At 71.6% G+C, this 115343-nt stretch carries 98 protein-coding genes, 7 tRNA genes and 1 riboswitch (1 of these 106 running past the window's edge); of the genes, 59 read left to right on the top strand and 46 right to left on the bottom strand.

Annotated elements, in window-relative coordinates; all coding sequences use genetic code 11:
- From ACNAVT_RS19380 to ACNAVT_RS19360, 5 genes are all read right to left on the bottom strand, one after another.
- On the bottom strand, window positions 1–882 hold the 5' portion of the coding sequence (locus ACNAVT_RS19380; RefSeq protein WP_416298155.1) for an XdhC family protein. Its footprint begins 273 nt before the window's first position; the window shows 882 of its 1155 coding nt (coding positions 1–882); it begins with the start codon at window positions 880–882; its stop codon lies off the left edge, out of view.
- Complete coding sequence (locus ACNAVT_RS19375; protein WP_416298153.1) at window positions 875–1444, bottom strand: nucleotidyltransferase family protein; 570 nt, start codon at window positions 1442–1444, stop codon at window positions 875–877. Before ACNAVT_RS19375 ends, ACNAVT_RS19380 begins: the two co-directional genes overlap by 8 nt.
- Window positions 1445–1546: 102 nt before the next feature.
- On the bottom strand, window positions 1547–2956 hold the full coding sequence (locus ACNAVT_RS19370) for a DUF1116 domain-containing protein (protein ID WP_416298151.1): 1410 nt from the start codon (window positions 2954–2956) through the stop codon (window positions 1547–1549).
- Window positions 2953–4437, bottom strand: a complete 1485-nt coding sequence (locus ACNAVT_RS19365) for a hypothetical protein (protein ID WP_416298149.1) — start codon at window positions 4435–4437, stop codon at window positions 2953–2955. The genes ACNAVT_RS19370 and ACNAVT_RS19365 overlap by 4 nt, the downstream gene beginning before the upstream one ends.
- Entirely contained in the window at window positions 4434–5183 is a 750-nt protein-coding gene (locus ACNAVT_RS19360; protein ID WP_416298147.1) for a DUF2877 domain-containing protein, read from the bottom strand. The genes ACNAVT_RS19365 and ACNAVT_RS19360 overlap by 4 nt, the downstream gene beginning before the upstream one ends.
- Before the next feature lie 181 nt (window positions 5184–5364).
- Here ACNAVT_RS19360 and ACNAVT_RS19355 point away from each other — a divergent pair, with 181 nt between their 5' ends.
- From ACNAVT_RS19355 to ACNAVT_RS19295, 13 genes are all read left to right on the top strand, one after another.
- On the top strand, window positions 5365–6936 hold the full coding sequence (locus tag ACNAVT_RS19355) for a PucR family transcriptional regulator (RefSeq protein ID WP_416298145.1): 1572 nt from the start codon (window positions 5365–5367) through the stop codon (window positions 6934–6936).
- Between the two features lie 124 nt (window positions 6937–7060).
- On the top strand, window positions 7061–8512 hold the full coding sequence (locus ACNAVT_RS19350; RefSeq protein ID WP_416298143.1) for a uracil-xanthine permease family protein: 1452 nt from the start codon (window positions 7061–7063) through the stop codon (window positions 8510–8512).
- The gene (locus ACNAVT_RS19345; RefSeq protein WP_416298141.1) at window positions 8509–9387 is read left to right on the top strand and encodes an FAD binding domain-containing protein; all 879 of its coding nucleotides are present in this window, start codon (window positions 8509–8511) and stop codon (window positions 9385–9387) included. The genes ACNAVT_RS19350 and ACNAVT_RS19345 overlap by 4 nt, the downstream gene beginning before the upstream one ends.
- Complete coding sequence (locus ACNAVT_RS19340) at window positions 9374–9856, top strand: (2Fe-2S)-binding protein (protein WP_416298139.1); 483 nt, start codon at window positions 9374–9376, stop codon at window positions 9854–9856. The genes ACNAVT_RS19345 and ACNAVT_RS19340 overlap by 14 nt, the downstream gene beginning before the upstream one ends.
- Window positions 9853–12255: an aerobic carbon-monoxide dehydrogenase large subunit gene (gene cutA / locus ACNAVT_RS19335; RefSeq protein WP_416298137.1), complete on the top strand. Its 2403-nt coding sequence runs from the start codon at window positions 9853–9855 to the stop codon at window positions 12253–12255. Before ACNAVT_RS19340 ends, cutA begins: the two co-directional genes overlap by 4 nt.
- Window positions 12252–13010 carry an SRPBCC family protein gene (locus ACNAVT_RS19330; protein ID WP_416298133.1) on the top strand — a complete coding sequence of 253 codons (759 nt, stop codon included), beginning with the start codon at window positions 12252–12254 and terminating at the stop codon, window positions 13008–13010. Before cutA ends, ACNAVT_RS19330 begins: the two co-directional genes overlap by 4 nt.
- A gap of 15 nt (window positions 13011–13025) precedes the next feature.
- Window positions 13026–13916 carry a carbon-nitrogen hydrolase family protein gene (locus ACNAVT_RS19325; RefSeq protein ID WP_416298131.1) on the top strand — a complete coding sequence of 297 codons (891 nt, stop codon included), beginning with the start codon at window positions 13026–13028 and terminating at the stop codon, window positions 13914–13916.
- An 84-nt stretch (window positions 13917–14000) separates the two neighbouring features.
- Window positions 14001–16112, top strand: coding sequence for a hydantoinase/oxoprolinase family protein (locus ACNAVT_RS19320; protein WP_416298129.1), 2112 nt, complete (start codon window positions 14001–14003; stop codon window positions 16110–16112).
- Window positions 16109–17935, top strand: coding sequence for a hydantoinase B/oxoprolinase family protein (locus ACNAVT_RS19315; RefSeq protein ID WP_416298127.1), 1827 nt, complete (start codon window positions 16109–16111; stop codon window positions 17933–17935). Before ACNAVT_RS19320 ends, ACNAVT_RS19315 begins: the two co-directional genes overlap by 4 nt.
- On the top strand, window positions 17932–19398 hold the full coding sequence (locus ACNAVT_RS19310; RefSeq protein ID WP_416298125.1) for a carboxyl transferase domain-containing protein: 1467 nt from the start codon (window positions 17932–17934) through the stop codon (window positions 19396–19398). The genes ACNAVT_RS19315 and ACNAVT_RS19310 overlap by 4 nt, the downstream gene beginning before the upstream one ends.
- A gap of 97 nt (window positions 19399–19495) precedes the next feature.
- Window positions 19496–20425 carry a carbamate kinase gene (locus tag ACNAVT_RS19305; RefSeq protein ID WP_416298123.1) on the top strand — a complete coding sequence of 310 codons (930 nt, stop codon included), beginning with the start codon at window positions 19496–19498 and terminating at the stop codon, window positions 20423–20425.
- Window positions 20426–20430: 5 nt separating this feature from the next.
- A complete protein-coding gene (locus tag ACNAVT_RS19300; protein ID WP_416298121.1) occupies window positions 20431–21552 on the top strand; it encodes a ring-opening amidohydrolase in 1122 nt (373 codons plus the stop codon).
- Window positions 21549–23048, top strand: a complete 1500-nt coding sequence (locus ACNAVT_RS19295; RefSeq protein ID WP_416298120.1) for an acyl-CoA synthetase — start codon at window positions 21549–21551, stop codon at window positions 23046–23048. The genes ACNAVT_RS19300 and ACNAVT_RS19295 overlap by 4 nt, the downstream gene beginning before the upstream one ends.
- A 96-nt stretch (window positions 23049–23144) precedes the next feature.
- Here ACNAVT_RS19295 and ACNAVT_RS19290 read toward each other — a convergent pair whose 3' ends face one another.
- From ACNAVT_RS19290 to ACNAVT_RS19280, 3 genes are all read right to left on the bottom strand, one after another.
- Window positions 23145–24755: a flavin monoamine oxidase family protein gene (locus tag ACNAVT_RS19290; protein WP_416298119.1), complete on the bottom strand. Its 1611-nt coding sequence runs from the start codon at window positions 24753–24755 to the stop codon at window positions 23145–23147.
- Window positions 24756–24876: 121 nt separating this feature from the next.
- Entirely contained in the window at window positions 24877–25833 is a 957-nt protein-coding gene (locus ACNAVT_RS19285) for an SIS domain-containing protein (RefSeq protein ID WP_416298118.1), read from the bottom strand.
- 13 nt (window positions 25834–25846) lie between these two features.
- Window positions 25847–26944, bottom strand: a complete 1098-nt coding sequence (locus ACNAVT_RS19280) for a hypothetical protein (protein WP_416298116.1) — start codon at window positions 26942–26944, stop codon at window positions 25847–25849.
- 112 nt (window positions 26945–27056) lie between these two features.
- On the opposite strand from ACNAVT_RS19280, the gene ACNAVT_RS19275 reads away from it, so the two are divergent.
- From ACNAVT_RS19275 to ACNAVT_RS19260, 4 genes are read left to right on the top strand one after another with little or no spacing between them, the layout of a single operon-like run.
- Entirely contained in the window at window positions 27057–28169 is a 1113-nt protein-coding gene (locus ACNAVT_RS19275) for a spermidine/putrescine ABC transporter substrate-binding protein (RefSeq protein WP_416298114.1), read from the top strand.
- A complete protein-coding gene (locus ACNAVT_RS19270; RefSeq protein ID WP_416298112.1) occupies window positions 28170–29093 on the top strand; it encodes an ABC transporter permease in 924 nt (307 codons plus the stop codon).
- The gene (locus ACNAVT_RS19265; protein WP_416298110.1) at window positions 29086–29856 is read left to right on the top strand and encodes an ABC transporter permease; all 771 of its coding nucleotides are present in this window, start codon (window positions 29086–29088) and stop codon (window positions 29854–29856) included. Before ACNAVT_RS19270 ends, ACNAVT_RS19265 begins: the two co-directional genes overlap by 8 nt.
- The gene (locus ACNAVT_RS19260; RefSeq protein WP_416298108.1) at window positions 29853–30920 is read left to right on the top strand and encodes an ABC transporter ATP-binding protein; all 1068 of its coding nucleotides are present in this window, start codon (window positions 29853–29855) and stop codon (window positions 30918–30920) included. The genes ACNAVT_RS19265 and ACNAVT_RS19260 overlap by 4 nt, the downstream gene beginning before the upstream one ends.
- 44 nt (window positions 30921–30964) lie before the next feature.
- Here ACNAVT_RS19260 and ACNAVT_RS19255 read toward each other — a convergent pair whose 3' ends face one another.
- Window positions 30965–31615 (bottom strand): TetR/AcrR family transcriptional regulator, encoded by a 651-nt coding sequence (locus tag ACNAVT_RS19255; protein ID WP_416298106.1) that lies wholly within the window; start codon window positions 31613–31615, stop codon window positions 30965–30967.
- 121 nt (window positions 31616–31736) lie between these two features.
- Between ACNAVT_RS19255 and ACNAVT_RS19250 the strand changes: the two genes are divergently transcribed.
- Genes ACNAVT_RS19250 through ACNAVT_RS19240 form a run of 3 tightly spaced genes read left to right on the top strand, consistent with a single transcriptional unit; the run spans window position 31737 to window position 35896 of the window.
- Complete coding sequence (locus tag ACNAVT_RS19250) at window positions 31737–33035, top strand: glycosyltransferase (RefSeq protein WP_416298104.1); 1299 nt, start codon at window positions 31737–31739, stop codon at window positions 33033–33035.
- On the top strand, window positions 33032–34480 hold the full coding sequence (locus ACNAVT_RS19245; RefSeq protein ID WP_416298103.1) for an NAD(P)/FAD-dependent oxidoreductase: 1449 nt from the start codon (window positions 33032–33034) through the stop codon (window positions 34478–34480). The genes ACNAVT_RS19250 and ACNAVT_RS19245 overlap by 4 nt, the downstream gene beginning before the upstream one ends.
- 9 nt (window positions 34481–34489) lie before the next feature.
- Window positions 34490–35896 carry an aminobutyraldehyde dehydrogenase gene (locus tag ACNAVT_RS19240; protein WP_416298101.1) on the top strand — a complete coding sequence of 469 codons (1407 nt, stop codon included), beginning with the start codon at window positions 34490–34492 and terminating at the stop codon, window positions 35894–35896.
- 37 nt (window positions 35897–35933) lie between these two features.
- Here the strand turns inward: ACNAVT_RS19240 and ACNAVT_RS19235 are convergent, their stop codons facing one another.
- The 13 genes from ACNAVT_RS19235 to ACNAVT_RS19175 all read right to left on the bottom strand — a co-directional run bounded on the left by ACNAVT_RS19235 (window position 35934) and on the right by ACNAVT_RS19175 (window position 50857).
- Window positions 35934–36146 (bottom strand): hypothetical protein, encoded by a 213-nt coding sequence (locus tag ACNAVT_RS19235; protein WP_416298099.1) that lies wholly within the window; start codon window positions 36144–36146, stop codon window positions 35934–35936.
- Window positions 36143–36589, bottom strand: a complete 447-nt coding sequence (locus tag ACNAVT_RS19230) for a hypothetical protein (RefSeq protein ID WP_416298098.1) — start codon at window positions 36587–36589, stop codon at window positions 36143–36145. Before ACNAVT_RS19230 ends, ACNAVT_RS19235 begins: the two co-directional genes overlap by 4 nt.
- Window positions 36586–38427 (bottom strand): hypothetical protein, encoded by a 1842-nt coding sequence (locus ACNAVT_RS19225; RefSeq protein ID WP_416298096.1) that lies wholly within the window; start codon window positions 38425–38427, stop codon window positions 36586–36588. Before ACNAVT_RS19225 ends, ACNAVT_RS19230 begins: the two co-directional genes overlap by 4 nt.
- Window positions 38424–39767 (bottom strand): lipopolysaccharide biosynthesis protein, encoded by a 1344-nt coding sequence (locus ACNAVT_RS19220; protein WP_416298094.1) that lies wholly within the window; start codon window positions 39765–39767, stop codon window positions 38424–38426. Before ACNAVT_RS19220 ends, ACNAVT_RS19225 begins: the two co-directional genes overlap by 4 nt.
- Window positions 39768–39807: 40 nt before the next feature.
- A complete protein-coding gene (locus tag ACNAVT_RS19215; RefSeq protein WP_416298092.1) occupies window positions 39808–40623 on the bottom strand; it encodes a polysaccharide deacetylase family protein in 816 nt (271 codons plus the stop codon).
- The gene (locus ACNAVT_RS19210; RefSeq protein ID WP_416298090.1) at window positions 40620–42920 is read right to left on the bottom strand and encodes a glycosyltransferase; all 2301 of its coding nucleotides are present in this window, start codon (window positions 42918–42920) and stop codon (window positions 40620–40622) included. The genes ACNAVT_RS19215 and ACNAVT_RS19210 overlap by 4 nt, the downstream gene beginning before the upstream one ends.
- A 55-nt stretch (window positions 42921–42975) precedes the next feature.
- Window positions 42976–44019, bottom strand: a complete 1044-nt coding sequence (locus tag ACNAVT_RS19205; RefSeq protein WP_416298088.1) for a phosphotransferase family protein — start codon at window positions 44017–44019, stop codon at window positions 42976–42978.
- Complete coding sequence (locus ACNAVT_RS19200; RefSeq protein ID WP_416298086.1) at window positions 44016–45314, bottom strand: hypothetical protein; 1299 nt, start codon at window positions 45312–45314, stop codon at window positions 44016–44018. Before ACNAVT_RS19200 ends, ACNAVT_RS19205 begins: the two co-directional genes overlap by 4 nt.
- Window positions 45311–45508 (bottom strand): hypothetical protein, encoded by a 198-nt coding sequence (locus ACNAVT_RS19195; RefSeq protein ID WP_416298084.1) that lies wholly within the window; start codon window positions 45506–45508, stop codon window positions 45311–45313. The genes ACNAVT_RS19200 and ACNAVT_RS19195 overlap by 4 nt, the downstream gene beginning before the upstream one ends.
- 3 nt (window positions 45509–45511) lie before the next feature.
- Complete coding sequence (locus ACNAVT_RS19190) at window positions 45512–46555, bottom strand: lipid II:glycine glycyltransferase FemX (RefSeq protein WP_416298082.1); 1044 nt, start codon at window positions 46553–46555, stop codon at window positions 45512–45514.
- Window positions 46556–46617: 62 nt separating this feature from the next.
- Window positions 46618–48000 (bottom strand): hypothetical protein, encoded by a 1383-nt coding sequence (locus ACNAVT_RS19185; RefSeq protein WP_416298080.1) that lies wholly within the window; start codon window positions 47998–48000, stop codon window positions 46618–46620.
- Entirely contained in the window at window positions 47997–48926 is a 930-nt protein-coding gene (locus ACNAVT_RS19180; RefSeq protein WP_416298078.1) for a glycosyltransferase family 2 protein, read from the bottom strand. The genes ACNAVT_RS19185 and ACNAVT_RS19180 overlap by 4 nt, the downstream gene beginning before the upstream one ends.
- A gap of 476 nt (window positions 48927–49402) precedes the next feature.
- A complete protein-coding gene (locus tag ACNAVT_RS19175) occupies window positions 49403–50857 on the bottom strand; it encodes a metallophosphoesterase family protein (RefSeq protein ID WP_416298076.1) in 1455 nt (484 codons plus the stop codon).
- A 327-nt stretch (window positions 50858–51184) separates the two neighbouring features.
- On the opposite strand from ACNAVT_RS19175, the gene ACNAVT_RS19170 reads away from it, so the two are divergent.
- Window positions 51185–53191, top strand: coding sequence for a GTP-binding protein (locus ACNAVT_RS19170; RefSeq protein ID WP_416298074.1), 2007 nt, complete (start codon window positions 51185–51187; stop codon window positions 53189–53191).
- Here the strand turns inward: ACNAVT_RS19170 and ACNAVT_RS19165 are convergent.
- Window positions 53169–53780, bottom strand: a complete 612-nt coding sequence (locus tag ACNAVT_RS19165; protein WP_416298072.1) for a DUF6058 family natural product biosynthesis protein — start codon at window positions 53778–53780, stop codon at window positions 53169–53171. The genes ACNAVT_RS19170 and ACNAVT_RS19165 overlap by 23 nt on opposite strands.
- A gap of 155 nt (window positions 53781–53935) precedes the next feature.
- Here ACNAVT_RS19165 and ACNAVT_RS19160 point away from each other — a divergent pair, with 155 nt between their 5' ends.
- The 13 genes from ACNAVT_RS19160 to ACNAVT_RS19100 all read left to right on the top strand — a co-directional run bounded on the left by ACNAVT_RS19160 (window position 53936) and on the right by ACNAVT_RS19100 (window position 59792).
- Window positions 53936–54058 (top strand): hypothetical protein, encoded by a 123-nt coding sequence (locus ACNAVT_RS19160; RefSeq protein WP_416298070.1) that lies wholly within the window; start codon window positions 53936–53938, stop codon window positions 54056–54058.
- Window positions 54059–54131: 73 nt separating this feature from the next.
- Window positions 54132–54203 (top strand) — tRNA-Trp (locus tag ACNAVT_RS19155).
- Between the two features lie 205 nt (window positions 54204–54408).
- Window positions 54409–54481 (top strand) — tRNA-Glu (locus ACNAVT_RS19150).
- A gap of 27 nt (window positions 54482–54508) precedes the next feature.
- A tRNA-Gly gene (locus ACNAVT_RS19145) sits at window positions 54509–54582 on the top strand.
- Window positions 54583–54612: 30 nt separating this feature from the next.
- Window positions 54613–55812 carry an RtcB family protein gene (locus tag ACNAVT_RS19140; RefSeq protein ID WP_416298068.1) on the top strand — a complete coding sequence of 400 codons (1200 nt, stop codon included), beginning with the start codon at window positions 54613–54615 and terminating at the stop codon, window positions 55810–55812.
- A gap of 39 nt (window positions 55813–55851) precedes the next feature.
- A tRNA-Arg gene (locus ACNAVT_RS19135) sits at window positions 55852–55924 on the top strand.
- 24 nt (window positions 55925–55948) lie between these two features.
- Window positions 55949–56021 (top strand) — tRNA-Gln (locus ACNAVT_RS19130).
- A gap of 60 nt (window positions 56022–56081) precedes the next feature.
- Window positions 56082–56876, top strand: coding sequence for a group I intron-associated PD-(D/E)XK endonuclease (locus ACNAVT_RS19125; protein ID WP_416298066.1), 795 nt, complete (start codon window positions 56082–56084; stop codon window positions 56874–56876).
- Window positions 56877–56945: 69 nt separating this feature from the next.
- Window positions 56946–57018 (top strand) — tRNA-Arg (locus ACNAVT_RS19120).
- Between the two features lie 11 nt (window positions 57019–57029).
- Window positions 57030–57100: transfer RNA gene (locus ACNAVT_RS19115), tRNA-Cys, on the top strand.
- Between the two features lie 658 nt (window positions 57101–57758).
- The gene (locus tag ACNAVT_RS19110) at window positions 57759–57977 is read left to right on the top strand and encodes a hypothetical protein (protein ID WP_416298064.1); all 219 of its coding nucleotides are present in this window, start codon (window positions 57759–57761) and stop codon (window positions 57975–57977) included.
- Window positions 57978–58083: 106 nt separating this feature from the next.
- A complete protein-coding gene (locus ACNAVT_RS19105) occupies window positions 58084–58671 on the top strand; it encodes a TetR/AcrR family transcriptional regulator (protein WP_416298062.1) in 588 nt (195 codons plus the stop codon).
- Window positions 58671–59792: a glycosyltransferase gene (locus ACNAVT_RS19100; RefSeq protein ID WP_416298060.1), complete on the top strand. Its 1122-nt coding sequence runs from the start codon at window positions 58671–58673 to the stop codon at window positions 59790–59792. Before ACNAVT_RS19105 ends, ACNAVT_RS19100 begins: the two co-directional genes overlap by 1 nt.
- On the opposite strand, the gene ACNAVT_RS19095 is transcribed toward ACNAVT_RS19100, so the two are convergent.
- The 4 genes from ACNAVT_RS19095 to ACNAVT_RS19080 form a co-directional block, all read right to left on the bottom strand.
- The gene (locus tag ACNAVT_RS19095) at window positions 59773–60672 is read right to left on the bottom strand and encodes a Gmad2 immunoglobulin-like domain-containing protein (RefSeq protein ID WP_416298058.1); all 900 of its coding nucleotides are present in this window, start codon (window positions 60670–60672) and stop codon (window positions 59773–59775) included. The two genes, ACNAVT_RS19100 and ACNAVT_RS19095, sit on opposite strands and share 20 nt — an antisense overlap.
- Window positions 60660–62057, bottom strand: a complete 1398-nt coding sequence (locus ACNAVT_RS19090; RefSeq protein ID WP_416298056.1) for an ATP-binding protein — start codon at window positions 62055–62057, stop codon at window positions 60660–60662. Before ACNAVT_RS19090 ends, ACNAVT_RS19095 begins: the two co-directional genes overlap by 13 nt.
- Before the next feature lie 6 nt (window positions 62058–62063).
- Window positions 62064–62744, bottom strand: a complete 681-nt coding sequence (locus ACNAVT_RS19085; RefSeq protein ID WP_416298054.1) for a response regulator — start codon at window positions 62742–62744, stop codon at window positions 62064–62066.
- 92 nt (window positions 62745–62836) lie between these two features.
- Entirely contained in the window at window positions 62837–63391 is a 555-nt protein-coding gene (locus ACNAVT_RS19080; protein ID WP_416298052.1) for a hypothetical protein, read from the bottom strand.
- Between the two features lie 172 nt (window positions 63392–63563).
- On the opposite strand from ACNAVT_RS19080, the gene ACNAVT_RS19075 reads away from it, so the two are divergent.
- From ACNAVT_RS19075 to ACNAVT_RS19065, 3 genes are all read left to right on the top strand, one after another.
- Window positions 63564–64127: a 2'-5' RNA ligase family protein gene (locus tag ACNAVT_RS19075; protein ID WP_416298050.1), complete on the top strand. Its 564-nt coding sequence runs from the start codon at window positions 63564–63566 to the stop codon at window positions 64125–64127.
- Between the two features lie 124 nt (window positions 64128–64251).
- Window positions 64252–64671 carry an NUDIX domain-containing protein gene (locus ACNAVT_RS19070; RefSeq protein ID WP_416298048.1) on the top strand — a complete coding sequence of 140 codons (420 nt, stop codon included), beginning with the start codon at window positions 64252–64254 and terminating at the stop codon, window positions 64669–64671.
- Between the two features lie 22 nt (window positions 64672–64693).
- Complete coding sequence (locus tag ACNAVT_RS19065; RefSeq protein ID WP_416298046.1) at window positions 64694–65644, top strand: alpha/beta hydrolase; 951 nt, start codon at window positions 64694–64696, stop codon at window positions 65642–65644.
- A 38-nt stretch (window positions 65645–65682) separates the two neighbouring features.
- Here ACNAVT_RS19065 and ACNAVT_RS19060 read toward each other — a convergent pair whose 3' ends face one another.
- A complete protein-coding gene (locus ACNAVT_RS19060) occupies window positions 65683–66003 on the bottom strand; it encodes a TraR/DksA family transcriptional regulator (RefSeq protein WP_416298044.1) in 321 nt (106 codons plus the stop codon).
- 59 nt (window positions 66004–66062) lie between these two features.
- Window positions 66063–66887, bottom strand: a complete 825-nt coding sequence (locus ACNAVT_RS19055) for a rod shape-determining protein (RefSeq protein WP_416298042.1) — start codon at window positions 66885–66887, stop codon at window positions 66063–66065.
- A 488-nt stretch (window positions 66888–67375) separates the two neighbouring features.
- On the opposite strand from ACNAVT_RS19055, the gene ACNAVT_RS19050 reads away from it, so the two are divergent.
- Together ACNAVT_RS19050 and ACNAVT_RS19045 are read left to right on the top strand one after the other, a co-directional pair.
- On the top strand, window positions 67376–67579 hold the full coding sequence (locus tag ACNAVT_RS19050) for a hypothetical protein (protein ID WP_416298040.1): 204 nt from the start codon (window positions 67376–67378) through the stop codon (window positions 67577–67579).
- A gap of 110 nt (window positions 67580–67689) precedes the next feature.
- Window positions 67690–67923 carry a potassium transporter TrkA gene (locus tag ACNAVT_RS19045; RefSeq protein WP_416298038.1) on the top strand — a complete coding sequence of 78 codons (234 nt, stop codon included), beginning with the start codon at window positions 67690–67692 and terminating at the stop codon, window positions 67921–67923.
- Between the two features lie 16 nt (window positions 67924–67939).
- On the opposite strand, the gene ACNAVT_RS19040 is transcribed toward ACNAVT_RS19045, so the two are convergent.
- From ACNAVT_RS19040 to ACNAVT_RS19030, 3 genes are read right to left on the bottom strand one after another with little or no spacing between them, the layout of a single operon-like run.
- On the bottom strand, window positions 67940–69181 hold the full coding sequence (locus tag ACNAVT_RS19040) for a PucR family transcriptional regulator (RefSeq protein WP_416298036.1): 1242 nt from the start codon (window positions 69179–69181) through the stop codon (window positions 67940–67942).
- A gap of 51 nt (window positions 69182–69232) precedes the next feature.
- Entirely contained in the window at window positions 69233–69550 is a 318-nt protein-coding gene (locus tag ACNAVT_RS19035; protein ID WP_416298034.1) for a hypothetical protein, read from the bottom strand.
- Between the two features lie 45 nt (window positions 69551–69595).
- Window positions 69596–70357, bottom strand: coding sequence for a hypothetical protein (locus ACNAVT_RS19030; RefSeq protein WP_416298032.1), 762 nt, complete (start codon window positions 70355–70357; stop codon window positions 69596–69598).
- Window positions 70358–70708: 351 nt separating this feature from the next.
- Here ACNAVT_RS19030 and ACNAVT_RS19025 point away from each other — a divergent pair, with 351 nt between their 5' ends.
- Window positions 70709–71521 carry a polysaccharide deacetylase family protein gene (locus tag ACNAVT_RS19025; RefSeq protein ID WP_416298030.1) on the top strand — a complete coding sequence of 271 codons (813 nt, stop codon included), beginning with the start codon at window positions 70709–70711 and terminating at the stop codon, window positions 71519–71521.
- 27 nt (window positions 71522–71548) lie between these two features.
- On the opposite strand, the gene ACNAVT_RS19020 is transcribed toward ACNAVT_RS19025, so the two are convergent.
- Window positions 71549–72622: a LacI family DNA-binding transcriptional regulator gene (locus tag ACNAVT_RS19020; RefSeq protein ID WP_416298028.1), complete on the bottom strand. Its 1074-nt coding sequence runs from the start codon at window positions 72620–72622 to the stop codon at window positions 71549–71551.
- 277 nt (window positions 72623–72899) lie between these two features.
- On the opposite strand from ACNAVT_RS19020, the gene ACNAVT_RS19015 reads away from it, so the two are divergent.
- The 8 genes from ACNAVT_RS19015 to ACNAVT_RS18980 all read left to right on the top strand — a co-directional run bounded on the left by ACNAVT_RS19015 (window position 72900) and on the right by ACNAVT_RS18980 (window position 82311).
- Entirely contained in the window at window positions 72900–74225 is a 1326-nt protein-coding gene (locus ACNAVT_RS19015) for an ABC transporter substrate-binding protein (protein ID WP_416298026.1), read from the top strand.
- A 73-nt stretch (window positions 74226–74298) separates the two neighbouring features.
- Window positions 74299–75210, top strand: a complete 912-nt coding sequence (locus ACNAVT_RS19010; protein WP_416298024.1) for a carbohydrate ABC transporter permease — start codon at window positions 74299–74301, stop codon at window positions 75208–75210.
- Window positions 75207–76106: a carbohydrate ABC transporter permease gene (locus tag ACNAVT_RS19005; RefSeq protein WP_416298022.1), complete on the top strand. Its 900-nt coding sequence runs from the start codon at window positions 75207–75209 to the stop codon at window positions 76104–76106. The genes ACNAVT_RS19010 and ACNAVT_RS19005 overlap by 4 nt, the downstream gene beginning before the upstream one ends.
- Complete coding sequence (locus ACNAVT_RS19000; RefSeq protein WP_416298020.1) at window positions 76103–77575, top strand: FGGY-family carbohydrate kinase; 1473 nt, start codon at window positions 76103–76105, stop codon at window positions 77573–77575. The genes ACNAVT_RS19005 and ACNAVT_RS19000 overlap by 4 nt, the downstream gene beginning before the upstream one ends.
- Window positions 77572–78207, top strand: coding sequence for a class II aldolase/adducin family protein (locus tag ACNAVT_RS18995; RefSeq protein WP_416298019.1), 636 nt, complete (start codon window positions 77572–77574; stop codon window positions 78205–78207). The genes ACNAVT_RS19000 and ACNAVT_RS18995 overlap by 4 nt, the downstream gene beginning before the upstream one ends.
- 14 nt (window positions 78208–78221) lie before the next feature.
- On the top strand, window positions 78222–79232 hold the full coding sequence (locus ACNAVT_RS18990; protein ID WP_416298017.1) for a ketose-bisphosphate aldolase: 1011 nt from the start codon (window positions 78222–78224) through the stop codon (window positions 79230–79232).
- Window positions 79229–80848, top strand: coding sequence for a fucose isomerase (locus ACNAVT_RS18985; protein ID WP_416298015.1), 1620 nt, complete (start codon window positions 79229–79231; stop codon window positions 80846–80848). The genes ACNAVT_RS18990 and ACNAVT_RS18985 overlap by 4 nt, the downstream gene beginning before the upstream one ends.
- Complete coding sequence (locus ACNAVT_RS18980; protein ID WP_416298013.1) at window positions 80848–82311, top strand: FGGY-family carbohydrate kinase; 1464 nt, start codon at window positions 80848–80850, stop codon at window positions 82309–82311. Before ACNAVT_RS18985 ends, ACNAVT_RS18980 begins: the two co-directional genes overlap by 1 nt.
- A 15-nt stretch (window positions 82312–82326) precedes the next feature.
- Here the strand turns inward: ACNAVT_RS18980 and ACNAVT_RS18975 are convergent, their stop codons facing one another.
- Window positions 82327–83013, bottom strand: coding sequence for a methyltransferase (locus tag ACNAVT_RS18975; protein ID WP_416298011.1), 687 nt, complete (start codon window positions 83011–83013; stop codon window positions 82327–82329).
- Window positions 83014–83215: 202 nt separating this feature from the next.
- Between ACNAVT_RS18975 and ACNAVT_RS18970 the strand changes: the two genes are divergently transcribed.
- Window positions 83216–83362 (top strand): hypothetical protein, encoded by a 147-nt coding sequence (locus ACNAVT_RS18970; RefSeq protein ID WP_416298009.1) that lies wholly within the window; start codon window positions 83216–83218, stop codon window positions 83360–83362.
- 61 nt (window positions 83363–83423) lie between these two features.
- Here ACNAVT_RS18970 and ACNAVT_RS18965 read toward each other — a convergent pair whose 3' ends face one another.
- Window positions 83424–84026, bottom strand: a complete 603-nt coding sequence (locus ACNAVT_RS18965) for a helix-turn-helix domain-containing protein (protein ID WP_416298007.1) — start codon at window positions 84024–84026, stop codon at window positions 83424–83426.
- Between the two features lie 79 nt (window positions 84027–84105).
- Here ACNAVT_RS18965 and ACNAVT_RS18960 point away from each other — a divergent pair, with 79 nt between their 5' ends.
- Window positions 84106–85122 carry an NAD(P)/FAD-dependent oxidoreductase gene (locus tag ACNAVT_RS18960; RefSeq protein ID WP_416298005.1) on the top strand — a complete coding sequence of 339 codons (1017 nt, stop codon included), beginning with the start codon at window positions 84106–84108 and terminating at the stop codon, window positions 85120–85122.
- 60 nt (window positions 85123–85182) lie between these two features.
- Here the strand turns inward: ACNAVT_RS18960 and ACNAVT_RS18955 are convergent, their stop codons facing one another.
- Together ACNAVT_RS18955 and ACNAVT_RS18950 are read right to left on the bottom strand one after the other, a co-directional pair.
- Window positions 85183–86364, bottom strand: a complete 1182-nt coding sequence (locus tag ACNAVT_RS18955) for a M14 family zinc carboxypeptidase (RefSeq protein WP_416298003.1) — start codon at window positions 86362–86364, stop codon at window positions 85183–85185.
- A gap of 404 nt (window positions 86365–86768) precedes the next feature.
- Window positions 86769–88001: an SLC13 family permease gene (locus tag ACNAVT_RS18950; protein ID WP_416298001.1), complete on the bottom strand. Its 1233-nt coding sequence runs from the start codon at window positions 87999–88001 to the stop codon at window positions 86769–86771.
- A gap of 84 nt (window positions 88002–88085) precedes the next feature.
- Here ACNAVT_RS18950 and ACNAVT_RS18945 point away from each other — a divergent pair, with 84 nt between their 5' ends.
- On the top strand, window positions 88086–88475 hold the full coding sequence (locus ACNAVT_RS18945; RefSeq protein WP_416297999.1) for a toll/interleukin-1 receptor domain-containing protein: 390 nt from the start codon (window positions 88086–88088) through the stop codon (window positions 88473–88475).
- On the opposite strand, the gene ACNAVT_RS18940 is transcribed toward ACNAVT_RS18945, so the two are convergent.
- Entirely contained in the window at window positions 88402–89613 is a 1212-nt protein-coding gene (locus ACNAVT_RS18940) for a ricin-type beta-trefoil lectin domain protein (protein ID WP_416298181.1), read from the bottom strand. The two genes, ACNAVT_RS18945 and ACNAVT_RS18940, sit on opposite strands and share 74 nt — an antisense overlap.
- A 396-nt stretch (window positions 89614–90009) precedes the next feature.
- On the opposite strand from ACNAVT_RS18940, the gene ACNAVT_RS18935 reads away from it, so the two are divergent.
- Window positions 90010–99675 carry a calcium-binding protein gene (locus ACNAVT_RS18935; RefSeq protein WP_416297997.1) on the top strand — a complete coding sequence of 3222 codons (9666 nt, stop codon included), beginning with the start codon at window positions 90010–90012 and terminating at the stop codon, window positions 99673–99675.
- Between the two features lie 110 nt (window positions 99676–99785).
- Here the strand turns inward: ACNAVT_RS18935 and ACNAVT_RS18930 are convergent, their stop codons facing one another.
- Window positions 99786–100142 (bottom strand): hypothetical protein, encoded by a 357-nt coding sequence (locus ACNAVT_RS18930; protein ID WP_416297995.1) that lies wholly within the window; start codon window positions 100140–100142, stop codon window positions 99786–99788.
- Window positions 100143–100247: 105 nt separating this feature from the next.
- On the opposite strand from ACNAVT_RS18930, the gene ACNAVT_RS18925 reads away from it, so the two are divergent.
- Window positions 100248–100784, top strand: coding sequence for an isochorismatase family protein (locus ACNAVT_RS18925; RefSeq protein ID WP_416297993.1), 537 nt, complete (start codon window positions 100248–100250; stop codon window positions 100782–100784).
- A 37-nt stretch (window positions 100785–100821) separates the two neighbouring features.
- On the opposite strand, the gene smpB is transcribed toward ACNAVT_RS18925, so the two are convergent.
- Window positions 100822–101307 carry an SsrA-binding protein SmpB gene (gene smpB / locus ACNAVT_RS18920; RefSeq protein ID WP_416297991.1) on the bottom strand — a complete coding sequence of 162 codons (486 nt, stop codon included), beginning with the start codon at window positions 101305–101307 and terminating at the stop codon, window positions 100822–100824.
- A gap of 280 nt (window positions 101308–101587) precedes the next feature.
- Window positions 101588–102121 (bottom strand): hypothetical protein, encoded by a 534-nt coding sequence (locus tag ACNAVT_RS18915; RefSeq protein ID WP_416297989.1) that lies wholly within the window; start codon window positions 102119–102121, stop codon window positions 101588–101590.
- Between the two features lie 68 nt (window positions 102122–102189).
- On the opposite strand from ACNAVT_RS18915, the gene ACNAVT_RS18910 reads away from it, so the two are divergent.
- Both ACNAVT_RS18910 and ACNAVT_RS18905 read left to right on the top strand, forming a co-directional pair.
- Complete coding sequence (locus ACNAVT_RS18910) at window positions 102190–102843, top strand: TetR/AcrR family transcriptional regulator (protein WP_416297987.1); 654 nt, start codon at window positions 102190–102192, stop codon at window positions 102841–102843.
- A gap of 42 nt (window positions 102844–102885) precedes the next feature.
- Window positions 102886–103689 (top strand): DUF4253 domain-containing protein, encoded by an 804-nt coding sequence (locus tag ACNAVT_RS18905; RefSeq protein WP_416297985.1) that lies wholly within the window; start codon window positions 102886–102888, stop codon window positions 103687–103689.
- Between the two features lie 5 nt (window positions 103690–103694).
- On the opposite strand, the gene ACNAVT_RS18900 is transcribed toward ACNAVT_RS18905, so the two are convergent.
- The 3 genes from ACNAVT_RS18900 to ACNAVT_RS18890 are packed head-to-tail and all read right to left on the bottom strand — an operon-like array spanning window position 103695 to window position 105888.
- Entirely contained in the window at window positions 103695–104306 is a 612-nt protein-coding gene (locus tag ACNAVT_RS18900) for a lysoplasmalogenase family protein (protein ID WP_416297983.1), read from the bottom strand.
- Window positions 104307–104335: 29 nt separating this feature from the next.
- Window positions 104336–105163: a sterol desaturase family protein gene (locus ACNAVT_RS18895; RefSeq protein ID WP_416297981.1), complete on the bottom strand. Its 828-nt coding sequence runs from the start codon at window positions 105161–105163 to the stop codon at window positions 104336–104338.
- Complete coding sequence (locus ACNAVT_RS18890; RefSeq protein ID WP_416297979.1) at window positions 105160–105888, bottom strand: FadR/GntR family transcriptional regulator; 729 nt, start codon at window positions 105886–105888, stop codon at window positions 105160–105162. The genes ACNAVT_RS18895 and ACNAVT_RS18890 overlap by 4 nt, the downstream gene beginning before the upstream one ends.
- Before the next feature lie 133 nt (window positions 105889–106021).
- Here ACNAVT_RS18890 and htpG point away from each other — a divergent pair, with 133 nt between their 5' ends.
- A complete protein-coding gene (gene htpG / locus ACNAVT_RS18885; RefSeq protein WP_416297977.1) occupies window positions 106022–107914 on the top strand; it encodes a molecular chaperone HtpG in 1893 nt (630 codons plus the stop codon).
- A gap of 78 nt (window positions 107915–107992) precedes the next feature.
- On the opposite strand, the gene ACNAVT_RS18880 is transcribed toward htpG, so the two are convergent.
- Window positions 107993–109561 carry an LLM class flavin-dependent oxidoreductase gene (locus tag ACNAVT_RS18880; protein WP_416297975.1) on the bottom strand — a complete coding sequence of 523 codons (1569 nt, stop codon included), beginning with the start codon at window positions 109559–109561 and terminating at the stop codon, window positions 107993–107995.
- Between the two features lie 275 nt (window positions 109562–109836).
- Window positions 109837–110009, top strand: a riboswitch (cyclic di-AMP (ydaO/yuaA leader).
- Here ACNAVT_RS18880 and ACNAVT_RS18875 point away from each other — a divergent pair.
- Together ACNAVT_RS18875 and ACNAVT_RS18870 are read left to right on the top strand one after the other, a co-directional pair.
- Window positions 110009–110683: a transglycosylase family protein gene (locus ACNAVT_RS18875; protein WP_416297973.1), complete on the top strand. Its 675-nt coding sequence runs from the start codon at window positions 110009–110011 to the stop codon at window positions 110681–110683. Its footprint overlaps the riboswitch before it by 1 nt.
- Window positions 110684–110862: 179 nt before the next feature.
- The gene (locus ACNAVT_RS18870) at window positions 110863–111324 is read left to right on the top strand and encodes a YbaB/EbfC family nucleoid-associated protein (RefSeq protein WP_416297971.1); all 462 of its coding nucleotides are present in this window, start codon (window positions 110863–110865) and stop codon (window positions 111322–111324) included.
- A 135-nt stretch (window positions 111325–111459) separates the two neighbouring features.
- Here ACNAVT_RS18870 and ACNAVT_RS18865 read toward each other — a convergent pair whose 3' ends face one another.
- Window positions 111460–113496: a M4 family metallopeptidase gene (locus ACNAVT_RS18865; protein WP_416297969.1), complete on the bottom strand. Its 2037-nt coding sequence runs from the start codon at window positions 113494–113496 to the stop codon at window positions 111460–111462.
- Window positions 113497–114602: 1106 nt separating this feature from the next.
- Here ACNAVT_RS18865 and ACNAVT_RS18860 point away from each other — a divergent pair.
- A partial coding sequence (locus tag ACNAVT_RS18860; RefSeq protein WP_416297967.1) for an OmpL47-type beta-barrel domain-containing protein occupies window positions 114603–115343 on the top strand: 741 nt, incomplete at its 3' end.

The raw sequence follows: 115343 nt of genomic DNA, 5'->3' as shown, positions 1-115343 counted from the left end.
GTACGCCAACGGCAGGTCGAGCGCGACCCGCAACACGGGCACGTCGAACTTGGGATCGTGGGTGAGCACGCAGACGACGGTCCGCTCGTCGACGCGACCCGCCTCGGCCTCGGCGGCCAGGTAGCGGTGCGGCCAGTCGACGACCACTTCGTCGGCGTCGGGGAACCGTCGCCGGGTGGCGAATACCGGCCGGGCGTCGCAGACCGTGACCCGGTATTTGAGGAAGGCGCCGACGCGGGCCACGGCGGCGGCGAAGTCGATCGCCCCGAACACGATCATCCGGGGTCGTGGCGCGAACGCGCTGACCATGACCGTCAGACCGCTGCCGCGCCGCTGCCCGTCGACCCCGTAGTGCAGCAGCCCGGTGCTCCCGAGGGCCAGCATTCCGCGTACGTCGTCGGCGACGGCGTCGTCGGCCCGGGCCGAGCCGAGCGTGCCGTGGCGCGCGTCGGCAGTGACCACCAGGCGACGGCCGGGCCGCCCGGGCGGGCCCTCGATGCAGGTCGCCGTCGCCACGGGACGTTCAGCGGCGATCGCCGCGGCCACCTCCGGCAGTTCGGGGAAGTTGTCCGGGTCGACCCGCTCGACGAACAGGTCGATGATGCCGCCGCAGGTCAGGCCGACGGCGAACGCATCGTCGTCGCTGATGCCGTAGCGTGCCGTCCGGGGCTCGCCGGACACCCGCACCTGCTGGCACAGCTCATAGACGTCGGCCTCCACGCAGCCGCCGGAGACGCTGCCGACGGCGGTGCCGTCCGGGCCGACCAGCATTGTCGCGCCGGCCGGCCGCGGCGCGCTCCGCCAGGTGCTGGTCACGGTCGCCATGCCCACCGGTTGCCCGGCGCGCCACCAGCGCAGCAACTCGTCCAGAACCTCACGCATCGGGGGCCACGTCCAGGTCGTGGTCGTCGGCCACGTCGGCGCACGGCACCACCCGTACCGCTGCGCGGTTGGCCCGCAGGTACGCCCGCGCGCCCGCATCGCCCACCGCCTGCCGCGCCACGCCCGCCCAGTGGTCGCGGCCGAGCAGCACCGGATGGCCCGCGCGGTCGTTGTCGTACCCGGCCATGACCAGGTCCGCCGCGCCGGCGTCGGCGGCGACCCGACGCACCGCCGCGGCGGTCACGCCCGGCATGTCGACCAGCAGCACCACCGTCGCGGTGGCGTCGGTGTCGGCGAGCGCGGCCAGCCCGGCCCGAAGCGAGGACCCCATGCCGGTGTCCCAGAGCGGATTGTCCACGGCGGTGACGCCGTCGAGGTCGGCCGTGGCGCGGACCTCGGCGGCGGCCGCGCCGAGCACGACCACGACGGGCGAGCACCGCGCCTGGCGAAGCGCCGCGACGGACCGGTCGACCAGCAACTGCCCGGCATCGCGGACGAGCGCCTTCGGCATCCCGTAGCGTCGGCCGGCGCCCGCGGCGAGGACCAGTCCCGCCGTCGTCATCCTCGGGTCCGGATCCGCCGGGGGATGTCGGTGCTCATGCCTGCTGTCCTCCCCACCGCGCCGTGGCCGGTGCCCGCAGCCGGCCGGCCGCGATCGCCACCGTCACACCTCCCCAGCATGCATCGGCGGTGCCGCCGACGCCAGGGCGGACAGCGCGGCGGTGAAACATTCCACCGGTGGCTGGACGAGGCCGGCGCCGACCTGCCCGGTGCCGGGCACCCGGCCGGCGATGCCGGTGTTGATCTGGGGGCGCAGGCCGGTGCGGACCACGGAGACGACGTCGATGCCGGTCGGCGCGCCACGGAAATCGAGGATCGGCAACGCGTACGCGGGGTTCTCGGCGGCCGTGATCTCGTACATCTGCGCGGTCGTGCGCAGGGCGTCGGGCACGGTGCCGCCGACGAAGCGGACGATCGCCGGTGCGCCGGCCATGGCGAAGCCACCCAGCCCGGCCGTCTCGGTGATCGCCGAGTCGCCGATGTCCGGGTTGGCGTCGTCCGGGCCGTACGCACCGAGGAACAGTCCGGACGGCACCTCGGCCGGGCCGGTGAACCAGGCGTCGCCCGTCCCCGAGACCTGGATCCCGAAGTCGGTGCCGTTGCGGGCCATCGCGGTGACCACCGTGGCGCCGGGGATGCCTGCCGCCGCCGCGGTCTGCAGCTTCGCCGCCGGCATGACGAGGTTGAGGAAGAAGTGGTCGTTACCGCCGACGAACCGGGCGACCTCGGCGACGTCGGCGGACGGCAGCCCGGCGTCGACCAGGTGCGGAAGCAGGTCCCGCAGCAGCATGAGGGTGCCGGCGCGGTTGCGGTTGTGGCCCTCGTCGCCCATCTGCACCATCTGCCCGATGATCGCCTTGACGTCGATGGGTCCGCCGCGGCGCAGCGCGGCCCGCAGCGCGGGCCCCAGCACCGCGGACATCCAGCGGAGCCGGTCGATCACGTCGGGGGAGTAGGCGCCGTAGCGCAACACCTTGCCGAGGCCCTCGTTGAGGCTGCACCAGCTCGTCCGGTCGTGCGTCTCGTCCCGCAGCACGAACACCCACATCGAGGGCGAGACGACGCCGGCCATCGGCCCGACCCCGCCCCGGGCGTGGCAGGGTTCGAGCTGCACGCTCCCCGCGGCGAGCAACGCCGACGCCTCGTCCGGGGAATCGGCCAGGCCCTCGAAGAGCATCGCGCCGATCAGCGCACCCCGCATCGGCCCGGACGCGCGCTCCCAGGTGATCGGCGGCCCGGCGTGGCAGAACTGCCCGGGCCGCAGCCCGAGCACCTCGGCGGCCGGGCGGACGTCGACCAGCGTCGCGCCCGCCGCGAGCATCCGCCGGGTGGCCTCGGCGTTGGCGGCGGCGCGGCGCGGGTCCGCGAGAACCCGGGCGAGCGGCTCCTCGGTGCCCGCGAGCGGCGGCTGCCACTGCACGGGCAGGTGCGCGACGGCCTGTGCGGCCAGTGCCTCGTCGAACAGGCCGACGCCGGCGGTCACGATCCGGGGTTCGGTGGCGAGGTCGATCACTCAGGGGCCTCCGAAGGCACGAGCTGGACGGCGTGATTCACGAGCTGGACGGCGTGCCGGGCCGCCTCGGCGTTGGACGTGAAGACGGCGGCCCCGGCGTCGCACAGCGCCGACGCCTGCCGATGGAGGCCCTGGGGATCGCCGGCCGTGCCGATCAGCGCAACGACGACGGGGACCTGCGCGGCGGCGATCGCCGCCGCGAGCTCCGCGGCCGGGTCCGGGTGCGAGCCGTGCCCGAGCACGATGTCCAGCAGCACCACCCCGCACGCCGGGTCGGTGGAGTCGGCGAGGAGCCGTTCGACGCGCCGCCCGCAGTCGATCATCGGGTGTGGGCGGCCGCGGGTCAGCGCGTCGTCGCCGAAATCGATCATCGTGTGGCTGTCGGCGGTCAGGCTGGCCGGCAGGGCCCACTCCGGCCGCAGCGGAATGTTCGACCGCACCGGCCCCAGCGCGGCGCTCACGATGAGCATCGCCTCGTCGCACAGTGTCCCGCCGGAGAACAGCCCGCGGATCGTCCCCCCGGTGCCGGCCCGCGGCGTGGTCGGGAGCCAGGCCGGCCAGGGCGACGGGACCGGCGTGCCGAGCCGGCGTAGCACGTCGGCGGCGACCTCGGTCAGGTCGGGGCGGCCCTCGCCGAGCAACGCGAACACCACCGGAGTCGACAGGCGCGCGGCGTGCTCGCTCACCCGGGCGGCAACCTCTGGCGCCGGGGGTTTGGAGATCACCACGATGAGTTCGGTCGCGTCGTCGGCGTCGAGCGCGGCGAGCGCGGCGAGTGTGCTCCGGCCCGCCACGGCCGCCGACAGGTCGCGCCCGCCGACGCCGAGGGCGTGCGACACGCCGACCCCGGCCGTGTCGAGCAGGCTCATCATGTGTTGGGCGCCGGTGCCGGATGCGGCGACCAGTCCCACCGGTCCGGGGCGTACGACGTTGGCGAACCCGAGACCGACACCGCCGACGACCGCGGTGCCACAGTCGGGACCCATCGCGAGCAGCCCGCGCCGCGCGGCCGCGTCCTTGAGCCGGATCTCCTCGGCGATCGGGACGTTGTCGGAGAACACCATCACCGACGTGCCGGCCTCCAGGGCGTCCATCGCGTCGGCGAACGCGTACCGGCCGGGCGTGGAGACGAGCGTCAGGTTCGCCCCGAGCCGCCGTACGGCCGAACCGACCGTGCGCGGCGCGACCTCCGGCGTTCCCTCGGCCGGTGCGGCGGCGGCGTCCATCTCGGAGTCGAGCCGGGCGAGTGCCGCCCGCAACGCGTCGTCGTCGACGGCGGCGACAGCGACCAGCAGGTCGTTCGGGGTGGCATCCGCCGGCAGGGTGAATCCCAGGCCGGCGGCGAGGTCGAGGTTGAGCGGGGTCGCCATCGCGACGAGCCCGGCCGACACCCCGGGAGTGCCGTTGACCGCGCGGCTGACCTGCATCAGGCGTACCGAGTCGCGATAGCTGCCGCGGCGTAGTTCGACGTGGCTGGTCATGCGGTCACCTCGCGGGAAATTGTCGAAACGGCGCGTACGCCGTGCGCCAGGCCGGTGCCGGAGGTGTGGCCGACGCGCAGCAGCGAATCGGCCGCACCCGGCACGCCGGTGAGCAGGGCGGCCAGCTGTGGCACGCATTCGCCGCGCGCCGCGTGCCACAGCAGCACGGCGGAGACGAACACGGTGCGCCGGAACGCCGTCCGCATGACCTCCGCGGCCAGCGCGGGGCCCGCGGGCGAGCCGGTCGCGATGAGTGCGACGAGGGCCCCGGCGAGTACGTCGTCGCCGAGCGGAGTGAGTCCGGGTCCGCGCCCGAGGAGCGCGGCGACCGGCCCGGCCAGCGGCGCGCCGGCCGCGAGGGCCCCCGCGAGCCGGGTGACCGCGGCGGACGTACCGGGGTCGAGCGGTGGTGGGTGCGTGGCGGGAAGCCGACCGATGGCCCGCGGGCGCGCCGGGCGCCACCAGCGCGACGGCCGGTACGTGATCCCACCCAGCGTCAGCTCCCCGCCGCCGACCGAACCGGTGTCGCCGATGCGGACGCCGGACGGTGGCGCGCCGTGGCCGAGGACGAGCGCGCACGGCACCCGGACGGCGCTCGGGGTGGTGAGGCAGACCGCCGGACACGCGGGGTCGTCGGTCCGCAGATAGACCGCCTGGGCGGTGACGGCGGCGACGGTGGCCAGCCGCCGGGGACGCAGCAGCACCGGCGCGACCGATGCCGCGGCGGCGACCGGACGAGGCTGCACGCGAACACCTCCTCCTCGCCGACGATGTCCTGAGGGTAGGTGAGTGGTCTATCGTGCGTTGATGGTCGAAGGTGCCAACGGTGCGGCCGATTCTTCGGCTGAAGTTGCCCAGACGGAACGAGCCGCGCCCGCCGCGACAAAGCGGGCCACGCCCGGTGTGCCGGAGCAGGCTACGCCCGCTGTGGGCCTGCGGGTAGGAGAGATCCTCGGCGTCTCCTCGCTGGCCGGTGCCAGGGTGCTGGCCGGTGCGACGGGTCTCGACCGGATCGTGCGGTACCTGAACATCATGGAGGTGCCGGACATTCTGTCCTGGGTCAAGCCGCACGAGTTGCTGCTGACCACCGGCTATCCGCTTCGTGAGGATCCGCAGGCGCTGGTCAACCTGGTCGGCGAGCTGGACGATCGCGGTCTCGCTGCGCTGGCGATCAAGCTGCACCGGTACCTCGACGAGGTGCCCGCCGCGATGCTCGCCGAGGCCGACCGGCGGGGCTTTCCGATTCTCGAGGTCCCGGCCGGCGTCGGCTTCGCCGACGTGCTCAACGAGGTCCTCGCCGAACTGTTGAACCGGCAGGCGGCGGTGCTCGCCCGCAGCGAGGAGGTGCACCGCGCGCTGGTGTCGGTGGTGCTCGACGGCGGGGACCTGAGCGACCTGGCGGCCGAACTGACCCGGCTGCTGGGCGGGCCGGCGCTCATCACCACGCCCGACGGCCGGGTGCTCGCCAGGGCGGGCGACATCGCCGGCGGCTTCGACCAGTCGGGCCGGTTCCTGATCGAGTCCAAGGGTGCCCACATCGTCGTGCCCATCGTCGCGGGTCGGGTCGACCACGGCCGGATCGTCGCGTTCCCGGCCGACCCGCAGACACCGCTGACCGACGCCGACGTGCACCACCTCGAGCGCGCCGCGACCGTGGCGGCGCTGGCGATCACCAAGGAACTCGCGGTGGCGGCGGTGGAGAGCAAGTACCGTGCCGACTTCCTGCGCGACCTGCTGGCCGGCCGGGTCGAGGACCTGTCGGCCGCGGTCACGCACGCCCGCTCGTTCGGGTGGGAGATCGACCGTCCGTCGGTCGTCGTGGTCGCCGAGCTGGATTCCGAAGCGGTGCCGCCGGCCACCGCCGCGCCGCAGCTGCGGCCGGTCGAGGAGCGCTTCGCGGCAGCCTGGCAGTCAGTCGTGCGCTGGCGCGACCCGCGGGCGGCGGTCGTCAACTTCAACCGGGAGGTGGTGGTCCTGCTCGGCCTGCCGGCCGACGGTGACATCGACCGGCTGGTTGGCGAACTGGTCCGGCTCGTCAAGGGTGACGGCGGCGGCGGGCGGCGCTCCTTCTCACTCGGCGTCTCCCGCCCGGCCGAGGGAGCGCACCTCATGCAGGCCTACGAGCAGGCCCGGGCGGCGGTGCGGATCGGCCGGCGGTTGCACGGCGACGGGGCGCGGACCAGGTTCGACCGGCTGGGGGTGCACCGCCTGTTGTCGCTCATCACCGACCGGTCGGAGCTGCGCGGATTCCTCACCGACGCGCTCGGCGAACTGGCCGTCGACAACCCGGAGAACGCGGACCTGCGACAGACCCTCGCGGTGCTGCTCGAGACCAACTGCAACGTCGCCGAGACCGCGCGGCGGCTGCACTTCCACTACAACACGCTGCGGTATCGCATCGGCAAGCTTGAGCGCATGGTCGGCCCGTTCACCAACGATCCGATGCTCCGGCTCGACCTGATGCTGGCGCTGCGGGTGCTGGAAATCAGAGGGCTGTGATGATCCGCCAAGTCCGCCCCCCAATCTTGGCGAGATTTGCCCATGTGTCTTTGGTCACCGGCGACAGATCCTGATCGGCAATCCGGCGCTGCTGCGCCGTGAGCTGCCGACGAGAGGAGGGTTCATGGCCCTGCTGGGATGGCGAGTCGTGCACGGCGGAAAGACGCCACCGCCCGGTGAGGTGGTACGACCGGACGAGCGGCTCTCCTGGCCCCGGACGGTCGGGCTGGGCGCGCAGCACGTCGTGGCGATGTTCGGCGCCACATTTGTCTTTCCGATCATCATGGGGCTCAACCCCCAGCTAGCGATCATGATGAGCGGCATCGCGACGATCTGCTTCCTGCTGATCGTCAAGGGCGTCGTGCCCAGCTACCTCGGCACCTCGGCGTCATTCGTCGGCGGTGTGGTGGCGATCAGGGCGCAGGGCGGCAGTTCGGCCGAGGTGACCGGCGCCATCCTGGTGGCCGGCGTGATCCTCATGCTGTGCGGCGTCGCGATCCACCTGCTCGGCGCGCGGGTGCTGCACACCGTGCTGCCACCGGTGGTCACCGGCGCGGTCGTCATGCTGATCGGCTTCAACCTCGCCCCGGTCGTGGCCGGCGTCTACTGGCCGCAGGACCAGTGGGTGGCGCTGCTGACCATGCTCGCCGTGATGGCGATGGCGGTCGGCTTCCGGGGCTTCCTCGGCCGGATCGCGGTCTTCCTCGGTCTCGTCCTCGGGTACCTGCTGTCCTGGGTCTTCGACCTGGTCTTCGGCAAGATCAATTCCTTCGATCCCGGTGCCGGCAAGGCCACCGAGCACTTCCGGGTCAACTGGGGCGGCGTCCGCTCCGCCGACTGGTTCGGCTTCCCGCCGAGCACCACGACCGGTGCCGACGGCAAGGAGATCGCCGGCTGGCACCTGCCCGACTTCAAGTTCACGTTCATCCTCCTCGTCCTGCCCGCCGTCATCGCGCTCATCGCGGAGAACGCCGGACACGTCAAGGCCGTCGCCGAGATGACCGGCAACGACCTCGACCCGGTGATGGGCAAGGCGATCGCCGCCGACGGCTTCGGCACCGTGCTGGCCAGCTCGGTCGGTGGCTCGCCGACCACGACGTACGCGGAGAACATCGGCGTGATGGCCGCGACCCGCGTCTACTCCACGGCCGCGTACTACGTCGCGGCCCTCGTCGCGCTCCTGTTCGGCTTCTCGCCCAAGTTCGGGGCGCTGGTGTCGGCCACGCCGGGCGGCGTACTGGGCGGCATCACCGTCGTGCTCTACGGCATGATCGGCCTGCTCGGCGCGAAGATCTGGAAGGAGAACCGGGTCGACTTCGGCAACCCGATCAACCTGATCCCGGTGGCCGCCGGCATCATCATCGCCATCGGCAACACCACCCTGGTGTTCAGCTCGGAGTTCGAGCTCGCCGGGATCGCGCTGGGCACCATCGTCACCGTGGTGACCTACCACCTGGTCCGGGCCATCGCCCCGCGCCACCTGCGCGACCAGCAGCTCGACGAGTCGGCGGGGCCCGCCCCGGTCGCCCCGGCCCAGCGATCCGGCGACGAGGTCGACGCGCCGAAGGTCTCATGAAGCCGGCGTCGTTCGAGTACCACCGGCCGACCGGCCTCGGCGAGGTCCTCACCCTTCTCGCCGAGGCCGGTCAGCACGGCAAGGTGCTCGCCGGCGGCCAGAGCCTGGTACCGGTGCTCAACATGCGGTTGGCCGCGCCCCGGCAGCTGATCGACATCAACGCCGTGCGGGAGCTGGCCTACGTACGGGTGGTCGACGGCGACGTCGAGGTCGGGGCGCTCGCGCGGCACGCCGACCTGGAGCGCGACGCGGCAGCGTACGCCGCGATCCCGCTGCTGCGGCGCGCCACCGCGCACGTCGCGCACGCGACGATCCGCAACCGGGGTACGACCGTCGGCAGCCTCGTGCACGCCGACCCGGCGGCGGAGATGCCCGCGGTGCTCACCCTGCTGAACGGCCACGTCACGCTGGCGTCGACCGGAGGCCGCCGTACGGTCGCCGCGGCGGACTTCTTCGTCGGGCCGCTGGAGTCCTGCATACGGCCGGGTGAGCTGGCCGTGTCGGCGACGTTCCCGGCACCGCCGCCCGGCACCGGCAGCGCCTGGCTCGAGCTGTCCCGCCGCCACGGCGACTACGCGCTCTGCGGCGTGGGCGTGCTGGTGACGCTCGACCCCGACCTGCGGGTCGTCGCCGCCCGGGCCGCCCTCATCTCGGTCGGCCCGGTGCCGGTGCTCGTCGACCTTGCCGACGCGGTGGCCGGCCGGCACGTCGACGCGGCCGACTGGAGTGCCGCCGCGGCCCTGGCCGCCGCGGCGGCCGAGCCGGAGGACGACATCCATGCCACCGCCGCCTACCGCGGGCACCTGGCCGAGGTCCTGACGGCCCGGGCGTTGCGGGCCGCGGCGCAGGAAGCGAGCGCACATGTCCGAACATGACATCCGGTTGTCCGTCAACGGAATCGAGCGGTCGGCGCGGGTGCCGGCACGGCGACTGCTCTCCGACTGCCTGCGTCACGACCTGGGGCTCACCGGCACCCACGTGGGATGCGAGCACGGCGTCTGCGGGGCGTGCACGGTGCTGGTCGACGGCGCCCCGATGCGCTCCTGCCTGCTGTTCGCGGTGAGCGTCGACGGTGCCGAGATCACCACGGTCGAGGGCTGCCGGGCGCCGGACGGCGGGCTCGGCCCGGTGCAGCAGGCGTTCCAGGACTGCCACGGCCTGCAATGCGGCTTCTGCACGCCCGGCTTCATCACCACCATCACGGCCTACCTGCGGGACAACCCGAACCCCACCGAGGCGCAGGCGCGCGAGGCGATCGGCGGAAACCTGTGCCGATGCACCGGCTACCAGAACATCGTGGCGTCGGTCCTGCAGGCCGCGGACATCCTCCGGAGCGAATCGTGAAGGTCTTCGGCGAGCCGATCGCGCGCCTGGAGGATCCCCGGCTGGTCTCCGGTCAGGGGCGCTACCTCGACGACCTCGGAAACCCGGCGACGCTCGCGGCCGCGTTCGTGCGCAGCCCGCACGCCCACGCGCGGATCGTCGACATCGACGTCACCGACGCGCTCGACGTCGCCGGGCTGGTGGCGATCTACACCTACGACGACCTCGAGGGGCGGGTGGCCGAGCCACTGCCGATCCTGATCCCGCACCCGGCGCTGCGGGCACCGCGCACCCCCTGTCCGCTCGCCAACGGCGTGGTGAAACACGTGGGCGAGCCGGTCGTGATGGTGGTGGCCAGGGATCGCTACGTCGCCGAGGACGCGTGCGAGCGGATCCGGGTGGAGTACCAGGCGCTGCCCCCCGTGGTCGGTATCGACACCGCGTTCCGCGCCGAGCACACCGTGCACGACGACGTGCCCGACAACGTCGCCGCGCACCTCGTCCAGGAGGTGGGCGACGCCCGGGCGGCCATCGACGCGGCGCCGCACCAGCTCGAACTCCGCCTCGACATCGAACGCTCCGCGTCGATGCCCATGGAGGGCAAGGGCGTGTACGCCCGCTGGGACGCGCACGACCGGTCGCTGCGTGTCTACTCCTCGACCCAGACGTCGACCTCGCTGCGGTTCGCGCTCGCGCACAAGCTGAGCGTGCCCGTGGACCGGGTCGAGGTGGTCACGCCCGACGTGGGCGGCGGCTTCGGCGTGAAGATCATGCATCCGTGGCCCGAGGAGATCCTCGTTCCGTGGGCCGCGATCCGGCTCGGCCGAGAGGTCAAGTGGGCCGAGGACCGCCGGGAACACTTCATCTCCTCGGCGCACGAGCGGGGCCAGCAGCACACCGTACGGGTCGGGTTCGACGACAGCGGCCGCCTGCTCGGGCTCGACGTCGAGTTCCTGCACGACAACGGCGCCTACACGCCGTACGGCATCGTCGTGCCGGTCATCACCGCCACCCAGCTGCTCGGGCCATACAAGCCGGGCGCCTACCGGGTCGAGTTCCACTCGCTGTACACCAACACCGTCATCGTCACGCCGTACCGGGGCGCGGGCCGGCCGCAGGGTGTGTTCGCGATGGAGCGCACGATGGACGCCATCGCCGATCACCTGGGGCTGGACCGGGCGGTGGTGCGCGAACGCAACCTCATCGTGCCCGACGAGATGCCGTTCGATCAGGGCCTGATGTTCCAGGACGGACGCGGACTGGTCTACGACTCCGGCGACTTCCCGGCCACCCTCGACAAGATCCGCAAGCTGGTCGGCTGGGACGACTTCGAGTCGTACCGGGAGCGGGCCCGTGCCGAGGGCCGACGGGTCGGCATCGGGCTGGCCTGTTACGTGGAGGGCACCGGCGTCGGGCCGTACGAGGGCGCGCACGTGCGGGTCGAGACGAACGGCCAGGTGCACGTGGCGACCGGCCTGACCACCCAGGGCCAGGGCCACGAGACCGTGTTCGCGCAGGTCGCGGCCGAGGAACTGGGGGTGCCGGTCGAGCACGTCACCGTCGTCACCGGCGACACCCGGCGGTTCAAGTACGCGGTCGGCACGTTCGCCTCCCGGGCGGCGGTGATGAGCGGCAACGCCGTCGCGCTGGCCGCCCGCAAGGTACGCGCCAAGGCGCTGCGGATCGCTGCCGAGGCCCTGTCCTGCGCCCCCGGCGACCTCGACATCGTCGACGGCGTCGTACGGTCGCCGGACGGCGCGGAGATCCCCTTGACGACCGTCGCCGTGCTCGCCAACCCGCTGCGGTACGCGTTCGACGGCGAGACCGCCCGCGCCACGCAGTTCGCGGTCGGCGGGCGCACCGACCGGCCGCCCGTCGAGCCGGGTGAGGAACCGGGGCTGGAGGCCACCGACTACTACTCGCCGCTGCGCTCCACGTTCGCCAACGGCGCCCACGCCGCGGTCGTGGAGATCGACCCGGAGACGGCCGACATCAAGATCCTGCGGTACTGCGTGGTGCACGACTGCGGGACGCTGATCAACCCGCGGATCGTGGCCGGCCAGGTCCACGGCGGCGTCGCGCAGGGCGTCGGCGGGGCGCTGTACGAGCGCATCGTCTACGACGAGCACGGGCAGCTGCTGAACGCGTCCTACATGGATTTCCTGATCCCGTACGCCTCCGAGGTGCCGACGGTGGAGATCGACCATCTGGAGACGCCGTCGCCGCTCAACCCCCTCGGGGTGAAGGGCGCGGGTGAGGCCGGCGTCATCCCCGGCGCGGCGGTGCTGGCGGCCGCGATCGAGGACGCCGAGGGGTTCCGCATCGACCGGATGCCGATCTCGCCGGCCGAGTTGTGGGAGCTGCGCAGGCGGCACGAGGCCGGCGAGGTGCCGGGCCTGATGAAGGGAGTTCGCACGTGAAGGTATCCGGCACAGCTGTCCTCCGCGGCCCGGCCGAGACGGTGTACGCCGTGCTCAACGACCCCGCCGTGCTCGTGCGGACCATCCCCGGATGCGAGCGGCTCGAACAGGTGGCTTCCGATTCCTACAAGGCGACGGTCACCGCCGGCGTGGCGTCGATCAAGGGCTCGTTCTCCGGCGCGGTTCACCTGAGCGAGCAGCGACCGCCGCACTCGCTGGTGCTGCGGGCGTCCGGGGCGGGGGCGCCCGGCACCGTCTCGGCCGACGTCAAGGTCACCCTCGCGGACAACGGCGACGGCACGACGCTGCTGTCGTACGACGCGGACGCGGTGGTGGGCGGGATGATCGGCGGGGTCGGTCAGCGCGTCCTCACCAGCGTGGCGAAGAAGACGGCCGGTGAGTTCTTCTCGGCGGTGGACGCGGTGCTCGCCGGGGGGCCGGTCACGGAGCCGGCGCCGCCGGTGCGCGTGCCGGCACAGGTGAGTCCGGAGCCGACGGCGGGTGGGGTGGCGGTGGCCGAACAGACGTCGGTCGCGGCCGCGGTCTACACCCGACCGGTGTCCGCGCCGGCCGCGGGCCAGCGGTCCGCTCGGGACCTCGTCCTCGGACTGGTCGGCGGCGCCGGCATCACGTTGCTCGGGGCGCTGGTCGGTGGCCTGCGGCCCGACGGCGACTTCGCGCTGGGCGTGGCGGCGGGTGCCGGTGTCGCGTTGCTCGGCGCGGTGGTCGGTGGTCTGGTCGCCGGCCGTCGGTGACGGGGGAGGACGTTCATGCGTGCATTCACTGCGGCCGCCGTTCAGATCGCACCGTTGCCCGGCCGGCTGACCGCCGAGTCGGTCCAGGCGAATCTGGCCAGGTGCGTCGAATATCTGCACCGCTGTGTCGACGCCACCGGCGCGGAGCTGGTGGTGCTGCCGGAAACGGCCACCACCGGGTTCACCCCGGGCATGCCCGCGGAAGAGCTGTGGGATCTGCTCGGCCCGCTCACCGAGCCGATCCAGCAGGCCGCGTCGCGGTTGTCGGTGCACGTGGTGTTCGGCAGCTACGCGCGCGGCGAGTCGCGCGGCGAGGTGTACAACGAGGCGTATCTGATCGGGCCGTCCGGCGACGTGCTGGGCACCTACCGCAAGACCCACCTCTTCTCGGGCGAGGACCGGTCCTGCGGCGGCTGGGTGACGCCGGGTGACGAGGCCGTGGTGGTCGACACCGACCTGGGCAGGATCGGCATGATCATCTGCTTCGACGGCGACTATCCCGAGCTGGCTCGCGTACAGGCCGTGATGGGCGCCGAGGTGATCTGCCGGCCCTCGGCCCTGCTGCGCTCGGCCGACATCTGGGAGCTGACCAACCGGGCCCGCGCCTACGACAACCACGTGTACGTGATCGGCGCCAACGCCACCGGCGTCGACCCGGCCGGCGTGCTCTACTTCGGCAATTCGATGATCGTCACGCCGATCGCCGAGGTGGTCGCCCGCGCCGCGTCCCACGAGGGCTGGGTCAGCGCGCGCCTCGACCCGCAGACGGCGTTGGCGTCACTGACGCCCGGCTCGAACGTGCCGCAGCGCTTCGACCACCTCGCCGACCGCAATCTGGCCTTCATCGAGCGGCACCTCGACGTGCTGCGCCGCCCGGCGAGCACCTCGTTTCCGCATGCCCGCTGACGAGGTGTTGGCAACTGTTGACGACGAGCCGGCGCGCCGGTGTCGGTTGAATGCTCGCCAACGGCGTCAGAAAGGACGGCACCCATGGCGCAGCGACGTCGTCGCGTCCGGATCGGCATCGACACCGGGGGAACCTTCACCGACGTGGTCGCCTTCGACGAGGACACCGGCGAGGTGTTCACCACGAAGGCGCCGTCGACGCCGGCCGACCCGGCCGAGGGCTTCATGGCCGGCCTGCGCAAGGTGCTCGCCGGCGAGGATGTCGAGATCGCGGCGGTCTGCCACGGCACGACGGTGGCCACCAACCAGCTGCTCGAGGGCAAGGTCGACCGGATCGGTTTCATCACCACCGAGGGATACGAGTTCCTTCTGGAGATCGCCCGGCAGAGCGTGCCGGACGGCTACGGCAACAGCTACTTCTGGGTCAAGCCGCCCCGGATCGTGCCGGCCGAGCTGGTGAAGACCGTCGGCGGCCGGCTGGACCACACCGGCGCGCAGCTGCGGCCGTTCGACGAGGACCGGGCGCGCGTGGTGGCCCGGTGGTTCGCGGACACCGGCGTCACCACGATCGGTGTCTGCTTCCTGCACGCCTACGCGAACCCCGCGCACGAGCTGCGGATGCGCGAGATCCTGGCGGAGGAACATCCGGATGCGGTGGTCTCGCTCTCCTGCGAGGTGCTGCGCGAGTACCGGGAGTACGAGCGGGCGATGACCACCCTGATCGACGCGGCAGTCAAGCCCCGGGTCGCCCGGTACGTCTCGAGCATCAAGCAGCGGTTGGGCGGGACGCCGTTCTACATCATGAAGTCCAACGGCGGGGTGCTCTCCGCCGACGAGGTGACCAAGCAGCCGATCACCACCGTGCTGTCCGGCCCCGCCGCCGGCGCGCTCGGCGCGGCGCTGGTGGCCCGCACGGCCGGATTCGACCGGGTGGTGACCCTCGACGGTGGCGGCACGTCGACCGACGTGTCCGTGGTGCAGGACGGCGAGCCGACGCTGACCACCGAGGGCAGCGTGGGCGCGTACCCCTCGAAGATCCCGATGATCGACGTGGTGACGGTCGGCGCCGGCGGCGGTTCGGTGGCCTGGCTGTCGCGCGAGGGCACCCTGAAGGTCGGCCCCCGCTCGGCCGGGGCCGACCCGGGTCCGCTCTGCTACCGCCGGGGCGGGTCCGAGCCGACGGTGACCGACGCGCACGTGGTGCTCGGCCGGATCCCGCCGCACCTGCTCGGCGGCGAGGTGCCGCTCGACGTCGACGCGGCGCGCGACGGGCTCGCGGCCCTCGGCGCGAAGCTGGGCCTGAGCGTGGCGGCGACGGCGAACGGCATCCTGGAGATCTCCGCCTGGAACCAGGCGAACGCGTTGCGGCAGATCACGGTCAAGCGCGGGCTGGACGTGCGCGACTTCGCCCTGGTGACGTTCGGCGGGTCGGGGTCGCTGCTGCTCTGCCGGCTCGTCGACATCCTCGGGCTGCGCGCTGTCGTGGTGCCACGCAATCCGGGCAACCTGTCCGCGTTCGGCCTGCTGACCGTTGACGTCAAGAACGACTACGTGCAGACCTACGTGGTCCGTCACTCGGTGCTCGACGTCGGCGCCGTACGCGCGCAGTTCGACGCGCTGACCCGACGCGCGGCGGAGGCGCTCGACGCCGAGGGTTTCCCCCGCGACCAGCACGTCTACCTTCGCTCGGCGGATCTGCGCTACTACGGGCAGGCGTTCGAGGTCCGGGTCGCGGTCGGGGACCTCGACCCGGACGGCGTGGTCGCGGCGTTCCACGACGCCCACGAGCGGGTCTACGGATACTGCTTCCGCGACAAGCCGGAGCAGCAGGTCGAGTGGGTGAACCTGCGGGTGACCGGGGTCGGTCCGATCCGGCGCCCCCCGCTGCCCGTCCTCGACGACGTACCGGCCACGTCGGTCGCCGACGGACCGGCGGTCCCCGCTCCCGGCTACCGGTCCGTGTGCTTCGGCGACGAGTACGCGCGGACGCCCATCTACTGGCGCGACGACCTACGACCCGGGGCGACCGTGCACGGCCCGGCGGTGATCGAGGAGTACGGCTCGACCGTGCCCCTGCATCCCGGCTTCACCGCGACCGTCGACCGTTTCGGAAACCTGGTGGTGACACCGGCGAACGCGCGGACCGTGGTGCAGAGCACGGTGGAGCGCAGCCGCGAACGAGAGGTGACCGCATGAACGTGGATCCGATCGTGCTGGAGATCGTCGAGGGCACGCTGGCCTCGATCGAGCGGGAGGTGGAGTCCGCGATCGGCCGCACCGCGCGGTCGCCGATGATCCGCGACGCACACGACTTCCGCGCCGGCATCCACGACCGGAAGCTGCGCAAGCTGACCGGCCGCTCGTACTCGGCGCTGGTGCATCCGGTCGCCCGTGACTATCCACCGGAGACGATGCGCCCCGGAGACGTGTTCTTCCACAACGACGTCTACCTGTCCGAAGGCGGCATCGGGCATCTGCCCGACCTGTGCGTGACCGTGCCGGTGTTCCACGACGGCGTGGTCGTCGCGTTCGTGCAGGCGTTCGGCCACCACGACGACATCGGCGGCGCCTGCCCGGGCTCGATGCCGTCCGGCGCGACCAGCGTCTACGAAGAGGGGCTGATGGTGCCGCCGATCCGGCTGTGGGACGCCGGGGTGCCCAACGAGGCGGCACTGAAGATCATGACGCGGAACTCGCGTATGCCCGACTCGCTGGCCGCCGACCTCGACGCCGAGTGCGCGGCCTGCCTGATGGGCGCGCGGCGCCTTGCCGAGCTGTTCGAGCGGTACGGCCGGGCGACGGTCGAGGCGTGCTTCGACGCGATCGTCGACAAGACGACCGAGACGTACCGCCGCGAGATCCTGGCGAAGATCCCGGACGGCACGTACGTCTGGGAGGACTACGCCGAGCACGACGGCGTTGACGAGCCCCGGCTGCACACCCAGCGGATCACGCTCACCAAGGTCCCGGACCGGCTCATCATCGACTTCACCGGCACCTCGCCGCAGGCCAAGGGGCCGATCAACCACTGCGGCGACTACGCCGACGGCAACTTCCTCAAGAAGTGGCTCGCGCCGATCCTGCGCAACCTCGCCGACACCCCCGAGCGGATGGCCGAGCTGGACGTCAACGAGGGGGTGGTGCCGCTCATCGAGATGCGCTTCCCGCCGCCCGGGACGCTGCTCACGCCGATCTTCCCGGCCCCGACGAACGCGCGTACGTTCGTCATCCTGCGCCTGCTCGGGGTGCTCGCCGGCGTGCTGGCCAAGGCTGTCGACGGGCGGATGCCGGCCGACCAGGAGACGATCCGGTACACCGGGGTGTACGGCACGGACGCGGAGGGCGACCCCTACCTGATGCGCGAGGTGCTGGGCGGCGGCTCGGGCGGGCGGTACTACGCCGACGGTGAGGACACCATCCACGTCGTGCCCGACTCGCGCAACATCCCCGTCGAGTTCGCCGAGTCCCGCTGGCCGTTCATCGTGGAGCGGCTGGGCCTGGCCGTGGACTCCGGCGGCCCGGGCCGGTACCGGGGCGGTCTCGGCTACGACAAGCACATCCGGATGCTGCGGGACGCCAACTTCATGTCGATCGCCGACCGGGCGGTGCTGTCCTGCTGGGGCGTCAAGGGCGGGCGCGCCGGGCGCCCGTTCAGCGTGGTGGTGGATCCGGGCGGGCCGAACGAGCGGGAGATCGACGCGCTCGCCGACGCCGAGCCGGTACGGGCCGGCGAGGTGATCCGGATCCGCACCACGGGGGGCGGTGGCTGGGGTGACCCGCTGACGCGCCCGTACGAGGAGGTGGCCCAGGATGTGGCGTGGGGCAAGGTGAGCGTCACCGGCGCCCGCGAGGACTACGGGGTGATCATGGACGGTGAGCGCGTCGACCGCGCCGCTTCCGACACGCTGCGCGCCGTGCTCGCACGCCAGCGCACCGGCGACGAGCCGTTCTTCGACCGGGGCCCGGGGTATGCCCGGCTCTCGGGTGGGCGTCCGTACGCGGAGGTGGATCGGGTGTGACCTGGTCGGCGCGGGACCTGATCGACCTCACCATCGACCCCGGCACCTGGGTGTCGTGGGATGAACCGGTCGTCGACCCGGTGCCGATTCACCCGACCTACGCCGAAGCCCTGGCCACGGCGCGGCGAAGCACGGGTTTCGACGAGGCGGTGACCACCGGCGCCGGCCGGCTCGCCGGGCGGCCGGTCGCGGTCGTCGCCGGCGAGTTCGGCTTCCTCGGCGGCTCGATCGGCGTCGCCGCGGCCGAGCGGCTCACCCGAGCGATCGAACGGGCGACCGCGCAGCGGATCCCGCTGCTCGCCGCGCCGGCGAGCGGTGGTACCCGGATGCAGGAGGGCACGATCGCGTTCCTGCAGATGGCGAAGATCAGCCAGGCGATCACCGCGCACAAGGCCGCCGGGCTGCCCTACCTCGTGTATCTGCGGCATCCGACGACCGGGGGCGTGTTCGCCTCCTGGGGCTCGCTCGGGCACCTGACGGTCGCCGAGCCGGGCGCGCTGATCGGCTTCCTCGGCCCGAGGGTGCACGAGGCACTCACCGGCTCGCCGTTCCCCGAGGGCGTGCAGACCGCCGAGAACCTGCACAGGCACGGGCTGATCGACGCCGTTCTCGCCCCGGATCAGGTGGCGCCGGTGGCCGCGAGAGCGCTCGCCACCCTCTGCGCGCCGCGGCGCATCGCGCGTGGGCCGCAGCCGGCGGACGACGTACCGGAGGCGCTGCCGGCCTGGGAGGTCGTCCAGCGATCCCGGCGTACCGACCGACCGGGCACCCGAGCCCTGCTCAGGAACGCCGCCCGCGGGGTCGTACCGCTGCGCGGCACGCAGAGCGGCGAGACGGGCACGGGAGTGATCGTCGCGCTGGCTCGATTCGGGGAGGCGCCCGCCGTCGTCGTCGGTCACGACCGGCGGGACCGCCCGCTCGATCCCGCCGGTCTGCGGGCCGCCCGGCGGGGGCTGCGGCTCGCCACCGAACTGGGTCTGCCGGTGCTCACCGTCATCGACACCCCGGGCGCGGCGCTGTCGCCGGAGTCCGAGGAGGGCGGGCTCGCCGGCGAAATCGCGCGTTGCCTCGCCGATCTCGTGACACTGCCGGTACCGACGTTGTGTGTGCTGCTCGGCCAGGGCAGCGGCGGCGGCGCGCTTGCCCTGCTGCCGACCGACCGGGTCGTCGCCGCCGCCCACGGCTGGCTCTCGTCGCTGCCGCCCGAGGGCGCGTCGGCGATCCTGTACCGCACCACCGCGCGAGCGCCGGAGGTCGCCGAGGCGCAGGGCATCCGCGCCGTGGACCTCCAGGCACACGGTGTCGTGGACCGGATCGTCGTCGAGCGGGACGACGCCGCCGACGAGCCGCTGGCGTTCCTCGACCGGCTGGGGGCGGTGCTCGCCTACGAGCTGGCCACACTGCTCGACGCCGATCCGGCGGAGCGGCTCACGGCCCGCCGGGCCCGGTACCGCCGACTGTGAGGAACCTGGCGCAGCGCCAACCACTTGCCGAAGTTCGCCGTACCGTTCGGCGAATCTTGCCCATGCGACCCTCCCGGCAGATTCTTACAGTCCATCCATGCGGATACTCGTCGCCCTGGGCGGCAACGCGATGACCTCGCCGGACGGCCTGGCCCGTCCCGAGGACCAGATCGCGGCCGTGCAGCGCGCGGCGAGGCGGATCGCCGAGGTCGCGGCGGCCGGCGCCGAGGTGGTCGTCACGCACGGCAACGGGCCCCAGGTCGGCAACCTGCTGGTCAAGAACGAACTGGCCGCCACGGTGGTGCCGCCGGTGCCGCTGGACTGGTGTGGCGCGCAGACCCAGGGCACGATCGGCTTCATCCTGCTCAACGCGCTGGAACAGCAGCTGCGCAAGCCGGTGGCCGCGCTGGTGAGCCGTACCCGCGTCGATCCGGATGATCCGGGCTTCGCCCACCCGAGCAAGCCGGTCGGGCGCTACCTGCCCTGGGACGAGGCGCAGGTGATGATCGACCACGGCCAGGTGTGGCAGGACCGCGGCGACCGGGGCTGGCGGCGGGTGGTGGCCTCGCCCGAGCCGGTCGAGGTGCTGGACGCGCCCGCCGTGGCCGCGCTGCTGTCCGCCGGATTCGTGGTGGTCGCCAGTGGCGGCGGCGGTGTCCCGGTCGTGCGTGACCCCGACGGCACGCTACGTGGAGTCGAGGCAGTCATCGACAAAGATCTCAGCGCTGCCCTGCTCGGCCAGGCGATCCAGGCGAGCGTCCTGGCGATAGCCACCGATGTCGACGCCGTGACGGTCGACTGGGGCACCCCACGAGCCCGACCGCTGGGCGCGGTCGGCGTCGGGGAACTGCGCGGGTTGGCCGCCGAGGGGCACTTCGCCGACGGCTCGATGGGGCCGAAGGTCGAAGCGGCCTGCCGGTTCGTCGAGCGGGGCGGCGAGCGCGCGGTGATCTGCTCCCTGGACCGAATTGCCGAGGCGGTGGCCGGCCGGGCCGGCACCGTCGTGACCGCGAAAGACGAGAGGTGACCGCAGTGCCACAGCCCATTGAAGTCCGCAAGGTGCCGATCAAGCACGTCTCCGACGCTTCCGGGCTCACCGAGTTGATCGACGCCGGGGTGCTCGATGCCGACCAGGTGATCGCCGTCATCGGCAAGACCGAGGGCAACGGGGGCGTCAACGACTACACCCGGATCATCGCCGACCGGGCGTTCCGCGAGGTCCTGGTCGCGCGGGGCAGCCGATCGGCCGAGGAGGTGGCCGGCGTGCCCATCGTCTGGTCGGGCGGCACCGACGGCGTCATCTCGCCGCACGCCAGCATCTTCGCCACCGTACCCGCCGGGTCGATCGAGCCGACCGACGAGCCGCGGCTGACCGTGGGGTTCGCGATGAGCGAGCCGATCCTGCCCGAGGAGATCGGTCGCAGCGGCATGATCGAGAAGGTCGCGGCCGCCGTCACCGAGGCCATGGAGCGTGCCGGGATCACCGACCCCGCCGACGTGCACTACGTGCAGACGAAGACACCGCTGCTGACCATCCACACGATCCGCGACGCGAAGAGCCGTGGCAAGGAGGTCTGGACCGAGCACACCCACGAGTCGATGGACCTGTCCAACGGGACGACGGCGTTGGGCATCGCGGTCGCGCTCGGCGAGATCAAGATGCCGGACGACGAGGCGGTGATGCACGACCGTTCGCTCTACTCGTCGGTCGCGAGCTGCTCGTCCGGCGTGGAGCTGGATCAGGCGCAGGTCGTCGTGGTCGGCAACGCCCGGGGCATCGGCGGGCGGTACCGCATCGGCCACTCGGTGATGCGCGACGCGCTCGACGCCGACGGCATCTGGGCGGCGATCCGGGACGCGGGCCTGGACCTGCCGGACCGCCCGCACCACAGCGACCTCGGCGGGCGACTGGTCAACGTGTTCCTCAAGTGCGAGGTGTCCTCCGACGGCATGGTGCGCGGGCGACGAAACGCGATGCTCGACGACTCCGACGTGCACTGGCACCGGCAGATCAAGTCCTGCGTCGGTGGGGTGGCCGCCTCGGTGACCGGCGACCCGGCCGTGTTCGTGTCGGTGTCCGCCGCGCACCAGGGCCCGGACGGCGGCGGCCCGGTCGCCGCGATCGTCGACCTCGGTCCCGAGCCGACTAGATGACCGCCGCCGTCGCCCCGCACTGGTCGGCCCATCTCGCACCGGGCGTCGATGCGGACCTGAGCCTCGGCGCCACCCTGCCGGGAGCGTGGACCGCGCGCTGGGCCGCCGATCCGGGCGCCGAGGTCATCGCGACGCCGTCCGGGCGGAGCGTGACCGCCGCCGAGCTTGAACAGCTCACGGCGGCCGCCGCCGGTCGCTACGCGGCGGCGGGCCTCGCGCCCGGCGACCGGATCATGGTGTCCGCCGGTCCGAGCGTGGAGCTCGTCGTCGCCTACCTCGCCGCGCTGCGGTACGGGCTGACCGTCGTGCCGGTCAACACCGCGTACACCCCCGTCGAACTGGCGAACCTCGCCGCCGATTCGCACCCGGTGCTCGCCGTGCTCGACGACGTCGACCGCGCGCCCGGCATCCCGTCGACCACACCGGATCTCGCCGGGCTGCCGGCTCCGCAGGCGGCGCCGGTCGATCGCGTTCAGCCGGCGGACCCCGCGCTGATCGTCTACACGTCGGGCACCACCGGCAGGCCGAAGGGTGCCGTGCTGACCCACGCGAACCTGCTGGCCAGCGCGCACGCGGTCCGGCTGGCATGGCGCTGGACACCCGAGGACCGGTTGGCGCTGTCGCTGCCGCTGTTCCACATCCACGGGCTCGGCGTCGGGCTGCACGGCACGCTCGTCGCCGGTGGCTCGCTGCTGCTCCTGCCACGCTTCGAGCCGTCCGCCGTCGCCTCCGCGATCGAGGGTGGCTGCACCCTGTTCTTCGGCGTGCCGACCATGTACCACCGGCTCGCCGAGTCACCGCAGCTCACCGCGCTGCGCAGGCTGCGGCTGGCGGTCAGCGGATCGGCGCCGCTGCCGGCCGAACTGCACGACGCCGTGCGCGAGCGCACCGGCCAGCAGATCCTCGAGCGCTACGGCATGACCGAAACGATCATGTTGGTCTCGAATCCGTACGACGGCCCGCGCCGCCCGGGCACGGTCGGCCTGCCGCTGCCCGGGGTGTCGGTACGGCTGGCGCCCGGCGCGGGCGGCACCACCGAGATCGAGGTGGCCGGACCCAACGTCTTCGGCGGCTATCTCGACCGCCCGGAGGCGACCGCCGAGGCGTTCACCGCCGACGGCTGGTTCCGCACCGGCGACCTGGGCGTCCTCGACGACGACGGGTATCTGCGGATCAGCGGTCGGGCCAAGGAACTCATCATCACCGGCGGGTACAACGTCTACCCACGGGAGGTCGAAGAGACGCTTCGGGCCCACCCCGGGGTCGCCGACGCGGCGGTCGCCGGGGTGCCGTCGACGGAATGGGGAGAGACGGTCGTCGCCTATGTCGTGCCGGGCGACGTCGTCGACACCTCGCAGTTGGAACGCGAGCTGACCGAGTGGTGTGCGGCGCGGTTGGCGCCGTACAAGCGGCCCCGGGGCTGGCGCTGGATCGATGTCGTGCCGCGCAACGCGCTCGGCAAGGTCCTCCGCCACGAGCTGTCCCAGGGAGGCTGATCGCGCCTCGGTGTCGTCGGACCGCGGATGACGGTGCTGCCTCAGACGCCGGGACACGCCCGGGATGAGGCAGCACCGTCGCGGGTGTCCGGTCGGCTAAGGCCCGGCGACCTCCTTGGCGGCCCGCTCGCCGGACTCGACCGCCCCGTTCAGGTAACCGAAGTAGTCGATCGAGGTGTGCTCGCCGGCGAAGTGGACGTTGCCCTCGCGGGCGCTCTCGATGCCGAAGAAGCGGGTGTACTGGCCCGGCTTCGGGGCCGAGTAGGCGCCCTTCGACCAGGGGTTGAGCGGCCAGGCGTCCCGGTAGGCCTTGCCGTTGTAGGCGGCGGTGATGCCCGGGTAGATGGGTTCCAACTGATTCAGGAACGTCGTGACCTGGGCGGCAGGTGCCGCGGCGAACGGCGCGCCGGTCCACGCCGTGGTCTGACGGCCGCCAGGGAACTCGCAGAGCACGCCGGTGGTGGTCGGCTGGTTGACCGCGTCGTCCCAGGCGCACTGGAAGCCGGTGGCGTTGATGTAGGTGGAGCCGCCGTAGCCCTGGGCCACCCAGGGCCGGCTGGTGAACTGGACGTGGAGCTTCGCGTTGCTGCCCAGATCGAACTCGTTGATGGAGCGCGTCTTCACGGTCGAGAACCCGGCCTTGGACAGGTCGCACTGGCGCAGCATCGTGAAGGGCAGGGCGAGGATCACCTTGTCGGAGGTCACGTCGGTGAACTTGTTGCCGGCCTGGAACGTGCAGGTCACCGAGCCGTTGGCGTTCGCCTTGACCGCCACCAGCTTGCGGTCCAGCGTCACGGTGCCGGCCGGCAGCTGAGCCTCCATAGCGGTCACCAACTGGTCGTTGCCGCCGATGATCGTGTATTTCTCGTCGCCGCCGGTGAGCGGGGACAGCGAGTTCGGCCCGTTCCAGCCGAGCAGGTAGATGAGGTTGAGCGCGGACTGCTGGTCCGGATCGAGCCCGTACTCGGCGAGGACGTTGCTCTGCATCAGCTTGGCGAAGCGGCTGGAGAGGCCGCCCGGGATGTTCGCGTCCAGCCACTGGTTGACGGTCTGGTTGTCCAGCGCCAGCCCTGCCGCGGTGTAGCTGTCGTACCGCTGGGGGTACGGCGCCGCCATCTGAGCCGCCTTGAAGGCCTGGTAGACCTGGCCCCAGTCGGCGTTCGCCGCGCTGTAGGGGTAGTCCGTGCCGTCGATCCAGTACCTGTCCCCGCCCGGTGGCTGGTTGCCGCCGTTCACGAGGCGAAGACTGAGTCCGAGGCTGTTGGCGAGGTTGCGGATCGTGTTGTGCTCGGTGTTGATGAAGGCGCCGCCGTGTTCGACGACGACGCCGTCGTCGAAGAAGCCGCGCAGGGTGTAACAGCGGCCGCCGATCCGGGAGTTGCCCTCGTAGACCGAGGCTTTGATGCCCTTGACCTTGTAGAGCCAGTGGGCGGCGCGAATGCCGGCGAGCCCCGCTCCCACGATGGTCACCGACGGCGGCGCGGGGGGTGCGGCAGCGGCGGTGGCGGGACGGGGTAGGCCGGCCGCCGAGGCGACGGCCGCCGCGCCGACGACGGCGGCACCGCCGAGCAGCTTGCGGCGGGACAGCCCGGCGGCGTGCATCTCGATGACTTCGTCGACCGGGATTCCGGTCCGTTCGGATTCGGCGTGGGCGGCGAGCGTGGCACGCAGACGGCTGGTGAGTGGTGTTCGACCTCTGGATCTCATGACTGACCTCCGGTCGCGAACGCCTGAGCTGGCGTGCCCGCAATTTAAAGCCGGATTCAGTTATGCAGTCAAGAGCTTCACTGGCCAGTGAACAGGCGGCTCATCAGGGCTGTTCCTTGCTTCAGGAGTGGGCCCACCAGTGCCCGGCCACGAGTTCGGCGACCAGCGTCTCGGTGAGCAGCCGCACGCCGGGGTCGTCGTCGCCGGGGTAGCGGATCACCGCCGCGGCGCCGGTCACCTCGGCGCCGACGGCGAGCACCGTGGACTTTCGCTGCCGCAGCCAGTCCAGCGCCGGCGCGTCGTAGCGGGAGCCGGGAAAGAGCAGGGCGCGGTACTCGAGCGTCTTGGTGAGGTAGACGTCGACGTGCGACCAATCACCCGTCTCGCATCCGGTGGCAGGACGGCGGGGGCCCTCCCGGACCATCAACGCCGACTGCAACGCGGAGGAGAGCCGCTCAGCCGGCGCGAGGGTGTAGACGCCGTGCGCGCCGTCCAGGAGTTCGGCGGCCGTCGGCAGCCACTCGTCGCGGCGGGTGAGCAGGTCCTCGGTGGCGTCGGCGGCGCGCCGGGCGAGGCCGGCGATGTCTCGCCGGGTTTCGGTCAGCCGAGCAACCAGGTCCAGCAGCAGCACCAGGGTGTGCTGGAAGGTGCGGCACGCGACTCCGCCCGTCTCGGCTCCGGCCTGCATCGGAACGACGAGGTCAGCGACCTTCGCCAGCGGCGAGTCCGGCGCGTTCGTCAGGGCGACGAGTCGTCCCGATCCCTGGTAGCGGCTGGTGGCGTCGAGGGTCTCCTGGCTGCTCCCGGTCGCCGAGATGGCGACCACCAGGGTCCGCGGTCCCGGGGGACAGGTGGTGGCGGCCGAGGCGTACTCGGCGACCGCGTCGACGCCCGCGGCGCGCAGCCGCAGCGCGGCCATCTCGGCCGCGTAGCGCGAACTGCCCATACCGAGCAGCAGCACCCGCTCGACCGGGTCGGGCAGCCCGTGCCACGCGTCGCCACCGGTCATGGCCGTGGCCAGGCGGCGTAGCGACTCGGGTTTGGCTTCCAGGTCGGCCAGGAACAGGCGCGGGTCCACGAGACTCCTTGCTCTAGTCGTACCAACTGCGCAGTACGCCCATCGGGGCGTACCGCCAGCGGGGCAGGAAACGGGCGGCGTAGCACAGTTCGCGGCACTCCTGCTCGACCTCGAACGGCCGTAGCAGCCGCTCGTCGAGCAGGTGCGGCATGCCGCCCTCGTGCAGGGTGCGGCGGTAAGCCGTGAGTAGATCGTCCACGGCGCGCCGGCACCAGTCGGTCACGGCTGACCGGTGTCGGCCCTCGGTCCGCCGATCGGCGATCTGCCCGACGTGCAGCAGGCTGGTGCGCAGCTGCGCCACGTCCCGCGCGGCCGGCTCGGCGAGCGGGCCGCCGCCGGGCGCCGCGAGGGTCGGGTTCCCGTCGAAGTCCGTCACCGCGAGCCCGCCGCGCCACCGCAGGACCTGCCCCACGTGCAGGTCACCGTGTGGCGGGATGACGTACGCCTGGTCCACCTCGCGGGACCGCTCGATGTCGGCGGCGAGCCGGGACACCCGAGCGGTGAACCAGTGGGCCTCCTCGTCGTCGGCGGCGGAGACGAGTCGGCGTGCCTGGTCGAGGACCGCCAGGCCGTCGGCCGCCCAGTCCCGGTGGCCGACCACCACGGGCGCCGGGATGGTCTCGGACGGTGTGGCCAGGGCGCAGTGCAGCTCCGCGGCCAGCACCCCCAGCTCGCCGGCCAGGTCGGCCGGTGGTCCCCCGTCGAGCTGGTCGAGCAGGGCGTCGACGCACCAGTCCCACCCGTCGGCGGCGTCCGGCAGGAAGCCGGTCACGACCGCCGCCAGGCCGGTGTCCGGCCCGTCGTGGTAGACGGCCGCGTACGGCGTGGGCGTACGGGAGAAGCCGGCGGCGGCCAGGTGCGCCAGCAGGTCCGGAGCGCGGTCGGCCGATCCGCCGTCGGTCGCCGGTCGCATCCACTTCACCACCACGCGCTCGCCCACCACGACCGAGGTGTTCGTCTGGTCGACGGTGATCAGCCGTTCCGCGAGGGGGCCCCGGGCGAGCGGAACGAAGCGGCGCACGCGTAGGCCGGGTGTGGCGCCGCCGGTGGCAAGGGCCTCGACGAGCGCGGCGGAGGCACCGGGCGGCACCCTGACGTCTGTTGAATCCAAGTTCAGTTTCCGCCGTAAAAACTCAGCTACAAAAGGCGGCATGAGTCTTGCGCACGTTGACGCTCATTGCAACACTCCGGGTCACTGTCTCGACTTCCGACGGGAGTGCCGAGTGTTGCTGTTCAGAAGTGCCCGGCGTGTCGCCGTTTCGACGGCCCTCGCCGCGGGCCTCGTGCTCGCCGTGGCGGCGTGTGGCGGCGGTGCCGACAACGCCGGCACCGCCAGCGCGGACACCCTCGATCCGAACGCTGACCTGAGCAAGCAGAAGCTCACGGTCTCCAACTGGGACGGCTACATGCCGGAGGATCTCCCCGAGAAGTTCAAGGCGGCGAAGGGTCCAACGGTCACCGTCACCAAGCACGCCACCAACGAAGAGATCATGGCGAAGCTGACCGCGGGCGCGGACAGCGGCGTCGACGTCGCGTTCGTCTCCGGACAATTCGCCCAGGCGCTCGCCGAGCAGGGCCTGGTGGAGCCGATCCACGCCGATCTCGTGCCCAACCTCAAGAACCTCTACCCGGAAGCCGGGCAACTGGCCTACGACAAGGGCAACAAGTTCTCCGTGCCGTACACCTGGGGCACGACCGGCCTGTGCTACCGCACGGACCTGACCGGCTACACGCCCGACAGCTGGGAGGACCTGCTCTCGCCGAAGGCGCAGCTGGCCAAGAAGGTGACCATGATGGCCACCGAGCGGTGGCTCATGCTCCCGGCGCAGAAGTCGCTCAACTTCTCCGCGAACACCACCGACGCGGAACAGTTGGCGCAGGTGAAGCAGAAGTTGCTCGCGGCGAAGAAGACGCTGCTGGCCTACGACGACACCACCTTCGGCGACCGGCTCAAGTCCGGCGAGGCCGCCCTGGTCGAGGCGTGGGACGGTTGGTGCCCCACGGACGACCCGAAGATCAAGTTCGTGGTGCCCAAGGAGGGCAGCGACCTCTGGGTGGACACGATGGTCATCTTGAAGACGTCGAAGAACAAGGAGGCGGCACACGCCTTCATCAACTACATCCTCGACGCCGACAACCACTCCTGGGCGGCGGAGAACATCCTCTACAAGGTGCCGAACAGTGCCGCCATGGCCAAGGTCGACGCCAAGCTGCTGGAGACCCACCCGCAGCTGAAGATGGCCCCGGCCGACCTGCTGAAGCAGGAGGTGCCGGTTGACCTCGGCGACGCGGCACCGGCGTACACCCGGATCGCGACCGAGGTGTCGGCCGGTTAGATGAGCTCCACACTCGCCCCTCAACGCCCCGCCCGTGCGGACACCGGTCCGCGCGGGCGGCGCGCCGCCCGACGTGAGCGACTCGTCGGGCGGCTGGCCACCCTCGGGCCCGGGCTGGGCTACCTGGCCGTCTTCATGCTCGTGCCGCTGGCGCTCGTGCTCAGCTACACGCTGTTCCACCGGGGTCGCTTCGGCGGCATCGTCTACGAAGCCTCGGCGGACAACTTCACCCGGGTCGCCGACGGGCTGTACCTCGGCGTGATCTGGACCTCGGTGAAGCTGGCCGGGCTCACGACGCTGCTGGCGCTGCTGCTCGGCTACCCGACCGCGTACCTCATCGCCCGGCTTCCCCGCACCTGGCGCACGGTCGCGCTCGTCCTCGTGGTCCTGCCGTTCTGGACCAACTTCCTCATCCGTACCTATGCGTGGATCATCCTGCTCAACAGCGAGGGGGTGATCAACCGGGCGTTGACCGGTATCGGGATCGTCGACCGGCCGCTGGAACTGCTCTACACCCCCGGCGCCGTCGTCGGCGGCCTGCTCTACGCCTACCTTCCGCTGATGGTGCTGCCGCTGTACTCGGCGATCGAACGACTCGACCCCCAGCTCCGCGAGGCGTCGGCGAACCTGGGTGCCCGCCCGGTCCGAACCTTCTGGTCGGTGACCCTGCCACTCACCCTGCCCGGCGTGCTGACCGGCTGCGTCTTCGTGTTCGTGCCCAGCCTCGGCAACTTCGTCGTACCCGAACTGCTCGGTGGCGGCCGTACCGTGATGGTCGGCAACCTCATCCGCGACCAGTTCCTCAAGGCGCGGGACTGGCCGTTCGGCTCGACTCTCGCGCTCATCGTGATCGCCCTGCTCGTCCTGCTGCTCATGGTGCAGGCGTGGGCGGCCCGGCGACTGGCAGGTGGGGATCGTGCGTAGGTTCAGTTGGCTGTACCTTCCCGCGGGCCTGACGTACGCCTTCCTCTACCTGCCGATCGTGGTCCTCGTGATCATGTCCTTCAACGCCGCCGACACTCCGTACCGGTGGGACGGGTTCGACACCGCCTGGTACGGGCGCCTGTTCGCCGACCGGGCGGTGCGCGAAGGTCTGATCAACACGCTGCTCGTCGCGGCCGGCGCCACCGTGCTCTCCACGGTGCTCGGCACCCTGCTCGCCGTCGGCCTCGCCCGGCACACGAGGTCGAAACTGCTCGACGCGATCGCGGTCGCGCCCGCCGTGCTTCCCGACATCGTGCTCGCCATCGGCCTGCTCGCCTTCTACACCGCCGTGCAGTTCACGCTCGGCCTGCACTCGATCCTGCTGGCGCACACGGTGTTCGGCACGGCCTTCGTCGCGGCCGTGGTGCGCACCCGACTGGCCCACGTCGACGGGTCCCTGGAGGAAGCCTCCCGCGACCTGGGCGCCACCGGGCTGCAGACCTTCGTCCGCATCACGCTCCCGTCGCTCGCCCCGGGCATCATCGCCGGCGCGCTGCTGGCCTTCTCCCTGTCGATCGACGAGTTCGTCATCGCCTTCTTCACCGCCGGCCCGCAGGACCCGACGTTGCCCATCGTGATCTATTCGATGGTGCGTTTCGGCGTCACCCCCGAGATCAACGCCCTGGCGACGTTGCTGCTGGCGGTCAGCTTCACGTTCGTCATCGCGGCCCAGCGCCTGTCCCGCCTAACGGAGTCCCTGTGAACGAGCATCATGGCGAACGAGCCGGCGAACCCCTGGTCAGCATCCAGGCCGTCAGTCGGCGTTTCGGCGACATCCGCGCGCTGGAGCAGGTCAGTCTCGAGATCCGTCAGGGCGAGTTCTTCGCCCTGCTGGGCCCGAGCGGCTGCGGCAAGACGACCCTGCTGCGGATCCTCGCCGGGTTCGAGCAGCCGGACAGCGGGTCGGTGACCCTCGACGGCGCCGATCTGCTCGGGGTTTCCCCGCACCGGCGACCGGTCAACCTGATGTTCCAGTCCTACGCGCTGTTCCCGCACATGAGCGTCGCGAAGAACATCGCCTACGGGCTGGAACGCGAGCGGGTGCCGAAGGCGGAGATCCGCGAGCGCGTGGACGGGGTGCTCGACACCGTCGGTCTCAGCGGGCTGGCCCGCCGCCGGCCGCACCAGCTCTCCGGTGGGCAACGGCAGCGCGTCGCGCTGGCCAGGGCGATCGTGAAGCGGCCCCGGCTGCTGCTGCTCGACGAGCCCCTGTCCGCGTTGGACAAGAAGGTGCGCGCGGAGATGCAACTGGAGCTCAAACGGCTGCAGCACGAGGTGGGCATCACCTTCGTGGTCGTCACCCACGACCAGGAGGAGGCGATGTCGCTGGCCGACCGGATCGCCGTGATGAGCGAGGGCAGGGTGCGTCAGGTGGACGCGCCGGTTCCGCTGTACGAGCGGCCCGCCGACCTGTTCGTGGCGGACTTCATCGGGGCCAACAACCTGATCGACGGCGTGGTCACCGCGGAGGGTCTGCGAGTGCCCGACGTCGGCGTCCTGCCCTGCCCCCGGTCCGCGGACGGCGTCGGGGCCGCGGCGACCCTGGCGGTCCGTCCCGAGCGGGTCAGGCTGGGCGCCGACGGCGGGGTGGCCGGTGTCGTGCGTGACGTGACCTTCTTCGGCGGGACGACGCGGGTGGCGGTGGACGTCGTCGGGCTCGACCGGCCGCTGCTGGCCACGGTGGCCGGCGCGGCCGCCGTAGCGCTCGGCGACCGGACCAGGGTGGACTGGTCGGGCGCCGACGCCGTGCTGCTCGACCGGGCCTGACCGCCGGGCGCCGGGTCGTCCCGGCGTCCGGCCGGTGCGGGCCCCTAGGTTGTGGCCTTCCGGGCGCGCGGTGGCTTGGTCGGCTCCTCGGGCACGTCCAACGGGTTGCCGGTGACCAGCCGGGCGTACGACAGGATCAGCTCGACCGCCTCGGTGGCGTGCAGGGTGGGGTGCCGGGCCACGATCCGGTAGCCGTACGCGTCCTCGAGCGCCACCAGGTTACGGGCGATGGTCTGCGACTCCGCGGCGAGGGTGAACACGCCCTGGGCCGCGCCGAGTTCGAGGATCGTCTGGTACATGGACACCTGCCGGTCGTAGAGCGTGGTCAGCAGGGCGGCGTAGACCCGGTTGCGGCCGGCCGCCCCGCCGAGCTCGCAGAGCAGGCGTACGTCGGCGTCCTCGGCGTCGGTGGGCAGCCCGGAGCGGATGGTCACCACCAGTTTCCGCACCGGGTCGGAGATGCCGGCGATCTTCTTCACCCGCAGCTCGTAGAAGCGCTCCATGCCGGCGTGGTGCGCTTCCAGCAGCAGGTCCCGCAGGTCGGGGTAGTGGTAGAGGACCGCGCCGGAGGTGAGGCCGGCCTGTTCGGCCACCTGGTTGAGCAGCACCGTGTCGGTCCCGTGCTGGATCATCGCTCGGCGGGCGGCATCGATGAGGTCCTGGCGGCGCTGGGCGCGGGACTTGCGGGTGGTCATGCGGCACCGATCCGGGTCACGACGTCAACAATCTTCCCAACACCATAGTGCCTGCGTATTGACGGCCGAGCGAGGACCTTGTTGAATTTCGATTCAACAGTCACCCCCACCGGGAGATGCGATGTCTCAGCTGACGGTCCTGTTCATGCCCGAGAGCGCGTACGGCCCCACGAACAACTGCATCGGCATCGGCGACGTACTGCGCCGACGTGGACACCGGGTGGTGTTCGCGGCCGAGGCGTCGTGGCAGGGCAAGCTGACCGCGCTGGGCTTCGAGGAGGATCTCGTCGACCTCGCACCACCGGCGGAGAACGCCGACGACCAGGACGCCGGCCAGTTCTGGAAGGACTTCATCCGCGACACCGCGCCCGAGTTCCGCAAGCCGACGATCGAGCAGCTCGAGACCTGGGTCAAGCCGGTGTGGGTCGAGCTCATCAACGGCGCCAAGTACTGCCAGCCCAGGCTGCTGGAGATCATCGACCGAGTGCGGCCGGACATCATCGTCGAGGACAACGTGGTCGCCTTCCCGGCGCTCAACACCGCCGGCGTGCCGTTCGTGCGGATCGTTTCCTGCAACCCGCTGGAGATGAAGGGCCAGGACATCGCGCCGGTCTTCTCGGGCTACCCGGCCGCGGACCGGTCGGGGTGGGCGGCGTTCCAGGCCGAGTACGACCGCGTCCACCGTCCGGTATGGGAGGAGTTCGACTCGTGGGTGCGGGAGCAGGGCGCGCCGGGCCTGCCCGACCTCGAGTTCATCCACGAGGGCGACCTCAACCTCTACGTCTACCCCGGGATCGCCGACTACGCCGACGCCCGGCCACTCGGCCCGACCTGGCAACGACTCGAGTCGTCGGTACGCGAGACAGACGAGGAGTTCACCCTGCCGTCGGAGCTCGCCGACCGGGACGGGGCGCTGATCTACTTCAGCCTCGGCTCGCTCGGCTCCGCCGACGTCGAGCTGATGCGGCGGGTCATCGACGCACTCGCCAAGACGCCGCACCGCTACATCGTCTCCAAGGGCCCGCTGCACGCCGAGATCGACCTCGCGGACAACATGTGGGGCGCGGAGTTCCTGCCACAGACGAAGATCATCCCCCTGGCCGACCTGGTCATCACGCACGGCGGCAACAACACCACGACCGAAGCTCTCCACTTCGGAAAGCCGATGATCCTGCTGCCGCTGTTCTGGGACCAGTACGACAACGCGCAGCGGGTCGACGAGCTCGGCTTCGGGGTGCGGCTCGACCCGTACCGCTTCACCGACGAGCAGCTGCACGGGGCGATCGAGCGCCTGCTGGGTGACGAGGACCTGCGCAGCCGGCTCGCGGCGCACGGCTCGGAGATCCGGGCCACCGACGGCCTGCGGCAGGCCGCCGACGCGATCGAGCGGCTGGCCGGTACGGCCGAGGCCCGTCGTTGACCAACTGGTACGCACCATCGGCCCGGAACGGCTCGGCCACCGGGGCACAGGCGAGGGCGCAGCAGGCGATCGCCGACGCGGCACCGACGATCTTCTGGACCGACCGTCCGGACCGGCCGCAGCCACGGTCGCGGCTGACCGGGGCACGCAGCACCGACCTCGTGGTGATCGGCGGCGGGTTCACCGGCCTGTGGGCGGCCATTCTGGCCAAGCAGGACAATCCGGCCGCCGACGTGGTCGTGCTGGAGGCGGAGCGGATCGCCTTCGGCGCGTCCGGGCGCAACGGTGGCTTCGTGTCCGACTCACTCACCCACGGCCTGTCCCACGGCCTGTCGCGGTGGCCCGCCGAGATGGAGTCACTCGTCCGTCTCGGCCGGGAGAATCTCGCCGCGATCGCCGAGACCGTGCGGCGATCCGGCATCGACGCGGGCCTGCGGCTGTGCGGCAAGACGACCGTCGCGGTCGCCCCCCACCAGGTGGCCGAGCTCGCCGCCCTGGCCGAACTGCACCAGGCGCACGGCGACGACGCCACGCTGCTCGACGGCGACCAGGTGCGCGCGGACGTGGCGTCGCCGGGCTACCTCGGCGGCGTACGGCTGCGCGGCACCGGAGGGCTGGTCGACCCCGCCCGGCTGGCCTGGGGCCTGGCGAGCGTCGCCGAATCGCTCGGGGTGACGATCCACGAGGACACCAGGGTCACCGGTTTCGACCGGTCCCCCGGTGGGGTCGTGGTGCGTACCGCCGACGGCGGGATCACCTGCCACCGCGTCGTCATCGGGACCAACGCCTATCCGCCGCCACTGCGGCGGCTGCGGCACTGGATCCTGCCGGTCTACGACTATGTGCTTGTCACCGAACCGCTCAGCGAGGCGCAGCGGGCGGAGCTGCGGTGGCCGGAGGCGCAGGGCATCACCGACGCCGGAAACCAGTTCCACTACTACCGGCTCACGGACGACAACCGGATCCTGTTCGGTGGCTACGACGCCATCTACTGGTTCGGCAATCGGGTCGAGGCGGCTCTCGATCAGCGCGACGCCACCCACCTGCTGCTTGCCCGGCACTTCGCGGAGACCTTCCCCCAGCTCGACGGGGTCCGGTTCACCCACCGCTGGGGCGGGGTGATCGACTCCACCACCCGGTTCACCCCGATGTTCGGCACCACGCGTGACCGGCGGATCGCCTACGCCGTCGGCTACACCGGACTCGGCGTGGCCGCGTCCCGCTTCGGCGCGCAGGTGGCGCTGGACCTGCTGGCCGGACGGGAAACCGAGCGGACCCGGCTGCAGATGGTACGGCGGCGGCCGGTGCCGTTCCCGCCGGAGCCGCTGCGGTACCCGGTGGTGGAAATGACCCGTCGTGCGCTCGCCGCAGCGGACGCGCGCGACGGGCGCCGGGGGCCCTGGCTGCGGCTCCTGGACAGATTCGGTGTCGGTTTCAACAGCTGAGGAGCGACCATGGCCATCCTGACCAACCCCGCGACCGGCGCCGTCATCGCCGAGGTGGCGGATACGGACCCCGCAGAAGTCGCGAAGCGAGTGGCCCAGGCGCGCACCGCTTTCGAGCAGTGGCGGGAAGCCACCCCGGCGGAACGCTCGCGCGTCCTGCTGCGCCTGGCTGACCTCGTCGAACGTGACGCCGAGGAACTGACCCGCCTGGAGGTCGAGGAGACCGGGAAGCCGGTGTCGGTCATGCGCGACGGTGAGGTGCCGTTCGGCGTGGACAATCTGCGGTTCTTCGCCGGGGCGGCGCGCTCGCTGGACGGGACGGGCGCCGGCACGCTGTCCGCCGGCTACACGTCGCTGCTGGTGCGCCGGCCCGTTGGTGTGGTCGGTTCGATCGCGCCCTGGAACTTCCCGCTCATCATGGCCATCTGGAAGATCGGTCCGGCCGTGGCGGCCGGCAACGCGGTGGTCATCAAGCCCGCGCCGCAGACACCCCGTACCACCCTGGCGTTGGCGCGGCTCATGGAGGAGGCGGGCGCGCCGGTGGGCCTGGTCCAGGTCGTCACCGGTGGCGCCGACGTGGGGACGGCCCTGGTCGCGGATCCGGGCGTGGACATGGTCAGCGTCACCGGGTCGACCCGGACCGGGCGGGAGGTGATGCGCGGCGCGGTGCCCGGGCTCAAGCGGGTGCACCTCGAGCTCGGCGGGAAGGCGCCGGCGATCGTCTTCGACGACGCGGACCTGTCCGAGATGGCCTTCGGCGTGGCGATGGGCGCGACGTACAACACGGGCCAGGACTGCACCGCTGCCACCCGGGTCTACGTCCAGCGATCTGTCTACCAGGACGCGGTCGGTGCGCTCGAGGCCGCGCTGGCGAAGGTGCGTACCGGCGACCCGTGGTCGTCCGAGACCGACATCGGCCCCCTCATCTCGGCCGACCATCGCGGCCGGGTGGCGGGCTTCGTGTCCCGGGCGGCAGCCGACGGAGCCACCGTCGCGGTCGGCGGTTCGCCCGCGGACGGGCCGGGGTTCTTCTTTCCTCCCACGCTGGTCGTCGGCGCCGAGCAACGCAGCGAGATCGTGCAGGGCGAGGTGTTCGGGCCGGTGGTCGTGGTGCTCGCCTTCGACGACGAGGAAGAGGCGGTGCGGCTGGCCAACGACAGCCAGTACGGACTCGCCTCGTCGGTGTGGACCCGCGACGTCTCGCGGGCCCTGCGGGTCAGCCACCGGCTCGACGTCGGCGTCACCTGGATCAACGACCACCTGCCGATCGCATCCGAGGCACCGCACGGCGGCGTGAAGGGCTCCGGCTTCGGCAAGGACATGAGCCAGGAGGCGGTCGGGGAGTATTCCGTCACCCGCCACCTAATGATCAAGCACGCGGCACCCGCGGCACGCGACTCCTTCCGGCCGGCCTGAGCCGGCCGCCAGCCGCCGGCGGCCGAGCGGGCCACGGTCAGGTCAGTTGGGCGAAGCGCTGGACGACGATGACGACGAACGCGACGAGCAGCGGTGCGGCGACCATGTCGAGGATCCGGAGGGCCTGCGGCCGCGCCGGTCGCGCGGTGAGCTGCACCGTGATCCGAGCGATGAGCGCCACCATCAGCAGGGTGAGCACGGTCGCCTGGATCGCCCCGGAACGCGCCACGCTGAGAGCGATGTCAGTCATTCCACCTCCATCCGTCGCCTTCGGCGGTAATGCGGCACGTCTCGGGCCAGTTCGGCCAGGGCGGCCAGCGACGCGACCGCGGTGAGGGTGACGACCCCGAGCAGCGGTGACCACACGTGCAGATGGATCATCGCCTGCGCGATCAGGATGCCGAGGGCGAGGCTGAGCGCGACGCCGACGACCAGCCGGGTGAGGCCGTCCGGTATCCGGACGAGCCGCGCGCAGGCCAGCCCCGGCGCCACGGAGAGGTAGCCGAGGACGCCTATCGCCCGCAGGACGCCCGGCACGTCCCAGAGGACGAGGGCGAGAACGACGTCGCCGGCGACGAGCGTCACCAACGCCGGCCATGGCGTGAGCGCCGGGACGTCCGTCGGCGAGGAAGCGGCGCGCTGTCCGGCAGGACCTGGATTCGCATCGATCTCGGGCTCGGCGATCTGGGTCACCGGCCGCCCCTTTCGCTGCTGGTGAGGACGTAGACCCTCGCCTCGGGATTGGAGTAGACGAGCTTGAAGTCCCCGGAGTCGACGACCTCGCGTTCCACGGCCTCGCCCCAGCCCCGCGGCTTGCCCAGGAACGTCTCCGCGAAGACGAACTGTCCCTTTGTGATGATCAGGTATGCGCCCTTCGGGTTGCCCCGCATCTCCGCCTCGATCGCGATGGCCGTCGTCGGCCCGAGGTCCTGGCCGAGGGGCAGGTACTTGTACCGTTCGACGCCCTGGGCCCGCCAGGGGACGTTGGAGGTGACCGAGACCAACGAGACACCCGCCGGGGCGTGCGCGTAGAGCCAGTCCACGGCCTGGTGGTCGCCCGGGCGAACCTGCTCGAAGGCATCGTTGCCGTACCGGGCGACGAAGAACGCGCCGATGAGGACGGTGCTCAGCGCGCCGGCCATGAGGGCCGCGGGGACGCGACGCCGGGCCGGCCACGCCGGGACCAGCAGTGCGGCCAGGAGGATCGCCATGAACGGCAGGGCGAAGGCGTAGACCCGGAGGAAGATCTCGCCGCCGTAGCTCTGCATCGCCAGCAGGACGAACGGCGCCCCGGCGAGCATCAGGAGCGCCAGGCCACCCTGTCCGCTGCGTACTCGTCGCCACGCGCCGACCGCCGCGAGTCCCCAGACCGCCAGCGCGAGGACGACCCGCAGCAGCACCACGATCTGGTGCCCCGTGTCGCCTCGTACCCGTTGGACCGCCCCGTCGTTGATGGTGCTGCCCACATTCCCGAAGGAGCCGAACATGTCGTGCAGGTGCCCCTGCCAGTACGCGACGGCGCCGTAGCTGATGTAGGCCATCAGCACGACGCCGAGCAGGACCGGCAGCGTACGCAGCGTGCAGCGGCGGACCAGCACCAGCGCGGCGATGCTGACCACGATCGCGATCGGAGTGAGCTGGTGGCTCACGGTGGCGGCCGCGAAGACGGTGAGGATCACCGCCACCAGACCGACCAGCGACGCCGGGCTGGCCTGATCGGTCACCCGCTCGAGCAGCAGCGGCCTCGGCGGGACCCGGAGCAGGCGCAGCAGCAGAGCGACCGGGCTATCCGGGGACCGCTGGCGGTACAGGCCGCTGGACCCGACCGGGTGGAACCAACGGACCAGCACCATCAGTAGGACCAGGTAGAAGAGGTAGTTCATCGCCTGGGGGCCGAAGTAGTCCTGCCCCACCCAGTTGGCCGGGAAGAACAGCCAGAGGGCGAGCCATGCCGCCCGCGCGTCAGCCGACCACAGCCGGGCCAGCCGGAACACCACGGCGCCGTAGAGCAGGTTGAACACCACGGGCGCCCAGGCGAGCAGCGGCAGGGCGTGCGGCATCCCGGCCGCCCGCGTCGCCATGGCCGTCAGCGCGAAGAAGCCGGGCCAGCTGAAGCGGGCGTCCAACTCCGGCAACGTCTCCCCGGTACGGGCGATGTAGTCGGCGAAGCCGACGTGCAGCCAGCCCGAGATCACGCGCGGCAGCGGCTCGATGATCGGCGCCGCGCCGAAGAGCAGGACGACGAGCACCACCACGTGGGCGGCGAGCAGGCGGTCGGTAGCCGGGCGGGCGCGGAAGACGCCCCGGAGGAAGCTCGCGGTCAGCAGGGCCAGCGCGACGTACAGCTCGGGGCGGAGCGCGGTGACCAGGCCGAGCGACCCGATGTCGGCGGCGTCCCCCCGCTGCAGGGCCCAGACGCCGAGCGCCAGCGCCGCCGCGGGCGCAGCCCACTCGGCGCCGGCGAGCAGACCGGTTCGTATCCGCTGACCGGCTTCGGCCGGGGCGGCCAGCAGGGCCGTGTTGCCGCTCATGACGCACTCCTCAGCAGCCGCAGCATCGACGGCAGGACGGCACCCATCACCACGACCTGCCCGGTGAGGTACGCGACGCCGACCCCGACGACCCCGATCTCGGCCATCGCGACCAGCGCCAGTGACACGACCAGGGCGCTCGTGAACGCCTGCACGGCGATGATGCGCCCGACCCGGCGTTGCACCCGGGACGCCGCGACGAAGACGGTCAGCACCAGCTTGGGCAGCACCGCGACGGCGAAGAGCCGCAGCGTGTCCGAGCCGGTCGAGGCGTAGTCGCTGCCGAATAGGGCGAGCAGCAGCGGCGCCGACACGCAGAGCAGGACCACCGCCGGTATGAAGAGGAGCAGGCCCCGTCGCAGCACCTGCCGCGCGTACGCCGCGAGCCGCGACTCGTCGGCGGCGGCCTCCACGGTCAGCGAGGTGCCGAAGTGGTACGCCACCAGCTCCAGCGAGCCGCCGAGCAGCCAGGCCACGTAGAAGATGCCGTTGGCCTCCGCGCCCAGCCGGGCGGTCACGATCAACGGCAGGGCGTTCGTGCCGGCCTGCATGAACAGGTATCCGACGTAGTCCAGCGCCACGAACCGGGCGAGCACCCGACGGTCCGGCAGCGCCGCTTCGGTGCGGCGCTCCCGCTGCCGGGGCAGCAGCCGGCGGAACACCAGCACGTTGACGGGGATGAGTGCCGCGACGACCGCCAGGTTCCACGAGACGAAGATGCCCAGGCTCGGCAGGGCGCCGGCGCACAGCACCAGCAACGCGATCTTGGCAAGCCCGAAGGCGGTGTTCTCGACCGGGACCCAGACGACGCCGCGCAGGGCGGTCAGCACACTGTCCTGCAGGGTGAAGACGCACCAGCCGGCGACGGAGAGGACGAACGCCACGGCGAGCAGGGGAGTGCGGTGCAGGAAGTCGAGCCGGTCGGTGACCAGGGGCGCGAGCAGCAGGAAACCGCTGCCCAGGACGAGTGCCGCCAGGCAGGTGACCCCGTAGGCGTACCCGACCAGCCGGGTGCCCTGCTCCGCCGCGGCGGGCAGGAAGCGGGCGAGGGCGCCGTTGAGATTGAGTTGGGAGAGGTTGCTCAGGAAGGTCATCGTGGACACGGTCGCCGCCCCGACGCCGAGCTCGGCCGGCGAATAGAGGCGAGCGGCGAGAGCCCAGTACGCGATGCCGAGCACCGAGCTCAGGGCCGTGTTGAGCATCAGCGCGTAGACGTTGCCGTTCAGCGGGTCGCGCAGGTGCTGGCGCAGCCGTACGCCGATCGGCTCGGCGACCGTCCCGACGCCGGGGGTCGCGCGGCCGACCGACGGGTCCGCGGTACCGGTAGGTTGGGCGCTCACGAGGTCCTCCCTCCTCCCGTGCCTGGTGCTCTCCCTGACGTCACGAGGTCGGCTGGCTCAGCCGCGGACGCGCGTTGTGCACCAGGTGGCGGGCCCGCCGGTACGCGCGCCAACCCCGGGTGCGAAGCCGCTCGCCGCGCCAGGCCAGCGGCCAGCCGGTGCCGTCGAGCAGGGCCTCGATCCCGGCGACGCCGGTGTCCCGCTCGATCAGCACCCGGGCGACGGCGTAGACGTCGTCGCCCGGGTGGCTCAACGCGTTCTTGACTCCGCAGGCGGAGGTGTAGCCGGCGGCGCGTACCGCGGTCCGCACCGTGGTGCTGTGGTAGCCGTATGGATAGGCGAACGAGCGGACCGCCGTACCCGTCACGTCCTCCAGCATCTGACGGCTCCCCGCGACCTCCTGGTGCAGCTCGGTCGGGCGTAGACAGTCGAGCGCGCGGTGGCTCCGGCTGTGCGACCCGATCTCCACCCCGTGCGCCCGCAAGTCACGGAGCTGGTCCCGGTCGAGCGACGGATCCCCGTCCGGCGGCGGCGCCACGCCCACCCGCGCGGCGATGACGTACGCCGTCGCCGTGAGCCCGTGCCGGCGCAGCACCGGCAGTGCGGTTTCGGCGAGGTCGGGGAAGCCGTCGTCAAAGGTGATCAACACCGGTCGGGGCGGCAGCGGGGCCAGCCCGCGCAGCACGGCCGCGTAGCCGCTCACCGTCATCGGCGTACGCCCGCGCTCCCGGATCAGCGCCATCTGCTCGTCGAAGTCGCCCGGCGACACCGACCAGCGCAGGGTGTTGTCCCGGCGTTCGTCGCCGACGCTGTGGTAGCAGAGGACGGGGACGACGGTCTTCGGTGGACGGCTCACGTGCGGCTCCTTCCGGATCGGGCCGCGGCGGCGGCGGCGTAGTAGGCCGGCCCGAGCGCCAGCCCGCAGAGTTCGAGGGCGGTCAGCGAGGCGGGATAGTCCCGCTGCTTCCGGTCGTTCTTCGCCGACCCGGGCCGCAGGGCGTAGGCGACGCCGCGGGGCAGCCGCCTCAGCAGGTCCCGCCGGGTGGTGGGGTCGCTCGTCAGGCATTTCGTCAGCACGGCGCCGAGTCCGACGCCGTAGAGGTACATGGTCCGTCGCAGCGCGCGCAGCTCACGTCGGTGCGTGTGCCAGACGATGGCCCCCGGCTCGTAGGCCAGCGCGTGTCCGGCGAGCACCGTACGCAGCAGCACGTCGATGTCCTCCCCGCTGCGCAGCCGCGGATCGAAGCCGCCCAGCCGGCGCAGCGCGTCGGTGCGGAACGCCATGTTGGCGCCGGAGCCGTACGACCCGGGCAGGTACGGGTGGAGCGACGACGGTGGCAGGTCGACCCGATGCGTGCCCCCCGCTTCGAGCGTGGCGGACCCGGCCCGGTCGAACCGCCGTCGCTGGCAGCCCTTGCCGTAACCGCCGTACTGCTCCAGCCAGATCTGCGACGGCGTGTCGAGTTCCCGGGCGAGGACCTGGCCGGTCACCCCGGCCACCTCGTCGTCGGTGAAGCCGTCGACGAGGTGGCGCAGCCACGCCCGGTCGAGGATGACGTCGTCGTCGGCGAAGGCCACGATCCCGCCCCGCGCCTCGGCCAGCCCCCGGTTTCGGGCGTGTGCGACGCCGGGTCGCGGTTCGCTGGTGTAGCGGAACCGCGGATCGTCGGCGGCGCGACCGGCGACGATCCGCGCCGTGCCGGTGACCTGTGGCGCGTTGTCCACGACGACGATCTCGTAGTGGGGGTAGTCGAGGGCGGCGAGGGAGTCGAGGGCGGATTCGAAGAGCGGCGTGCGTCCACACGTGGGTACGACCACGCTGACGAACGGGCTGCCCTCCGTCGCCGGCCGGCGGGAAAAACACGCCCGGGCGCCGGCGGGTGCGGCCGCTTCGGTGACGAGTGCCTCGCCGCTGCCGCCGCCCTCCCCGAACGGGCCGGGATCGAGCCGGTCGAGCGGGGGCAGGCCGTCGTGTCGCAGGTGTGCGTCGATCGCCGCGGCGAACCGGGCCCGGATCGCGGCGGTGAGTGCCGGCGCGGCCAGCCCGCCGGCCGGCAGCGCGACGTCGACCAGCCCGAGCGGCTGCCCGTGCAGCCGGACCAGGACCTGCGCCGCGCCGTACCGGGTGCCGTCCGGCCCGCCCGTGTCGGGCACGTCGGGCACCCCCTCGGTGAGCTCCACGGCGAGTACCCGGATCGGCGCCGGACCGGTCGGGCGCCGGGGGCCCGGCTCGCTGACCGCCTGAGAGGCGCGCAGGGCCTGGGCCGAGACGTAGCCGGCGGCGGTCACGAGCAGCCCGGCGACGATCGCGCCGGAGCGCAGCAGTCCGGCGCGGTCGCCGGCACGGACCTGGCGCAGGCCGCGGCGCACCCCGGCGGGGAGGGTGCGGCGGGTGTACGTGCGCTCCGTGGCGAGGCCGGCGTCGCTACCGACCAGCCGGGCGACGACCGCCTTGGACCGTCCCTCCGAGAAGCAGCGCTGCCGGAAGTAGCGCCAGGTCGTCCGGTCCACGGTCACCCGGTGCCGGACCCGGGCCGCGGGCTCGTAGAGCACCATGCCGTCCGGTTCGAGCTGCTGGACTCGGATGCAGAGCTCCGTCTCCTCGCAGCCGACCGGCGTCCGCCCGACGCGCCCGAGCGCCGGGTCGAAACCGGCGGTGCGCTCCAGGACCGACCGGCGGAAGGACATGTTGCAGCCGATGACGTTCCGCACGGCGGCGACCTCCGTGGGCTGGCCGGTGAAGCTGCACCCGACCACCCAGTCGAACTCCGGGGGCAGCCAGCGCGGCCGGTCCTCCTCCCAGGCCGGTACGGCGTGGCCGCCGACCGCGAGCACCCGCTCGTCCTGGTAGTGCGGCAGCAGCCGGGCCAGCCAGTCGGGCTCCGCCTCGGCGTCGTCGTCGAGGAAGGCGACGATCTCGCCGGTCGCACGGGCCAGCCCGGTGTTGCGGGCCGCCGAGAGGCCGCGCGGGCCGGCGCTCGGGGTGACGGTCAGCGCGGGGAAGGCGGCGCGCACCCGCTCCAGCAGCGCCGGGTTGTGGTCGACGACCACGACGACCTGGGCCGCCGGCACGTCCTGCGCCAGCACGGAGTCGACCGCCCGGACGATCTGCGGCCACCGCCGCTCGGTGTAGACGCACACGACCACGGTCACCGTCGGGGCCGAGCCGGGCCCAGCCGGCACCTGCGGATCGAGGACGGTGACCGGCTCAGACGTTGACGAGGACGCGTTCGACGTTGCTGCGGATCCAGCGTGGATCGTCATGGTCACCTTCCGAGTCGATGAACAGCAGGATGTGGCGCAACCAGTAGAGGAGCAGGGCCGGTCGGGGCGGGATGCCGTCCAGCCAGTCGGCCGCCTCGTCGGCGGGGACGTCGAGCGTCCGGTCGATGCCGTGCCGCAGCGCCTGGACGACGATCTCGCCGAGTTCGTCGCCGCGGGCCAGCCGACGGGCGAGGACGTGCAGGTGCAGCAGGTCGTGCAGGGGGAGTTGGCGGGCCGAGGCCCGATCCCAGTCGACGATCCCGGTCACTCGGCCGTCCGGTGAGGTGGCCAGCAGGTTGCCGGGCCAGAAGTCGCCGTGGATCCAGGCGGCGTGCACGGTGCGGCCGACGAGGGCGACGGCGAGCTCCTCCCGCAGTCGCCACACCGTGTCGAGGAGCCGGCCGCGTCGCGGGTGGGTGGCGACGAACTCCTCCAGCCGCCGGAGTGGGCGGTCCACCCACTCCGCCACGGCGGCCCGGTCGAGCACGGTCCGTTCCCGGGTGCGCTGGTGCAGGTCGCGGATGATCCGGCCGGCGGAGGCGAGCAGCGCGGCCCGCTGGGTACGCCGCAGCATCATCCGGTTCGCCGGCGCTCCCCGCAGCGCCCCCTCCACGCAGTAGTAGCGACCCTCGACCTCTCCCTGTGCCACGCAGTACGGCAGAAGCGAGCGCAGGCCGGGCAGGCGCGGGTTCGTCCACAGCAGGTCGAGCACCTCGGCCTGGCGTCGCAGCCCCTCGACAGCCTGCTCCGTCCAGGGCACCTTGACCATGTAGCGTCCGCCGGCCGCGCGGCCCCGTACGGTGGCCACGGCGACCGACGTGCTGGTGAAGGCGACGGTCTCGGTCCGCCACCGCGTGTCGTCGGTGGCGGTTGCCTGGGCGACGAGGCGGGGGGCGACGGCGGCGGTCCAGCTCCGTTCGGGCCGGTGCAACCAACTGGCGAGCCGGTCCCGCAGGACCGGCTGCGCCCAATGTACGGCGCCCCTCACCGGGCCGCCCGCTCGACGTAGTGCCGCCAGATCCGGCCGAGCGCGTCGGCGAGCACCAGTTCCGGCGCACGGTCGGCGTCCACGCGTTCCAGGTGCGGGACCCGCCGGCGCAGCCGCCGGTACTGCTCGCGTTCCCCCTCGAGGTGCGCCGGGTCGTACTCTCCGGAGCGGCGGTACATCACCGAGCCCGGGACGTCCAGCAGCAGCACCACGGTGGGCGCCGGGCAGAGTCGGCTCAGCAGGTGGAAATACGGCCGCTTGAGCCAGATCAGCGGCCCGCGCGGCGGCAGCAGGGCGTCGTAGACGTAGCGGTCGAAGACCACCATCCGGCCCAGCGCCCGGTGGCGCAGCGCCGCCAGGTAGCGACGCCACACGGTGAACGGGCGCAGCAGGATACGTACGCCCTGCTCGGCGGCGGTGCGCGGCGCCTCGTGCGACGGCCACAGGCCCATGTAGACGCGGCGTACCGGAAAGTAGAACGTCGACTCGATCCCCTGGGCCAGGGTGGACTTCCCCGCTCCGTCCGGGCCGATCAGGGCGACGTCGACACCTCGACGGCCCCACGCCTGCAGCGGCCGCTCGATCGAGCGCAGCGCGGCCGAGCCGACGAGACGGCGGGCCGCGCTGGCCGGACGGGCCCGCCACCACGCGGCGAGCACCTGCCGACGTACGGCCGGCAGCGCTGCCGGGCGACCGGCCCGCCAGTACGCCAGCAGCATCCGGGCCGCCCGGTCCGGCAGCGCCCGGGCGACCGGACCGTCGAGCGCGGCATGGTCCTCGAGTTGCCGCAGGCGACGTAGGTGGTGGTCGGCGATCCTGCCCTTGTCGAGCACGCAGTGCAGCAGCAGCGCCCAGAATTCGTCCCCGGGCGCGAGCACCCACACGTCGTCCTGGCGTACCCGGCGGCCCAGGCACTGGTCGGCGGCCCGGGTGCGGACCTCGAAGTGACGGCCGTAGGCGAGCTCCGTCACCAGGTCGAGTTCGACCCACGAGCTGGTGGCCGGGTCGAGCCCGAGGAAGAACCGGTGACTGCCCCGGCCGTGCCCGGCCAGGCGGATCAGGCCGTGGGCCTGCGCCACGGCCACGGCCCGCTCGAGATCGGCCGGCGCGACCAGGAGGTCCAGGTCCCCGGGGACGATGAGCGCCTCCGGACCGCCGCGCAGCAGGCACCAGCGCACGCCGGCCTCGTCGAGGCCGGCCAGCACCGCCCGGGCGAGCCCGTGCGCGGCCGCCGGTTCCGTCGGCCGTGGCAGGTCCGGGCGGTCCGCCACCGTGGTCGTGTCGTCGCCTCTCATCGCGTCTCCGGAAGCTGCGTGGTTACGTCGGGCAGGCGGAGGCGCCGGCCCGTCGGTACGGCGGGCGCCGACATCACGAGGCCGGCGGGGAAGGTGACCTCCGCCGAGTCGTTGATCGAGAACTGGGTGTGGGTGACGCCCACGGAGAGCGCCGGCCGGGGCGAGCCCGGCCGGCGAGACGGTGTACGGCTCATGCACTACCCCCGCGCCGTCCGGAGCGCCAGGATCCGCCGTACGCCGCCGCGAGCGCGTTGGACCAGTGGGGTGATCGGCACCCGTTCGATCCGGTAGCAGGCGTAGTCCTGGCTGACCGCGCCGAAGCGGCTCTTGAACAGCTCCAACGAGGAGACCCGGGCCGAGTCGCCCATGTTGTAGGCCGTGCACCCGGCCTCGATCGCGTCCGCGATCGCGGTCTTGTGCAACAGGTAGTTGGCGTAGACCGGGCCGGCGAGCTTCTCCACCATCGCGCCGCGCCAGTACATCGCCGTCCGTGTTTCGCGCAGCACGACGATCGCGGAGACCGGCCGTCCCTCGTGGTACGCGACGTATGTCCGGCACCGGGAGCCGAGGAGTTCCGCGACGGTCTGCAGCTTCCGGTGCGGCTCCCGTCGGGCCGCCAGCCGCCGGGCGAGCGGCAGCGGGAGACCGTCCCGCCGCGCCCAGCGGTCGACGGACTCGCCGTAGAGCCGGTGGAAGACCGGGATCAGTCGGCCGGTGTCGTCACGCTCGACGACGACGCCGGCCCGCTCGGCTCGCCGGATCCGGTTGCGGGTGTCGCTGCGGAACCGCTTGCGCCAGACCTCGTCGAAGCCGCCGTCGAGGAAGACCGTCTGCGTCATCCGCTGCTCCCGCAGCACGTTCGCCGGCACCACCGCGTCCCAGGTCGGTGCGGCGGCCGGATCGGGGCGGACCAGGGTGCTCAGCACGTGCCGCCGTGCCAGGTCGGTGACCACCATCCGGACGTCCTCCGGGCGCAGCTCTCCGCCTTCGCAGACCAGCCCGCCCGGTCCCCAGCCGACGGGGAGTCCGAAGTCCGCCGCAAGGATCGAACCGAGCCCCGGGCGTCGTACGAGCGGAAGGACGAGGCGCCTTCCGTCGGCGGTCTCGTAGAGCCGCGAGACGTCCTCGTAGCCTGTGACGGTGCAGACGCAGCGGAGCCAGGTCGGCGTCTGGCTGGGTAGGGCGTTCGGCGCGGAGGCCAGCACCTCCTCCCACACGTCGACCGGAACCGGACTCGTCACCCGCGGCGGTCGCTGGTCGCCGGGTGTCGCCCCGAGGCGGCGCTCGAGGCTCGTCCCGGCGCTCACGACGCGCCCAGCGGGATGTCGGCGTGCCAGTAGCGCTGGGTGGAGTCGTTGCTGGCCAGGACCACCATGCCGGTCGCACTGGTGACGCTCTGCTTGGTGGTCGTCGCGTTGTTCATGTTGGGCGAGCGGGCGTCCCTGATGACCGGGGTGCCGCGGCCGTCGGGAAAGTCGATGCTGCCCATCGGGGAGCTCTTCATGAAGATCGTTCCCGGGTAGCCGGTGTAGGGGCAGCCGCTGTCCGGCGCGGTCATGAAGACGTACAGCATCTGATGTTCGGAGTCGAGCAGCAGGACCGGTCGGGTGTGGCAGTCCTTGATCCGCCCGACCCGGTAGCTGGACCAGTCGCCGGTCGACGGGTCCCGGGCGAGGAGCATGATCAAAGGCGCCGAGCTCGTGGCGCCGGCGTCGTCGAGCGAGGTCTTGATGACCGCGAAGACCCGTCCGGAGCCGTCGTCCTGGAGCGTCCTGATGTTGATGTGGTCGTCGGCGTTGTTCGGACCCTGGATCGCCGTACGCGTGACGGCCCAGGTGGTACGCGACGCGCCGTCGACGTGCTCGGCGAAGTAGATCGCGGACTTCGGCTGGTGGCTCCACATCACGCCGGTCCGGGTGTGGCCGAAGGTCACCACCGACGAGATGTCGTCGCTGTCCAGGGCGGTGGCGGCGGTGACCGGGAGCACGAACGGGGTGCCCCAGACCGCGTCCCCGCCCGTCGTGTTGTTCACGTAGACCTTCGAGCCCTGCGTCCAGGTCGCCCAGAGCACGCCCGTCGAGTCCTTGTCGATGGTGAGGGTCTCGCTGGAGTAGTTGCTGATCTGCGCCGGGTAGCCGGTGTCGCGGGTGTAGGTCTTTGTCGTGGCGTCGTAGCTGAACCGGTAGAGCCGGGCCGGGTTTCCGGACGCCGCGTCCGCGGAGGAACTGGCCCGGACGTGCGAGGAGACGTAGAGCCTGCTGCCGTCCCACAGCGCGTCGGAGCGGGTCTTCGGCCGGTTGTCGACGACGGTCCCGGTGTCGATCCACTGCTGCGTGGAGCGGTCCAGCCGGAAGATGTGGTGGGTCTGGCTCCCGGTGTGGAACAGCACCGCCCACCAGCGGCCGTCGTTCCACCACAGCTTGCTCTCCGGCTTCTCACCGGTCGCCGCCGAGCCGTCGCCGGCGGTGGAGGGACCGACGTAGCCGATGTCACCCGCGGCCGCCAGGGTCTGTGTGGGTTCGGGTTTGGGTTTGGCGTACCCGTGCCCGTGCCCGTGCGCAGGTGGGTCTTTGGGTTTGGCGAGCCCGTCGTGCGCGGGTGCGGCGCCGAGCAGCACGCCCACCAACAGGGCGAGGGCGTAGGAGCCGCGTGTCACCCGGGCACGCCGCAGGGGGCGCGGCATCATCGATGCACCTCGCTCAGCGCCAGGCTGGTCGGCTCGGCGGCCTGGGGCTGCCACCGCTGCAGCACGCGGTGGTCGATCGGGTCCACCACCGGTCGGGAGCGCCGGACGAACCGCTCCCGGAGAAGGGTCCGGAGCACCCGCTGACCGTCGCGGAAGGTGTGCAGGTTGGAGGTGCCGCAGCGGCGGGGGAATTCGGTGCTCGGCACCTCGGCGATGCGCAGGTTCGCCTTCAGCGCGTGGACCACGAGTTCGGTCTCGATCTCGAAGCCGTGCGAGGTCAGGGCGAGCGCCGGTAGGCACTCGCGACGGAACGAGACGAAGCCGTAGCACAGGTCGGTGAAGCGGACGAGGAAGAAGCTGTTCGTCAGCCGCACCAGCATGTTGTTCCCGGTCCGGCGCAGCGCGGTCAGGTCGGTCGATCCACCGCCGGTCAGGAACCGGGAGCCCTTGACGAAGTCGTAGCCGTTGATGAGCGGGGTGACGTAGCGATGGATCTCGGCGGGATCCATGCTGCCGTCGGCGTCGATCATCACGATCAGGTCGCCGGTGGCCGCGGCGAACGCCACCCGCGCCGCGTCGCCCTTGCCCCGGCAGTTCTGGGTCAGCACCACGATGTCCGGCCGGATGGCGCGGGCGACCTCGACCGTACGGTCCGCCGAGTGCCCGTCGACGAGGACCACCTCGTCGACGATCGGCGGCATGCGCTCGAGCACCCACGCGATGTTCTTCTCCTCGTTGAGCGTCGGGATGACCACGCTCACCGTCTGTCGCTCGGGGCGAGCGTCGACCACTCCGGCGTCGCCGTCGGGCCGTTCCCGCATCCGAAGGATGCTCAGTGCCCGGTCACCCTGCCCCGCCGGTGCGGTGAGTGGGGGCTCGGCCAGCCGGTCGGGTGCGTGCAGGTCGATGTCCCGGTTCAAGGTCATCGGATCCCCTCCCCACGGGCCGTGAGGCCGTCCCGCGGTACGACGGCGGTTTCCCTCGTAACGCAGGCAGGGATGTTCGATGTACCTCTCATCAGCCTTCCTTCCCCCGTGATTTCCGCGCGGGAGCGCGCCCTGGCGCGAATGCGCGGATTGGTCTGGTTCAAGCCCGTTTGTGCCGGGGTGAACAGGAGGTAAAGCTAACACCGCACAAAGATGTACACGCCGGATTTACAGACTGAATCAGGCTCATTTCGGGCGATGCATCGAACGAACGAGTGGCTGGTGGTGGTCGCCGGGGATCAGTTCACCCGGGCAGTAACGGTGATGCTCATCGACGGCGACCTGTTTCGTTTACCGGCCGGCCCGGGCGCCGGCGAGCCTCGGAGGGCTGGAAGGGCGGCCCGCCGGCGAGGATCTGGTACGCCGTGCTGGCCAGCGAGTACACGGCGGAGGTGACGGCGGCGCTTGAGCAATGCTCACAGGGGGAATTCGTCGAAGAGGATCGCCTCGGCGTTCGGATCGACGGTGTCGAAGCGGTACGAGCGGACCATCCCGTCGGCGGAGTCGAGCAGCGTGAAGACGGTGATCTCGTTGCTCGCCACGTACGGCAGGGCGGTGCCGTCCGGGGCGGTGAGGGGCGCGACCGTGGGGACGATCGGCGACAACCCGCCCGGGTCACCCTGTTGGACGTATCCGTCCGGCAGCGCGCGCGACCGGCCGGACGTCACGTCGTAGGCGCCGTAGCTGTTGCCGACGTTGGACGTTTCCAGCCAGTGCACCCCGGCCGCGTTGCGGAACCTGTTCCACACGTGTGAGTGCCCGTTGAGGACCAGGTGGACCCCCGCCTCGTCGAGCAGTGGCTCGACGTCGCGCAGGATGTGGTCGTCGGCGAGCGGATAGTGGTAGGTGATCCCGCCCGGCCGGACCGTCGGCACCGGGTCGGTGAACGGCGGTGCCGAGTGGTGACCGAGTCCGTGACTCGGGTGATGGAACATCACCACGCGGTACCGGGCCGCCCGCGCCGCGGGCGAAGCCAGTTCCGCTGCGAGCCAGCGGTACTGGGCCGAGTCGCGGGCGATCGGTTCGAAGATGAACTGGCCGTGCCCCCATCGCTGCGGATCGTCGACGTCCTGGGCGGCTTCCTGGAACTTTCCCCGTCCGACGAGTTTCGGCGAGCGCCAGATCGCCGTGGCGAAGAGGGCGATCAGATGGACGTTGCCGATCGTCCGCGACCACCAGCGCGGCCCGCCCGCCTCGCTGCGCGGCACCGGAAAGAGCTCCTCGTAGGTGGTGACGTCCCAGGCGCCGGGCTGGGGGTCGTTGAACTGCTCGTCCAGCGAGGCGGTCGCCGACCAGCGTCCCATGACCTCGTGGTTGCCGATCGTCGGATAGAGCGGGGTGTTCGGCAGGATCGGCGCGCCCGGCCAGCGGCCCACCGCCCGGCCGGCGAAGGCGGCGAAGAAGGCCGGCCGACGGGTGCTGTCGAACCAGTCGCTCGCCCGGTCCGGGACGTTGACCATGTCACCGGCCATCAGCACGCCGTCGAGCAGGCCGCCGGCTGTCTCGGCAGCCTTGGCCAGGTTCGCCGGGACCATCGGCATGAGCTGGTGGTCGCTGGTCAACAGCAGCCGGACCGGTCGCCCCGCCGGGACCGCCGGGGCCAGGTGGTAGGCGGCCGTGACGTTCGCGCGTCCGTCGTCGCCGATGCTCACGACCCGGTACGGTGTGCGTCCGGCCGGCAGCCCGGCGACCCTGGCGAGGTGCCGGAACACCGGGCGGCGGGTCACGCCGCCGTACGTCCGGCCCGGCACCGACGACTCCGCGTCCTCCCGGGTGCGCGACAGGGGGAGCGTCGCGGCGCGAAACCGCCGCCACCCGCTACCCGCTTCGGCCGGGCCGGTGGCGGCGGCGTACGCGTCCTGTTCGGTCATCTCCGGCACCCCGACGCCCACCAGGACGACCTGGCACCTGCCGACCTGCTCGGTGTGCCACAGTACGTGAATTTCGTCCGGCTGTGGGTCAAGTAGGTACGGTTCGCAGAGCAACGCCACCGCACGAGTATGCGGGCAACCGGAAACACGGGCTTCGCTCCACCGACCCGACCGTCGCCCGTGCGGGTTAATCAGTTGCCGGCGGCCCGGCGCCATTGCTGCAATCCGACCAGCAGGTCCACCGAGCGCAGAGGAGCCCGGGAATGCGAGCCGCGTCCATGTCCCACCACCAGGCAACGACCGCCTACCCAGAGGACATGACGCTGCGTGAAAACCCTCAACCTTGGAATCCTCGCCCATGTCGACGCCGGTAAGACCAGCCTGACCGAACGGCTGCTGCACAGCGCCGGCGTCATCGACGAGCTCGGCAGCGTCGATGCGGGCAGCACCCGCACCGACAGCATGGCGCTGGAACGGCAGCGCGGCATCACCATCCGCTCCGCCGTCGTCTCCTTCGTCGTCGCCGGGGTCACGGTCAACCTGATCGACACCCCGGGCCACCCCGACTTCATCGCCGAGGTGGAACGCGTCCTCGGCGTGCTCGACGGCGCGGTGCTCGTTGTCTCGGCCGTCGAGGGCGTCCAGGCCCAGACCCGGGTCCTGGCCCGCACCCTGCACCGGCTGGGCATCCCCACCCTGATCTTCGTGAACAAGACGGATCGGGCCGGCGCCGATCCGGGCCGGGTGCTGCGCCAGATCGCCGACCGGCTGACCCCGCACGTGGTCGCCCTCGGACGGGTCGCCGCCGCCGGCACCCCGGCCGCCCGCTGGGTGCCCTTCCGGCCGGACGACCCCCGCCACACCACGGGGCTCGTCGACCTGCTCTGCGCGCACGACGACGCGCTGCTCGCCGCGTACGTGGCGGACGAGCGGGCGGTGACCCCGGCCCGGCTGCGCGCGGCGCTCGCCGCCCAGACCGCGCGGGCCCGGGTGCACCCCGTCCACGCCGGCTCGGCCATCACCGGCGCCGGAGTGGACGACCTGATCGCCGGCATCGCCGAGCTGCTGCCCGCCGCCGAGGGCGACGACGACGGCCCGCTCTCCGGCACCGTCTTCAAGGTCGAGCGCGGCCCGGCCGGCGAGAAGATCGCATACGCCCGGATCTTCACCGGGACCGTGCGGGTCCGCGACCGGATCCGCTACCGGCGGGACCACGAGGCCAAGGTCACCGGCATAGGCGTCTACGACGGTGGCGACGCCGTGCCCCGCGACTCGGTCGGCGCCGGCCGGATCGCCCGGCTCCACGGCCTGGCCGACGTGCGCGTCGGCGATCCCCTCGGCACCCCGCCCGACCGCCCGGCCGGCCGCCACCACTTCTCCCCGCCGAGCCTGGAGACCGTGGTCGTGCCCGTGCGGGTGGCCGACCGGCCGGCCCTGCACGCTGCCCTCGCCCAACTCGCCGAGCAGGACCCGCTGATCAACCTGCGCCAGGACGACCTGCGCCAGGAGATCGCGGTGTCCCTCTACGGCGAGGTGCAGAAGGAGGTCATCCAGGCCACCCTCGCCGACGAGTACGCCGTCCCGGTCACCTTCCGGGAGACCACCACCGTCTGCGTCGAACGGCCGGTCGGCGTCGGCGCCGCCGTCGAGTGGATCGGCAAGGACCCGAACCCGTTCCTCGGCACCGTGGGGCTACTGGTCGAACCCGGGCCGATCGGCAGCGGCGTCGAGTTCCGGCTCGGCATCGAACTCGGTTCGATGCCGCTGGCCTTCCTCAAGGCCATCGAGGAGACCGTTCGGGAGACCCTCCGGCAGGGCATGCACGGCTGGGAGGTGATCGACTGCGTGGTCACCCTCACCCACGGGGGCTACTGGGCCCGGCAGAGCCACGCCCACGGGGTGTTCGACAAGAGCATGTCCAGCACCGCCGGCGACTTCCGCAACCTCACCCCGCTGGTGCTCATGGCCGCGCTCGGCCGCGCCGGCACCCGGGTCCACGAGCCGGTGCACCGGTTCCGCCTGGACCTACCGGCCGACCTGCTCGGCGTGGTCCTGCCGGTGCTGGCCGCCCACGACGCGGTGCCCCGCGGCTCCACCCTCCAGGGCGGGTCGTACCTCCTCGAAGGGGAGGTGCCGGCCGGCCGGGTGCACGCGCTGGAGCAGCGACTGCCCTCGCTCACCCGTGGCGAGGGCACCCTGGAGGCCGAGTTCGACCACTACCGACCGGTCCGCGGGCCGGCACCGAGCCGGCCCCGCTGGGACCACGACCCGCTCAACCGCAAGGAATACCTGCTCGCCGTGGCGCGTCGGGTCACCGCCCGGCCGCAGCGCTGACCGGGCGCGGGTACCGGACCCGCACCGCGTCCACGCAGTCGTCCCGCGACGTCGGGCCGCCGAACCGGAGCCGGTCGTACCCGGTGAACGCCGGTTCCAGCGCGTCCAGTTCGTCGACCAGCGTGTGCAGCCGGTCGAGCCACGCCGCCGACCCGACGTCCGGCTCGGCCGGCGCGGCCCGGATCGCCACCGTCAACTCGTCCTTGCGCCGGATGTTCTCCGGCGTCACCGAGTGCAGGCAGACGTACCGGCCGCTGAGGTACGCGTCCCATTCGGCCGCGCCCCGCGCCGGGTCGGCCCAGTGCCCGACGAACCATTCCGCCAGCAGTTCCGCTCCGCCCGCCCGCTCGGCCAGCGCCAACAGGTCGGCCGGGACCATCTCCGCGCCGGCCGAGCGCAGATAGCCTGGCAGCGGCAGCCGCCGGTCCAGCATCAGCCGGCGTACGTCGTCCGGGTCCCGCCCCGTCGCCGCGCACAGCTCCTCCAGCACGACGAACTGCCCGCTGACGTACGCGTCGTCCGCCGCCGTCATCGGATGTTCCCCGTTGATCTCGCGAAACCGCTCCGCCACCCGATGCCGCAAGTCCACCCCGGCCCCTTCCTTTCGTGCCCGGCGACAGGCTAGGGCCGGAAACCTTCGGCACCCACCGAAACGTTCTCACGAATATCCGTTGCGGTGCGCCGCGCGGGCCGCCTACCGTGAACGGGCAACGTCAATTGGTTCCACCACCCAGGGAGCACGCCGTGTCGCAGCAGAACCGCACCACAACCGAGCGGCCCACGCCGCGCGGCGGTGCCCTGCTGGCCGAACTCGGCCTGGGCTCCTGCCGACGGCAGCGGTGGCTACCGGGGTGGCGGCGCGACTAGCGCCAGCGCGAGACACGCGCAGCCGCCCGCCCCGCCACAGGGAACCGGGCGGCTTTTTCGTCACCGGATTCCGAGGGGCGTAGCTCAACGGAAGAGCACCGGATTCCAAATCCGACGGTTGCAGGTTCAAATCCTGTCGCCCCTGCTTCCCTCGTCCCGGCCACACGTCGGCGACGTCGCTCCTTCTTAACTCCACAGTGGACGGCAAGAGCACGATCCCGGCCGGCGCCGCGCGCCCGGCCGGGCATCCGGGACGAGGGAGCTGGCTGACCCGCTCGCTTTGGGCGCGAGAGACACGCGGTTCGATTCCGCGGTCCCGGACTCCGCCTGACGGCAACCGCCGTCCGCACGGGCCGTTGGAGCAATTGGCAGCTCACCCGGTTCTCAGCCGGGCGGTTACGGGTTCGAGTCCCGTACGGCCTACGCCTGGTCCCGCCTCGGGACCACCTCGCGGTTGTAGCGCAGTCAGGCAGCGCGTCACCTCGCCATGGTGAAGATTGCCGGTTCGAATCCGGCCAGCCGCTCGGACATCAGCTGAGACCAAGGAGACGACGATGGGTTTCACCCCGCTGGCCGGCACCCGGGTGCCGGTCCGGGTCTGGACCGACCCGTACACCATCGAGGCGCAGGCGGCCAAGCAGCTGCGCAACATCGGTGCGCTGCCGTGGGTGCACGGGGTCGCCGTCATGCCCGACGTGCACTTCGGCAAGGGCGCCACCGTCGGCTCCGTCATCGCGATGCGGCAGGCCGTCTCGCCGGCCGCGGTCGGCGTGGACATCGGCTGCGGCATGTCGGCGGTGCGTACCTCGCTCACCGCGGCCGACCTCCCCGACGACCTCGCCCCGCTGCGTACGGCGATCGAGGCGGCCATCCCGGTCGGCTTCGCCATGCGTGACGACGCGGTCGACCCGCGCCGGATCCGCGGGCTGGAGCAGCGCGGCTGGGACGACTTCTGGCGGCGCTTCGCCACCCTCGACCGCAGGGTGGCACAGCTGGAGACCCGGGCCCAGCGCCAGCTGGGCACCCTGGGCGGCGGCAACCACTTCATCGAGGTCTGCCTGGAGCAGGGCGGCCCGGACGACGGCCAGGTCTGGCTGATGCTGCACTCCGGATCCCGCAACATCGGCAAGGAACTGGCCGAGCGGCACATGGCGGTGGCCCGCGGGCTGCCGCACAACGTCGAACTGCCCGACCGGGACCTCGCGGTGTTCCTCGCCGGCACCCCGGAGATGGACGCCTACCGCCGGGACCTCTGGTGGGCGCAGGAGTACGCGCGCCGCAACCGGGCCGTCATGCTCGCCCTGCTCTGCGGGGTGGTCCGCGACGAGTTCCCACACGTGACCTTCGACGAGCCCATCTCCTGCCACCACAACTACGTGGCGGAGGAGACGCACGACGGGGTGGACGTGCTGGTGACCCGCAAGGGCGCCATCCGGGCCGGCAAGGGCGACCTGGGCATCATCCCGGGGTCGATGGGCACCGGGTCGTACATCGTGCGGGGCAAGGGCAACGAGGACGCGTACTGCTCGGCGTCGCACGGGGCCGGGCGGCGGATGTCCCGCGGGCAGGCGAAGCGGACCTACAGCACCGCGGACCTGGCGGCGCAGACGGCCGGCGTGGAGTGCCGCAAGGACGCCGGAGTGGTGGACGAGATCCCCGGCGCATACAAGGACATCACCAAGGTGATGGCGCAGCAGGAGGACCTGGTCGAGGTGGTGGCGCACCTCAAGCAGGTGGTCTGTGTGAAGGGTTGACACCGATCGGCGCCCCACGGGGGTGGGCGCCGGTCGCCCGCCCCGGTGGCGCAGCGGAGAGCGCGCCGGTCTACGAAACCGGAGAGCCCAGGTTCGAATCCTGGTCGGGGCACGGTCCGCCGCTTGGCGGACACCATGCGAGCTGGTGCAAGTGGGCAGCACGTCCCTTTCTGGAAGGGAGGTTGGAGGTTCGAGTCCTCCGCTCGCAGCACGAGCCCTCGTAGCCCAACCGGTGGGGGGATTGCAGAGATATTGGCTAAGATTGGTCAATGCCAAGACCGCGCCTTTGGACACATGATCAGCTCCGCAATGTATTGCCTAGCGCGCGATCCTGGAAGGAAGTATGCGAGACGCTGAACGTCCCCATCGGCGGCAAGACCTTCAAGAGCCTGCGGAAACGCGCGGACAGCCTCGGGCTGGGCTACAGTCATCTGTACGGGAATGGGTATCGGCACCCAGTGATCAAAGCCGTCGGTGATGATCGGCTGCGGGAGCTAGTGCCGCAGTGCCGGTCATGGAACCATCTGGCGCAAGAGATCGGGTATGCCAACTCTCGGCAGGGAGGGTGGAGGCCCAAGCTGGCCGCCCGCATCGAGGCGTTGGGGCTCTCGGTTGAACATTTCCAGGGCCGCGGATTTAACGGCCTGGTTCCGTTCGCCAACGAGCCCACATTCACGGCCGACCCAAGGCCTCAGCGACTGCGGGTTGCAGCAACAGGCAAGGCGATCGCTTGGTTTTCCGAGCGGGGTTACGTGGTCTCTCTCCCCGTCGAGCCTGCGGTCTACGACCTCATCGTTGACTCACCGAACGGCTTTGACCGGGTCCAGGTGAAGTCATCGACCACCGCCGACCGTTCCGTTCAATTCACCCGGACCGTGTACGACAACAGGCAGCCCGGACAAAAATCCAGTGGGTACGTCCGATCTGCGCCGTATGAGCCGGGCGATATCGACTACTTCTTCGTCGTCCTCGGCGACGGCTCGATGTACCTGCTGCCATACGACGTGATCGGTCGACGCAAGACGGCCAATATGGGCAAGAGGTACGAGCAGTTTCGGGTGTGACCGGTTGTCAACCCCAAGCGCGCGCAAGGGCACGCTACGTACGGCGCAGGTGTTCCCGTGCCCGCTCATGCCCCCGTGGCGCAGCGGAGAGCGCGTCGGATTCCGGATCCGAAGGCCGCTGGTTCGAATCCAGCCGGGGGCACGAACCTCCCCGACCGAGTGCCCGAGTGGCCAGGGAGCGGTCTGCAAAACCGTGCACGTCGGTTCGAATCCGACCTCGGTCTCGTTAGCCGTCCACTGTGCATGTCGTCCTGGAGTCGCGGCTGGGTCAGGTGCTGGGCCACCCCTCGACTGGGCACACGCGCACCGGGTTCAGGTGCAGTTCGTAGGGCGTGTAGCAGTCGGCGGTGAGCGTCGCGAGCCGATTGCCGCAGGGGCAGGCTCGGTTTGGGCCGTCCTGTCCGGTCGGGCAGCAGCAGCCATGGCTGTTCTCCCAGTTCGGTAGCGGCTGCAGGGCGGAGGCGTCGTCCGGGTGGATGACGATGGTGCTCCGCGGGCGGCCGAGATCACGAAGTGGCCGTCGCGTACCCACAAATTTCCTCGTGGCTGGCACGGCTCCGGGGCGTCCTGGTCGTGCTGCGCTACGTACGGTGCGCCCCAGGGGTCCGGCTCGACGGCGTAGTGGCCAAGCGGCAGGGTGGAGGGAAGTCGCCGCGTCTTCGGGTCCCGGTCGGCTTCGTATGGTGCGCGGGCGCGGCGGGCAGTGCGGCCAGGTCGGGAGTCAACGCGGTGCCGCAGCGGGCGCACAGGAACACCGTCACGGCCCCATTGTCCGGCAGGTCGACGTGCGTGATCACCCGTCCTCGGGACGGAATGCGGCGACGGAGACCTCAGCCGCGCTAACGCGTCCGCGCGGCCTCCGGTTTCGCTACCGTCAGTAGTGTGGCGATCGCGAAGCTGCGCCTGCGTGGCGGGCCGTACGACGGGATGACGGTGGATTGGGACGTGCCGGACGCGGACGATCCGCCGACGACGTACGACCTCAAACTCCATGGAGCGCATGAAACAGCGCATTCCTTCGAATACCGCCGGGTGGAGCGCGCGCCGGAGGGGGCAGCCGAGTCGTGGATCTATGAGGCGCCCGGGGTCGGCGCCGAGTAGGGGCGGGAGTGGATCACGCACGGGCGGCCCGACGGTAGGAGGCGCGTACCCATTTTGGTGTGAACGTCATTGACATGAAAGTCCGTGGCGGTGTTCACTGACATGCGTGAACGCCAAGAGGGTCTACGTGCAGACGGCGCGGGCGGCTTCGGCGGCGCACACCAGGCAGCGCATCCTCGACGCCACGGTGGAACTGGTCCGGCGGCAGGTATCGGTCGAGATCGTGCTCACCGATGTCGCCGAGTCCGCGGCGGTGAGCGTGCAGACGGTGCTGCGGCACTTCGGCAGCCGGGACGGCCTGTTCGAGGCGGCCGCGGCGCAGGCCGTGGAGCAGGTCACGGCGGAGCGGCGCATCCCGGTCGGCGACGTCGACGCCGCCGTACGGAATCTCTTCGACCACTACGAGCGCTGGGGCGAGCTGATGCTGCGCTTCCTCGCCCGCGAGGCGCACGATCCGAAGGTCTACGCGGTCACCGAGCAGGGGCGCGAACTGCATCGTGACTGGGTTTCACAGGCCTTCGCGCCGATGCTCGCCGCCCGGTCGCCCGACGCCCGCGAAGCAGTCACCGATCTGCTGGTCATCGCGACGGACCTGTACACGTGGAAGCTTCTCACCCGAGACCGCCGGATGCCCAGAGAGCAGGCCGAAGCCAGGGTCCGGCAACTCATCACAGCGATCCTTGGAGAGTCATGATGACGTCATCGCTGTTCGTCACCTGGGACGGAGGCGGCAACGTGCCGCCGGCACTCGGTGTCGCCGCCGAGCTTCAGCGTCGCGGGCACGCCGTTCGCATGCTCGGCCACCCGGGGCAACGCCAGGCGGTGGAGGCGGCCGGGTTGCGGTTCGAGCCGTACCGGCACGCCCGCGCCTGGTCGCCGGTCACGCGTACCAACAGCCCGCAGTGGGCCGTGAAATATCTGAGACTGTTCACCGAGACGGCCGTGGGCGTGGATGTGGCCGAGTCCCTGCGCCGCGAGCCCGCCGACATCGCGGTGGTCGACTGCATGCTGCTGGCGGGCATCAAGGCCGCTCAAGATCTCCCGGTCCAGCAGGTGACGCTCATGCACACCCTGCACCGCTACCTGCACGGTGCCTGGGCCCGGGGGCCGATCGGCATGGTCGCGCGGGCCAAAGGCATGCCGCCGGCACGGCTGTGGCGCGGCAGCGATCTGAGCCTGGTGGCCACTGCCCCGGACCTGGACGAGACCGCCGCCCTGCCCGAGAACGTGCGGGTCACCGGCCCGGTGTGGCCCGTCGGTGCGCCCACCCCGACGCCGTACGCGCAACGGCAGCCCCGGATCCTGATCAGCCTCAGCTCGATCTACTACGTGGGCCAGGCCGCGGTGTTGCAGTCGATAATGGAGGCGGTCGCCGACCTGCCCGTGCAGGCGGTGCTGACCGTCGGTCACGGCGTCGCGGCCGACGCGATCCGGCCACCGGCCAACGTCGAGGTGCACCAGTTCCTGCCGCACGCACAGATCATGCCGACCGTGAGTCTGGTGGTGGGGCACGCCGGTCACAGCACCACCGTTCAGGCGCTGGCGCACGACCTGCCGATGGTCCTCATCCCCATGACCGCGCTGGGTGACCAGCCCGCGGTGGCCAGCGCCGTCGCCCGTCAGGGCGCCGCCACCGTGCTGCGCAAGTCCGCCTCGGCCAGCGACATCCGAGCCGCGATCGAACACATGCTCGGCGACGGTCCGCACCGCGATGCCGCCGCCCGACTCGGCAGACAGATCCGCTCGGCCGACGGCGCGACCGTCGCCGCCGACCTGATCGAGAAGATGACCGTCGCTACCCGCCCGCGGTCATGACGACGGGAACGGTCACGACGTTGATCCGGGAGCCGTCCCGGGCCGACACCTCGTACACCTCGATGGTGCCCGGTCCGGCGCGGTCCAGCCGGTAGCCGACCCGCACCCGGTAGTCGCCTCGACAGCCGGAGCCACACCGGGCGACGGTGAACGCGGTGCCGACCTCCCGACCGGCGGCGTCCAGGACCCGGACGCTCACCGTCGCCTCGAAGACGTCGGCGGTCCCGGTCACCGTCACCGGGCTGGTGACCCGGTCACCGATCGCCGGGGCGGTCACCACGATCGGCGGCAGCAGGTCGGCGTAGTCGTCGCGCCCGGACGGCGCGGTGTCGTTCGCGGAGAAGGCCACCCGGCGCACGGTGGGGAACTGGGTCAGTGTCCAGACCACCTGGGCCCGGCGGAGTCGGGCGTTCGCCGCGCCGCCGCCGTCGAAGCCGGCGGGCGGGGCGAGCGTGGCCACCCCGCCGGCGATGCGGCTGACCTGTGCGCCGGGCGGGACCAGGGTGGTCATGCCGGTGGCCGTCTCGGCGACGGACGGGCCGGCGGCCAGTTCGGTGAGCGCCAGCCGGGAGGTGGCCAGGGTGGCGGGCAGCGTACGCCGGGCCGGCACGAGCCGACCGCCTCGGGCGAACCAGAGCTGCAGGGTGATCGTCCCGTCCCGGCTCGGCTCCTCGGCGCTGCTCGGGTCGGTCGTGGCGGCGGACGCCGACGGGGTGGCCGGGGGGACGGTGGCGGGGGTGCCGGGTCCCGTGCCCGGCGGGGTGGCGCCGGCGGACCGGGAAGCCCCGGCCGGGGCCGGGCCGAGGGTGCCGGTGCGGGCCGGCGCGCAGCCGGTGGTGAGCAGGAGCAGCGCCGTGAGTGGCGCGATCAGGCGTCGCATCCGACACCTCCGTCGTCGTCGGGCAGTTCGAGGCGGAGCCGGGTGCCCCGGCCGACCTCACTGCTCACGTCCAGCTGCCCGCCGAGCAGCCGGGTGTTCTCCAGCGCGATGGCCAGGCCGAGGCCGCTGCCGGGGCCGGCGCGGGACGGGTCGACCTTGTAGAAGCGGTCGAACAGGTGCGGCAGGTGCTCGGCGGGGATGCCCGGCCCGTGGTCGACGACCTCGACGAGGATCGAGCCGCCCGTGTGCCGCACCTCGGCCCGGATGTCGCCACCGCCGTGCTCGACCGCGTTGGACACCAGGTTGGCCAGCACCCGTTCCAGGCGGCGCGGGTCGGTGCCGGTCGCCGGTGCCTCCCCGACCACGGTCACCCGGTCGGCCCAACCGCGCGCGTCGACGATCCCCCGCAGCAGCGCGACGACGTCCACCGGCCGGATCGACACGGCCTCCCGACCGGCGTCCAGGCGGGAGATCTCCATCAGCTCCTCGACGAGCCGGCGCAGCCGGACCACGTCGGTGACGAGGAGCTCGGCGGCCCGGCGGGCGTCGGCGGGGAGCGCGTTCAGCTGGTCGGCGAGCAGCGACGCCGCCGCCACCAGGGCGGTGACCGGCGTACGCAGTTCGTGCGCCACGTCGGCGGTGAACCGCCGCTCCCGGGCCTGGGCCCGGGACAGCGCCTCGATCTTCGTCTCCAGCGCCTCGGCCATCTCATTGAACGACGCGGCCCACACACTGAACTCGTCCCGGCCGCGTACCGGCAGCCGGGTGTCCAGCAGCCCCTCGGCGACGGCCCGGGCCGCCCGGCTGGCCCGACCCACGGGTTCCAGGGTCCGCCGGGCGAGGGTGTTGCCCACCCCGGCGGCGAGCAGCACCACTACGGCCCAGCCCACGGCCAGGGCAGTGCGGAGCTGACTCAGGCCGTCGACGAGATCGTCCTCCACGGTCACCACGTACAGCTCGGCGGTGGAGCCGGGGATCCGCCCGCCGACCACCAGCAGGTGCGGCCGGGCGCCGTCGGGGGAGCGCTGGAAGCCGAGCTGCCCGGCGGCGACCGCGTCCCGCAGGGCCGGGCCGGGCGTGGGCGCGTACCGGGGGTTCGACGCCTGGGCGCCGCCGGCGACCAGCAGCACGTGCCGTCCGTTCTGCTCGAAGCTGGCCAGCAGGTCGGCCCGGCGGGCGTCGGTCAGCGGCAGGAACTGCGCGGCGAGCACGAGCTGGTAGCGGGCGTCGGCCGCCGCGCGTTGCAGCGAGCCGTCGAATCGGGCCTGCCGCAGCATCAGGTACGACCCACCGGCGAGCGCGCCGGCGGAGACCCCGGCGACGAGTACGAACGCGATGACGAGCCGGCGCCGCAGGCGCCCGGGCGCGACCGTGCCCGCGACCATCGCACCTCACCCCGTCGACAGCTTGTAGCCCGCGCCGCGGACCGTTCTGATCAGCGTCGGCGCGCCGGGATCGTCCTCCACCTTGGCGCGCAGCCGTTGCACGGCCACGTCGACCAGCCGGGAGTCACCGAGGTAGGTGTACCCCCAGACCCGGTCGAGCAGCAGTTCGCGGGTGAACACCTGCCCGGGTCGGCGGGCCAGCTCCAGCAGCAGCCGGAACTCGGTCGCGGTGAGGGTCAGCTCCCGGCCCGCCTTACGGACCACGAACCGTACCGGGTCGATGTCCAGCGGCCCGGCCGTCACGACGGTCTCGGTGACCGGGGCCACCGCACGGCGCAGCACCGCGCGGACCCGGGCGACCAGCTCCGGCAGGTCGAACGGTTTGCGCAGGTAGTCGTCGGCCCCGCACTCCAGCCCGACGACGACGTCGATGGTGTCGGTGCGGGCGGTGAGCATCAGGATCGGCACCTGGCTGGTCCGCCGGATCTCCCGGCAGACCTCGAACCCGTCGAGGCCGGGCAGCATCACGTCGAGCACGATCAGGTCGACCGGCCGGGCCCGCCACGCGGCGAGGGCCGCCGGGCCGTCCACGGCGGTGTCCACCCGGAACCCGGACCGCCGCAGACCGAGGGCGGTGACCTCCCTGATGGAGGCATCGTCCTCGACGACCAGCACACGGCCCTCCATGATGCCTTTACGGTAGCCCGGCGCGATGCCGCGGTCGCTGTCGTAACGGTCGGTGATGGGGGACCGGTCAGCCCCCATCACCGCCGAACGGGTCACCGCTGCCACTGGTGGGCCACGTCGAGGACGATCCGGCTGTGCGTACCCGGGCCGCTGAGCACGAAGACCCGGAACGGCAGCTGGGCGCGGACGCCCACGGCGAAGGTGGTGTAGCCCTCGAAGCTGCCGCCGAAGACCACGTCCCGCAGCGTCCGGTAGCCCAGCGCGTTCGCGGCGTGCTCACCGGTGCGGTACGGCACGGTGGCGGCGTGGCCGGCGTCGTACGCGGGCGCCCGCAGCGACACCCGCAGCAGCGCGCCCCCGGCGGTGTACGGGGACAGCGCCAGCCCCTGCCCCTCGGTGTAGGTCTGCCCGTACGCGACGGACCAGCCGTTCGCCGGGCCGTTGAACTCGAAGACCACCCGGTCCCAGCAGTCGTGCCGCCCGGTGCGGACCTCGACCAGCGGGGCGGTGCTGAGCGAGCCGGCCGCCTTGGCCGTGCTGCCCCAGGTGATCCCGCAGTACGGCGCGGCTGCCGTGGCGCCCCCCGCGCCGGCGACCAGCCCGCCGAGCACGACGACCAACGCCACCAGTGCTCTCCTGAATCTCATCGCTGTCCTCCTGTCGATGCTCGGGGCGATCACCGGACCGTCTCCGGTGGTCCCGTGGCTCGACCGTCGACCCGCCGCGCCACAGTGGCTTCGCAGCCGGGTAACCGCCGGGTAACAGTGGTCTCCTCGCGGCGTCGCTCGGCATCTCCTCGCCGGCACTGGCGCAGAAATCGTGTGCCGCCGTCGCGGGGAAGGCCGGCATACTCGGCGCATGCCGTTTGAAGCCGGGCAGACCGCGATCGTCGTCGCGGTGCCGGAAGCCGAACCGGTGGTGGATCGATGGCGGCGGCGCTACGACCGGTCGGCCCCGCTGGGGGTGCCGGCGCACGTCACCCTTCTGTACCCGTTCCTGGAGCTCAGCCGGATCGACGGGTCGGTGGTGGAGCAGCTTCGCTCGCTGTTCGCTCGGCAGCCGGCGTTCAAGGTGACTTTTCCTCGCTGCGGCAGGTTTCCGGACGTCCTGTACCTGGATCCGGACCCAGCAGACACGTTCCGGAGTCTCACCGCCGGCATTGTGGAGCAGTGGCCGGAGGCTCCCCCGTACGGCGGCGTTCATGACCTGGTTGTTCCGCACCTGACCGTGGCCGAAGGCACCGATGAGACCACCTTCGCGCTGATTGAAGACGATGTCGCCGCCCGGTTGCCGGTGGAGGCGGCGGCTACGGAAGCCCGCCTTCTCGCCTTCGACGGCAGCCAGTGGGTGACTCGGGTCCGGTTCGCTCTTGCTCCCCGGTGAACGACAGCGAGGCCGGACCTCGGGGCGCGCAGGCGGCGGGTGACGGTCGGGCCGGACCAGCTCCGGCGAGGCGTTACTCGAGGGGCCGGGCCGGCCGAGGAGACGGGTCACGCAGAATGAGCGGATGTCCGCGCGTACCCCTTCGGTGTCCTGCGTCTTCGTCTGCCACGACGGTGCCGGCCGGCTGCTGCTGGCCCGGCGCGGCGCCGGCGCCCGCGACGAGCCCGGCACCTGGGACACCGGCGCCGGTGCGCTGGAGTTCGGCGAAACCTTCGAGGCGGCCGTCAGCCGCGAGGTCCGCGAGGAGTACGCGACGCCGCCGCTGGCGATCACCCTGCTCGGGGTCCGCAACGTGCTGCGCGACGAGCCGCCGTCGCACTGGGTGGCGGTGGTCTTCGCCGTCCTCGTCGACCCGGCCGCGGTCGCCATCGGCGAGCCGCACAAGTTCGACCGCCTCGGCTGGTACACCCGCGACGCGCTGCCCACGCCGCTGCACTCGCAGCTCGTGCCCACCCTGGCGATGCTGCCGGACCCGCTGACCTGACCGCGACGTCTAGGGTGGCCGCATGCCGGTCACCCGACGTCGACTCCTCCAGTCCCTCGGCATCGCCGCCGGCGTTGCCGGGCTCGGCGCGGGCGGTGTCGCCCTGGTCGACGCCGAGGTGCTGCCCGGCCGGTCGGTGCTGAACCACCGGCTGGGCCGCTGCGACGCCCGCCCGCCGGACGCGCCGCGCGCTCCCGCGCCGCCGCCGGTCACCGGCAGCTTCCACTCCGCGGCGCGCCGCCGGCAGGTCGGCTTCGCCATCTCCTACCCGCCCGGCCACGCCCCGGGCGCGCGGCTGCCCGTCTGCCTGGCCCTGCACGGGTACGCGGCGGACGCCGTCACCGCCGTCACCGCCGCCGGGTACCCGGAGTTCCTGGCCGGCGACGGCTCCAGGTCGCGGCGCGGCGTCAGACGCGCCGAGCTGGAGTCGTCGGACGGGCTGCCGCACGGCGTGGCCCCGTTCGCCCTCGCCGCCCCGGACGGCGGGAACGGCTACTGGCATCCGCACGCCGGCGACGACCCGCTCGGCATGCTCGTCGACGAGTTCCTGCCGCTGCTCGCCGACCGAGGACTACGGGCCGACCGGGTCGCGGTGGCCGGCTGGTCGATGGGCGGCTACGGCGCCCTGGTCGCCGCGCTGACCCACCCCGCCCGGTTCCGGGCCGTGGTCGCCAACTCGCCGGCGATCTTCCGCTCGTACGCCGACGCGAAGCGGGTCAACGCGGGAGCCTTCGACAGCCCGGAGGAGTGGGCCCGCCACGACGTCACCGCCCGGGCCCGGGAGTTCGCCGGCCTGCCGGTGCGGATCGCCATCGGCGCTGCCGACCCCTTCACCCGGGCGGTCCGCACCCTGCGCGACCGGCTGCCCGACCCGGACGTCGTGCAGATCAGCACCGGCTGCCACGACAACGACTTCTGGCGGTCGGTCGCGCCCGATCAGGTACGCGCGATCAGCGCGGCCCTGGCGGACTGACCCTGGCCCTCGGCCACGCCGCGGTGGGCGGAGGCGAGCTACGCTCGCTTCCGCGCCTGGCAGGGGACGCAGTGACGGGCCGACGGGAGGATCTCCAGCCGGGCGACCGGGATCTCGCCGCCACAGCTCTCGCAGCGGCCGTAGGTGCCCTCGGAAATGCGACGCAGCGCCCCCGCGGTGTCCGCGATGCCCTGGCGTGCGGTCTCCATGAGCGCCCGCAACGTGTCCGGGTCGTGGCCACCGTGGTCGGGCCGCCGGCTGTCCGCGGTGAGTTCGAGGAGCTGACCGGTGTGCGTCTGGTACTGCCGTTCGAGGATGTCGCGCAGCGCGTCGGTGCGGCTGTGCAGCGTGTCGGCCATGGCGCGGGTACCTTCCGTAAGCGCGCCGGTGCGGGACCGGTGCGGTGGCTGGGCTCGGCTCAGTTGTCGGCGGCCGGGTGGCGGGCCGCAGCCGCGGCGGCCAGGCTCGCACCGGTCAGCGCGGCGGTGCGGGGTCCCGAGGCGCGGTGCACCGGGATCCCGGTCGCGGCGGCGAGGCGATCCCTCAGGTCGGGTCGGGTGGCGCCGTTCCCGACCAGGACCATCCCTCGGGCCAGGGCGGTGGCGGCCGCCGGCACCGCGCCGGGTCCCTGGGTCAGCTTCCGCACCAGGCGGGCGATCGTGTCGGCGAGCATCCCGACGGTGGCACCGTGGGCCAGGTCGTCGGTGCCGAGGTTCGCGCGCCGGCCGGCGATGACCTGGCTGTCCCGCAGGACAGCCACCTCGGTGAGCTGGGCGCCGACGTCGGTGACCAGCAGGGTGCCGGCGCCGGCTCCGGCGCCGATGGCGGCGGCCCGGACGGTGTCGATGAACAGCAGTCGCGTGGGCGCGAAGACGGCGTCGAGGACTCGTCGGGTGGTGTCCTGGTCGGTGTCCGTCGCCAGCAACGGACGGCACACGATGACCAGCGGCCGGGCCGGCACCTTGACATGGTGCTGTCGCAGCAGCTGACCCAATGCGGTCGCACAGCCGGGGCCGTCGATGATCCGGCCCCGCCGCAGCAGCGGATGCCGCCGCGCCGACCGGTCCGTCGCCAGGGTGCTGAGCGGCTCGTGGCTGCCCAGCCGGATCCGCAGCTGCCCACTTCCGAGGTCCACGGCGATCGGGCTGGGCCGGGTGGCGGGCGCTCCGCCGGTGCTGGCGCGCGCGGCGACGGTGCCGGCGGTTTCCGGTGGGCGACCGGTGGGGACCTGGGCGACGGGCATGCCGACCTCTTCTTCCACGGTGGATATGACGATGCCGCCGCCCCGGCTCGGGGTGGCGTGGGAACTGGCGGTAGCGGGGTGGCCTGACGGGCCGCGGTCAGCCGGCCGCGGTCAGCGGCTGAGCTTGCCGCAGCACTCCGATCGGCGTCGGCCGGCGGGACGGTGGCCGAAGCGCCCGCCGGCGGCGCCAGGTCATCGCGGTGGCATCGCGGCTGCCGACCGGGAGGCCGCGGCGAGCGGCTGGCACCGGTGGCAGAGCCACCTCGCTGGTCGTCATCACCCACCTCCTCGCCGGTCAGGAACCTGTCGGACCTCCAGCGTCGGTCCGAAGCGACGGACCGACATGGCCTGTGGCCGGCCAACTTCCGGCGGCTTCGTTGCCGGCCACCGGCGACTTGTCGCGCTCGGGTGGCGCACGTCCGGGCCGGCCGCGCAGTCGGTGACGGCGAGGGGCGCGGGGCGCCGGCCGTACAGCTATGGTGGGCCGCATGTCACGCCCCCGGCACCGATCCGACGTCGCCTCGCGCAGAGCGCTGGCGATGCTCGTCGTGGTCGCCGTGCTCACCGCGGGCCGGCACGCCTGCCGCCCGCTGGGGCCGTGCATGGTGGTCAGGCTGGCGAGGGCCATCCCGGGATGCGTTCCGGCCTGGTCGGCCGACCGGGCGCCGCCGGGCGGTCCGGTCGTCGCCTGAGGCGCCGGCCGAACGTCTTCACCACCCCGGTCCCGCGTCGCGCCCCCGAGCCGCTGGCCGGGGTTGCGGCCCGTGGCCCCCTCACCAGCCTTTCCAGTACGGAGCACGAAATGAGAATCGAACACACGCCGCTGCCGGGCATCGGGGTGCGGCGCACCTTCACGACCGCGCAGGGCCACCGGGTCGGCGTGGTGGAGTACCGCGGGGTGGACCGCCGGGACGTCATCTACGAAGACCCGGACGATCCGGACAAGACCTGCGGCCTCCGCCTCACCCGGTCCGAGGCGGCCGCGCTGGCCGGCCTGTTGGGCCTGATCGACGTGGTCCCCGTCGACCGATACTGACGCTCAGGCCGCCCCGCTACGACGTGGGACCGGGCAGCGGCTGGCGCGGCCAGTCCAACGCTCTCGCGCCGTACACGGCGGCCTGCAGGGTGAACCGGTCGCGCGGGTCGTTCGGGTCGTAGCCGCTGAGCGCCCTGATCCGGTCGAGCCGGTAGGTGACCGTGCGGACGGACACGTGCAACCGGCGGGCGGCCTCGGTGGCGACACCGCCGACGGCGAAGTACGCGTCGAGGGTGTCCAGCAACGGCTGGGCACCACCGCGGCTGTGGCGCAGCGGGCTGAGCGCCGCCTGGACGAGATCGACGATGGCCGGTTGGTCCCGCAGCAGGACGCGGTAGACGAGCAGGTCACGGGCGTCGATGACGGACGTGTCCGCGTTCAGGCGCTGCGCCGTCATCAGCGCCTCACGGGCCTCCTCGTAGGAGCGGGCGATGCCGTACAGGCCGGGGTGCGGGCGGCCGACCGCCACCTGCCACGGGCCGCCCCGCGGCAGGCGGTCGAGTTCGGAGTGCATCAGCCGCCCGAGTTCGTTGACCGACTCTCGCCCGGGCACAGCCCGGTCGGGCGCCACCGCGTCGGCGGGGGCGATCACCACGAGCAGCCCTTCCTTCGTGGCCACCAGCACGTCGCGGTCACCGAGGCGGTCGAAGATGACGCCTTCCAGGGCGCTGATCGCGGCGTCGGTGTCCGGAAGGCGCCGGCGTGGTGCGGCCAGCGCGACCTGATGCACGCGGGCCAGGTCCAGGCCGAACGGCTCGGCGCGCTCCACCAGGCCACCCAGGTCGGAGTCGCCGCGCAGCAGGTCGTCGACGAGTTCCCGGCGCAGCGTCTCCTCGCGCCGGACCAGCTCCCGGCGGGCCACGGCGTAGCCGTCGGCGAGGGTGGCCACCGCGCTGTCGACGACGTGCAGCACGGCCTCGGCCGCCGCGCGGACCACCTCGCTGTCGGTGGAGCTCGTCAACTGCGGCATCTGCTGCCACAGTCGCCGTGCCGCCGACAGGTACAGCCGGACCGCCCGGCCCGCCGACACGCCCTGCTCGGCGGCGCGCCGTCCCAGCACGCCCACGGCGTCGAGCTCGCCGCGGCGGGGCCGGCGCCCGGTCACCGCCGCCTCGGCGAGCAGCCACAGGTAGTCGCCGAGCAGGTCCACGGGGACCCCACCCGCGTCGGCGCTGGCGGCCCGGGCGATCGCCGCCAGGCACGCGTCCCGCGCCGGCCCGCCCGTGGGACCACGGCCGGAGCGCGCACCACCGGTCATCCGTCGGCTCCTTTGGAACATGGCCGGCGCTCACTGCCGATCCGGTCCCGGTCAGCCTATCGAGGCGGGCCCGGGCGGCGGTGCGACGCGAGCGGCGTCCGCGCGAAGGGCGGCCCGCCACCGGCGGCCCGCCTCGCTACCGATCGCGGCCCGGTGCCCCGGCCGGTCCGCGTGGTAGCGGACGACGTCGTTCAGGAACCACGGGTGGACCGGACCGAAGGGAAACTGGTCGAGCCGCCACCGCAGCCCGCGTCGCCGGAGCAGCTCCGGGCGGGCGTAGGCGAGCCGCAGCAGGGTGTCGCCCGGCTGCGGCCGGGGTGGGCGGCCCGGTGCCAGGGCCGCCCAGGGCACGACCACCGACCGGGTCACGGTCCACCAGGACAGGCCGTCAGGGTCAGTCGTACCCGTCAGGACCTACCCGTGATCCGGCCAGTGCGGGTCGTCCCAACGCGCGGGGCCGGTAAGTTCCAACAGCCGGACCCGGTGCAGCAGCTTCTCCGGGGCGCCGTGGGATCGCAGCCGCGCCGGCGCGTGACCGATCAGCCATCGAACCAGCTCGGCACACATCAGTTCGTCGTCATCCACGGTCTCCCATGTGCTCCACGGCAGCGAGTCCCGCAACAGGTCGTACTCCCACTCCGCGACGGCGTCGGTCAGCCGCCGGTCAGGCACCGGACCCGTCAGTTCCGCCCAGACGTCGAGCCAGCGGCCGAGCCTGCCGGACGCCTCCGCGAGCATTGGCAGCACCACGTGAGCCGGCACGACGGCATCCGGATCGGTCAGGGTGACGACCCACCACGCGTCCAGGAACTCCTGCACGGCCGCGGCCTGGTTGGCCGGCCACCGCTGCCAGCGGCCCCGGGCGAAGGCGCGTCCGGCACGGTCCATGCCGGCCAGTTCCTCGGCCAGACCGCTGACCAGGGCGGTGCCGAACTGGGGGAGGATCCGCCGCAGCACCGATGCGTGATCAGCCCAGTCGGGTGCCTGCCAGGTGCGGCGCAACAGGTCGGGATCCAGGTCCCCGCCGGGAGTCTTGAGCTGGGCCAGTTCCGCTGCGCTGCCCCAGTGGCACTCGCAGTTGTCCTCGTCCTGGGCGGCGGTCATGCCGTGAAACGTCGTGGCCAGGCCGTCGAGCGCGGCGTCCAGGCGGGACCGGGCAGGTTGGGGATCAGTCATGGGCGTACGCCCTCCGGGACTCCGGCGGCTCGCGGCAGCCGAAGATCGTCACCCTACTCGACCGCGGGAACCCTGGTCACCGCGGCACAGTGGATCGAGCCGCAGGTCCGCCAGCTCACGCCCATCAGCCTCACCACCGTCAGTTGGTGAAAATCATTCGGCCCGACTGATCCGGGTGCCACTTCTCGAGTAGCTGCCGGCTTGGGCAGTGGTGCGCGGCGGGGCAAGTATGTCGGTATACACACGAATTTAGCTGTTTTAAGGCTAACGTGGCGCCTGTCGGACTGAAGAAGGGGCCACAGTGACCAGCAAAGACATGTCCACGGCGGCAGACATGCGAAGGACAGCCTGATGCGCCGGTCTTCGGCGCTGCGCGCCACCGCCGTCCTGACAGTGGTCCTGGCGGTGCTGCTCAGCGGCGCCTACCTGATCGGCCGGCCCCTGCTGCGGCACGCGTCACCCGCCCATCCGCCGTCCGCGTCCGCATCCCCCGTGCCCAACGGTGTCCAGATGACCACCGGCTCGGCGCAGGTGGCGCTGACCTTCAACGACGGACCCGACCCGACGTGGACTCCGCTCGTCCTCAAGGCGCTGCGCCAGTACCACGTCAAGGCGACGTTCTGCCTCACGGGCAAGCACGCCGAGGCGTATCCGGAACTCGTGCGGGCCATCGTGGCCGACGGTCACACCTTGTGCAACCACACCTGGAACGAGGATCTCGGCCTCGGCAGCCAGTCACGTCAGGACATTGAGGGCAACCTGCTCCGTACCAGCCAGGCCATCCACGCCGCCGCACCGCGGGCCCCGATCAAGTACTTCCGGCAGCCGGGCGGGAACTGGACCCCACAACTTGTCGACGTCGCCGAGGACCTGGGGATGACCGGCCTGCACTGGGCGGTGGATCCCCGGGACTGGGAGGAACCGGCAGCGGACACCATCATCGCCATCGTCTCAAGGGACACCAGCGCTGGCTCCATCGTGCTTCTGCACGACGGCGGCGGCGACCGGCAGAACACCGTCACCGCCCTCGTGGCCCTCCTGCCCGACCTGCGCAGCCGCTTCCAGCTCGGGGCGTTGTCCGTCGACGCGCCTGGGACCGGCCAGACCAGGGCGCCATCACCGGTTCTGCAACAGGGCGGGCAACCGCAGGGTGCACCCCGCTGATGTACGACCCCCGGGGCGCGACGACGCTCAGGGCGCGGGGCGGGGCGGACGGGTCAGGATCGCCGAGGTGACCGGATCGGTGGTGGCCAGGTCGGGCCGCCGCACGCGGGGCAGTGGCACCTCGCCGTCCGCCGGCAGGGTGGCGTTGAGCATCACCGTTCTGGCCTGCTGGCCCGGCGACCGGAGCCGATCGAGCAGCAGCTTGCCAGCCGTCTGACCCAGCTCGTACGCGGGCTGGTGAATGACGGTGATCGCCGGAGTGAGCAGGCCGGTCCACGGCGCGTCGTCGAAGACCACCACCTCGACGTCCAGGCCGGGGGTGAGATGTCGATCGCGGAGCACGCGGAGCACGCCGACCGCCATCATGCTGTTGGCCACCAGGATGGCGTCGACCTCCGCCTTGACCAGCAGGGCGTCGGCGGCGAGGTGGCCGCCCTGCTCGTTGAAGTCGGCGTAGCGGATCAGGCTTTCGTCGATCGGCAGGCCGGCGTCCTGCAGCGCCTCCCGGTATCCGAGCACCCGTTCACTGGCGGTGAAGACGCGCTGCGGCCCGGTGATGCAGGCGATCCGGCGATGGCCGTGCGCGATCATGCGGTCGACCGCCGTCCGGGCCGCCCGACGTGAGTCGATCAGGACCGTGTCCACTGCCAGGTCCTGCCGCAACGGCCGGTCCATGGTGATCACCGGCAGGCCGCGGGACAGCAGCCGGTCGATCCGACTGGTCGGCGACGTCGGCGTGATCAGCACACCCGAGACGCGGTACTGCGCGGCGATGCTGAGATAGCCCTCCTCCTTCTCCGGATTCTCGTCGGTGTTGCACAGCAACAGCGAGTATCCCGCCGACTGCGCCACGTCCTCCACGCCGCGGGTGACCTGCGTGAGGAACGGGTTCTCGATGTCCGCGATGATCAGCGCCCAGGTGGCCGAGGTCTGCTGGCGCAACGACCGGGCCAGGGAATTCGGCACGTAGCCGAGTTCCTGGGCGGCGCGGCGGACGCGGTCGGCGGTGTCCGGTCGCACGGCGGTGTCGGAGGCGAAGACGCGCGACACCGTCGCGGTGGACACTTCGGCGAGCCGGGCCACGTCACGAATGGTGGTCAAGGTAAGCCCTTCGCGGTGGCGTTCCGGGGGTGGGGTGGACACAGGCTACCCGTAGGGCGGGCGGCGGTCGATGAGCCACGGCGGGAATGTAATCGATTACAGATGAAGCAGGCAAGAGGTCCGCGAATCGGGCGTCGAAGATTGCCGGGCTGTGAAGCTGGTGTTGCGGCTGGCCGCAAAACACGAGCACAAGAGGGGGTTGTGCCTGTGGCATGGCTCATGTAATCGTCTACATCCACGGGCCGCCCCCGGCCCCGTCCCGTGGAAGGACCTGACAGTGAAGCGGCAAAGGAAACTTGGCGCCGTTGCTGCGGCGACAGCACTCACCCTCGGGCTCGCCGCATGCGCCGGCGGTGCGAGTGACAACGCGTCCACCAGCGGCGGGTCGAAATCCCTGACCTTCCGGTCGTGGAGCCCCATCGACCAGACCACCCAGCAGATGATCGCGGCGTTCAAGCAGGCGAATCCGGGCGCGCAGATCGACGCGACCATCTTCAACTACCCCGAGTACCTGGTCGACCTGCAGACCCGGGCCGCGTCCAACACGATGCCCGACATCGTCGGGCTCCAGCCCGGCGCACTCACCCAGCAGTACCGGGCCAACCTCATGCCGTTGCAGGACTGCGCCGAGAAGACGTGGGGCGCCGACTGGCAGAAGAAGTTCTATCCGATCGGCATCGACCAGGCCCGGATGGGCAACCCGGCGGGCGACGAGAACTTCTACACGCTGCCGCTGCTCGTGCAGACCGTGAACCTCTGGGCCAACACCAAGATCTTCGACGAGAAGCACGCCCAGATCCCGCAGACGTGGGACCAGCTCAAGGCGACGGTCGGCCAGCTCAAGGGCGGGGACTACGCACCGTTCATGCTGCCTGCCAAGGACAGTTGGCTGCGCAACGTCGTCTTCCTGCAGATCGCCAACAACATCGAGCCGGGCCTGGTCTACAAGGCGGAGGACGGCTCCGACTCGTGGACCAACCCCAAGATCGTCGAGGCGTTCGACTACTGGGGCAAGCTCTTCACCGAGGGCATCGCCCAGAAGGGCGCGATCGGCCTGGACGCCTACCCGACCGGGGCGAACCAGTTCGAGGCGGGCAACGCGGCGATGATCCCGCTCGGCGCGTGGTGGATCCAGCAGTCCGACCCGACCAAGACCGGGCTGCCGCCGCTGTCCGAGGGCATGTCCGGCTACCAGCCGTTCCTGTTCCCGACCATCCCGGGCGGCGCCGCCCAGTCGCAGCTCGTCGGTGGCATCGACGTGTCGCTCGGCATCTCCAAGAACACCAAGAACCCCGACCTGGCGTGCAAGGTGCTCACCGACTGGATCGCTGGCGCGGGCGCCCAGAAATTGATCAACACGTTCAACGACCTGCCTGCGGTGACCGGTGTGAACCCGGAGAAGTTCACCAGCGACAAGCAGAAGCAGATCTGGACGACCCTGACCTCGGACTGGATGCCGCAGGTGAAGTACTCCCGCTACCTGAAGACCCCGCAGATGGACACCGCGCTCGGGGACGCGCTGTCCGGCATCGCCACCGGCGAGCTGACGCCCCAGGCGGCCGCCGCGAAGGTGCAGGCGGAACAGCAGAAGGTCAACGGCTGAGCGGCCCACGCCGCCCGAACCCGGCGGATGAGGGTGTGCGGCCCACACCCTCATCCGGCCACGGAGCTGACCAATGAGTGACCACACCGTTCACAAGCGCACCGCTCCGCGGGAGTGGCTTACCGGAAGCCTCTTCCTGCTGCCGGCCATCGTGTTGTTCGGGATCTTCGTCGTCTACCCGATCGTCTACAACTTCCAGGCCAGCACCCTCGACTGGGACGGGGTGAACCCGGGGAGTTTCGTCGGCCTCGGCAACTACACCCGGCTCTTCGAGGACCCGATCTTCCTGACCACGCTGAAGAACTCCGGCTGGTGGATCCTGCTCACGATCATCCCGCAGGCCCTCATCGGATTCTTCCTGGCCATGCTGCTCAACGAGAAGCTGCGCGGCCGGGCGATCTACCGGGCGATCTTCTTCATCCCCGCCGTGCTCTCGCCGGTCGTGGTGGGCATCGTCTGGCAGCGCATCTTCGACCCGTTCAACGGCGTCGTCGCGAAGCTGGGCCGGGCCACCGGGCTCGACTTCCTGGCGCACGGCTACCTGGCCGACCCGAAAACCGCCATCTTCGCGTCGATCATCGTCAACGTGTGGATGTGGACCGGCTTCTCGATGCTGTTCTACCTGGCCGGTCTGCAACTCATCGACAGCAGCGTGCTGGCCGCCGCCAAGATCGACGGTGCCGGCACCTGGCGCACGATCCGCAGCATCATCTGGCCGCTGCTACGACAGACCCACCTGTCCCTGCTGCTGCTCGGCATCATCGGCTCGTTGAAGACCTTCGAACTCGTCTACGTCCTCACCGAGGGCGGACCCAACCACGCCTCCGAGATGCTCCCCACCTACACCTTCAAGCAGGCGTTCCAGCTGCAGAGCGTCGGATACGCCTCGACGATCAGCGCGGTACTGCTGCTGATCGCGGTGATCAGCTCGCTGTCGATGGTGCGGGCGTTCGGATCGGGCTTCCTCACCGGAGACGAGAAATGACCGCTGACCCGCGTATCAAGGCCAACTCCGCGACTCCCGTCGACAAGGCGAGGCCCGACTCCGCACCGGTGCGTCCGCACCGCCGTCGCCGTCCGCACTGGGCGCACGTGGTCCTCGCCCCGCTGGCGGTGCTCTGGCTGATCCCGATCGTCATGGTGGTCGGCCTGTCGCTGCTGCCCACATCGAACCCGGGCACCACCGCCCTCGGGCTGTTCCCGCAGGAGCCGTCGCTGGGCAACTACGTGGAGATCTGGACGAACAATCCGATCCTGCGGAACGTGGTGAACAGCCTGCTGATCACCGTCCCGTCGGTGCTGCTGGTCATCCTGTTCGGCTCGATGACCGCGTTCGCCCTGGCCCGGCTGCGCGTACCGCTCAAGGCCGTGATCTTCGGGGCGCTCACCCTGGCGCTGATCCTGCCGATGTCCAGCATCGTGGTGGCCACCTTCAAGATCCTCCAGGCCATGGGCCTGTACAACAACCTGGCCGGCCTCGTGCTCGTCTACACCGCGCTGGGCCTGCCGTTCGCGGTCATCATCATCCGCACGTCGTTCCTCGCGGTGCCCTATGAGCTGTACGAGGCAGCCCTGCTGGACGGGGCCAGCAAGTTCTCCGTCTACTGGAAGATCTACCTGCCGCTGAGCCGGCCCGCCCTGGCCGTCGTGGCGATCTGGCAGTCCATGTCGTCCTGGAACGACTTTCTACTGCCGCTGGTCACCCTCGAGGACAACAAGCTCAAGCCACTGACCCTGATCCCGCTGGCCTACCGTGGCACCTTCCTCAGCCAGCCGGGCGCGCTGTTCGCGATCCTGGTGCTCATCTCGATCCCGATCGTGGTGGTCTTCCTGCTGGTACAGCGCCACCTGGTCAACGGCCTGTCCGGGGCGATCAAATGAGCCTCCTCGGTGTCGACCTGGGCACCAGCGGCGTACGGGTGGTGGCGGTCTCGGCGGCCGGCGTCGAGATCGCCGGGGCGGCCCGCACGACCACCCTGCACCGGCCGGCGCCCGGCATCGTGGAGACCGACGCCGACGAGGTGCTGGCCGCAGCCATCGCGCTGCTCGCCGAGGTCGCCGCCCACGACGCGGTGGCTGCCGACCCGCCGGAGGCCATCTCGTTCAGCGTGCAGGGCGAGGCGGTCCTGCCCGTCGACGCCGAGGGCAACGCTCTCGCCCCGGCCCCGGTGAGCATGGATCGGCGGGGTGCGGATCTGGCCGACCGGGTGGCCGCGGAGCTGGGCGCCGGCGAGGTGCAGCGGATCACCGGACAGCCGCCGCACCCGATGTTCTCCGTCTACAAGATTCCCGGCTGGACCGGTCCGGACGTGCGCGGCTATCGCTGCCTGGGCGACTACGTCGCCGCCCGGCTCGGCGCGCGGCCGGCCCTGGACACCAGCATGGCGGCCCGTACCGGCGGCTTCGACGTCGACCGAGGCGTCTGGTCGGCCGAGCTGCTCGCCGCCACGGGCGTCCCGGCCGCCCTGCTGCCCGAGGTGGTCCCACCGGGCACCACGGTCGGCAAGCTCAGCGCCGAGGCGGCCCGCGCCACGGGGCTGCCGGCCGGGTTGCCGCTCGTGGTCGGATCGCACGACCAGGCGTCGTCGTTCCTCGGCGGCGGTGGCCGGTTCGGCTCGGCGGCCGTCTTCTCCTTCGGCTCCAGCGACTGCCTGACCGTGGGATCGCCCGCACGTCCCACCGGGCTCGTCGGCACCGGCCTGGCCTCGTACCCGATGGGCGAGGGCCGCTGGCTCACCCTGGCGGGCACCGCCGCGGGCGGTTGGGCGCTGGACTGGTTCGCCACGCTGGCCGGCGTCGCCGGGCCGGCCGAGCGCGACGCCCTCTTCGAGTCGGCGTCGTCCGAGCCGCCGCAGGTGCTGGTGCTGCCGTACTTCGCCGGATCCGGGACGCTCGACAACGACCCGCGGGCCCGTGGCGCGGTCGTCGGGCTCACCCTCGAGACCACCCGGGAGCAGCTGGCCCGCGCCTTCCTCGAGTCGTCCGCGTTCGAGTTGCGCAAGATCGTCGACGCGCTCACGGAGCGGGGCGTCACGATCGAGGCCGTGCATGCCGTCGGCGGCGGCGCCCGCAGCGCCCGGGCGCTGGCCATCCGCGCATCCGCCGCCGGCCGGGCGCTGACCCCGGTGCCCGGGCACGCGGCCGCCCGCGGTGCGGCCCTGCAGGCCGGCGCCGGCATCGGACGCTATCCGTCGCTCGCTGAGCTGCCCGCACCGGCCTGCCTGCCGGTGGCACACGCCGACCCCGACACGGCGCAGTGGTACGCCACGCAGTCGCGCCGGTTCCGTGACCTCTATCCGACCCTCATTCCGCACGACCGTAGTTTTTCCGATCCGAAGGAGACCCGGTGACCGAGTTCGACCTGCAGCAGACCAAGCAGGACGTGCTGGACTACTGCCTGCTGTCCATGCGCTACGGCCTCAACTTCAACACCCAGGGAAACATCAGTGTCCGGCTGCCCGGCACGGACCGCTTCCTGATCACTCCGACCGACCTTGAGTACGACCGGATGACGGCCGACGACATGGTGGTGGTGGACGCCGACGCCAACGTCGTCGAGGGGCCGCACCAGCCGTCCTCCGAGGTGACCGTGCACCTGGCGGTCTACCGCCGGCGGCCGGACGTGAACGCGATCGTGCACACCGAGCCGATCTTCGCCAACGTCTTCGGGGTGGCCGGCCAGCCGATCACGGGCGCCCTGGTCAACATGGTCATCTACACCAAGGGCGATGTCCCGATCATGCCGTTCGCCCTCAGCAACCGCACCGAGTTCGGCGACGCGATGTGTGACGTGATGGGGGACCTGAACGCCGTGGTCTGGGCCAACCACGGGCTGCTCACCGTGGGCGAGAACCTGCGGGACGCGTTCAAGACCACCGTCGCGGTGGAGAGCGCCGCCAAGGTGCTGGTGCACGCCCGGGCGTTGACCGACAAGCCGATCGTCCTGGACTACAACTCGCTCGGCATCACCACGTCGCTCTGAGGAAGGGCACTCCCATGCCACTGGTCACTCTCCGGCAGGCGCTGGACGAGGCGCGGCGCGGCGGGTACGCCCTCGGCGCGTTCAACGTCAGCGACGTGCTGCAGGCCGAGGCGGTCCTCGACGCCGCCGCCGAGACCTCGTCCCCGGTCATCCTCGCCTCGCTGGCCGGCGTCACGGCCCACGGCAGCGACGAGCGGTTCTGGTCGGCGCTGCATCACCTGATCGACGGCTACCCGCGGCTGCCCGTGGTGCTGCACCTGGACCACGGCCCCGACCCGGCCACCTGCCGGCGAGCGATGGACAACGGCTTCACCAGCGTCATGATCGACGGCAGCCTCCGCGCCGACGGCACTCCGTCCTCCTTCACGGAGAACCTCGCGGTGACCACCGAGGTGGTGGCGGAGGCCCACCGTCGCGGGGTCTCGGTCGAGGGCGAGTTGGGCACGATCGGCGGCTCCAAGACCGACGGAACCCGCGCGCCGATCGTGCTCGCCGACCCCGACCAGGCCAGGGAATTCGTCGCGGCCACCGGCGTGGACGCCCTCGCCGTGGCGATCGGCACCTCGCACGGCGCCTACAAGTTCGACGCACCCCCGGACGGCTCCGTGCTGCAGATGACGCTGATCGAGAAGATCAGCGGCCTGGTGCCACGGACCCACCTGGTCATGCACGGCTCGTCGTCGCTGCCGGCTCAGTTGCGGGAGCAGAACAACCGGTACGGTGCCGGCCTGCCCGAGTCGTGGGGCGTGCCGGACACGGAGAAGGTCCGGTCCATCACCATGGGCGTTCGCAAGATCAACCAGGGCATGGACTCGCACCTGGCCTTCACCGGGGCGGTGCGGCAGGCGCTGGGCACCGACCGGCTGAACGTCGATCCGGCGTACTACCTGCGCTCCGGCCGCGAGGCGATGCAGCGGATGGTCGCCGAGCGCATGCGGATCTTCGGGCAGGCCGGTCATGCCGACGACTACCAGTCCGTACCCCTCGCCGAGATGGCCCGTCGCTACACCTTGGAGACATCATGATCGAGCACGCGTATCTCGTCGCCAACGGCGACCAGCGGCTGTCCGCGAACCAGCTGTGCTGGCCCGCCCAGCAGCGGTTCGAGGCCCTTGTCACGGAGGCGTTCCGGAGGCGGGGCGTCACCCTGGAGCGGGCCCACCCGGCGGACACGCCGGAGGGGCACGGCTTCATCTCCAGCCAGGCGCAGGGCCTCGCGGTGCTCGGCGCGTTGCCGCCCGATGCCCCGGTGGTCATGGCCGAAGGCGTGTGGATGTTCTCCCAGCAGGTCCTCGGTGGGCTGCTGCGGCACCGCGGCCCGATCCTCACCGTGGCCAACTGGGAAGGAGAGTGGCCCGGCCTCGTCGGCCTGCTCAACCTCAACGCCTCGCTGGCCAAGGCCGGGCGGCCGTTCGAGACCCTGTGGAGCCGCACCTTCACCGACGACTGGTTCAACGCGCGCCTCGACGAGTGGCTGGCCGACGGCAAGATCCAGCACGACCTCGGCCACGTCACGCGGTTCGACGCGTCCACCGTGGACGGGCGGGCCCGTCAGGTCGCCGACGACGTGATCGGCCGGCTGCGCCGGGAGGGCGCCATCCTCGGCGTCTTCGACGAGGGCTGCATGGGCATGTACAACGCGATCATTCCCGACGAACTGCTCTTCCCGCTCAACGTCTTCAAGGAGCGACTGTCCCAGTCGGCCCTGTACGCCGAGACCATGCGGGCGAGCGAGGACGAGGCAGTGGCCGCCCTGCGGTGGCTGACCGACCGGGGCATGACCTTCCACTTCGGCACCGACGAGGCCACCGAACTCACCCGCGAGCAGGTCCTGCTGCAGTTGCGGATGTACGCCGCCGCGGCCCGGATCGCGGACCGGTTCCGGTGCGACATCATCGGCATCCAGTACCAGCTCGGTCTCGCCGACGTACTGCCCGCTTCCGACCTGGCTGAGGGCCTGCTGAACAACGCCGACCGTCCGCCGGTCACCGACGACAGCGGTGCGGTCATCCGCGACGGCGCCCCGATCACCCACTTCAACGAGGTCGATGAGTGCGCCGGCCTGGACGCCCTGCTCACCACCCGGCTGGCCGGCGCGCTCGGGCAGCCGGTGGAGACCACCCTGCACGACGTGCGGTGGGGCGACCACGACGCAAGCGGCACGGTGGACGACTTCGTCTGGGTCTTCGAGATCTCCGGCGCGGTGCCGCCCGAGCACCACATCGGCGGGTATGCCGGCACGGACTCGATGCGCCAGCCACCGCTCTACTTCCGGCTCGGCGGCGGCACCGTGCGGGGCGTGGCCAAGCCCGGCGAGCTGGTCTGGTCGCGGATCTTCGTCGAGGGCGGCGAGCTGCACATGGACCTCGGCCGGGCCACCGTGGTGGAGCTGCCCGCGGCGGAGACCGAACGGCGATGGGCCGCGACCACCCGGGAGTGGCCGATCATGCACGCCGTGCTGCACGGCGTCACCCGGGACCAGTTCATGGCCCGGCACCGGTCGAACCACATCCAGGTCAGCTACGCCACGGACGCGGCCGGAGCCGACGAACTGCTCGCCGCGAAGGCGCTGACCGCGCACCAGCTGGGCATGCGGGTCAACCTCTGCGGCAGCCGATCCGACAACGCCCCGCTGCTCTGATGGACGTCTTCCTCGGCGTCGACGTCGGCACCGCGAGCACCAAGGGCGTCGCCGTCACCGCGGACGGCCGGGTCGTGGCCCGCGCGCAGGTCGCGCACGGCCTGAGCAGCCCTCGACCCGGCTGGTACGAGCATGATCCGGAGTCGGTCTGGTGGGACGACTTCCGGCGGGTGATCGCCGAGCTGACCGCCGATCCCGGTATCCGCCCGGCCGGTCTCGGCGTCAGCGGCATCGGGCCGTGCATGCTGCCCGCCGACGACGCCGGCAGGCCGCTGCGGCCCGCCGTCCTCTACGGCATCGACACCCGGGCCGAGGAGGAGATCGGCCTGCTCACCGACCGGTGGGGCGCGGCGGAGATCGTGCGGCGTGGGTCGATCCTCACCTCCCAGGCGATCGGGCCCAAGCTCTACTGGCTCGCCCGGCGCGAGCCGGACGTCTTCGCCCGGACCCGAATGATGTTCATGGCGAGCTCCTTCCTCGTGCACCGGCTCACCGGCGAATATCTGCTCGACCACCACTCGGCGAGCCAGGTGAGCCCGCTGTACGACCAGCGGGCCGGCGACTGGGACGCCGCCTGGTGGGACGAGATCGCTCCACACGTACGGCGTCCTCCGCTGCGCTGGGCGAACGAGGTGGCCGGCCGGGTCACCGCCGAGGCCGCCCGGCAGACCGGCCTGCCGGCCGGTCTGCCGGTGACCGCCGGCACGATCGACGCCTGGGCCGAGGCGGAGAGCGTCGCGGTCCGCGCGCCCGGCGATCTGATGCTGATGTACGGCAGCACCATGTTCCTGGTCGCGATGACCGACCGGCCGCTGACCAGCAGCCGGCTGTGGCCCACCGTCGGCCTGCGTCCGGGGGTGAACTGCCTGGCCGCCGGGATGGCCACTGCGGGATCGGTCACCGGCTGGCTGGCCGACCTGACCGGCGCGGACTACACCACCCTGACGAAGGAGGCGGCCGCGGTCGCGCCCGGCAGCGAGGGCCTCCTGATGCTGCCCTATCTGGCCGGGGAGCGTACGCCGATCTTCGACCCTCGGGCACGGGGCGTGGTGGCGGGACTGGCCCTCGGCCACGGCCGAGGCCACCTGTACCGGGCGGCCCTGGAGGGGGTCGCCTACGGTGTGCGGCACAACATCGCGGCGATGCGCGAGGCCGGGGCGGCGCCGGCGCGGGTCGTCCCGGTCGGCGGCGGGACCACGGGCGACCTGTGGACGCAGATCGTCAGCGACGTGACCGGCCTGGTGCAGGAGCTACCTCGGGAGACGACCGGGGCGGCGTACGGCGACGCGATGCTGGCCGCAGCCGCGACCGGGGCGGCATCAGACACCGCGGCATGGAACCCGCTGATGCGTTCGATCGAGCCGGACCCCCGGCACCGTGACCGGTACGACGCGCTCTTCGCCGACTACCTGGCGCTGTACGAGACCACCACCCCGATCGTGCATCGACTCGCCGGGCCGTGACACCTCGGCATCCGGTCAGGTGACCTGCTCGGCAGGGCACCGCCAGATGGCCTCCCACTGCGTCCACTGGCCGGTGCCGGGAGTGTCCCGCTCGGTGCGGTGCGGCTGGAGCGGACGTACCGGTTCCCATCCCTCGAAGAGCTGGCCCAGCTCGGACCGGCTGAAGAAGTGGATGTCCAGACCGCGCTTCGGTCCCGCCGTGTAACGCACGGTGAAGCCGCCGTCGGGTGCCTGCTCGACCACCTCGTGTGCCGGCCACACGTCCGTGCCGACCGCGTTGACCCGTACGCACATCAGCCCGCCCGGCGCGACCCGCCGCTGGGCCGCGTGGACCTGTCGGTGTGCCTGATCGCGGTTGCCGTGCTGGAAGACCTGGATGCCGATCACCAGCGGCCAGGTCGTCCCGGCCGGCAGCGAGTCCAGGCCGCCGTGGCGCAGCCGCCCGGCCCGGTCCGGTCGCCGGGCCGCGAGCTGGTGAACCGCCTCCGCCGAGATGTCCAGGCCGAGCAGGTCAAGCCCACCGTCCACCAGCGGCAGCAGGTTGCGCCCGTTGCCGCAGCCCACGTAGAGCCCGTTGTCCACCCGCTCCTGACGAGCTACGGCCAGGATGTCGGCGACGAACGCGACCGGGGGCTCGTCCAGGTACCGGCCGCGCCGGTACTCCTCGTCCCAGACCAGGGCGGCGGATCGTGGCGTACTCATCGGACAACCCTGCCACACCCTGGCGTGAGCGGCCGGCCGCGCCGCGTTGCGGGACGGGCCTCAAGGACCCATCGCCGCCCGAAACAGCCAGATGACGTCGCGGTGCATACGAACTTGATGACGCAGACGATTCACACCAACCGCCGGCCCGCGCGATGCCGCCCGCCCCGGCCTGAATCGTTCACGTCATCAAGTTCGTAGCGTGCGAAGGAGACATGGGCAGGAGTTGAGCGACGAACTGGAGGCGGTGCTCGGCACGTACGCCGACGCACTGCGGCGGGCCGGGACGCGGTTGCCGCACTCCCGGGACCCGCAGGCGGGCGCGCCTCCGGCTGACGGGCCGGCCTAGGTGCTGCGCCGTGGGAACGTGCGCCCGTAGCGGTGCCACCGCCGGTGGCTGCAGGCCGTCATCACCGCTGGTCGGATCGTGGCGCCGCCGCCGGACGGGCGCGCAGGTGGGCGCGTTCGCCCTGCCGGCCGAAGAGGCTGAGGAACTCGACCGGCTCGGCGTCGGCGGCGCCGAACCAGTGCGGTACGCGGGTGTCGAACTCGGCCGCCTCGCCGGGGGAGAGGATCAGGTCGTGGTCCCCGAGGACGAGCCGCAGCCGGCCGTTGAGGACGTAGAGCCACTCGTAGCCCTCGTGGGTCTGCGGGTCGGGCTCGCTTCGGCGGCTGTCGGCGGGGAGCACCAGCTTGTACGCCTGGATGCCGCCGGCCCGGCGGGTCAGCGGCAGCATGGTCATGCCGTGACGGGTGACCGGGCGCAGGTGAATGCGCGGGTCGCCGGTGGGCGGGGCGTCAACGAGTTCGTCGAGCGTGACGCCGTGGGCCCTGGCCAGGGGAAGCAGCAGTTCGAGGGTTGGCCGGCGGGCGCCGGACTCCAGCCGGGACAGCGTGCTCACCGAGATGCCGGTGCTGGCCGACAGGTCGGCCAGCGTGGTGTTGCGCCGCTGGCGCAGCGCGCGGAGCCGGGGGCCGACCGCGTTGAGTGCCTGGTCGAAGTCGTCGTCCATGCCGCAAGTTTGCCAGAACAGCAACAACACTTGCCACCCTTTCCTGCTGCCCGGATGGTTGCCCTGGGAGGTGGTCAGGATGACCGAGCAGCTCAGGGAGAGCTACGACGTGGTGGTGATCGGCGGGGGTGCCGCGGGGTTGAGCGGCGCGTTGACGCTGGCCCGGGCGCGGCGGTCGGTGCTGGTGATCGACGCAGGCGCCCCGCGCAACGCCCCGGCGGACGGGGTGCAGGGGCTGCTGGCCAGGGACGGGATCCGGCCGGCCGAGCTGCTGGAGCGCGGCCGGACGGAAGTGCGCGGGTACGGTGGCCAGGTGGTTTCCGGCGAGGTCGGCGCTGCGACGCGCGAGGACGACGGGTTCGCGGTGGTGCTGACAGACGGCCGGTCGGTGCGGGCGCGCCGGCTGCTGGTGACCACCGGGCTGGTGGACGAAGTTCCGGACGTGCCCGGACTGCGGGCCCGGTGGGGGCGGGACGTGATTCATTGCCCGTACTGCCACGGATGGGAGGTCCGGGACCGGGCCATCGGGGTGCTGGCCAGCGGGCCGATGGCAGTGCACCAGGCGTTGCTGTTCCGGCAGTGGAGCGCCGACGTCACCTTCTTCTCCCACACCGCGGCGCCCTCCGGCGAGGAGGCGGAGCGGCTCGCCGCCCGAGGCGTCCGGGTGGTGCCCGGCGAGGTGGCGTCGCTGGAGATCGTCGAGGATCGTCTCGTGGGCGTACGGCTCGGCGACGGCCGGCTGGTCCGCCGCGACGCCCTGGCGGTCTCGTCGCGGATGGTGGCGCGCGCCGGCTTCCTCGCGGCGCTCGGACTGCGGCCGGCGGAGCACCCGTCGGGGGCCGGTGAGCACGTTCCCGCCGACGCGACCGGCCGTACCGAGGTCCCCGGGGTGTGGGTGGCGGGCAACGTCACCGATCTGGCCGCCCAGGTCGGTGCCGCTGCGGCGGCGGGCACCGTGGCGGCGGCGGCGATCAACGCCGATCTGGTCGCCGAGGAGACCCGACAGTCGGTCGCCGCCTTCCGGGATCCTTTTTCCGCCGGGTCCGAAGCGCGGATCAGCGAGCTGGTGACGGGCGACCGCCGCCACGGAATGTGAAAGGCGCCGGCCGGCTACGACGTACATCGGAGCCGGCCGGCGCCATGTCCGGTGTCTGCGTTACACCGGGTTCTTCTTGTGGAAGTTACGGGTGCACTGCTGCAGATCGACCGTGACCGTCTGGCCCAGGTCGACATTCACGGGCGTCCGCTGCAGGACCGTGCCGTCCGGCCGTTCGCACGTCAGGATCCACGGCTCTGTGTAGAAGGTGGTCTGGTTCGGGCGCACCCCGTCGGCCTGATACGGCGGCACAGGCCGGTACGAGGGGTTGACCGCCCAGCGGAACTTGCCGTTCGGCTTGGTGATGTCCAGGTCGGACGTCAGCGTCGTGGTGAACGCACTCGGCCGCGTCGTGCCGCCTGGCTGAGAGTAGGGCTGGGTGTACATGTCGAAGGACTTGGTGATCCGCAGCACCGCGTCCTTGGGGGCCTTGCCTTCGATGGTGGCGTGCTGTGCCGGGTCGGCGGTGTTCTCCAACGCCTCGAACATCGCGAGCCGGTGCGCCACGTACGTGTCCGTGACCTGGGTCTGGAACGTCCTCGCGACCCCGCTGTTGGGGCAGGTCTCGGCCGTGAACGCCAGGCCCCGGGTCGCGAAGTAGGCCCAGTCGATCGCCTCCCCGGTCGTCTCGTAGTCGTGGGCGGAGTCGCGCGGAATGTAGCCCGGGCCGTAGCGCGTGGCCATCCTGGTCGCCAGGTCCTCGAACCGCGCCACATCCTGGGTCGATCCTGCCGCGAGCTGCAGAGGCGGGTAGAGGACAACCTGGATGCAGGTGTGCTGGGTGACGAAGGTGGTGGCCTGTCGGGTCGACAGCAGCCATTCGATGTTCCGCGCCTCCGGCTCGGACCACGGCGCCGCGCCGCCCGTCGAGATCGGCAGCCAACCGAACCCGTAGTTGCGATTCATGTCGACGTTGGTGTCGGTCTGCCGGCGATTACGCACGAAGCCGTCCACGTTGACGATCGGTACGACCACGAGCCTGGCTCGGTCCAGCAGGTTGGAGACGTAGGGGTCGCCGGACGACGCGCTGTTGACCAGGTCGACGGCGTACTCCATGACGAGTTCACCGCTCGGCCACTCGTTGCCGTGATGCATACCGACCGTGACGAAGACGGGCTTGCCGTCGTTGACCTGCACATCACGGGAGATCTCGATGCCGCGGACCAGTCGGCCCGACGACGTCGGGAACGGGAGGGTCAGCGGCTTGACCAGATCCGGGTGCTCACGCGCCAACGTCTCCATGTCGCGCTCGTAGTCGGCCAGCGTCCGGTAGGTCGTGTTCCCACTCGGCAGAGCCGACTGGGCCGTCGCGTCGGCCGTGGAGGCTGCCGCGGGGGCCGCGAGTCCGGTGACGGCGAGACAAGCCGCGGCTGCCGCCGATATCGCCGCGCGCCAGGGGCGACGGCTAACTTCGTTGATCCGCATTCACACGTATCCCTTCATGTCGTTGCATGCACGAGGACAGGCGAGAGAGACCGGCGCTCACCTCCGTCCTCCGGCCGCCATGCGTGGCGGCGTAGCCGGGATTCCCGTCATGAGGGCAAGATCCAATGACGCTATCGACGCCGCCACAACCGGTCAAGAGCGTGAATACGATGGAAGTGGCTGCTCCCCAGATGGGGGCGGCCGCCTCCGGCGATCGCCGGTCAGGCTGACGGGGTGACCAGCAGGGCGGCGACGGTGGCGGTGGTGGCCAGGGCGGCTAGGACGGCGCTGGTGGCCACGAACCGCCCCAGCGGGACCGCGACCCCGGCGGCCCGACAGCGCTCGTACCAGATCAGGGTGGCCAGCGACGCCCACGGGGTGGCCAGCGGGCCGACGTTGGTACCCACCAGCAGGGCCAACAGTTGGGTGTGGTGGTCGGCGGCGATGACCGCCTCCCCGGCCACGTACGCGGGCAGGTTGTTGACCACGTTGGCGAAGAGCGCGCCGACCCCACCGGCCCGCAGTGCGCCCTCGACGCCCGGGTCGCCGCCGATCAGCGTGCCCATCACGGTGTCCAGGCCGTGCCGGCCGATGGTCTGCACCACCAGGAACAGCCCGGTCACGAAGACCAGCAGCCGCCAGGGGATCAGCTGGAGCTTCAGGCTGCCCCGGGCGCGGACCGCGAACCCGGCGACCAGGATCGCGGCGGCCACCCCGGAGGCGAGACCGATCTCGACCCCGGCCAGGATTCCGGCGACGAACAGCAGGCAGGCCCCGAGCGCGGTGCGGTAGAGCACCGGGTCGGGCGGTACGTGCGGCGGCGGTGGCACGAACGGGTCGGCACCGGCCCGTGCCGGCCGCCAGTACCACCACCAGAGCAGCAGCATGGTGATCATGATGGCGACCAGCTGCGGCCACCACATCCGGGTCGCCCACGGCACCGGGGCCAGCCCGATCCGGTCGCTGGCCAGGATGTTGGTCAAATTGGACACCGGCAGCAGCAGGCTCGCCGTGTTGGCCAGCCAGACCGTGGTCATCGCCAGCGGGGTCGGCGGCACGCCGAGCCTGCGGGCCAGAGCGATCATCACCGGGGTGAGCAGGACGGCGGTGGTGTCGAGATTGAGCGCGATCGTGGTCACCGAGGCGAATCCGACGCAGAGCCAGAACAGCGCGCGGAAGCTGCCCCGCGCGGTGATCGCCACCCGGGCGGCGAGCGCGTCGAAAACCCCGGCCACCGCGGTCAGCTCGGCCAGCACCACCACCGTGCCGAGGAAGATCAGGACGGGCAGGATCCGGCGTACGGTGGCCTCCGCGTCCGCGCGGGGGAGGAGCCCGGTGAGGACGCAGAGGACGCCGCCCGCGGCCAGCCCGATCGCGATCCAGTCCAAGACGTGCAGTCGGCCCCAGCGGGATCGGTCCGGTGCGGCCGACGGCGGCTCGCCGGTGGTCTCCACGAGGAATGATGCTCGCACACGGTGGCCCGGCCACCCGGGCCAGACGCGGTGGGATCCACCGTCCACCGTGGTCGTATATCGACGATGAGTGGCCATAATGGCCAGGTGGCTGTAGGCGTGCACCCGACCAGGTCCGACCGCCCCATCGACTTCTTCATCAGCTACTCCCCGGCCGACGAGCGCTGGGCGACCTGGCTGGCGTGGGAGTTCGAGGCCGCCGCTTACCGCACCCTGCTCCAGGCGTGGGACTTCGTCGCCGGCACCAACTTCATCGACTTCATGGACCGGGGGTCCGGGAGGTGCGCCGGCTGTCGGTGGAAGCCCCGTTCTGAGGGCCGACCGGGTTGCCCGGCCGGCCCTCAGGCGGGCGGTCACCGGGCCGGGCCCGGTGCGGTTCCGCTCAGCGCCGCCACTTCTGGTTCGCCCCGCCGGTGCAGTCCCAGATCTGCAACCGGGTGCCGTCGGCCGAGCTGACCCCGGTGGCGTCCAGGCACTTGTTGGCCTGCGGGTTGACGATGTCCCCGGCCGAGGTGAACACCCACCGCTGCGCGCCGGTGCCGTTGCAGTCGTAGAGCTGCACCTTCGCGCCGTTGGCGGTCGACCCGCCGGTGACGTCCATGCACTTGCCCAGGGCGCGTACCGAGCCGTCGGAGTTCCAGCTCCACCGCTGGGCGGCGGTGCCGTTGCAGGTCCACAGCTGAACCGGGGTGCCGTTGGCGGTGTTGGCGCCGGCGACGTCCACGCACTTGTTCCCGTATCCGACGATCTGGCCGCCGGTGCCGCCGCCACCGCCGCTGTCCCAGGCCTGGACCCGGACGTAGTCGACGACCATCGTCTGCGGGAAGACCGTGCTGCCGTCCGGTGAGCCGGGCCAGTTGCCGCCGACCGCGACGTTCATGATCATGAAGAACGGGTGGTCGAAGACCCAGCGGTTCCCGCCCGCATCCGCCGGGGTCTTGCGCGAGTAGGCGACGCCGTCGAGGTACCAGGTGATGGAATCGGGCGCCCAGTCGACCGCGTAGGTGTGGAAGGCGTCCGCCAGGGCCTGGCCGCCGGGCAGCGAGGTCTGCCCGGTCAGTGGGTTGCCGCCGGAGTAACCCGGCCCGTGCAGGCTGCCGTGCACGGTGGACGGCTCGCGGCCGATGTTCTCCATGATGTCGATCTCGCCGCTGTTGGGCCACGGGTTGGTGGCGATGTCGTTGCCCAGCATCCAGAAGGCGGGCCAGATCCCCTGCCCCCGGGGAATCTTGATCCTCGCCTCGAACCGGCCGTACGCCTGCGTGAACGTGCCGGCGGTCAGCAGCCGGGCCGAGGTGTACTGGCAGCTGCCGTACCAGCAGGAGTAGCCGGACGGGTTCTCCCGGCGGGCGGTGATCACCAGATTGCCGTTGCCGTCGAGGGCCGCGTTGCGGGTGCTCGACGTGTAGTACTGCAACTCGTTGTTGCCCCAGCCGCTGCCGCCGATGTCGTAGCGCCACTTGCTGGCGTCGGGCGGCGCACCGGCCGCCCCGTTGAAATCGTCGGACCAGGTGACCGCGCCGGGCGCTGCTGCGGCGGGTGTGCTCGTGGTCGCCGTGAGCGCGACCGTGACGGCCACGCCCGCGAGGGCCATGGCGGCGATGCTGCGGAGGTTACGCACGGTGCCTCCCCTTTGGTCGGTCGGTCCGCCCCGGCCTGACCAGGGCGGACCGAACAGTAAACAAACCATATAAATAGATATGATTAAAGCTATGAATGAAGGGGGGTGGTGTCAAGAGAGCGCTCCCCGTGCGCAAGTGGACGATCCGACGGAGCGCCGGGTCGGGCGTGCGGGGGTGTCACGCTGCCCGGCCGGCAGTCCCCACCCGCGAGCACCGAGTGGTTCGCCCGTCCCGGTCCAGTGTTCCAACCGATCGGACTGACGCTGTGTCACCATGTCGACACAGTCGTTGTGGGCAACGTCCCCGATCGATGTGCTGTCGCCGACCCGCGCCGTCGGTGACGGCCATCACCCAGGACGAGGTGGCTCATGGTGGCTCTACGGCGGCTGCTGGCCGCGGCGATCGCGACGGTGCTGACGGCCGCGCTGGCTCTGGTGTGGACGGCGACGCCGGCCCACGCCGACGAGGCGTGGGAGACCGCCCTCAAGTCCCTGATGTCCCGCACCGCCACGTGGGCGGACGGTGGGCTCTCCCAGGTCGGGCTGCTCGGCCAGCCACTGCCCCTGCTCGGGGTCAGCCCCGGCGCACTGGTCGACGCGGACAAACTCGCCAAGAAGGCGTCCGACGCGCTGGCCAGCGGGCTGACCAAGGACGACGTGGACCTCGGCGGCGGCGCCCGGCTCAGCAGCTCGGTGACCGCCAGCGGCGGCGACCATCTGCTCGACGTGTTGCTGACCACGAAACGCGAGGTGGTCGACAAGGAGCTGACCGTCAACGGGGTCACCCTGGCCAAGGCGGTCAGCGTCACCGGCTGGGCGACCCTGCACCTGCGGGCCCGGCACACCGCCGCCGGGGAGACCTACCTGGTCCGCGACGGCGACACCCCGCGGATCGACATCGACGCGGCTGCGCGGCTGCGGGCCGACCTGGACCAGGCCACCGCCTCGGTCGGCATCCTCGGCGTCACGCTCACCGCGGGCAGCACCCTCACCGCTCGTACCCACCTCAAAGTCACGCTCACCGACCCCAACGGCGACGGCCGGCTTGCCTTCGACACGCCCGCCGGGCCCGGCACCGGCGAACTCGGCGCGGCCGGCTCCCTCGCCGGCCTCGCGCAGGTGGCGCTGGACGGCTCCGGCGGTGGGCGGATCTCCGACACCGAGACCGAGCCCGGACCGGGCTCCGTGCACGGCGTGGTCAAGCTCGGCGCGGCCACGGCCGGCGCGCCCTTCGCCCTGCCGGCGGTGGCGGCGACCGTGAACGTCGACTGGAACGACATCTCGGTCGGTAGCCCGACGGTGACCACCACGGGGCTGGACGAGACCATCGCCAAGTTCCGCAACATGAGCCCGCTCGACCTCGCCTCCGGGCTCGCCCAGCTCGCCACTCTGCTCAGCGGGGTGCAGCAGAGCGGTCCCGCGGGCAACCTGAACCTGCCGTTCCTGCGCGGCACCTTCGCTGACGCGGTCAAGGTCAACGAGAAGCTCACCGACTTCCTCAAGAAGTACGTCCACCCGCGGCCGGACGATCCACAGTTCGATCCCGCCAAGGACGACCCGGCCCTGGCCGGGCAGCCGAGGTTCAGCTCCCTCCAGGAGTTGCTCGCGCTGCTCGCCGCCGAAGGGCTGCCCGTGGACAACCTCTCCTTCGCCGGCGACAAGCTGGTGTTCCGGGTCAAGCTGGAGCGGGAGTCCACGGTGGAGGTGCCCCTCGACCCGGGTGCGGCGTCCCTCTCCGGCCGCGGCGCCACGTTCACCGCCAACGGCTTCAGCGTCAGCGGCAACCGCTTCACCCCCGGCGAGCTGGTCGGGCAGCGGGTGGTGGCCGGCACCTCCGCCGGCACCATCTCGGCCAACACCGCCAACTCCGTCACCCTGGCGCAGAACTGGATCGGCGGCCTGCCGGCCGACGACAGCGTCTGGGTGATCAGCGGCTCCAACCCGAACATCGGCGCGGTCGAACTGGCCGGCACGCTCACCGAGCCGGTCGACGACGGCAAGAAGGTCGGCCTGCGGGCGGCGAACGCCCAGGCCAGCTTCGCCAAGGTGAAGCCCCGCTACAGCGCCGCCCTCACCCTCGTCCTCGACCTGCGCGACGACCTCGGCAGCCCGGCGGCCAACGCCGACCGGGTGCTGCTGCGTACCGACCCGGCGGTGCCGCTGTTCAGCGCGGACTTCCCGATCACCACCGGGGTCGACTTCTACGCGACCGCCGGCTTTCTCAAGGTCAAGCTGGGCGGCGACCTCTCCGTCGGACCGGCCGCCGCCGGCCAGCGGATGCTGGAGGTGAAGTTCAAGCAGGCCCAGGACATCAGCCTGGGCACGTTCTTCCACCGGTTGCAGTCCGAGCCGGCCACCCTCCTCGCCGCGTCCGCGTCGGTGAAGACCACCGGCCGGGTCAAGGTCAGCGTTCCCGGCGACACCGGTGCCCTGGGGCAGGGCGTCGGGGTGGACGTGAGCTGGAAGGCCGGCGAAGAGCCGGTGGTGAACACCTCCGGGCTGACCGGGCTCTTCGCCGTGGACTTCGACCCGAACGACCCCAAGGCGCTCTTCGCGGTCGTCGTCGAGGCGCTCCGGCTGGTCAACGCCGCGCTCTCCCAGGCCGACACCGGTAGCGGACCGCTGGACAAGAAGATCCCGCTGCTCGGCCGCACCGCCCGGCAGCTGCTCGGCGCGGACGAGAGCGGCGTCGGCAAGGACGTCACCTTCGCCGCCGACGGGGCGAACTTCCTGCTCAAGGACGGCAGCCGCAAGGACGACGCCGGTTTCGACGCCCGGCTCGAGGGGCGGACCGTGGTGATCGGCAGCAAGGCGTACCGGGTGCTGAAGCGGGTGGACGCGCAGACGCTGCGGATCGACGCGGCGGGCACCCCGAAGCCGGCGGACGGCACCGCGTACGCGCTGCGGCCGGAACTCGCCGACGCGCTGGACCGGCTGCTCGCCGCGCCCCCGGACAACCTCCAGGACGCCCTCGACGTGCTCAACAACGCCATCGGCGCGGGCAGCGGGGTCAGCTTCACGGTGGATCAGCGCGAGGGCGGCCCGTTCCTGCGGATCGGGCTGGACTGGAGGCGGAACTTCCACACCGGCGGGCCGCTCGCCTTCGCCTGGGGCGGCGGCAAGGACCTGATCAGCCTGGACAGCTCCGGCACCTTCGCGCTCGACGTCTCGGCGAACGCCAAGCTCGGGCTGCTGCTGCCGCTGCGCCTGGACGCCGCGCCGATCCTGGACCACACCTCCTCGGCCAGCGTCACCGTCTCCGGCGGGATCACCAACGGCGCGATGGCCGCCCGGGTCGGCCCGCTCGCCCTCGACCTCGGCAAGGACCCGGACTTCGCCACCGTCAAGGCCAACCTCCGCGTCGGGCTCGGCGGGTTGACCGAGGATGGCCCGATCAGCGGCCTGCTCGGGCTGACCCCGCAGTTCAGCACCGCGGGCGTCGACTGCGGCGGTGGGGTCGGCGGCGCCACCATGCCGATCTGCGCCCGCGCCCCGCTCTTCGTCAACAACTGCGAGCCGGCCGACGCCACCAACCTGCTCACCTTCACCATGGGCCTGGACCTCACGCCCACGGCGAACACCCCGAACCTGGACTCCTGCTTCGCCAACCTGACCATGAAGCTCACCGACTTCAACGTGGGCATCGACGGCTACCTCGCGAAGGTGGAGGAGGCGCTGCGGCTGGCCAGCTTCGACGGCAAGCTGCCCCTGGTCGGCGACGACCTGCAACAGGGCCAGCGGTTCGTGGCGCAACTCCGCGAGCAGGTCAAGGCGGCGATCGGCCCGGTGCTGGCTGACGCCACGCTGGACAGCGCCGGCCTGAACGCCGCACTCAAGGAGGCGCTCAAGCCGGTCGACGAGAACGTCACCGCCGAGGTCACCTGTCGCACCGCGGTGGCCACCCCGTGCCAGCCGGAAGACTTCCAGGCTGTTCGGATCAAGCTCACCTCGGCCAAGGGTGACCCGTCCGCCAGCGGCGGCTGCCAGACCGGCTGCGCCGAGGCCAACGTGCCGCTCGACCTGGGCATCCCCGGCCTGTCGTTGAAGGCGAAGAAGGGCGCCGCCGACGGCATCAAGGCCAAGCTGGGCTGGAAGCTGCACCTGGACCTGGTCCTCGACCGGGACGAGGGCTTCTACATCCCCACCCACGACGGGGACGCGACGCCCGAGGTGCAGATCGGCGGCAGCTTCGACACCACCGGAGACCTGGCCGCGCAACTCGCATTCATTCAGGTCAACGCCACCAAGCAGGGCGCCGACCCGCTGGTGCGGGCGTACTTCGGCATCGACCTCAAGGGCTCGTCGGGGGAGAAGAGCTGCTTCGACCCGACGGTCACCGCGGACTGCACGGCGGACCCGGACGCCAAGCTCACCCTCGCCGAGTTCGGTGACCTGGGCTCGCTGCTCGCCACCGACCTCACCGCCAAGGTCGACATCGACTGGAAGCTGGCGGCGGTGGTCAACACCGGCGACGAGGTCGGCTCCGCCCTGCCCGGCATCAGCGCCCGCTTCGGGCTGACGTGGGGCCTGGAGCACAAGCAGGGCTCCCTCACCGCGACCGGTGCCGGGGTCACCACGCCGCTGAAGGTGACCTTCACCGACATCGCGTTGGATGCCGGCGCCTTCTTCGACAAGATCCTCAAGCCGGTGGTGGAGAAGTTGAAGGCGGTCACCGGCCCGCTTCAGCCGGTCATCGACACCCTCTACGCACCCATTCCGGTCCTGTCGGACCTGTCGAAGGCCACCGGCGGACCCGACATCACCCTGGTCTGGCTCGCCAAGACCTTCAGCACTCTCAACGGTGGCCCGAAGCTGGACTTCGTGGACACCGTCCGCGCGGTGATCACCTTCGTGAACCGGATACCCGACTGCGACTCCGGTTGCTCGATTCCGCTCGGCCAGTTCCTGGTCGACCCGGCGAAGGCGCTCACCACCGAGGTGTCACCCGCCTCCGCCGAGAGCCTGATCAAGCGGGACGACCCGTTCACCCAGGCGAAGTCCGCCGACGAGGTGAAGGCCGCCGTCGACACCGCCGCCGGCGACGACGGGGAGAAACTGTTCACCCCGAAGAACCCCGGGGAGAAGTCCAACGCCGAGAAGACCGGCTTCAGCTTCCCGGTCTTCGACAACCCGGGCTCGCTGTTCGGGCTGCTGCTCGGGCAGGACGTCGAGCTGGTCAGCTTCGACTCCGGTCCGCTGGCGCTCGGCTTCAGCTGGCGGCAGTCCTTCGGCCCGGTCTACGCCCCGCCGCCGGTGCTGGTCACCCTCTCCGGCAGCGCCTCGGTCACCGCCCGGTTCATCGCCGGACTGGACACCGCCGGCATCCGGCACGCCGTCGAGGCGGCGACCGACGGCAGCGCGCTCGACGCGGTCAGCCTGCTCGACGGGCTGTATTTCAAGACCGCCGACAGCACCGGCAAGGCCGTCCCGGTGGTCACCCTGCGCGGCGAGATCGCTGCCGGGGCCGAGGTCAGCGTGCTGATCGTCAAGGCGGGCATCCAGGGTGGCATCCGGCTGACCGTCGGCTTCAGCTGGAACGACCCGAACAACGACGGCAAGTTCCGCACCAGCGAGTTCCTCCAGGCGTTGCTGGTGAACCCGATCTGCCTGTTCACCACCAGCGGACAGCTCTCGGTCTTCCTCAAGGTCTACATCACCATCGACCTGTTCCTGTTCTCCAAGACCTTCGACTTCACCCTGGTCGACGCCACCCTGCTCGACTTCCGGGCCCAACCGGACTGCACCCCACCACCACCGGAACTCGGTGGCACCGTCGGGGACACCCTGGTGGTCTTCGCCGGCAGGTTCGGCACGAAGGACCAGCGCGGCGACAAGGCCTGGGACAACGGCGCCGGCACCTACGCCGGTGACGTGATCAAGGTGTACGCGCTGCACTACGCCGACGCCGGCACCGAGGGCGCCAGCGACGACTTCGACGGGTTCGCGGTCGAGGCGCTCGGCCGCAAGCAGGAGTTCCTCGACCCGTCCCTGACCCGGGTGGTCGTGGACGGCCGCGGCTACCAGGTCGCCGACAACACCAAGACGTCGATGTCGGTGCTGTTCCTCGGTGACGGCGACACCAGCGGCGACGGCACGAAGACCTCCGCCTTCGACAGGACCGCGGTCGTGCTCGGCTCCGACGGCAAGGACCAGATCCGTACCGGCACCGGCCCGGCGTACGTGGACGGGCGCGGTGGCGACGACGTGATCGTCACCGCCGAGGCGCCCGGCACGGTGAGCCGGGTCGCCGGCGGCCCTGGAAAGGACACCATCACCACCGGCGACGGCAACAACGTGGTGGCCGGCGACAGCGGCCTCGGCGGGACCAACCGGGGCGCCACCACGGTGCACACCTCGGTCGGCGACAAGACCCTCACCGGGCTGATCGACTGGACGACCCTGACCGACCCGACCGCCGCCACCTCCGGTGAGGACGACCACGTCACGGTCGGGCACGGCGCCAGCCGGGTCTACGGCAACGGCGGCGACGACGTGCTCGGCGTGCTCGTCGACGACCGGCCCAACGGGAAGAACACCCTGGTCGGCGGGCCCGGCGGCGACACCATCAACGGTGGCCGGGGCGATGACACCATCCACACCTCCGACACGACCGTCCCCGCCGACGCCGACCAGGCCGGCAGCGGCGACGTCGGACTGATCAACCAGGTGGACACCGGTGCCGGCCAGGACACCGTGTACGGCAGCGCCGGTACCGACCTGGTCGTCTCCCACTCCGCCAACGGCCAGACCGGGCGCCTATACGGGTACGGCGGTGACGACGTGCTGGTCGGCGGCTACGGCACCGACGAGCTGTTCGGCGGCCCCGGGCAGGACTACGTGATCGCCGAGCCGTCGCAGGTGGGGGCACCGGGCGTCACCGACGGGTACGGCCCGTTCCGCCAGGTCGTCCACCAGCCGCTGCCGGCCGGCGCGCAGTCGCAGACCAAGCTCCTGGTCGGCGGCCTCGGCAGCGACCACCTGATCGGCGGCGACGGTGGGGCCACCATATTCGGCGACCGGCACCTGCCCGCCGAGACGTGCGCCGACGCCAGCCTCGCCGACGCGCAGCCGACCCCCGTCGACCAGGGCTCGGCCGACCTGATCCTCGGCGGTGCCGGGACCGATGTGGTCTCCGCCGGCAGCGGCGACGACCGGGCCGACCTCGGCGGCGGTGACGACCGGGCCTGCGGCCAGCTCGGCAACGACATCCTGCACCTGGGCGCCGGCAACGACCGGGCCTGGGGCGGCCCCGGCGTCGACCAGCTGCACGGCGACGACGGTGACGACCTGCTCTTCGGCAACGCCGGCGACGACGGCCTCTACGGCGACGCCGGGCAGGACACCGTCGAGGGCAACGAGGGCGACGACCAGGTCTTCGGCGGCCCCGACGCCGACGTGCTCTACGGCGGCGGACGCACCGCCGGCGCGAGCGACGGCCGGGACTTCCTCTACGGCGAGGACGGCGCCGACCGCATCGTCGGCGACAACGGCACCTCGCGGATCGGGGACGTCGGACCGTACCCGCTGGACCTGGCCGGGGACGAGCCCGGTGCCGGTGCCGGGGACGTGATCTCCGGCGGAGGGGGCGACGACATCGCGTACGGCGGCCTCGGTGACGACCGGATCAACGGTGACGCCGGGGACGACCAGCTCGAGGGCAACAACGGCGCCGACCTGATCCACGGTGACCTCGGCCGGGACGAGATCATCGGTGGCTCCTCACAAGAGCCGGCCGCCGGCACCGGCCGGCCGGACGCCGGCGACCAGCTCTTCGGCGACGCGGACGCCGACCTGATCGCCGGGGACAACGCCCGGTTCACGCCGGCCACCGCCGAGGCGACCCGGGTCACCCAGGGCCGGTCCGTCCCGCAGCGCAAGGTCACCCTGCTCGATCTCGGGTTCAGCCCGGTGGCTGGCACCAGCGGCGGTGACCTGATCTCCGGGGGCGACGGCGACGACGTCATCCTCGGCCAGGGCGGACCTGACCGGATACACGCCGACGCCGGTGACGACTACGCCGAGGGCGGCCCCGGCTCCGACTGGGTCGAGGGCAACGCGGGCAACGACGACCTGGTCGGTGGCTCCAGCACGGCGTACGACGGAAGCGGGGCGACCACCACGGGCCAGCCGGACACCGCGGACGCGGTCTTCGGCGGACCCGGGTCCGACGCGATCATCGGCGACAACGGCGCGGTGCTTCGCCCGCTCCCCGGTGAGCAGCCGACCGCGGTGACCGTCCGGCTCGGTGCCGACGGCACGCCGTTCGGGCCGCGGATCGTGGTGCTGCTGGACCGGGCGGCGGCCACCGCCAACCGCTACGGCGGCGACCGGCTCAGCGGCGGCGACGGCGTGGACGCCCTCTGGGGCCAGGACGGCGACGACGCGATGACCGGTGACGGTGACGGCGACTACCTGGAGGGCAACGGCGGCGCGGACAACCTCCGCGGCGACAGCGCCCTCGGCGCGGCAGGCCGCCAGGCAGTCACGCCGCTGCCCGGTCCGGGCTGGCCGGGCGAACCGTCGCCGGCGGCCGAGCTGGTCGGGGCCGGCGCCCCGGACGGGCAGGACGACCTGATCGGCGGCAGCTCGGCCGCCGGATTCCGGGACACCGGGGACGTGGTCGAGGGCAACGGCGGCGACGACGTGATCCTCGGCGACAACGGCTCGCTGCTGCGGACCGTGACCGCCGTCGACGGGCAGCCGGCCGAGCGGGTCTACACCGAGCGGTACCCGACCGGTGCGGTGCCGGCCGACGCCACGGTGGTCCGCACCCACGACCCGGCGCTGCCGGGCCCGTCCACCCGGTTCTGCACCACGGCCCAGCCCACCTGTGAGCCGGTCGGCGCGTTCGGCAACGACCAGCTCTACGGCGACGGCGGCAACGACGGGATCTGGGGCCAGGACGGCGACGACCTGATCCGGGGCGGGGACGGCGACGACGACCTTTTCGGTGAGCTCGGCACCGACACCCTCTACGGCGACGACGGCGCCGACGCCATCCTCGGCGACCGGGGCGGCGTGATGAACCAGTACCTCAACCCCGACGACATGGCCGCGCTGGGCTTCACCGTGACGCTGTCATCGCCCCCGAAGGAGACGTTCACCGGGTTCCGGGCCGGCGACTACGACCGGCGGGTGGACCTGCTGCACGACACCGACGGCGACGCCTGGATCGGCGGTGCCACCTCGGCGCCCATGCCGCACGACGGCCTGACTGCCGGCGCGGGTGACTTCATCCGCGGCGGTGCCGGGGCGGACAACATCCACGGCGGCTTCGGTGACGACGTCGCCAACGGCGACAGCGGCGGGGACCAGCTCTTCGGCGCCGGAGGCTCGGATGTGCTCTGGGGCGGTAAGGGCTGCGACCCGGTGCTCGACGCGGCCGAGTCGCAGTGCCAGGTGAACGGCGTGTTCAACGCCGCCGCCCGGGGCGACCGCGACCAGTACGTCGACCACCTCTTCGGCGGCGCCGGTGCCACCAGCGGCCCGGCCGTTGACGCCGTGCTCGGATCCGATCTGCTGGACTTCCGTCCGCGCGGCTCCTACCCGGGCAACTGCGCGGCCGGGGCGTGGCCGGAGACCACGGCGTCCGGGACGGGAGACCCGTGCCGGTGGTTCGAGATGACGAACATGGACAACGACGACGTCACCGACAACCAGCACCACCACGGCATCGACTGGATCTACGGCGGCGGGGACCGGGACGTGCTCCAGGGCGACGTCACCGCCAACGGGCCGAACAACGGCGACCGGCTCATCGACTGGAACGGCGCCTACAATCTGTACACCCACTGCAACGCGGCCTACGGCGGGTTCAACGACGTCCGCCAGCACAGCCCGGCTATGGAGGACTTCCTCACCAGGCTGGCCTGGGCCACCGGCGCGGGCCGCAACGCGTCCGACGTGACCACGGCCGGCACCTCGGCCTTCCTGGAGTTGTCCTACGTCTACCCGAAGGACAACAAGGACCACGGCTCGGGCCCGGCGTACCCCGGCACCCCGGGGCACTTCGACGAACCCTCCTGCACCGACTGACCGCTCACCGGGGCCCGGTTCTTCGCAGAAGAGCCGGGCCCCGGCGCCTCCGCCACGCCCGCCAGGACCCGCGCGACCTCACGGAAACCGTTGCCTCAGCGGCATCAAGGTCAGCCCCGGCCGGCGATCGGGACTGCGGTTTGCTCGGCGAGTGGCCTCCCGGTGGCGTCGAGTGGGGTCACGAGGAGAACGTCGTCGGTCAGGGGAACGACGGAGACAGGAACCAGGAACATCCCGGCGTGGACGTCCTTACGCACGGCGGCACCGTGCGACTCGATCGAGACCGCCTGTGCGCCGGCGACGGGCAGATGGCCGACGAGCCCGTTGAGGACGTCGCTGACGCCGTATTCGTCGCCGCCACCGCCGGCTCCGACGGCCGCCAGGTGCCGCCCGGATTTGAGGTCCTCGACATACCACCCGGACGGCCCCGTCCAGAGGCGCAAGGTGTGGTGGTTCGGCAGGGACACCGTGTCAGCGACGGCGTATCCAGCCGGCGGTTGCCAGGTTCGCTCCGGCTCCGGCTCCGACTCGGCGGCGGCCTCCGTACGCGTCGTGCATGTTAGGGTCGCCGGGTGCTGCCGCCCGTTACCGCGCCGCTCGTCGCCGGACGCACCGCGCTGATCGTCGTGGATCTGATGCCGCGCATCGTCGAGCAGGACATGGGCCCGCACAAGGGTGCCGACGTGGTCAGGCGGGCCGACCTTCTGGTGGCGGCGTTCCGCTGCGCCGGTGGCACGGTCGTGCTGGTCCGGGTGGAACGACCGAACGTCGCCGAGCAGCCGCCCGGCAGCGGGTTCGTCCCGGAGATGCAGCCGCAGCCAGGTGACATCACCGTCGTGAAGCGCACCATCGGCGCGTTCCACGGCACCGGTCTGGCCGAGCGGTTGCGCGAGCGCGGCGTCGACACCGTGATCATGACCGGCATCGCGACGACGATGGGGGTCGAGTCGACAGCACGCGCGGCGTCCGACCACGGATTCGAGGTCGTCTTCGTCGCCGACGCGATGACCGGGGTGACCGCGCATGAGCACGAGCACGCGCTGACCGTGGTCCTGCCGCGCTTCGGCGAGGTGGTCACGGCCGACGAGGTGCTCCACCGGCTCAGCTGACCGTGGCCGGTTCGGGCCTCGAGCGGTGGCTTCAGGCTCAGCGCGCGGGGCTGCGGCCCTTGAGCCGGCGGCCCAGCTCGCGGGCGATCTCCCGGTTGGCGTCCCGTTCGGCGAGGGCCTGCCGCTTGTCGTACGACTTCTTGCCCCGGGCCAGACCCAGCTCGACCTTGGCCCAGCCGTTCGAGAAGTACATCGACAGCGGCACCAGGGTCAGTCCGCTCTCGCGCAGCTTCTCCAGGATCCGGGCGATCTCCACCCGGTTGAGCAGCAGCTTGCGGGTGCGTCGGGGCTGGTGGTTCGTCCAGGTGCCGTAGCCGTACTCGGCGATGTGCAGGCCGTACAGCATGATCTCGCCGTCGCGCTCCTGGGCGAACGCGTCGACCAGCGACACCCGCCCCTCACGCAGCGACTTCACCTCGGTGCCGGCCAGCACGATGCCCGCCTCGTACGTCTTGAGGATGGCGTAGTCGTGCCGCGCCTTCTTGTTGGAGGCGATGAGCTTCCGCTCATTCTCCCTGGCCACGCCCCACCTCTCTTACCGTCGCCCCGGAGCAGGATACCCACGACCGAAGCCCGGGGAGGATCTCGGCCACCCCTCACGACACGACAGTCACCGACCAAGAAACCGAACGACGGCGTCGCGAAGCAGTCGGTCCGGGTCGCGAGGCCCAAGGTCAGGGCCGGAGAACGGGTGACCGGCAACGAGCTCAGCGAGAACAGATGCCAGTCGCTCCCGTTCCGCTCGTAGGCTCGACCACGCCGGGTCAGGTAGCCGCCGTCCGGGCGACCGCCCAGGTCCTCGGTCAGGGTTTCGCTTTGCGGGGCGCAAGCGTGTAACTGAACGAGATCAGGAAATCGATGATCAAGATGATGCCCCACCCGCCCATCGGCCCCCACATCGCCGCTGTCCGACTGACGTCTCCGACGAGCAGGGTGAAGAACCCCATGACGGCAGCGGCGACTGCGTACGCCAGGAGATGGCGCAGCCACTGCCGTCGTTCGTGGGCGGCATGCTCAAGTCCGGTCTTCCGCAGCCGCGTCGGCCTGGGCCCGCCCGCGAACCGGTGCGCGAACCGCTCGTCGGCCCAGCGGAGCATTTGACCGCCGAAGGCAACCGAGACCCCGATGTAGATCGCGGCGAGGCCGTGGGCGGTGTCGGCTGCCGTGCCGCCGCGCAGGTCGAGGACGGAGGCGGCGAGCAGCAGCACGTCAACGAGCGGCACGCAGATCAGCAGAACGGTGCTGAGCTTCCGTGCGCGCAGAAGGTAGCGAGCGGCGAGCCCGAGCAGGAGTAGGACCCAGAACCCGATCTCGCAGGCGATGATCAACGCCAGCACGAAACCTCCCGCATTTATCGCACGAGCGTGTCATTTCTTTCTTAACACGACCGTGCGAGAATCATCAAGTGCCGAAGATCGTCGACCACGACCAACGCCGCCGCGAGCTGGCCGCCGCCGTCTGGCAGGTCATCGCCCGTGACGGCGTGGACGGGATTTCCATCCGATCAGTGGCTGCCGCGTCGGGGTGGTCCTCCGGCGCGCTGCGCCACTACTTCTCCACCCGCGCCGAACTGCTCGCCTTTGCCTGCGAGGAGGTCATCGAGCAGGTGACCGAGCGGATCAAGGCATTACGGCACGGTGACGACCCGGTCCAGGCCGTCCGCGCGATTCTGTTGGAGACCATGCCGGTCGACGAGACACGCCGCACCGAGGACTCGATCGCCTTCGCCTTTCTCGCCCTCGGCCTGGGCGACCCCGAGCTCGCCCGGGTTCAGCGCCGCCACTTCACTGACATGTACGAGCTGTGCCGGCAGCTCGTCCAAGGCCTCGCCGAGCGCAACGCCCTCGCGCAGACCGGGTGGGACGCCGAGACGCTGGCCCGCCGCATGCACGCGGTCGTCGACGGGCTCACCGTGCATGGCCTCGCCGGTCACCTCACCACCGAGGAGATTGTCGCGCAGCTCGACGCGTACCTTGCCGATCTCACGGGAGTCGACCTCACCGAACAGCCCGGCGAGTTGCCGATGCGGCGGCGCGATCGTGAGGTTCGGTCGGGATAACTCGATGCCGGTTCGGGGTGCCGCTTTCGTACTCTCCTCCGTGTGAAGACGCTGCTTCGTGCGCTGGACGGGATCGAGCATGCCGAGACGGCGGCCGGTGTGCCGCTGCTCAGTGGGACCTTTCCGGCGGGCCAGCACGACCGGGTCTGGCGGGCGTTGCGGGCCGAGCATCCTCGTACGGGTCTGTGGCCGGTCCTGGGCTGGACGGCCGGCAGTGCGGCCGAGGGGACGTACAACTGGTGCCGCCAGCAGCAGGGGCCTGATTGGCTGGCGGCCCTCCACGGCGTCGACCCGGCGGAGCGGATGGCGCTGATCATCCGATCGAAGCTGGAGTGGACTATCCACGGCGATCCGGACGACCCGCAGTTGGAGGCCTGGCAGAAGGAATGCCGTGCCGAGTTCAACCCGGTGCGGGTCGCGGAGGCGGTCGGCCCGCTCACGGAGGTTCCGCCCGGGATCCGGCGTCGGACCAGGGGTTACGACGCGCCCACGGAGGTGCTGCTGGTGCCGGCGGCGGCCGGCTACGAGGTGCTCGCCCTGGTGCCGGGACTCATGGCGATCATGAACAACTGGTTTGGCGGCCCCTCGCACCCTGACCTGCACTACGCGGACCACATCTTCGTGCTCCGGCACTGGGAGCAATCCTGGGGTGCCGAGCTGTACCACCCTGGCTTCGACGACCTGGAACTGGCCGTCACCCGCCCGCCGCGCGACCCGCTCGCCGTCGCGACCTGCGCGGTCGAGCAATTGTCCTACTGCGACGACCTGGAACAGATCCTCGGCGACGTGCACACCGTGGCCCGGCGGCAGGCTCCGGCGGATCACTGGTCGTTCTGGTGGGACTGAGCGTCTCAAGCCAGGGCAGGCCCCACCGGCGACGGGCGGCGGTCGGCTATGGCCGGAGCCGCCGCCCAGCCCGTGGTGATGAGCAGCAGCGCGGCGATGTAGGTCGCCATCACGAGCAGGCCGTGCCCGGGCGCCTGGACCCCGGCCGCGCCCAGCCCGATCAGCAGGTCGGAGCCGAGGAACAGCGCGCCGCCGACGGCAACCCGCCGGGACACCCCGGTCGCGGCGGCGGCCATCAGGGACAGGGCCAGGCTGTAGCCGAGCACCGGCAGCCGCAGCGGTCCCAGCGCGCCCCACAGCAGCGCGTTGGCGACCGCCCAGAGCGCCACGTACGCCAGCACCGCCGGAGTTGGTGGCCGGCGGTGCCGGACGAACGCGGTGAGGAAGGCGAGCTGGGTGACCAGGAAACAGCCCATGCCGGCCAGGAACGCGGCCTGTCCCGGCACCAGCAGGGCCACGTCCCCGGCGGTCGCGGCGACCAACCCGACCGCCACCGGATCGACCCGCCGCCGCCGATCCCACAGGTACGCCAGCAGCAACGGTGCCAGCAGCGGCTTGGCCGCCCACTGCACCGCGGCCGAGTCGAGCGCGACCCCGACCAGTTCAACCAGAGCCACCGCCCCGAAAATGGGCAACCAGGGACGCCTCACCGGGCGGGCTGCCAGCCGGGCCGGCCGAACACGTAGCCGAGGCGGTCCGGCCAGGAGCGGGCGGACCGGGCATCTGCCCAGATCGCGGCGAACTCGTGGGTGGCCACCCGCAGCGGGTTGTAGGTGGTGATGTTCGTGGTCAATCCGTATCGGACGGCGGCCCGTTCCGGCTCGAAGGTGCCGAAGAGCCGGTCCCAGACGATGAGGATGCCGCCGTAGTTGCGGTCCACGTATTCGGTGTTGGAGCCGTGGTGGACCCGGTGGTGGGACGGGGTGTTGAAGACCAGTTCGATCGGCCGGGGCAGCACGCCGACCCGTTCGGTGTGCAGGAAGAACTGGTAGAGCAGGCTGATCGACTGCTGCAGGAAGATCATCCACGGCGGGATGCCGAGCAGCGCCAGCGGCAGCCAGAACGGCAGCGACGTCATCGGGGTCCAGCTCTGCCGCAGCGCAGTGGAGAGGTTGTAGTGGACGCTGGAGTGGTGGACCACGTGGCTGGCCCAGAGCACGCGTACCTCGTGGTGCAGCCGGTGGAACCAGTAGTAGGCCAGGTCGTCGGCGAAGAAGAGCAGCACCCAGGTCCACCAGTCGCCGGGGGAGAGGTGGACCGGCGCGATCGTCCACAGCGCCGCGTAGAGGCCGACGGTGACCAGCTTCCACGGCACGCCGATGATCTGGCTGCCCAGGCCCATGGAGAGGCTGGTGGTGGTGTCGCGCAGCTCGTAGCCGCGTTCGTCGTCGTCGGGGAGGAACCGGTAGGAGACTGCCTCGATGATGATGAGCAGCAGGAACGCCGGGACGGCGTAGAGCACGGCGGGGATCATGCTCTTGCTTCCCTTCGGGGGACGGCGGTGGTGGGGGTGGCGATCGGGGCGGTCAGCAGAGCCTGGGCGTGCCGGGCGGCTGCCTTGTCCTCGCCGGCCGCGATGGCGGCGGCGAGCCGGCGGTGGCCGGCGACGTCGAGCAGTTCGGCGGCCCGTGCGTCCGGCGGTACGTCGCCGACGGCGAAGGTGCCGGCCACCAGGCTGTTGAACGCCAGCAGGTAGGCGGTGTTGCCGCTGCCCAGCACGATCAGCCGCCAGATCGCGATGTTGGCCTCGGCCATTCGGGCCAGGTCGGGCGCGAGCGTGCCGTACTTCTCGGCGGCCCGGACCAGCGCGGCGGTGACGGCCGGGTCGCCGCGTTCGGCGCAGAGCCGGGCTGCGTCGACGCCGACGCAGGCCCGCATCTCCAGCATGTCGCGGACCAGCGTCTCCACCGGGAGTACGTCGCCCGACCGGGCCAGCGACAGCGCCAGGTCCAGCCCGGCGTGCACCCGCCAGTCCAGCACCCGGGTCGCGCCGCCCTGGCTGACCCGGACCAGACCGAGCTGCTGGAGCCGGCGCAGGGCCTCCCGGACGGCGTGCCGGTTGACCGCGAAGGCGGCGGCCAGCTCGCGTTCGCCGGGCAGCGTCTCCTCCGGCCGGTAGCGGCCGCTGACGATCGCGTCGCGGAGCTGGCCGAACACGTGGTCGGAGACCGAGGCACGGGGTACGGGAGCGAAGGCCATGGCCGCAGTGTGGCCCCCGACACATCAACCCGTCAACTGGTTGGACCAGAACCACTCAGCCACCCTCCGGTGGCTGAGTGGGCACGCCTCGTATCCTTTCCGGCGGAAGTCCCGTGAAGTGAAGGGAGTCGGTGTGAGCGACCAGGCCGAGACGTTGGAGTTCCAGGCCGAGGCCCGTCAGCTGCTACAGCTGATGGTCCACTCGATCTACTCGAACAAGGACGTCTTCCTGCGCGAACTGATCTCGAACGCGTCCGACGCGCTGGACAAGCTGCGGCTGGAGTCGCTGGTCGACAAGGACCTCGCGGTGGACACCTCCGACCTGCACATCGAGATCGAGGTGGACAAGGAGGCCCGCACGCTGACCGTGCGGGACAACGGCATCGGCATGTCCCGTGACGAGGTGGTCGGGCTGATCGGCACCATCGCCAAGTCCGGCACCGCCGAGCTGCTGCGCAAGCTGCGCGAGTCGAAGGACGCCGCCGCCTCCCAGGAGCTGATCGGTCAGTTCGGCGTCGGGTTCTACGCCACCTTCATGGTGGCCGACAAGGTGACCCTGCTGACCAGCCGTGCCGGGCAGGACGGCGGCACCCGCTGGGAGTCCACCGGCGAGGGCACGTACGCGGTGGAGTCGGTCGACGAGGCCCCGCAGGGCACCTCGGTCACCCTGCACCTCAAGCCCGTCGACGACGAGGACAACCTGCACGACTACACCGCCGAATGGACGATCCGGGAGATCGTCAAGCGATACTCCGACTTCATCGCCTGGCCGATCCGGATGACCGTCGAACGGCAGGGTGAGGACGGCGCCACCACCCGCGAGGGGCAGACGCTCAACTCGATGAAGGCGCTCTGGGCCCGCTCCCGCGACGAGGTCGACGAGGCCGAGTACAAGGAGTTCTACCGGCACGTCGCCCATGACTGGGCCGACCCGCTGGAGACCATCCACATGCGAGGCGAGGGCACCTTCGAGTACGAGGCACTGCTCTTCCTGCCGTCACACGCCCCGCTCGACCTCTTCTCCCCGCAGGGCCGCCGCGGCGTGCAGCTCTATGTCAAGCGGGTGTTCATCATGGACGACTGCGACGCCCTGATGCCCAACTACCTGCGGTTCGTCAAGGGCGTGGTGGACGCGCACGACCTGTCGCTGAACATCTCCCGGGAGATCCTCCAGCAGGACCGGCAGATCGGCGCCGTCCGCCGCCGCCTCGTCAAGAAGGTGCTCGCCACCCTCAAGGAGCTGACGGCCGAGTCCTACCGCACCTTCTGGACCGAGTTCGGCGCGGTGGTCAAGGAGGGGCTGCTGGAGGACGCCGACAACACCGAGGCCCTGCTGGAGCTGGTCCGGGCCGCCTCGACCCACGACCCGGCCGAGCTGACCACCCTGCGCGACTACGTCGAGCGGATGAAGGACGGCCAGTCGGAGATCTACTACGCCACCGGCGAGTCCCGGGCCACCATCGAGAACTCCCCGCACCTGGAGGCGTTCCGGGCCAAGGGATACGAGGTGCTGATCCTCACCGACCCGGTCGACGAGGTCTGGGTCGAGCGAGTCGGCGCGTACGACGGGAAGACCCTCCGCTCGGTCGCCAAGGGCCAGGTCGACCTGGAGACCGACGAGGAGAAGGAGAAGGCCGAGGCCGAGCGCAAGGAGTACGCCGACCTGCTCACCTGGATGAGCGGCGCGCTCGCCGACACCGTCAAGGAGGTCCGGCTCTCCTCGCGGCTCACCACCTCGCCGGCCTGCGTGGTCGGTGACGCGCACGACATGACGCCGACGCTGGAGAAGATGTACCGGGCGATGGGACAGGAGGTGCCGCAGGTCAAGCGGACCCTCGAACTCAACCCGAACCACCCCCTGGTCACCGGGCTGCGCAAGGCGCACGAGCAGGGCGGCGACGCCACCGCCCTGACCGAGACCGCCGAGCTGCTGTACGGCATGGCGCTGCTCGCAGAGGGCGGCGAACTGGCCGACCCGTCCCGGTTCACCCGGATCCTCGCCGACCGGCTGGCCCGCTCGCTGTAGGACCGCCGGCTACCCTTCCGTCCGCCGCGGTAGTCATGCCGCGGCGGACGGAGGCTGTCGTCGTCGCCCCGTCGGCGGTCAGACCTGCCCGGCGTAGAAGCCGTGCCGGGCCAGCGGCTCCACGATCTCGCGCTCCTCGTAGGACAGGTGCGACAGCAGGGTGTCGGTGAGGATGTCCACCGCTTGCTGGAGGTCGGTGAAGTCGCCCGGGTTGCGAATCAGGTCGACCAGGGCCCGGTCCACAGCCTCCACCACGTCGTGGATCACCACGTGCTCCGCCTCGAGGCGGTCGAGCACCGGGACCAGCCCGGGGTCCGAGCGTCGCAGGTGCGGGAAGACGGAGTTGTCCTCCAGCCCGTGGTGCTGGGTGACCACGGTGCAGTAGGCGGCGCAGTACGCGCCCAGCGTCCAGTTGTTCTGGCGCATGGTCATCTGGTTGAGCACGGCCCGGGCGGCGCCGGCGGAGACCACCCCCCGCTTGACCTGTTCGAGCAGGTCGCGAACCTGGGTCAGCTCCTGCCGCAGGTGGTCGTGCACGTCGACGAGGTGCGCGCCGACGGCCTGCGCGTGTGGGGTGTAGACGTGCCCGGCCGGCGCCGGCGGGGCGACCGGGCGAGTGGACTCGTCCCAGAGCTGGTGGTCGGTCAGCCGTACGCCCGGATCGGGGGTGGGGGTCACGGCGAGCGTGGTGGCGCCGCCGGCCTCGACCACCTCGCGCTGCTCCTCGACGGCCCTGGCGCGGCTGCCGGGCGCGGCGCGTTCGGCGGCGACCAGCTCGCGGACCGACGGCGCCACCTCCTGGGCGAAGAGCTGGATCGAGGTGGGGTCGTCGGCGCCGAGGATGAAGGCGGAGATGCCGTGGTCCAGGGCGAGCCCGGCCAGTTCCTCGACCCACTGCTCAGGGGGCCCGGCCAGGAAGCCGGAGGAGGACCGGGTGAACTGGCCGGAGACGTTGAGCAGCCGCCGGACCGAGCGGGGATCCCGGCCGGCCGCCTCAGCGCCCTCGTCGACCAGCGCGTTCAGCTCCGGCAGCTCCGCCGGCCCCTTCGGCAGGTACGCCAGCGATGGCAGCCAGCCGTCGGCCGCCCGCCCGACCAGCCGCAACATCCGCGGCTTGTACGCGCCCACCCAGATCCCCACCGGATGCGCCGGCGCCGGTCCACGCTTCGCCCCGACCACCCGGTAGTGCTCGCCCTCGACCCGGACCATGCCGCGCCGCTCGACGTCCCACACCTCGCGGATCACCTGGATCGCCTCGTCGAGGGCGTCGACCGCCTGCCCGGCGGTGAGCCGTCGTCCGCCGACCGCCTCGATCGCCTCCCAGAACGCTCCGGCCCCGAGCCCCAGCTCGACCCGGCCGCCGGTGAGCAGGTCCAGGCTGGCCACGCTGCGCGCCAGCACCACCGGCTGGCGCAGGGGCAGGTTCAGCACGTTGCCGGCCAGCCGGACCCGGCTGGTCGCCGCGGCCACGAACGACATCAGCGTCCAGGTGTCCAGGAAACCCGGCTGGTACGGGTGGTCCTGGAAGGTGACCAGGTCGAGGCCGGCCTGCTCGCAGAGCTTGGCCAGCGCCACCACCTGCTCCGGTCGGCCTGCGGTGGGGGTGACGAAACCCCCGAAGATCAGCTCGTGCCCGTGGTCGGTCATGTCCCCCGCCTGCTCACCAGGGCCCGGCGACGGCACCGGACCTCGCCACGGTACGCCCGGCTCATCGCCGAACCGCAGAGTGGGCGCATTCTCTGCGTTGCTCTGGAAGGGACGATCGCTCGTAGACGCGGTTCCGCGGCTTGTAGAGCATCCATCGGGAACGTGCAACTCGGACAGCGACGCCGTCGCTCGGCCGGGTGAAGAACTTCACAAGAAGTGGGCGATCGTCCGAAATCGTCCTTAACGTCGTAGCCGTTCGCGATCGCGGACGCCACGGGCCGGTAACGCCTAATCCCGCCGCCGGCCGTCGGTACCTGGACCTCAGGCGGGAGCGGGGGACCCACACGTTCCTCGGTGCTCGACACCTCGGGGTGAAGCCGCCATCGTGCGGCCGGGCTCCTCGGCCCGAACCCGACAGCTCACCTCGTCGGCGTGGAGGAAATCCACATGGCAACTGAACACGTCGCACGTCACCGACGGAGCACCCAGCGTCGCGTCGCCGTCGGGGCGCTCGTCGTCGGGGCCGCCACCGGTGCCGCCGCCATCCTCGGTCCGGCCGCGCCGGCCAGCGCTTACAGCGTGAACTGGGACGCCATCGCCCAGTGCGAGTCCGGCGGCAACTGGCACATCAACACCGGAAACGGCTACTACGGCGGTCTCCAGTTCTCGAAGGGCACCTGGAACGGCTACGGCGGGCAGAAGTACGCCAGCCGCGCCGACCTGGCCAGCCGCAGCGAGCAGATCGCTGTCGCCGAGAAGGTTCTGGACGGGCAGGGCATCGGCGCCTGGCCGGTCTGCGGCAAGAAGGGCGGCTCGACGAAGCACTACTCGAGCAAGGACTCCGGGGCGAAGAACAAGGACGGGGCGAACAAGCCGCGGAAGAAGGCCACAAAGGACCGGACGTCGCGAAGCGACCAGCCGGCCACACGCAGCCATCGGCGTACCGCGCCGGACTCCGTGGGCGGGGACACCTACCTGGTCAAGCGCGGCGACACGCTGTCCGAGATCGCCGAGGCGCAGGACGTCGCCGGTGGCTGGCCCGCGCTGTACGAGCGCAACAAGGACGTCGTCGGTGACGACCCGGGCCTGATCTTCCCGGGTCAGAAGCTGCGTACGCGCTGACGTCCACGGGACGCTTCTGCCCCACGACCCGCGCTGTTTCACGGAGAGAGTGGCCATTCCCGCCTGGGTGGCCACTCTTTCCGTGAACGAGGCCCCTTCGGTGCATGTGGGCACGCGGTGGGGGTGGGAGTGGTTGCTATGGTCACGGTGCTCCGGAAAGACATGAAGAAAGCGCGGCTATGACCAACGACTCGTTCACCGCGGCCGCGAGCCTCGACGAGCTGCTCACCAGGACCCAGCAGGCGCTGTCCTCGATGCGCTCGCGGGCCGCCGAGCAGCTCGATGGCGACCCGGGACACCTGCTCCGTGCCATGGGCACGGCGGCCGGCGGCCGGGTCCGCGCCGTGGTCGCCCAGGGCGGCCGCCTCGAGTCCGTCGCCGTTGACCCGGAGCTGGCCGGGGTGGGGATGGAGACGGTCTGCGAACACATCGTGGTGGCCGTCAACGCGGCCCTCGCCGACCTCGACGCCCAGGTCAGCGCCTCGGCGCGGGCCGACGTCGACGCGCTGGCCGCGCGGCTCGGCGGGCTCCAGGAGCAGCCGGTGCGGCAGATGGAGCTTTTCAGCCGGGCGATGGAGGACGTGGTGGCCCGGCTCAACCGGAGCGGCGACGCGGGCACCCGGGCGGATCGGCTGGCCTGAGGCGGTCGCCCGCCGAGTGCCGGTCCCGGGTGCACAGGCTGCACCGCGTCCACCGACAACCCTCCGGCCACGCAGGGCTGAGCCGACGAAGCGGCCGGCCGTCGGGAGGACGACCGCCGGCCGCTTCGTTCGTGATCAGGAGAGGTTGACCGCCGTGTCGTCGATGACGAAGGAGGTCTGCAGGGTGACGTCCTCCACGCCGGTGAACGAGATGGTGGCGGTGGTGCCGGCCAGCGACGAGATGTCGAAGGACTTCTGGACGTAGCCGGAGGCCGCATTGGCGTTGGAGTAGGTGGCCAGGGTGGTGCCGCCCGCCTTCACGGTCAGCTTGTCGTAAGCCGTGGAGCCCGACTCCGCGGTGTCGATGTGCAGCCAGAAGGTGAGGGTCGCCCGGCAACCGGACGGGATGGTCACCGACTGCGACAGGGTGTCGGTGTGGGTGGTGCCGTAGCCGTCCAGCCACGCCTTGTACGAGCCGCCGTGCGCTGGCTGTCCGGTGGAGCTGGTGATGACGCCCGAGGAGGCGGTCCAGCTCACGTTGCCGGACTCGAAGCCCGGGTTGGCCAGCTTCTGGCCGGAGCAGGAGCCGGTGGGCGGCGGGCTGGTGGTGCCGGAGCAGGTCGGGTCACCCGACTGCGCCGGCACGCTGACCGCGTCCCAGGCGGCCTTGACGGTGTTGAACTCGGTGCAGCTGGTCGGGTAGAGGTTCTTCGCCGCCTGCAGCGTCCAGGTGCGGTACTTCAGGTACGACGAGGCCGTCGTCTTCATCAGCATCGCGTTGTACATGATCTTCATGGCCGTCTGGATGCCCAGGCCGGTCACCTTGCTGCCGTTGCAGGTCGAGCTGGTCGGCTGGCCGTTGGTCGGGTTGCTGCCCATGGCCAGCAGGTAGAACCAGTGGTTGCCGGGGCCGGCCGCGGCGTGCACCTCGGTGCTGGGGATGCTGCTGGAGTAGCAGTTCGGGTCGCCCAGCGCCGACGGGTTGTACATGTTGCGGATCGGGCCGCTGCCGACCAGGTTGATCTTCTCGCCGACCAGGAAGTCCGGCGCGTCGTAGGTGGACGGCTCGTTGGCGAACCACTCGGTGGCGGCGCCGAACGTGTCGGCGACGAACTCCTGGGTGCCGCTGCCGGAGATGCCGCCGGGGGTCTTGTCGTCGATGCCGTGGCCGATCTCGTGGGCGACCACGTCGAGCGAGCTGATCCACTGGCCCGCGGTGTTCTTGCCGATCTGGACCTGGGTGCCGTCGTAGTAGGCGTTCTGGTCGTTCAGGCCCACCCGGATAGGCCACGCGCCGCCGCTGCCGTTGGCGCCGTTGCGGCCGAGCCACTGCGACAGCATCTTGTGTTCGGTCTGCGCCGCGAACAGCGCGTCGACGCAGCCGGTCTCCTTGTTGGTGGCGTTGCCGTTGCCCCAGAGGTCGTCGGAACCGGAGAGCGTCGTGTTGTTGGCGGCGTCCTGGCAGCTCTGGTTGGTGACGTTCGGGTCCTTCATGGAGTACGTGCTGCCCGACAGCGTGGTGTTGAGCGTGAGCGGGCTCGGGCCGTTCCACGCTCCGGTGCCGGTGCCATGCACGATGTGCTCCTGCTTGCGCAGGACAGCGCCGGTCAGCGCGTCGACGTCGACGGTGAGGCGGCTCGGGCCCTCGTCGTCGGTGCCGCGGACCGTGGTCTCCCAGGCCAGGGTCGGCTTGTCGCCGAGCGTGTAGACGACCAGCGTGGTGCCCTCGACGGTGCTGACCTTCTTGAGCTGGGCGCGCGCGGTCTTCGCGGCGGCGGCCGAGGTCAGTTTCGGCGTGGTGGCGAGGCCGTCGATGCTCTGCTGCTGGGCGACGGAGGCGTACTTCATCTGGCCGGAGGCGTCGGTGGCCAGGACGAAGTCGCCGCCGACGACCGGCAGGCCCTTGTAGGTGCGCTCGTAGGGCACGTACTGGGTGCCCTCGGAGGAGATGACCTCCCTCTGCACGAACACGTCGTCGGAGCTGGCGTGCAGGTAGGCCGGCCGGCTGGCGACCATTGCGCCGGCCGAGTTGGCGGCGAGCGCACGGGCCTGGGCTGCATCGGGGCTGGCGGGACTGGACGGTGCGGCCTGCACGGCCGCTGCGGTGCCGGCAGCGATCAGGCCGGCCGCGACCGCGCCTGAGAGCGCGGCGAGGCGGGGTGAGAGCTTCAAGGGGGTTCGCTCCTGTTCCTAGGCGCGCAGCGCGGAGCCCGGTGGGGCCGCGAGGCGCGATGTAGCGATGAGGCGGGGTTACGGTCGGTCTCCGGAGCTGCCGGCGTGGCCCCGGTTCGACAGATCGACCGTCCGAGTCGCCGGGGGTCGGCGAACTCGCTGGAGCACAATCACATGGCCCCGGGCGCCGAGCAATGGGTGACGCGGAGAACCGGCTCCGGTCGATCTCCGCACTGATACCGCGGCTTCGGGTAGCCATGATCTTCTATAGCCCCTGATCAGGGCGAACGACTTCTTCAGTGGATGATGCTCGCCCGATACGCGGCTAATACCGCTGTTTGCTGATGGCGCCTACTCGCCCCTCGGTCGAGATGTTGAGGGGGCCTGGTCCTTGCGGGCCGCCGAGCGGAGCCGAACAGCCGGTCGGTGATCACCCGGAGTGGCCGCCATCGCCGCCGTTCGACCGATGCTGCGAAGCGTGCCGCCCGTCCCGGCGGTCAGCGCATGTGGGCGGTGGATGCAGCGCGGCGGGTGTCAGGAAGGACGGGCCGGGCGTCCGCCCGGCGGTCGGGTTGCAACAGTGGGAATCTGTCGGCAACTTTCGTCTACTGCGAAGAAAAGTAGTCACGGAGTCGACGAAAGCTATGGACACCCTGTGGGGAAGTTAGTAGTGTCAAGCATCATCAATATGTTTCGTCGAGATGAAGTACCGGCACGGTAGCTCTCGACAGTGGCCCTCGGGGTGGCGCAACACGCCCGGAGACCACGACCGGCCAGGGATGGCCACCCCGGGTCAACGCCACCACGGCGACTGGGCGCGCGGCACGCGCTACCGGGTCGACCGATGTCCGTACCCGACCACCCCACACCAGCTCCGTGGCACCACCGTGCCCGGCACCACGGCGGAATACGGCCCGCCGTCGAGGTCGTGGCAGCTAATCCACCACTGCGGACGACCGTGGCTTCGTGGCCACGGCCGGGGATCCCGTGCGGCCAGGGAGGGGCCGACGGGTCGGCAGCACCCCAGCGGCACCTCTGACGACACCTGACACCGACGGGCCACGCACGTTCCGCCCGGTTGTTCCCGGACCGTGAAAGAGGCATCCATGAACCCACATACACCGCGGGCTCGGCTCTCCGCGAGCCGGCTCCGGAGATCGGTGGCGGCCATCGCGACGATGGCGTTGCTGCTGACCGCCGCCCTGACCGGCTCCCCGGCGAACGCGCGTCCGACCGACACCGAGCGGTCGGCGACGGCCGGACCTCGATCCTCCTCGCAACTGCAAGCCCAGGTCCTGACCTGGACCGCCGGCGACAACTTCCTGTCGTACCTGTCGGCGCCGACCACCGCCACAGCCGGGCCGGCCACCCTGGTCTTCGAAAACAGCCGGGCTACCGGCAACACCACCGGAATGCAGCACACCCTCACGTTCGAGACGGGCGACCCGAGGTACAACAGCGACGTCGACGTCAACATCCTGGCGGATCCGACGGACAGCAACGGGGGCCGGTGGACCGTTGACGTGGTGCTCTCGCCCGGCACCTACCGGTACTTCTGCGCCATCCCAGGCCATGGCGGCATGACCGGGCTGCTGGTGGTCAGCGGCTCGTCGGACACCACGCCGCCCACGGTCAGCGTCACGGTGTCCGGGGAGAAGGACCCCACTGGGGCGTACGTGGGCAGCGCCACGGTCACCCTGTCGGCCACCGACAGCGGCTCAGGTGTGGAGCGGGTCGAGTACGCCCTGGACGGCGGCGCGTATGGCACCTACTCGGCGCCGGTGACGGTGAACCAGCCGGGTCAACACACGGTGAGTTACCGGGCCACGGACAAGGCGGGTAACACC

Source organism: Micromonospora sp. SL4-19, assembly GCF_047921475.1.
Lineage (GTDB): Bacteria > Actinomycetota > Actinomycetes > Mycobacteriales > Micromonosporaceae > Micromonospora.
Note: the sequence above shows the minus strand (reverse complement) of the source record. Positions and strands in the feature narration are given on the sequence as shown.

Bases quoted from the DNA above. Each gene is read 5' to 3' on its own strand.
- ACNAVT_RS19375 (WP_416298153.1), bottom strand. From the start codon at position 1,444: ATGACGACGGCGGGACTGGTCCTCGCCGCGGGCGCCGGCCGACGCTAC.
- ACNAVT_RS19365 (WP_416298149.1), bottom strand. From the start codon at position 4,437: ATGACCAGCCACGTCGAACTACGCCGCGGCAGCTATCGCGACTCGGTA.
- ACNAVT_RS19350 (WP_416298143.1), top strand. From the start codon at position 7,061: ATGGCCCTGCTGGGATGGCGAGTCGTGCACGGCGGAAAGACGCCACCG.
- ACNAVT_RS19345 (WP_416298141.1), top strand. From the start codon at position 8,509: ATGAAGCCGGCGTCGTTCGAGTACCACCGGCCGACCGGCCTCGGCGAG.
- ACNAVT_RS19340 (WP_416298139.1), top strand. From the start codon at position 9,374: ATGTCCGAACATGACATCCGGTTGTCCGTCAACGGAATCGAGCGGTCG.
- ACNAVT_RS19325 (WP_416298131.1), top strand. From the start codon at position 13,026: ATGCGTGCATTCACTGCGGCCGCCGTTCAGATCGCACCGTTGCCCGGC.
- ACNAVT_RS19320 (WP_416298129.1), top strand. From the start codon at position 14,001: ATGGCGCAGCGACGTCGTCGCGTCCGGATCGGCATCGACACCGGGGGA.
- ACNAVT_RS19315 (WP_416298127.1), top strand. From the start codon at position 16,109: ATGAACGTGGATCCGATCGTGCTGGAGATCGTCGAGGGCACGCTGGCC.
- ACNAVT_RS19305 (WP_416298123.1), top strand. From the start codon at position 19,496: ATGCGGATACTCGTCGCCCTGGGCGGCAACGCGATGACCTCGCCGGAC.
- ACNAVT_RS19295 (WP_416298120.1), top strand. From the start codon at position 21,549: ATGACCGCCGCCGTCGCCCCGCACTGGTCGGCCCATCTCGCACCGGGC.
- ACNAVT_RS19290 (WP_416298119.1), bottom strand. From the start codon at position 24,755: ATGAGATCCAGAGGTCGAACACCACTCACCAGCCGTCTGCGTGCCACG.
- ACNAVT_RS19270 (WP_416298112.1), top strand. From the start codon at position 28,170: ATGAGCTCCACACTCGCCCCTCAACGCCCCGCCCGTGCGGACACCGGT.
- ACNAVT_RS19255 (WP_416298106.1), bottom strand. From the start codon at position 31,615: ATGACCACCCGCAAGTCCCGCGCCCAGCGCCGCCAGGACCTCATCGAT.
- ACNAVT_RS19250 (WP_416298104.1), top strand. From the start codon at position 31,737: ATGTCTCAGCTGACGGTCCTGTTCATGCCCGAGAGCGCGTACGGCCCC.
- ACNAVT_RS19240 (WP_416298101.1), top strand. From the start codon at position 34,490: ATGGCCATCCTGACCAACCCCGCGACCGGCGCCGTCATCGCCGAGGTG.
- ACNAVT_RS19235 (WP_416298099.1), bottom strand. From the start codon at position 36,146: ATGACTGACATCGCTCTCAGCGTGGCGCGTTCCGGGGCGATCCAGGCG.
- ACNAVT_RS19225 (WP_416298096.1), bottom strand. From the start codon at position 38,427: ATGAGCGGCAACACGGCCCTGCTGGCCGCCCCGGCCGAAGCCGGTCAG.
- ACNAVT_RS19200 (WP_416298086.1), bottom strand. From the start codon at position 45,314: ATGAGAGGCGACGACACGACCACGGTGGCGGACCGCCCGGACCTGCCA.
- ACNAVT_RS19195 (WP_416298084.1), bottom strand. From the start codon at position 45,508: ATGAGCCGTACACCGTCTCGCCGGCCGGGCTCGCCCCGGCCGGCGCTC.
- ACNAVT_RS19185 (WP_416298080.1), bottom strand. From the start codon at position 48,000: ATGATGCCGCGCCCCCTGCGGCGTGCCCGGGTGACACGCGGCTCCTAC.
- ACNAVT_RS19180 (WP_416298078.1), bottom strand. From the start codon at position 48,926: ATGACCTTGAACCGGGACATCGACCTGCACGCACCCGACCGGCTGGCC.
- ACNAVT_RS19175 (WP_416298076.1), bottom strand. From the start codon at position 50,857: ATGACCGAACAGGACGCGTACGCCGCCGCCACCGGCCCGGCCGAAGCG.
- ACNAVT_RS19140 (WP_416298068.1), top strand. From the start codon at position 54,613: ATGGGTTTCACCCCGCTGGCCGGCACCCGGGTGCCGGTCCGGGTCTGG.
- ACNAVT_RS19125 (WP_416298066.1), top strand. From the start codon at position 56,082: ATGCCAAGACCGCGCCTTTGGACACATGATCAGCTCCGCAATGTATTG.
- ACNAVT_RS19100 (WP_416298060.1), top strand. From the start codon at position 58,671: ATGACGTCATCGCTGTTCGTCACCTGGGACGGAGGCGGCAACGTGCCG.
- ACNAVT_RS19095 (WP_416298058.1), bottom strand. From the start codon at position 60,672: ATGCGACGCCTGATCGCGCCACTCACGGCGCTGCTCCTGCTCACCACC.
- ACNAVT_RS19090 (WP_416298056.1), bottom strand. From the start codon at position 62,057: ATGGTCGCGGGCACGGTCGCGCCCGGGCGCCTGCGGCGCCGGCTCGTC.
- ACNAVT_RS19085 (WP_416298054.1), bottom strand. From the start codon at position 62,744: ATGGAGGGCCGTGTGCTGGTCGTCGAGGACGATGCCTCCATCAGGGAG.
- ACNAVT_RS19080 (WP_416298052.1), bottom strand. From the start codon at position 63,391: ATGAGATTCAGGAGAGCACTGGTGGCGTTGGTCGTCGTGCTCGGCGGG.
- ACNAVT_RS19070 (WP_416298048.1), top strand. From the start codon at position 64,252: ATGTCCGCGCGTACCCCTTCGGTGTCCTGCGTCTTCGTCTGCCACGAC.
- ACNAVT_RS19065 (WP_416298046.1), top strand. From the start codon at position 64,694: ATGCCGGTCACCCGACGTCGACTCCTCCAGTCCCTCGGCATCGCCGCC.
- ACNAVT_RS19060 (WP_416298044.1), bottom strand. From the start codon at position 66,003: ATGGCCGACACGCTGCACAGCCGCACCGACGCGCTGCGCGACATCCTC.
- ACNAVT_RS19055 (WP_416298042.1), bottom strand. From the start codon at position 66,887: ATGCCCGTCGCCCAGGTCCCCACCGGTCGCCCACCGGAAACCGCCGGC.
- ACNAVT_RS19050 (WP_416298040.1), top strand. From the start codon at position 67,376: ATGTCACGCCCCCGGCACCGATCCGACGTCGCCTCGCGCAGAGCGCTG.
- ACNAVT_RS19045 (WP_416298038.1), top strand. From the start codon at position 67,690: ATGAGAATCGAACACACGCCGCTGCCGGGCATCGGGGTGCGGCGCACC.
- ACNAVT_RS19040 (WP_416298036.1), bottom strand. From the start codon at position 69,181: ATGACCGGTGGTGCGCGCTCCGGCCGTGGTCCCACGGGCGGGCCGGCG.
- ACNAVT_RS19030 (WP_416298032.1), bottom strand. From the start codon at position 70,357: ATGACTGATCCCCAACCTGCCCGGTCCCGCCTGGACGCCGCGCTCGAC.
- ACNAVT_RS19025 (WP_416298030.1), top strand. From the start codon at position 70,709: ATGCGCCGGTCTTCGGCGCTGCGCGCCACCGCCGTCCTGACAGTGGTC.
- ACNAVT_RS19010 (WP_416298024.1), top strand. From the start codon at position 74,299: ATGAGTGACCACACCGTTCACAAGCGCACCGCTCCGCGGGAGTGGCTT.
- ACNAVT_RS19005 (WP_416298022.1), top strand. From the start codon at position 75,207: ATGACCGCTGACCCGCGTATCAAGGCCAACTCCGCGACTCCCGTCGAC.
- ACNAVT_RS19000 (WP_416298020.1), top strand. From the start codon at position 76,103: ATGAGCCTCCTCGGTGTCGACCTGGGCACCAGCGGCGTACGGGTGGTG.
- ACNAVT_RS18990 (WP_416298017.1), top strand. From the start codon at position 78,222: ATGCCACTGGTCACTCTCCGGCAGGCGCTGGACGAGGCGCGGCGCGGC.
- ACNAVT_RS18985 (WP_416298015.1), top strand. From the start codon at position 79,229: ATGATCGAGCACGCGTATCTCGTCGCCAACGGCGACCAGCGGCTGTCC.
- ACNAVT_RS18980 (WP_416298013.1), top strand. From the start codon at position 80,848: ATGGACGTCTTCCTCGGCGTCGACGTCGGCACCGCGAGCACCAAGGGC.
- ACNAVT_RS18975 (WP_416298011.1), bottom strand. From the start codon at position 83,013: ATGAGTACGCCACGATCCGCCGCCCTGGTCTGGGACGAGGAGTACCGG.
- ACNAVT_RS18965 (WP_416298007.1), bottom strand. From the start codon at position 84,026: ATGGACGACGACTTCGACCAGGCACTCAACGCGGTCGGCCCCCGGCTC.
- ACNAVT_RS18960 (WP_416298005.1), top strand. From the start codon at position 84,106: ATGACCGAGCAGCTCAGGGAGAGCTACGACGTGGTGGTGATCGGCGGG.
- ACNAVT_RS18955 (WP_416298003.1), bottom strand. From the start codon at position 86,364: ATGGAGACGTTGGCGCGTGAGCACCCGGATCTGGTCAAGCCGCTGACC.
- ACNAVT_RS18945 (WP_416297999.1), top strand. From the start codon at position 88,086: ATGAGTGGCCATAATGGCCAGGTGGCTGTAGGCGTGCACCCGACCAGG.
- ACNAVT_RS18940 (WP_416298181.1), bottom strand. From the start codon at position 89,613: ATGGCCCTCGCGGGCGTGGCCGTCACGGTCGCGCTCACGGCGACCACG.
- ACNAVT_RS18935 (WP_416297997.1), top strand. From the start codon at position 90,010: ATGGTGGCTCTACGGCGGCTGCTGGCCGCGGCGATCGCGACGGTGCTG.
- ACNAVT_RS18895 (WP_416297981.1), bottom strand. From the start codon at position 105,163: ATGATCCCCGCCGTGCTCTACGCCGTCCCGGCGTTCCTGCTGCTCATC.
- ACNAVT_RS18890 (WP_416297979.1), bottom strand. From the start codon at position 105,888: ATGGCCTTCGCTCCCGTACCCCGTGCCTCGGTCTCCGACCACGTGTTC.
- ACNAVT_RS18880 (WP_416297975.1), bottom strand. From the start codon at position 109,561: ATGACCGACCACGGGCACGAGCTGATCTTCGGGGGTTTCGTCACCCCC.
- ACNAVT_RS18875 (WP_416297973.1), top strand. From the start codon at position 110,009: ATGGCAACTGAACACGTCGCACGTCACCGACGGAGCACCCAGCGTCGC.
- ACNAVT_RS18870 (WP_416297971.1), top strand. From the start codon at position 110,863: ATGACCAACGACTCGTTCACCGCGGCCGCGAGCCTCGACGAGCTGCTC.